Genomic DNA, 96743 nt, shown 5'->3' with positions numbered 1-96743 from the left:
CCGCCTTCCTCGGGGCGGGCGGAGGAGATGGCGGTGCCGAGTGAGGGGATGAAGGCCAGGGACATGCCGAGGGCGGCGACGAGGCTGGCGGGCAGCACGTCGGTGGCGAAGCTGCCGTTCGGGCTGATCAGTGACAGCCACCCCATACCTGCGGCGAGCAGGGCCAGGCCGGCCACGGTGGTCGCCTTGGGGCCGAAGCGGCCGATCGCGCGGGGTGCCAGGACGATCATGCCGACCATGATGAGGACGGTCATCGGCACCAGCGCCGCGCCGCTCGGGAAGGCGCTGTAGCCGAGGACCTGCTGCAGATAGAGGTTGAGGAAGAACCACATCGGGATCCACGCGCCGCCGAGCAGCAGTTGGGTGAGGTTGGCGGCGGAGAGGTTCGGAGCACGGAAGATCGACAGCCGCATCAGCGGCTCGCGGCGGCGGGCCTGGATCGCGACGAAGCCGCCGAGCAGGGCCACGGCGCCGACCAGCACGAGCCAGGTCTGCGCCGAGCCCCAGCCGATCTCAGGTGCCCGGACGATGGCGTACACGGCGGAGGCGAGGCCGGCGGTGACGGTCAGCGCGCCGACCACGTCGATGGAGCCGCGCTGGGACTGTACGGCGGGCATCAGCGGCTTGTTGGCCAGCAGGACCACGATGGCGATGGGGATGTTGATGTAGAAGACCCAGGGCCAGCTCAGGTATTCGGTGATGACGCCGCCGAGGAAGACGCCGGCGGTGCCGCCCGCCGGTGCCGCGGCGCCGTACAGGGCCATGGCCTTGGTGAGTTCCCGGGGGTCGTGGCCGAAAAGCATCATGAGCAGGGTGAGGGCGGACGGCGCGATCAGGGCGGCGCCGGCGCCCTGGATCACGCGGCCGGCCAGCTCCACCCACACCTCGGGGGCGATGCCGGCGACGAGCGAGCCGGCCAGCAGGATGACCCAGCCGGCGCCGAACACGCGGCGGGCGCCGAACAGGTCGGACAGTCGGCCGCCGAGCAGCAGCAGCCCGCCGAAGGCGACGACGTAGGCGTTGAAGACCCACGACAGGTTCTCCTGGGAGAAGCCGAGGCTTTCCTGGATGCGGGGAAGGGCCACGCCGATGATCGACGTGTCCATGATGACGATGAACTGGGCGGTGGCGATCAGGGCCAGGGCGGCCCATCGCCGGGGAGATGGAGCAGACATCAGCGGTTCTCCATGCCATACGGGGGTAGGGTATGCGGACTCGCAAACGATTCCGCGAGAGGCGGGTTCGTGTGCGACTCGGGGTATTGCTGGCTTAATGAATACCCTCGGGGGGTATCTGTCAAGCGCTACCGACCCACTTCTTGCCGGCGTCGAAGCGCGACGAGGGTGATCGCCGCCGATGGAAGCGCCAGGGCGAAATCGATGGCCATGCCCACCGTCAGCTCGACGAGTTCCTGGATCCAGCCGAGTGCCACGTACAGCGCGCCCCCGAGGGCGGCCGACATGCCCAGGACCATGCCGGCCGCGGTCGCCGGTGACTCCGGAGCCAGGTCGCGTCGTTGACGACATGAACCGCGGCGAGGAAGGCGGCCAGTCGGGTCCCGCTGAGCACGCCCGGCCTGCGCATCACATGTGGCATCTCATCCTCCTGGATTTCGTCAGCCTTGTTGGGCTTCTGTTGTCCGGAATACCATAGGGGGGTATGGTGTTGTTCCCGGCGACGAAGGATGGGAGGTCCGGACATGGCCGGATATGGCGGAACCAAGAAGGATCACGCGATGCGGTTGCGCCGCGTCGAGGGGCAGGTCCGCGGCCTGCAGCGCATGGTCGAAGACGACAAATACTGCATCGACATCCTCACTCAGGTGTCCGCGGCGACCAGTGCGCTGAAGTCGTTCTCCCTGTCGCTGCTGGAGGAGCACCTGGCCCACTGCGTCGCCGAGGCCACGCGGAAGGGCGGCCCGGAGGCCGACGCGAAAGTCAAGGAAGCCGCCGACGCCATCGCCAGACTTGTCCGTTCCTGATCGACCTTGAGGAGAGACCGATATGAGCACTGCCACCTACACCGTCAAGGGCATGACCTGCGGCCACTGCGTCAGCTCGGTCAAAGAAGAGGTCAGCGAAGTGGCCGGCGTGACCAACGTCGAGGTGGACCTGGCCACCGGACTGCTGACCGTTGACAGCGACGACTCCATTGACCCGGCGAAGATCGTTGCCGCGGTCGAGGAAGCCGGATACGAAGTGGCGAATCAGTCGTGAACACCGCAGCCAAGCTCGGCGCCTATGTCCTGGGGCTGGCCGTCGTCTTCGGCGGCGCTCTTGGGGCGGGCAAGGCGGTAGGGCCGGTCGGGACGCCCCCGGCCGAGGATCACCGCGCCATGACGGCGCCCACCACGAGCGCGAGCGCGGGTCACGACCAGCACGCCACCCAGCAGGCCAAAAGCGATACCCCTGGGGGGCTCCAAGTGTCCGAGAACGGTTACACCCTCGTCCCACTCACCGAGGCACTCAAGCCCGGTGAGCCCGCAGACTTCCAGTTCACCGTGACCGGCCCCGACGGCAAGCCGGTCACCGACTACAAGGTCGAGCACGACAAGAAACTCCACTTCATCGTGGTCTCCCGCGACCTGGGCACCTTCCAGCACCTGCACCCCACTGAGGCGGGCAACGGCGTGTGGTCGGTCAAGCTGACGCTGCCGGACGCGGGCACGTACCGAGCCTTCGCCGACTTCTCACCGGTCGGCGGTGAAGCCCTGACACTGGGCACCGACCTGGCGGCGGCGGGCGACTACGAGCCCAAGGCCCTGCCCGGGGAGAGCCGCACCGCGACGGTCGACGGATACACCGTCACCCTTGACGGAGACCTGGCCCCCGGGCAGTCGAGCAAGCTCACGTTGAAGGTCGCCAAGGACGGCAAGCCGGTCACCGACCTGCAGCCCTACCTCGGCGCCTACGGTCACCTGGTGGCCCTGCGCGCCAAGGACCTGGCCTACCTTCACGTCCACCCGGACGGTGAGCCCGGCGACGGCAAGACCCCGGCAGGCCCCGAGATCGTCTTCTACGCCGAGGTGCCCAGCACCGGCGACTACCGGCTGTTCCTGGACTTCCAGCACGACGGCGAGGTCCGTACCGCGGACTTCACCCTTGGCGCCGGCGAGCAGTCCGCCCTCCCCAAGGCGACTCCGACGGCCACCCCCAGCGGCCACGGCGCTGATGGCCACGGCCACTGAGTGAGAGAGCGGAGTGAGAGAGCGGAGTGAGAGAGCGGAGCGAGAGAAAGGAGCACGGTGATGACTTCGGTCACCGATGACCGGCAGAACGCGGTCGAACTCTCGATCGGCGGCATGACCTGCGCCTCGTGCGCCAACCGCATCGAGCGCAAGCTGAACAAGATGGACGGCGTGACCGCCACGGTCAACTACGCCACGGAGAAGGCGAAGGTGACCTTCCCCGATGGCGTGGATCCGCAGCAGTTGATCGCGGAGGTGGAGAAGACCGGCTACACGGCCGCGCTCCCCGCCCCTCCCAAGACGGAGGGGGCGCAGGCGGTCGCGCAAGAGCCGGAGGACGAACTCCGACCCCTGCGCAACCGCCTCATCACCTCCGTGGTGCTGGCTGTGCCCGTGATCGCGATGGCGATGATCCCGCCGCTGCAGTTCACCAACTGGCAGTGGCTGTCGCTGGTGCTGGCCGCGCCGGTGGTGGTGTACGCGGGCTGGCCCTTCCACAAGGCCGCCTGGACCAACCTCCGGCACGGCGCCGCCACGATGGACACGCTGATCTCGATCGGTACGCTGGCCGCGCTCGGCTGGTCGCTGTGGGCGCTGTTCTTCGGCACGGCCGGCACGCCGGGCATGACGCACCCGTTCGCGTTCACCATTGAGCGCACCGACGGCACCGGCAACATCTACCTCGAGGCCGCGGCAGGGGTCACGGCGTTCATCCTGGCGGGACGCTATTTCGAGTCCCGCTCCAAGCGGCGGGCCGGGGCGGCGTTGCGGGCGCTGCTGGAGCTCGGTGCCAAGGACGTCGCGGTGTTGCGCGACGGCGTGGAGACCCGGATTCCCGCCGACCAGCTGACGGCCGGGGACCGGTTCGTCGTACGGCCGGGCGAGAAGATCGCCACGGACGGCGTCATCGAGGAGGGCACGTCGGCGGTCGACGCCTCCATGCTGACCGGCGAGTCCGTGCCGGTCGAGGTTCGGGTGGGCGACGCGGTCACCGGCGCCACCGTGAACGCCGGCGGCCGGCTCGTCGTACGGGCGACCCGGGTGGGCGCCGACACCCAACTCGCCCAGATGGCCAAGCTGGTGGAGGAGGCCCAGACCGGCAAGGCGGCCGTGCAACGGCTGGCCGACCGCATCTCCGGCATCTTCGTCCCGATCGTGATCGCGCTGGCCATCGGCACGCTCGGCTTCTGGCTGGGCACCGGCGACGGCGTGGGCGCGGCCTTCACCGCCGCGGTCGCGGTGCTGATCATCGCCTGCCCGTGCGCGCTCGGCCTGGCCACGCCGACCGCCCTGCTGGTCGGCACCGGCCGGGGCGCCCAGCTCGGGATCCTGATCAAGGGTCCGGAAGTGCTGGAGTCCACCCGCAAGATCGACACCGTGGTGCTGGACAAGACCGGCACGGTCACCGAGGGCCGCATGACCCTCACCGATGTCCACGTCGCCGATGGCGAGGACGAGGCCAAGGTGCTGCGCCTGGCCGGGGCGCTGGAGCACGCCTCTGAGCACCCGATCGCCCGGGCCATCGCCAAGGGCGCCGCGGCCCGGGTCGGCGAACTGCCCACGCCGGAAGACTTCGCCAACGTCGAAGGACTCGGCGTGCAGGGCATCGTGGACGGTCACGCGGTGCTGGTCGGCCGGCCCCGGCTGCTGGAGGAGTGGTCCCAGCACCTGCCCGCCGATCTGGAGCGGGAGCTGCACGCCGCACAGGCCGCCGGTCGCACGGCCGTCGCGGTCGGGTGGGACGGACAGGCCCGTGCCGTGCTGGTGGTGGCCGACGTGGTCAAGTCGACCAGCCAGGAGGCCATCACCCAGCTCCGCGCGCTCGGTCTCACGCCGGTTCTGCTGACCGGTGACAACGAGGCCGTGGCCCGTACGGTGGCGGCCGAGGTGGGCATCGCCGAGGTGATCGCCGAGGTACTGCCCGCCGACAAGGTGGACGTGGTCAAGAAGCTGCAGGCCGAGGGCCGGGTCGTGGCCATGGTCGGCGACGGGGTCAACGACGCCGCCGCGCTGGCCCAGGCCGACCTCGGGCTGGCGATGGGCACCGGCACCGACGCCGCGATCGAGGCGAGCGACCTCACGCTGGTACGCGGCGACCTGCGGGTGGCCGCCGACGCGATCCGGTTGTCCCGGCGCACGTTGTCCACCATCAAGGGCAACCTGTTCTGGGCCTTCGCCTACAACGTGGCCGCCCTTCCGCTGGCGGCGCTGGGTCTGCTCAACCCGATGATCGCCGGCGCCGCGATGGCGTTCTCCAGCGTCTTCGTGGTGAGCAACAGCCTCCGGCTGCGCCGCTTCAAGTAAGAACCGCATCGAAATGGCTCCGAGCAGCGCGGCTCGGAGCCATTTCGATGCGCTCGGTGTGGTGCTGCCGCCTACGGCTGGTAGATGGTCCGGAAGGTGGCGCCGCTGTCCACCGACTCGTAGACCATGCCGTTCATGGCAGCGGCCAGGAGATGCTCGGCGGACACCGCCGTGAAGGCGACGGGTCGCATGGGCAGGCGTCCCCCTGGCTGCCAGGTCGCTCCCGGGTCGGTGCTGCTCCGCACCTGCCCGTCAGGGTTCACGCCGACCAGACCTTTCTCGCCGGTCACGTCCAGGAACGTACTTAACGACTTCGGTCCGCGATTCGGGGGGCTAATGCCTCGGCTTCTGCGCCACTACCTTGCCTTCCGGGTATCACGTAAACCTACTTGGGTCCGTCCTGCCCTTATCCTTGCGCTCAAGGAGGGCCAGCCTGATTTCAGCAGGCTGGGCCTCCCCTAAGACACCAGGAGCCGCAACGCCTCAGGCGGCACCTCCTCGACCGGGTCGGGCAGGGCGAGGTCAGCCCACACGAAATGGCCGAGCGCGTCACTCCCGCACGCACCCGTCGTCACCGCCAACTCCGCCACGATCGCCAGACCGCGTCCGCTGAGCGCGACCCCCGCCAGATCCTCCAGGCCTTCGAGATCGTCGTCCAGGGTGGGCTCGTGAGAGCACGGGGTGGGCTCTCCGATCAGCCACCCCGCTCCGCCCAGATCGACGACACCGACCCGCACCAGCGTCCCGAAGGCCAGCTCCACGCCGAACCAGCCCCCCGGCCGCCCCGAACGCGTGTAGAGCACGCTGTTGTTGGCTAGCTCGTTCACAACTAGACCGGCGTCGTCCTCGCGGCCGGTGCCGGTGAACAGTTCCTCCACCAGCTTGCGCGCCCGACGCACCTGCTCGGGTACGCCCGCGAACGTGTAGCGGAGCACACCAGGCGGAGCGGCGGCCCGCCAAGCATTCGCCGAGGCTCCGGTGGTTGTGTTGTGCATGGGTTCTCCCTTGTTCGGGTGCCGACCGCCGGGCGGCGGCCGGAAGATCAAGACTCCGCCCGCTCCAGCAGGCGCCGATATGGGGTCCGCCGCCATCGTGGTCACCTCTTACCGGCCGCCTCTCTCCCACGTTCGGCTGGCGCCGCTCCCTGACGTCTCACCCCGGGAAGGGGCGATCGTCACTGCCGATGTTGCTCGGCCCCGGTAGCGGCGCGGAGGTGTCACCTTTAGCACCCGCCTAGGAGGATCGGACCGCCCCCTGAGGCGTGTGGATGGCGGGGGCGAACGGGAGCCTCGGGGTCGAGGGTGACGCGGTGACCATCCACGGTGATGCCGGGGATGCGGTTCCAGCGCGGGTCGAACGTCTCGGGCAGCTCGACACTGATCTTGTCGTGGATGGCAGTGGACACTTGGGTTCCTCCGTTCGAGGAGACGAGGTGCTCCCCGAGGAGCTCGGGGACGAGGTCCCTCGGATGCTTTCGCTCCACACCTGTGACGACGTCGAGGCCGGTCTGAGCGGTCATCAGTCGACTCCTTCCGCGGACGCGTTCTCACGCTCCGTATTGGGGTTGCTGCTAACAGTGGCCCCGCACGAACAGGACCGCTATGGTCGAAGGAGTCGCAGAGCGTTTAATCGGTTTATCCATAGGGAGTTCCGATGGCGAGGCCCCCTGGCCAGCGCTCCCCGAATGACCGGCTGCGGGAGATGATCTCGGCTTCCGGCCTGGGCTATGAGGGAGTTGCTCGCGCCGTCGTGCGTGTCGCTGCGGAGAACGGCGAAGCGCTGCGCACCAACAAGTCGGCCATCGCGCACTGGGTGGCGGGCATCGAGCCGGGTGAACGCACCATCGGCTACCTCGTCGAAGCACTCTCGCGCCGCGCCGGGCGTCCGGTGACCCGCCAGCAACTCGGGTTCTTCGCCGATGAACCGCCAGCGCTCGAGGGTACAGAGCCCATCGAGACCGCGACCCTTCTCGGCCGAACCGATGTCGAGAACAGGCGCTATCTCGCTACGGCCGTCTACACCGCCGCCCACGTGAGAATGCCCCTCGACTACGACGCCGAGGCAGTGAGCAGGCTCCTCCGGGCGCGCACAGGACTGTCCCGAGTCGGAGCGGCCGAGGTAGTTGTCGTCCGGCAGATCACCAAGGCGTTCGGCGCGGCCGACGAACGCCTCGGCGGCGGACACGGGCTGTCCACCGTCGCGGCCTACCTTTCCGACACCGTCGCCCCCATACTGTCGGGACGCTTCACCGACGAAGCAACACGACGCGACGCATTCAGCGCCGCAGCCGAACTTGCCTGGCTACTCGGATGGAAACACCACGACCTCAGCCACGAAGGCGCGGCCCAGCGGTATTACCTCACCGGCTTCCAACTCGCCATCGAAGCCGACCCCGGCGCCCACGCCGCCTGGATGATGCGAGCGATCGCCCACCAAGCACTCAGCTTGACGGAACGCCACCACAGCCGAGATCTCATCGAAGCCGCTCTCAAGCGAGCCGAAGGTCGCTGCGACGGCGCGACCAAGGCGCTCCTACACATCACGCACGCAAGGTCGAACGCGGCACTCGGGGAGAAGGCCGGCGCCGCACGAGCACTTCTCGCGGCAGAAGACGCACTGAGTCGTTCCGGAGATCCGCAGCCCTCGTACTCGCTGCTCATGGGACCGGCCTCGGGAACCGTCGACTCCCACACCGCGAGAACCCTGACCGAGATCGGTGATCACCTCGGCACCGAGGCTCGCCACCGGGCGGCGTTCACCTCCTGGGACCCCGCCGCCTACCCGCGCGTCCATCTACTCACTCACATGGACCTCGGCGACTGCCTCGCCGTCCAAGCACGAGCCGACGAAGCGATCGGAGCCTGGAGCCAGGCACTCGACCTCGCCGAAGGGATGGCGTCGGGCCGCAGCAGGACCGCCCTGGCGGGAATCCGCCCGACCCTCGCCGTCTACAAACACCGAGGCGTCCCTGGAGCAGCCCTACTGGAACAACGCATCCGGCATGCGGCCACCGCCGCATGAAAGGATCGCACCCATGCCCATGCCCGGCACCGCACTGCCCCCCGCACTCGAAGCGCACACCCTCCTCGTTGCCGCCGTCATCATCCACGACCAGGAGCAGAGACGGGTACTGCTCATCCGGCGAGGACGCCAGGCGAAGTTCGCCCCTGACCATTGGGACCTCCCCGTCGGCAAAGCCGGTAAGGGCGAAGTGATCACCCAGACCGCAGTCCGCGAACTCAAGGAGGAAACCGGCCTGGTTGTAGACCCCGCCGACCTCCGCGTGGCCGGTCTGATCCACTGCGCCTGGGGCGTCGAAGCACCGAACGGCTTCGTCACCGTCGTCTTCGTCGCCAGCGAATGGAGCGGCGACCCCTTCAACGCCGAACCACACAACCACGGTGACGTCGCGTGGCATCCGGTCGACGAAGTGCCCGAGGCATTCGTGTCGACCACCCGGACCGCACTGATCAACTACCTCAACAGCGGTCCCATGGTGACCACCGAAGGCTTCTGATGTCGGAATCGCTCATCCTCGGCATCGATGACCTGCGGCCGCTGCCCAGAGCTTCACAGGTCGCCCGCACCAGCAAGGAGGGCATCCGGCTTCTCCAGGAACACCGCGACGGCTTCATCGACGAACTCTGGCTCGACCACGACCTGGGCGGCGACGACAGCATCATGCCTGTCGTGACGCTCCTGGAGGAGGCGGCCTTCAACGGGCAGCCCTTCCATATCGGAGCGATCTTCGTCCACAGCGCCAACCCGATCGGTGCGGAGACGGTCGTCCGCGTCCTTACACGGTGGGACTACCGAGTCCGACGAGCAGTCGCCTGAATCGACGGAGCCGCCCGCTTGCCAGCGTCGTGAAAACCAGGTTGGCCCAGTCCTCTGCGCCCGGTATCGTCCACCGTCCTGACCTTGCGATCGATTGATCACCTCTGGAAGGGGGCAGCGCTCGTGTCCGGTGGAAGCGCAACGACGACCCTCTGGCGTCCGACCGGCCCGAAGGAGCTGGAGCTCGTGCGAGCCCTGAACTGGCGGGCGTGGCCGCCGCGCCTGACCGAGCAGCCGATCTTCTACCCGGTTCTCAACGAGGACTACGCGATCAAGATCGCCCGGGACTGGAACGTCAAGCACGATGGTGCCGGGTTCGTCACCCGCTTCGAGGTCGAATCTGAGTTCCTTTCGCGCTACCCGGTCCAGCAGGCCGGTGGCCAAACGATCCTGGAGCTATGGGTTCCCGCCGAGGATCTCGACGCCTTCAACGCTCACATCGTCGGGCCGATCGAGGTCGTTCACGAGTTCCGCTGAAGGCCCCAGCCCACTCAGGGGCTGTCCCAGGGGGACCAGATCCCAGTGATCAGGCCCAGCCACCTCACCCTCCTCCTCGATTTACCGACCGGCCTGGCTGTGCCCAGGGAGGTGGCCTGTCCCGCGCGGCCGAGATTGCTTTTGCGGTGGGCCGTCCAGCAGACTGCGGAACCCTTTCGAGCGGTATGCCCAACGCCTCCGCCCAACGACGACGCCAGGCGAGTCCACGTTGAGCCCTGCGTTCCACGCGGGTTTGAGCCTTGCGGCGGCGGCGCTCGACCTCGGCTAGGGCTGCGCTCTCCGACCGGAGCCAGGGCGGCGGATTTCGCAGCAAACCTGCCACATGCTGGGCCGACCAGCGGCCGCTACTGGGGCGCACCTGCCGGATCACATCGACCGGCAGGCTGAACAGCTCGGCCACCGATGCGTCGGAGAGCCTGGTGGCTGCGCGGATGGCCGCGTCGACGGCTGCCTGCTCGGCGCTTTGGCGCCGGGACGCGTCCGCCACGGCACGGCTTGCCGCCGCTTGGGCGGCTCGGCGTAGCTCCTCATCGGCTCGGGCGTGCAGGAACCAGGCCGGTGGTGCGGAAAGCAGCTCACGCAGGGCCGGAGCGAACAGGTGGTCGCCAAGGCGCGGAAAATCGGCGGGGAACGCATCAACAGGCACGCCGAGGGCATCCGTTGGCGCGGTCAGCAGGGTGACCGCCTCGGTTGCGAGGGGAAGGAGCGAGCCGAGCATGGCATCGAGGTCAGGGCGGGAGAGCCGGGCCGTGCGGAGCGTCGCGAGGAGTTCGGTGATACGAGGGTCATGAAGATAGGCGAGGCGACGAAGCGGACCCGGTCTGGTGCCGGAAGCCTCCATGAGCGCGGCCGCCCAGACGAGCACCTGGATCGGGTCTCCGTCGTGACAGGGCATGGCCCGTTTCAGCAGGGCCCGTGCTGCCACCGCCCTCTCCTTGTTGAGCTTGCGGGTCGCCGCTGCCTTGCGCGCTGCTTCGGACCGCGAAAGGGCCCGGGCCGCGGCGCGCAGTTCGGTGTCGGCCCGGACGAGGTCGGCGAGCGCGTCGATGTCGGCGGCGCGGTAGTAGCGGATGGTGAGTGTCCGGCCGTACTTCTGGATCTCATCGACGGCGACGGGCGCCAGTCGGTCGGCGAGGCGTTTGAAACGTTGAGGTGAAATGCCCAGCCTGATCGCCGCCTGGGTGGCGTTACAGCGATGTTCGGCGGCGAGCAGGCGTTGGAAGCGCTCGGTGTCCGCCTTCGCCGCGTTGACCGAGACGGGGTCGAATGTGCGGTCCGGCAGGCGGCGGAGCAGGCTGGTCTCGACCGCGAGCTCGACTTCCCAGACGGCGAGGCCGAGCTCCTCGCGCACCTTCTTCATGCCCAGACCGCGTGCCATGGACAACAGAGTGTCACCGGCCTACGACAGTTTCCAGGCCCGCGATCCTGCAGGGGTTCCTCACCTTCTGGCGGCGCAACGGCGAGATCCTGCAAAGCCGCGAGACCTATCACGAGGCCGCCTGTCACCTGATCTTCATGGCTTGGCTGCATCGGGTGGTCAACGGCGGCGGTGTGATCGACCGTGAGTACGCCCTGGGTCGTGGGCGCATCGACATCTGCGTCCAATGGCCCTACACAGACGCCGATGGCAAGCGCTGCTGGCAGTGGGAGGACATCGAATTCAAGGTTCATCAACCCAGACAGCCCGACCCCGTCGAAGACGGCCTGCACCAGCTCGACGGTTACCTCGATCGCCTCGACCTGAGCCACGACACCCTCATCGTCTTCGACCGCCGGCCCACCGCCCCACACCTTCTGGAGCGCAGCGCCATCGAACAGGTCACCAGCCCGCGCGGTCACGCCGTCACCCTCGTCCGGGCATGAAGGGTCACACGCCGACATCCAGGGAGTCAGGCCAGGTGACGCCGACCCCCCAGGTCATTGCTGACCAGGGGTTTTGGCGTTCCTGGCTGCTCTAATGTGACGTACGGGCCTGCAGGAGGTCGGCCAGGAGATGGAGCAGGGCCGCCGCCGTGGTCGCGGACGTGATGGCCTGCTCGCTGATCAGCCGCTGGATGCCCAGCACCGGCAGCCATTCGGCCCGCTCTCGTTCGTCAGCCCGTTCGTCAGCCCGTTCGTCAGCCCGTTCGTCAGCCTTTTCGCCGACCGGCGCAGTCTGGTCGTCGGTCGGCGTGGCGACGGGGGTGGCCTGGTAGGCGACGAAGATCACGTGGTCGCTGTCCGCGACGTCCTCGGCGGTGCGGATCCGGATCAGCGGCATCAGGGGACCGGGCCGCCAGCCGGTCTGCTCCTCCACGAGACGGGCCGCGGCCCTCTCCGGGTCCTCGTCCGGGCCGATCTCGCCGAGCGGGATCTCCCACCCCCACGTGTCGGTGACCGGGCGGTGCCGCCACAGCAGCAGAGCGCGCCCGGCGTGAAAGACCACCGCTCCGGCGGCCTGCGGTGTGCGGACGAAGGGTTGCTCCACGTGCCCGCCGTCGGTCAGTTCGAGGTCCACGACGCGAAGATCAACCCCATTCGCCGCGTAGAGCAGCCTTTCCGACCGACTCATGGGACGCTCCTCACCGATTCGCCGGGGACTCGCTCCTTCGAGCATACGCACGGGGATGACCCGGCATCCCGGGCGCATGGACGTCGGCGGGGGAGATTAGCCTGGTAAAGGCCGGGGTCGGTTCGACCTGGATGTCATTGATGTCCCGACGTCTGACCGGAGGGAAGCGATCGTGGGGTCTTTCGCGGGCGGAGAGTTGCCTTCGGATGACGTCATCGTTCCGGCCCTGCGCGCGGGCGATGAGGCGATGTTCGCGGCGCTGCTCGACACCTGGTCCCGGGGCATGCTCCGGGTGGCCAGGTCGTACGTGCCCACCGACCACGCCGCGGAAGAGGTCGTCCAGGACACCTGGCTGGCGGTGATCGGCGGGATCGACGACTTCGAGGGCCGTTCGTCGGTCAAGACGTGGATTTTCCGCATACTGGTCAACGCGGCGAAGAAACGCGGCGTACGCGAGAGGCGCACGCTGCCGTGGAGCGCCGTCAAGGACGACGGCGGCGCGATCGCGGGCCAGAGCCTCGACCCGGTGCCGCCTGGCGGTTGGCGGGATCCGCCCGCGGCATGGCCGACGCCCGAGAAAGAGGTGCTGGCCTCGGAGGTGCGCGGCCTGATCGGCGAGGTACTGGCCAGGCTGCCGCCCCGGCAGCGGACCGTGATCACGCTGCGGGACGTGGAGGGCTGCACCTCCGACGAGGTGTGCGAGATCATGAAGATCTCCGCCGCCAACCAGCGGGTCCTGTTGCATCGCGCCCGCGTCGCGGTGCGCGGGTGGCTGGCGGACTACTTCGAGTTCGCGAGACAGCCGGACTGACCTCATCCGCTCCGTGCGGCGGCACAATAGGTGAAACGGTTCATTCAGCAGACGAGGGCGGTCAACGTCGTGAAGCGCTTCACATGCGGCGAGCTGGTGGGACTCCTCACCGCCTACCTTGACGACGCCCTCGATCCGCCCGAGCGCGAGGGTGTGCACGCCCACCTGACCGGCTGCGAGGGGTGCGGCCGCTACTTAGAACAGTTCCGCGCGACCATCGTCGCCCTGGGCGACCCGCCCCCGGAGAAACTCTCCGCCGACGTGCGCGATCGGCTCATGTCCGCGTTCCGCGAGCGCCGGCGGCCATGAGGCGCGAGCCCCCCATGTGACCGCTCATCCAATTACCCGAATTCCGTGTGTAACGCTCGCGCGGTTCGTGGGTCTGTAGATGGGGCCACCGTTGCCTGCGGTGGACCGCTGGACCATCAGAGACCCATGCGCCACGCGAAGGGGAAACGATGATCGGGCTTACGGCCGAGAGTCCGCCGTTGCAGGACGCCTCGGAGGTGGTGGACTTCGCGCGTCGCTGCTTTTGTCCCGCCGCCGCGGACCTGGTGGGCGTGGAGCTGGAATTCCTGATCTTCGACCGTACGGCGGCAACGAGGCATGTCCCGCTGGCCAGGATCGAGCGGGCCATGCCCGAGCTGCCCGGTGGCAGCCGGTTGACCTTCGAACCGGGCGGGCAGCTCGAACTGTCCGGCCCGACGGGCCCGCTGCCGGAGTCGCTGGCCCGCCTGGCCGCCGACGTGGCCGCCGTGCGCGCCGCCCTGCGGGCGTCGGGGCTGGTGCTGGCCGGTGTCGGTCTCGATCCTGTACGGCCGGCCCGGCGCCAGCTGCGCCTACCCCGGTACGACGCGATGGCCGAGTTCCTCGGCGTGCCGTACGGACAGCTCATGATGTGCTCGACCGCGTCGATCCAGGTCAACCTGGACCTGGGCGAGCGGCCGGCGGCGCGCTGGGAACGGGCGCACGCGCTCGGCCCCGTGCTGATGGCGGCCTTCGCCAACTCGCCGCTGCGCGATGGCCGGCCGTGCGGCTGGATGTCGGGCCGCCAGGCCGTCTGGGATCACCTCGACCGCACCAGAACCTCGCCCGTCCCCGCCTCGGACGATCCCGCCGCGGACTGGGCCGAATACCTGCTGGATGCCCGGCTCATGCTGGTACGGGAGGACGAGCAGAGCTATCGCACCGTCCGTGACGGCTCCAGCTTCCGCGACTGGCTGAACGCCGACGGCCGGCGGCGGCCCACCGCCGAGGACCTGGCCTACCACGCCACGACGCTGTTTCCACCAGTGCGGCCCCGGGGCTGGCTGGAGATCCGCTACCTCGACGCCCAGCACCCGGCGATCTGGCCGGTCTGTGTGGCCGTGACCCATGCCCTCATCACCGACGACCGCGCCGCTGACGCCGCGATGGCCGCCGCGGAGCCGTACCGACGGCTCTGGGGGGTGGCGGCGCGGTGCGGGCTGGCCGACCCGCGCCTGCGCCGGGCCGCCGAGGAGTGCTTCCGCGCCGCGCTGGAGGCGCTGCCGCGCTGCGGCGCGGGTCCCGGCCTGGTCGGCGAGGTGGCCGCGTTCGCCGACCGGCACGTGAGCGCGGGCCGCTCACCGGCCTCCTACCTGCTGGATCTCCCGAACTGGCCGAGCGACGAAGGATGGGAATGAACGACATCAAGGAACGTATCGCGGCCGAGCTCATCGCGGTGCGCGACCGGTCACTCACCTACACGGCCGCGGAGGACGACCTGCTGGTACGCCAGCACTCCCCGCTGATGTCGCCGCTGGTCTGGGACCTGGCGCACGTGGGCAACTACGAGGAGCTCTGGGTGCTGCGTGAGGCCGGGGGCATCGACCCGCTCCGGCCCGAGATCGACGACATCTACGACGCGTTCAAGACACCGCGCAAGGATCGCCCCAGTCTGCCCTTCCTGGGTCCGGCCGAGGCCCGCCGCTACATCGAGGGCGTACGCGGGCGGGTGCTCGACGTGCTCGACGCGATCGACCTGGACGGGCCCGCCCCGCTGCACCGCGACGGCTTCGTGTTCGGCCTGGTGATCCAGCACGAGCATCAGCACGACGAGACCATGCTCGCCACCCTGCAGCTGTCCGGGCAACCCGGGCTGGTGCGCGACGGTGACCTTCCACCGGGCCGGAGCGAGGGTCCGGAAGAGGTCTTCGTGCCCGCGGGCTCCTTCCTCATGGGTACCGACACGCTGCCCTGGGCGTACGACAACGAGCGGCCGGCGCACCGGGTGGACCTGCCCGCGTACTCGATCGACCGGCTGCCTGTCGGCAACCGCGCCTACGCGGCGTTCATCGAGGACGGCGGCTACGACGACTCGCGCTGGTGGTCCGCGGAGGGCTGGCAGTGGCGGCAGCGGAGCGGCGTCTTCGCCCCGCTGTTCTGGGTCAGGGACGGGGGCGCCTGGTGGCGTACCCGTTTCGGCCGTACCGAGCCGGTCCCGATGGACGAGCCGGTCCAGCACGTGTCCTGGTACGAGGCCGACGCCTATGCCCGCTGGGCGGGCAAGCGGCTGCCCACCGAGGCCGAATGGGAGAAGGCCTGCGGCTGGGACGCTCGCTCCGGGAAGGCGCGCCGGTACCCCTGGGGTGAGGACGCCCCAGGCGCCGAGCGGGCGAACCTCGGGCATCGCGCCGCCCATCCCGCGCCGTTGGGCGCCTACCCGGCCGCGGCCAGCCCTTACGGGGCCGAGCAGATGGTGGGAGATGTCTGGGAATGGACCGCCTCCTGGTTCCAGCCCTACCCCGGTTTCCGCAGCTTCCCGTACAAGGAGTACAGCGAGGTGTTCTTCGGCGAGGAGTACCGGGTGCTGCGCGGCGGCTCCTGGGCGGCCGATCCGGCGGCGGTGCGGACCACGTTCAGGAACTGGGACTACCCGATCCGCCGGCAGATCTTCAGCGGCTTCCGCTGCGCCCGTTCGGAGCTGGTCTAACGTGTGCAGGCACGCGGCCTGGCTGGGCGCCGCCCGCCCGCTCGCCGCGCTCATCAACGAGCCGGACCATGGGCTGTTGAAGCAGTCGTACGCGCCGCGGCGGCAGCGTTTCGGCATGATCAACGCCGACGGGTACGGCATGGGCTGGTACGAGCAGAGTCCGGCCCCGGTGCGCTATCGCCGTGCCATCCCCATGTGGGCCGACGCCAACCTGCCCGGACTCGCCCGGATCGCCCGCTCGACCTGCCTGCTGGCGGCCGTACGCTCGGCCACCGTCGGCATGCCGATCGAGGAGAGTGCCACCGCGCCGTTCACCGACGGGCGGTGGCTGCTCAGCCACAACGGGCGCGTCGAGCGGGACGCGGTCAGAGATCTGGCCGACAGCGCGGAAAGCGCGTGCGACGCCGCCTGGGTCGCCGCGGCCGTGTTCCAGCGCGGGCACGCCGGGCTTGGCCTGGGCGAGGCGCTCGCCGAGGTGGTCGTCCGCGCCGGGGAGAAGGACCCCGGCGCCCGCCTGAACCTGCTCGCCTGCGACGGCGCGTCGATCGCCGCGACCGTCTGGGGCGACACCCTCTTCCATCACCGACTCCACGACGGCGTGCTGGTGGCCAGCGAGCCGCTCGACGACCTGCCCGGATGGCAGGCCGTACCCGAGCGCAGCCTGCTCACCGTCACCCGCGACGACGTACGCGTCCAGCCGTTGTAATCCACTTCAGGAGGCATCGTGCCTGTCAGCCAGTCGACCGTGCAGGTGATCAACTATCTTGACCGCGACTATCTGCGCCAGGCGCTCGAACACGATGTCAGGGCCGGGCTGACGGCCGTGCCCAAGTGGCTGCCGCCCAAGTGGTTCTACGACGCCGCGGGCAGCGAGTTGTTCTCCCGCATCACCCGGTTGCCCGAGTATTACCCGACCCGGCGCGAGCTGGCCATCCTGCGCGCGCGGGCCGCGGACCTGGCCGCCGCCAGCGGCGCGGACACGCTGGTCGAGCTGGGCTCGGGCACCAGCGAGAAGACCGTTCTGCTGCTGGAGGCGCTCGCCGCGCGTGTCTACACGCCGGTGGACGTCGACGCGGTCACCCTCACGGAGGCGGCGCACCGGCTGGCCGGGCGCTTCCCCGGGCTGCGGGTGAAGGCGGTGTGCGCCGACTTCGAGCGCCATCTGGCGCTGCTGCCGCGTACCGGAAGGCGGATGGTGGCCTTCCTCGGCGGCACGATCGGCAACCTCGAACCAGCCGCCCGCGAGGTGTTCATGAAAGACCTGCGGGCCACGCTCCAGCCCGGGGACACGTTCCTGCTGGGGGCGGACCTGGTGAAGGACACCGAGCGGCTGGTGGCGGCCTATGACGACCCGGCCGGGGTGACGGCCGCCTTCAACAGGAACGTGCTGCGGGTGATCAACCGGGAACTGGAGGCGGACTTCGACTCGGAGGCGTTCGAGCACGTGGCGCTGTACGACGAGCGGCAGGAGTGGATCGAGATGCGGCTGCGGGCAAGCCGCGACATGCGGGTGCGGATCGGCGGGCTGCGGCTGGTCACCGACTTCGCGGAGGGGGAGGAGATACGGACGGAGATCAGCGCGAAGTTCCGGCCAGAGGGGCTGTGGGCGGAGCTCGTGGGGGCGGGCTTCAAGGTGCGCCGTCGCTACACGGACCCGGCCGGGGACTTCACCCTGGTCCTGGCCGAGCCCAGCTGAAAGTTTCAGCAGCGTCGTCGGCCTTGCCCAAGGTCGGCGTAGGTGCCATGCGCTGAGGCGTGGGGAGGCTCTTGCGAGGCGAATCAGGGCGGCAGATCGTTGGGAGCGCTCCCAAGTGTCGGAGCTTGGCCGCTTCAAGAGAGCGGTGTCCATCGGTTTCGTCACGGAGGGCTCTCATGCCGATCGTGTTACGCAAGGCCTTGACGGCCGCCGCCGCTGTGGTGCTGGCCGGATTCGGCCTCGCCACCGTCCAGAGCGCGGCCGACGCCGCCGTGTCGTGTTCGGCCACCTACACCAAGAGCTGGGACAACGGCAGCGCGTTCGGCGCCACCATCGCGGTGACCAACACCGGCGACGCGTTGACCAGCTGGACGCTGAGCTTTGACTTTCCCAACAACCAGGTGATCACCCAGATGTGGGAGGGCGTGCCCACTCCGGCGACCCCCACCCCGGCGGGTGCGGCCATCACCGTCAACCCGGTCTCCTACAACGCCGCCAAGGCCGCCGGGGCGACCTGGAGTCTCGGCTTCAACGGCACGTACACCGGTGGCGCCAACACCAACCCCAGCGTCTCCTGCACGGGAACCGGCGCCGGAGGGACGCAACAGGCGCTGATGGTCTCCGCCACCAGCGTGAGCGTGCCCGAGGGCGGGACCGGCGGCTACACGGTCCGCCTGCGCTCGCAGCCGACCGGCAACGTGACGGTCACCAGTACGGCGGGCAGCGGTGACACCAACATCACCGTGACCGGGGGAGCCTCCCTGACCTTCACCACGGCCAACTGGAACACCCCGCAGACGGTGACGTTGAGCGCCTCGGAGGACAGCGACACCACGAACGGCACCCGGCCGATCACCGTGGCATCCAGCGGCTTGACATCGGTGACGGTGAACGCCACCGAGGCCGACAACGACGGCGGTACGGGAGGCGCGGCGCCCGCGCTGCACGTCTCGGGGAACCGGCTGGTCACCGCTGCCGGCGCCACCTACCGCATGCTGGGCGTCAACCGGGCCAGCGGCGAGTTCGCCTGCGTACAGGGCAAGGGCATGTGGGACAGCGGCCCGGTGGATCAGGCCTCGGTCGACGCGATGAAGGCGTGGAACATCCGCACGGTCCGGATCCCGCTGAACGAAGAGTGCTGGAACGGCACCAACGGCACCCCCAGCGGCCCCGCGTACCAGCAGAACGTCAAGGACTACGTGAACCTGCTGGTCGCCAACGGCATCACGCCGATCGTGGAGATGCACTGGAACTACGGCCTGTACACCGGTCAGGGCGCCGGTTGCTCCGACACCACGGCGACCTGCCAGAAGCCGATGCCCGACGCCCAGTACGCCCCGACGTTCTGGACCGGGGTCGCCAATGCCTTCAAGGGCAACAACGCGGTCGTCTTCGACCTGTTCAACGAGCCCTACCCGGACGCGGCCGCGAACTGGGACGCGACCGCCGGCTGGAAGTGCTGGCGCGACGGCGGCACCTGCACCGGCATCGGCTACCAGGTGGCCGGCATGCAGTCGCTGGTCAACACGGTGCGCGCCACCGGCGCCACCAATGTGATCATGCTCGGCGGGCTGGCCTGGTCCAACGACCTGAGCCAGTGGCTGACGTACAAGCCGACCGATCCGACCGGCAACCTGATGGCCGCCTGGCACACCTACAACTTCAACACCTGCTCCAACACCGCCTGCTGGAACAGCCAGGTCGGCGCCGTCGCGGCCCAGGTGCCGGTGCAGGCCGGTGAGATCGGCCAGAACTCCTGCGCGCACGACTACATCGACCAGGTGATGAGCTGGGCCGACGCGCAAGGCGTCGGGTACACGGCCTGGACCTGGAACCCATGGGGCTGCAGCCAGGGCAACGTGCTCATCACCGACTACAACGGCACGCCCACCAGCACGTACGGCGAGGGCTTCAAGGCACACCTGCTCACCCAGAACCCCCTCTCGTAGCAGCACTCGACCGGGCCCGTCATCGGGCGGGCCCGGGTGTCTACCTGGAGCCGCTCATGCGCCGCAGATCCCACCTGTACGCCGTCCTCGTCACGCTCCTCGTGGCGGTCGCCTTCGGCGTTGCCCTGCCCGCGCTGTCGGCGACGGCCCCCGTCCGGATCATGCCGCTCGGCGACTCCATCACCGCCGGACCCGGCTGCTGGCGCGCCCTGCTCTGGAACCACCTGCAAACAGCCGGATACACGAACATCGACTTCGTCGGCAGCGTCCCCGACGGCGGCTGCAACTACGGGTTCTCGTACGACGGCGACAACGAGGGCCACGGTGGCTACGCCGCGACCGGCATCGCCGACCAGAACCAGCTGCCGCCGTGGCTGGACGCGGCAAAGCCCGACATCGTCCTCATGCACCTGGGCACCAACGACATGTGGGGCGGCTTCCTCCCCACCGCCACTGTCCTGGCCGCATATACCAAGCTGGTCGGCCAGATGCGGGCGAACAACCCGAACATGAAGATCCTCGTGGCCCAGATCATCCCCATGAACCCGTCCGGCTGCCCCACCTGTGCGGCCAGTGTGGTGGCACTCGACAACGCGATCCCGGGCTGGGCCGCCGGCCTCACGACCGCGCGGTCGCCCATCGTCGTCGCCGACCTATGGACCGGTTTCGACACGGCCACCGACACCGGTGATGGAGTCCACCCGAACGACACCGGCTTCCGGAAGATGGCCGACCGCTGGTACCCGACGCTCGCGCAGGTACTCAACGGCGTGACCCCGCCGACCTCCCCCTCCCCGTCGGTGACCCCTCCGCCGGCCCGGTGCACCGCCACCTACAAGGTGATCTCCCAGTGGGGCGGCGCCTTCCAGGGCGAGATCACGGTGAAGAACGACTCTTCAACCGCCTCCTCCGCGTGGACGACCACCTTCACCTTCGCCAACGGCCAGCAGATCAACCAATCCTGGAACACCACACTCACCCAGAACGGAGCCGCCGTCACGGCACGCAACGCGAGCTACAACGGCAACCTGCCGGTCGGCGCGGCCACCACCTTCGGCTTCACCGCCACCTGGAACAACACCACCAACGCGCTGCCCCAGGTGAGCTGCTCACTCGGCTGAGGTTCGACACCGCCGCCTACGGCAGATCCCAGCGATCGAGGTACGTGGTGACGGGATGGCTCCCGCACAGCCGGGCCAGCTCCTCCTCCGTCAGCGAGGCCGTACTGGGAAAGGTGTCACCCACCTTCCAGCCCGCGTGGAGCACGGCTTCCTTGAGCGCCGTGACGGGGTTACGGGTGGCGAGCCAGCCGTGCAGGAACGACGCGAACAGCGCGTCCCCCGCCCCGGCGGTGCTCAGCACGCCGCGCGGCGCGACGGCCGTCGCCTTGATCAGGGTGCCGTCGCGCAGCCCCATGAGGCACCCGCGCCCGCCGAGGCCGACCGCGGCGATCGCGCAGCCGGGATGGCGTTCGAAGACGCTCGCCACCCACTGTTCCGGCGGGCCGGCCAGCCGTTCGTGGCTGCAGAAGACGATGTCGGCGACCTCCAGCCAGGGCCGGTTGTACGCGTCGTCGATGTCCGTGATCAGATGGACGTCGACCGCGATCGGCACGTTCCGTGCCCGTGCGTGGCCCAGCAGGGGCCGGACGAACGCGGTGTTGGTGAGCACCGCGAGATCGACGTCGCGGACCAGGCGGCGGAACACCTCGACGGGATATTCGGCGGTGTTGACCGCGGCGACGTACGGATGCCCGGAGCGCCGTCCGTCCGGCGCCACGAGCACCACGCCGAGCGATGAGCGCGGCACCTTCACCACCCCCGGCCCGAGCAGCCCGCGGGCGCGTAACGACGCGTTGATCGCCTCACCCGCGACGTCCTCACCCACGAAGGTGCACAGGCGCGCCTCGTCGCCCAGGGTGCGCAGGGTGTCGGCGATGTGGCACGCGGCCCCGGACACCTCGGCCCGCATCCAGTCGGGGAACCGCAGCGACGTGTACGGGAGCGGGAACTCCTCGACCGGCATGGCCATGTAGAGGCTGCTGACACCGGCTACGACTATCTTGGTGCCCACTGCTCCTCCTTCAAAGATGGGGTGGGGGGACCGGATCGGTCCGCGGAATGGTGAGTGGCTGCGTCATGCGCATCAGCCGGTACATCAGGCGCCGCATGTTCCGGTCGAAGCAGCCGGGGGCCGAGGTGAGCCGGGCCACGACGGCGTCGTGCCGCCCCTGCCAGTGGCCGGTGGCGGCCGCGCGCAGCTGGGCCGCCAGCGGCCCATGGGGCCGTAGCCGGGGCGCCGCCGAAGCCAGCAGCCCTCCGGCGGACTCCGGGTCCACGTCGTCCTTCGCGTCGCCCACCAGCAGGACCGGGGCGCCGCAGACCGCGCCGTACACCGCGACGGAGCCGTGGTCGCCCACCACGTGATCGGCGGCCACCAGCGCACCACGCCAGTCCGCCTCGGGCGGTATCAGGACGAGCCCGTCACGCAGGCAGTCGGCCAGCCAGGCTCTCACCTGCCAGACGCCGTGGCCGAACCAGACATTCGGATGGAAGAGCGCGGCCACGCGGTAGCGGTCGCGGGGCAGCTCGGCCAGCATCCGCCGGAACAGCTCCGCACGCCGCCCGAAAAGGGATCGTGTCCCCCAGGTCGAGGTCACCACCACGAGCTCGCGGTCGTCCTGGACGCCGAGGGCCTGGCGGTAGGCGCGCCGCTCTCCGGCACTGGCCACCAGCCGGTCATGGGAGGCGTCGCCGACGACCTCGGCGACCGCGACGGCCTCCGGACAGCTCCGCGCCAGCCGCCCCCGCTCCGCGTCGTGGGCGAGCACGATCGCCGACGGGACCACCATGCCGTCCCGGACCAGCTCCTGAGCGCTGAGCCCGTACACGCCGCGGGCCGCGACGGCGCCACCGCCCAGCCGGCGGCTGACTCTCTTCTGGTAGCCCGCGCCGTGCGGGATGACGACGAGCGGCGCGTGAACGTCCTCGATCCCCCCATAGGCGGCGGACACGGCGAGGTCGAAGCGCTGTCGAATGGCCAGCCGCCACGGCATCACCACGCCGCCGATGCGCCCGAGCAACTCGCTCACCCCGTTGCCGAAGACATCCGGGGCCCTGGTGAAGACCACCTGGACCCGCAGATCGGCGGCGAGCAGACGGACGACGTCCAGCAGAATCTGCCCGGACGTGACCGTGTGAACGATCACGAGTACGGTCCGCAGGCCGCGGCGCGTCACCCAGCGCGCCGCATCCGGCCCGACCGGCACGTGGTACCCCTCTGAACAGGACATCGGGCTTTCGACCCCCCATTTCGCGTGCGACGCGGTTTCGCGCCGCCGTATTCGCCCGGCCGTAATCCCCGTTTCAACGGCTCTATCCAAGGGTCCACCGCTTGCCTGGACAAAACCTTGCAACAATCGTGAAGTTGAAGAGTCAGATCAAAGGTGCGTATGGACCATTAAGCGAATGCGCGGGAAACTGGCGGCACGTGGGTCTTTAGCGGTGAAAGGACACTCGTGGAGTTCCGAATACTCGGCTCCGTGGAGTTGTGGTCCGACGGGGAGGCATGTGAGCTCGGATCGGCCAAGGAACGGTACATCCTGGCCATCCTGCTCCTGTCGCCTGGGCAGCCCGTGTCCATCGAAACCATGATCAACCGGGTTTGGGGCGACGCGCCGCCGGCAAAGGCGCGCGAGAGCGTCCATAGCTATATCGCCCGGCTGCGCGGACGCCTGAATCGCCGGTTCGGGGATAGCGGGGCACGACTGATTTCCCGTTCCGGGGCTTACCTTCTGGAAGTCGATCCCGAGCAGATCGACCTGTATCGTTTTCGGCGGCTGAACGTACAGGCGCGCGCTATCGCGGCCAGCGGCAACCCGGAGGACGCGCTGCGCCTACTCCGCGAAGCGGAGAATCTGTGGCGGGGCGATCCGCTTTCCGGCCTGTCCGGGGAATGGGTGACGCAGGTCCGTACGAGCCTGGAGAGCGAGCACCGGGCGGCGATCGGCACCCGCCTGGCGATGGAGCTCGACGCGGGCCGGCACGCCGAACTGGTGGGGGAGTTGTACGGGCTGGTCGATCAATATCCGTATGACGAGTCGTTCGTCGAGCAGCTGATGGTGGCCCTGTATCGCTGCGGGCGCCAGGGTGACGCGCTGACGGCGTACCACCGGGCCAGCCACCGCCTCTCCGACGACCTCGGAGCCGACCCCGGGCCCTCCTTGCGCGGCACACACGACCGCATGCTCCGCGGCGATCCGGACCTGGCCGTGCCGCCCGCCCGCCACCGCACTCCCGGCGGGCCGCTCGCCGACAACCTGCCCCGCGACATCGCGGACTTCACCGGGCGAGAGACGGAGCTGAACCAGCTGTACGCCGTGTTGGATCGTTCCCCGTCGGCGGTCGTGATCGAGGCCATCGACGGCATGGCCGGGATCGGCAAGACGGCCCTCGCCATCCACGCGGCGCACAGGCTGGCGGACCGGTACCCGGACGGGCGGTGGTACCTCCATCTCCGCGCGCACGATCCCCACCAGCCGCCGCTCGATCCCGCAGAAGGTCTCGACACCCTGCTCCGGCTTCTGGGAGAGGATCCCAAGCGCATTCCTGGGACGCTGGAGCCGCGTGCCGCGCTGTGGCGAGCGTGGGTCGCCAACCGCAGGATGCTGATCGTGCTGGACGACGCGGCCGGCGCCGACCAGGTGCGGCCATTCCTTCCCGGGGCGCCCGGCTGCCTCGTGCTGGTCACGAGCCGGCATCGGCTCGCCGGCCTCGAAGGCGCGCGCCCGCTCCCGCTGGACGCTCTGGCACCACCGGAAGCGGCGCTGCTCTTCCGCCGGATCGTCGGCCAGGACCGGCAGCTCGACGCGGGTGACGTCAACCAGCTGGTCCGTCTGTGCGGCTACCTTCCGCTCGCGGTCACGATCATGGCCAACAAACTCCGCCATCGGCCGGCCCGCGGGGTCGGAGACCTGGTGGCCAAGCTGTCCCGCTCCAAGGACCGGCTGGCCGAGATGCACGCGGGAGACAGCGACCTCGTCACCGCGTTCGAGCTGTCGTACCGGGAGCTGTCCCCGGAGCTGCGGCACGCCTTCCGTCGCCTGGGCCTGCACGTCGGCGCCGACCTCACCGCGGGCGCGGCGGCCGCGCTGATCGGCTGCGACCTCGAGCGGGCGGAGCGCGTCCTGGAGGAGCTGATCGACCGCCATCTCGTGGAGGAGCCGGACTCCGGCCGCGTCCGCTTTCACGACCTGCTGCGCGCCTATGCGGCGGAGCGCGCGGCCGAGGAGGAACCCGTCGAGGAGCTGCGGCGAGCCGTCCACCGGCTGCTCGACCTCTACCTGTACACCGCCGACCAGGCCGATCGCGTCCTTTACCCGCACAGGCGCCGCGCCGCCGTGGACGTCACCCATCCGCCCGTAGATCCGCCGTCCGTGAGCGACCCGCGTGCCGCCACCGAGTGGCTGCGCGCCGAGCGGGCCAATCTGCTCATGTGTGTACGTCACTCCGCCGAGCGGGGCTTTCCGGCGCATGCGGCCCAGCTCTCGCAGGCCGTCGCGACGTACTTCGAACGATCGGCGCTCTGGGAGGACGCCGCCCGCGTCCACGAGCTCGCCCGCCAGGCCTGCCAGGAGATGGGCGACCGCGAGGGGGAGGCTCGCGCGGAGCTCGAACTCAGCCTGGTACGCAGCCGTACAGGCGACTACGCCGTCGCTTTCGAACATGCCCTCAACGGCCTCAGCGCTTTCCGCGCCCTCGGCGACCGGCGCGGCGAGGCCGACGCCCTGGACCATCTCGCCCTCGTGCACTGGCTGTCCGGGCGCAACCGTGAGGCACTGGCTTACGCGGAGGAGGCGCTTGGGCTGTTCCGTGCCGTGGAGGACCGGTATGGGGAAGGGAACGCGTTGCTGCATTCGGGGATCGCGCTGTCGTACCTGGGGCGTACGGAGGAGGCAGTGGCCGTCTTCGAGAGCTCGTTGGAGATCGTGGAGGAGATGGGGGACGTCGCAACCAAGGCGATGTTGTTGAACAATCTCGGGGAATTGCACCTCAACCGTGGTGATCATCGGGAGGCGCTCGGACTCTTCCGGGACTCGCTCGCTGTCATGCGCGAGACGGGGTGGCGGCAGAACGAGGCCGTGGCCTTGAACAACGTGGCCGGCGTCATGGCCCGTGAAGGGCGCCGCGACGAGGCCTTGCATTTCTATCGTGAGGCTTTGTCAACTTATCGCGAGACCGGTGATCGCCGGAACGAGGCGGACGCGTTGAGCAATATCGGGTCGATGTACCTGGACGCGGGGCTGACCGCTGAAGCGCTGATCCATTTCCAGAAAGCGCTTGCCCTTTCGGGCGATATAGGGGATTTGTACGAAACTGCGCGTGCGCTCCAGAGGATTGGTGACACTCAGCAGGCTAGTGGGCAGTTTGTCCTTGCTCGGGATACTTATGAGCGTGCGCTCTCTTTGTCCAGGGATGTGGCGGATCCCCAGTTGGTGGCGGGTTCTCTCCAGCGTCTCGGTGAGAGTCTTCTGCAGATTCATGGGAGGAGTGCGGCGGAAGAGGTGTGGCGGGAGGCTTTGGGGATATTTGAGCGGTTGGGCGCTCCAGAGGCTAGGATTCTGCAGGATCGCCTCAACGGTCACGATGTAGCGGGATAAAAGCTGGCGCCCAATCTCCTTATTGCCCTATCTAAAAGGATATGCTTCACTTGCCGCGGTGAACGCGACAAGTTCTAGAAGGGTAAGAAAATGCCCCATATCTTCCCAATGATGATGATGTGGGTCCTGGAGGCGCTGAAGGTGGTTTTCAGCTAAGGGACCCTCAAGAGAGATGGTCCAGGCGGCCCCTGAGCCGGAGATAGGTCGCAGACTCGGCTTCGCCAAGCACTTCCAGCGCCATCTCATAGTAGTGATGTGCCTCTTCCGGTCGGCCGGTACGTTCGGCCAGCTCGCCCAGGCCCTCCAGGGCCGCGGCCCGGCCGGCCGAAGATCCCAGCTGATCCATGATCTCCAGCGCGGAACGCAGCTCACGATCCGCCTGCTCCTGATCGACATGGGCATACCCAAGAAGGATCCCCACTCGGGCCCGGTTATAGAGGTCGTCGACCTCGCTCAGCATCCTCCGCGCCTGCTCCAGATGGATCACCGCGTCAGATCCCCGCCCCTGAGCCAGGAGAACGCCGGCGAGATCCGTAAGTCCCAGCGCGGCCTGCCGGTCGGCCCCCGACTCCCGGTACATGGCGATCGAGGCGGTGAACCTGGCGATCGCCACCTCATGGTCACCCCGCGCCGCCGAGACCAGCCCGAGCCGCCGCAGCGATCCGGCCTCTCTGCCCCGCTCGCCGAGCCGGTGCCAGATCTGCAGCGCCTCCTCGAACCGCTCGACGGCGTCGTCGTAGCGCCCCAGGTCGTACAGGCTCAGCCCCAGGCGGTTCAGCATCTTCGCCTCGGCGTAGGAGTCTCGGGCCGCGCGCGCCGCCGCCAGCCCCGTCTCCTCCACCCCGACCCGCTCCACCTGATGGCCCATGTACAGGAACAGCGACCACATGGAATCGGCGAGCTGCCATGCCGAGACCTCCCGCCCCCGTGTGTGTGCCAGGGTGACGGCGGCACTCAGGTTCGCGCGTTCGGCCGCCAGCCAGCCGAGTGCGTCCTGTGGGCCGCCGAAGTCCGTCGGCTCGGCGGGCGGCGGTTCGGCATCGCGAGGCAGCCCGGTGCGGTACGGCCGGAGCTGCCGTTCCGCGTGCGCGGCCGTGGCGAGGTACCAGGCGAGCAACCGCCCCTCCGCGCCCTCACGGGCTTCGCGCTGGTCCTCCGCCTCGGCCAGTTGGGCGGCGTGCAGGCGGACCAGCGCGTGATGGAAGCGGTAGCGGCCGTCGGAGATGTCGGTCAGCAGGTTCGCGTCGGTCAGCTCCCCGAGCAGCCGCCTGGCCTCCAGCCGGGGGATGTCGGCGAGCGCGGCCACCGCGTCACCACCGAATGTGCTCCCTGGTACGAGAGCCAGATACCGGTACAGCCGCGCAGTTTCGGGGCCGAGCGCTCGGTAAGAGAGGTCGAGCGCGGAGCGGACTGCCATGTCGTCTCCGATCGTCAGCGTCCGTTGCTCCTCGGCCAGCGCGGTGACAACCTCGCGCAGCGGCCAGCTCGGCCGCGCGGCCAGGCGGGCCGCCGCCACGCTCAGGGCCAGTGGCAGCCGCATGCACAGTTCGACCAGTTCGGAGGCCGCCTCCCGCTGCCGGTCCACCCGGTCGCTCCCCAGGGTGTCGCGCAGAAACGCCAGGCTCGCCGCGGCGTCGAAGCGGTCGACGTACACCCCGCGCGCACCCTGCGCCAGCAGGCTGGTCAGCCGGTGCCTGCTGGTCACCACAGTGACGCTCGTCGGCGAGGCCGGAAGCAGCGGGCGTACCTGAGCCGCAGTCAGCGCGTCGTCGAGCACGACGAGCAGCCGTTGGTCATGGGTCACGGTGCGATACAGCGCCGCCCGCTGGGCCGGTTCGCCCGGTATGAGCTCCGCCGGGATGCCGAGGGCGTGCAGGAAGTCGCCCAGCACTTCCTGAGGGGAGGCCGGGGCACGGTCGGAATGTCCGCGCAGTTCGGCGTACAACTGCCCGTCGGGGTAGTACGAGCGGATCATGTGCGCCCAGCTCAGGGCCAGCACGGACTTGCCCACGCCCACCGAACCCGTTATCAGCACGGTGACCGGCACATCCGCCGCGTCCTCCCGCAGGCCATCGAGCTCGGCGATGGCGGCTTCACGGTCGATCAGACGCGGGCGCGGGGGAAGCTGGCTCGGCGCGGGCAGGGAGGCCACTTCGTGGAAATGGACTCCGCCGGATATGTCACGGGCTTGGACAAGCGAACCATAAACTATCCCACCCGCCTCGTTATACACAATTTCTGACAGTTTTCTCTTGGCTATCACGCCGTTTCGACACCAATCCATGCCTAGGCCCGGCTTCTGCGCCATACAGACGGAGCGGTCCGGAATGCGGGCATCAGCTGCAACGATGACGGATGAAAAAACATGCTGCAATATGCCGAGGATTCATTTCGGGCATGATGCTCTGTATTCTGCCGCTGACATAGGCGGTGATATTGGCCTGCACCAGTCGGAACGCCCACAGGGTGACTACACGACACCGCAGCGAAACGGTCGCCCATCGGAGATTCGCGGTGCGGCCATTACATACAGGCTCAAGGGGTGAGCCCCTCTTGATGGACGACGGGGAGGATCTTCTTCGTCAGGAAGGTCGAGAACAGTGAACTCGCCGTCCAGTCCGGTATGACCACCCGCGCCGAAAGGGATCAGATAGATCGTGATACGTGCCTCCGCCGGATGGCCTCGTCCAGGATCACGGTGACCTCGGGCGGCATGTCCTGGATCAGCAGCTGCTGACGGGTGATCCGTGCCTCGGCTCGGCGCTGGATCTCCTCCCGCGAGCCGTCCACCAACGTGGCCGCGACGCCTGGGCGTACTGAGGCGTCTGCAGCAGTCCGGAACCCCGAGGCTGGGTGGCCCGACCACGCCCGGAGCTGTTCGTGAACGTTTCGACCGGACGGGGCCTCGGCATGATCCGTGAGGAACGATTGCGAGCCGCATCTGCGAGCGCGCACAGCCGGTGACTGCGTAAAATGCCCGTCCAACCCCGTTGGTGGATGGAGAGATACCTTCCCCGTATGATGTACACCTTTGAGCAACTCCGAGGCTTTGTCGCCGTAGCCGAGGAACTGCACTTTGGTCGGGCGGCCATGCGGCTTCGCATGACCCAGCCGCCGCTGAGTCGGCAGATCCGGAAACTCGAATCAGCCGTGGGCGTGCAACTGCTCGAACGTGACAATCGGCGCGTGGCGCTCACGCCGGCCGGTGAGGCCTTCCTCGGCGAGGCTCGGCGCATTCTGGCCATCGCCGAAGCCGCGTCCGATCTGGCGCAGCGCGTCCACTTCGGCACCTGTGGCTTGATTCGGCTCGGCTTCACGGCCACAGCCACGTTCAGTGTCCTTGGCCGTATGCTCAACCAGCTCGAACACGAATTGCCGGACGTACAGATCGAACTGTTTGAAATGGTGACCCGCGAACAGGTCGCAGCTCTCGCCGGCGAGGACCTCGACCTCGGACTGGCACGCCCACCGTTCGACCCCGAGTTGTTTGATTCCCTCTTGGTGTATCGCGAGGCACTATTGCTGGCGGTGCCCGCCGGGCACCGGCTGACCCGACTCGATCGGCCCGCGCACGCCGACGACCTCGGCACAGAGCCGTTGATCTTCCACGGGCAGCAGCGAGCTCGCTACTTCTACGACCTGGTGGTCAGCACTGTGCCGCTGACCCAGGAACGAGTGGTGCACAGCGTGAGCCAGGTGCTCACCATGCTGTGGTTGGTGTCCGCCGGTCGTGGTATCGCCTTCGTTCCCGCATCCGCCGCCCGGAACAACGTCCCGGGGGTTGAATACGTACCCCTGGCCAGTCGCCATCCCGAACCCGTCGAACTGCACCTACTATGGTCGCGGCACTCGCGTAATCCAGCGCTCAGCCGGGTGCTGCACGCCCTGGGGACCGGTTGCCCCGATGGTCCGCCCACGCGGTGACCTTGGTGTTTACTGAGCGCCGCCGCCGATGATGCCATCACGGTATCAAGTGATACGGAAATGCTCTTGGACAAGCATCATCGATGCTCCTAGCGTGACGGCGTGGCGCTGACCCCCCTTCCGAACCGGCCAGCCGATTGACCACCGGCCTGCTCGCGTTTCCCGTGACCCACTTTGACGATCAACTCGCCGGCGACGACTCCGATACCGTGACCACCTCGCACGGCAGGCGGAACTCGGTATGGCTGGACCAGGTGTGGTTCGATTCGCCTCGCGTGGACCTGCGAACCTGCCCGGAGTGGGACCGGTCGAGTCGATCAGAACCGACGTGACCGAAGTGCTGCGAACGCAACGCTTCGACACGCGCGCCGAAGCCGAGGCGGTCGCCCGCTCCGTCCGCGCCGGCTGGACCTGTCGGGTCGACCTGACGCCATCGAGTGCCATCGCCATTCCCGACGACGGGTCACCGGTCTTCAGAGCCGGCTAGCACCCGTACCCGGCATAGACGCACATGAGACAACGCGGCGTCCTTCCCATCAGCCATCTCGTTGCACACCGGGGTTTCGTCATCACGCCTCGTCCGCACCCCCCAGAAGGGAAACCGCACATGGAATCGAGCAACGTGGATCGCAGAACACTGTTCCGCGCCGGCGCCGCGACGGCCGGGGCCGGCCTCGCGTCGATGATGGCCTCGTCAGACCCTGCCGCGGCAGCATCCGCCGACGCCCAGGAGCCGGGCAACACCGCCAAGCCCCGCATGGTGCTGGGCACCCAGAGGCGCTCGCCGTCTGAGGCCGCGCTCCAGGAGTTCAAGCGCCACGGCGTCGCCCGAGTGTGCGGCTACCCGGTGGACCCGCCCTACGACCAGAAGACCGGCGATCGCGGGTATTGGCTCGTGTCCGAAGTGGAGCAGGAGAAGGAGCGCATCGAGAGCCAGGGCCTGGAGATGGACATGGTCGCCCTGCCGTTCCTCGAATCATCATTGATCGACACCGACTTCCGTCCCGCGATCATGATGGGCAAGAGTCCTGAGCGGGACCGGGACATCGAGGACATTCAGCGGATGATCGAGGCCTGTGGCCGTGCCGGCGTCGGAACCATCAAATACAACATGAGCATCCTGGGTGTGATGACCACGGGTGAGGTGCCCGGCCGCGGGGGATCGAAGCTACGCCAGTTCCGTGCGAGCGACCTCGACTACACCTTGCCGGACACCATCGCGGGCAAGGTCGATCCGGACACGTACTGGGAGCGCATCGACTACTTCCTCGAGCGGGTCGTCCCGGTGGCGGAGCAGTACAAGGTGCGTCTCGCCTGCCACCCCCAGGATCCGGGAACGCCGCCGGGCGGGTACCGCGGCGTGGTCGAGAACGTCCTCAGCGTCCCCGGTGGCAAGGGCCTGTTCACGTTCCTGGACCTGCGCCGCAACCGCTACCACGGCCTCAACCTCTGCTGCGGGACGCTGGCGGAGATGCTGTGGAACCCGAAGCGAGAGATCTACCCCATCGTCCAGCGGCTGGCCGCCACCAAGCGGGTGTTCAACATCCACCTGCGCAACATCAAGGGGCGGCGCAACGACTTCATCGAGACGTGGGGCGACGAGGGTGACATCGACCACGCGGAGATCATCAACATCCTGGCCGACGCGGGATACGACGGGGCGATCGACCCCGACCACGTACCTCCGAGTGACGCCGACCCATCGAAGTCGCAGGCATACGCGCAGGGGTACGGCTATATCCTCGGCATGATCGCGGCCGCCGAACACCGAGCAGCGCGACGGAACCCCCGAGAGTAGCCGTTCCGCGGCGTTGGCCACCGCAAGATCGCTCAACGCAGCCCCTGAGCGGCGTCCGGCTCTGCTCCGCAAGGCGCTCAAAGCCGCTGCGGGTCGTACGAGATATCTGGACAGCGACGAGGCATCGGAGGCTATCGCGGCAGCGGCCATTGTCGCCTCTCAGCGCAGCGGTGTGCCGATCACCTTGCCTTATGCGCCGGACTTCCTGCTGGAAGGCGGCAGAGTGGAGATCGATGACGAACTCGTGGCGCTGGCCGTGCGGGCGTTGGACCGGGTGATGGGCGAGGACTCGGAGTGGCTGGCGCTCTGGGAGGAGAGCGGCTCCTCTCCGGAGGCCGTGGCCGTCATAGAAGGCATTCGCGGTGCTCTCTAGAACGGCTCCGGTCCACATGGATGGACCGGGGCCGTTCGTCGTCACCGGGCCTGGTCTGCCTCTCCTTGGGAGGCTGCGGGTCACAGGCTGCGGGCGGTGATGTCGCCGCTGGAGGTGGTGGCGTGGATGTCGAGCTCGGCGGTGCCGTCGTTCTTGAGGGTGTTGGCGATGCGGCCGTGGGTGGTGCCGGCGTCCAGGGAGGCCGAGACGCCGGCGGCGGCGCTGATCGAGATGTCGCCGGACTCGGTGCGGAGCACGACCTTGCCGCCGGTGGCCTCGGCGATCCGGATGTCGCCCCGCGCGGTGCTGATCTCCGCGGCGCCGCCCAGCCGGCCGACCTCGACGTCGCCGTCGGTCGCGGTGAGGCGCAGGCTTGCGGTCTCGTCCAGCTTGATCTGGTGGTAGGCGCCTTCGAAGGTGACGTCGCCGAGGCGGCCGACGGTCCGGAGCTCGGCGCTGCCCGACTTCGCCTCGACGCGGGAACCGGTGGGCAGCTGGATCGTCACCTCGATGGCTCCGGTCGGGCCGAGGTACTGGTTCTTCGTCGCGGTCTCGATCCGCAGGACGCCGTCGGCGTATTCCACCGTGGTCTGCTCGGCGGCCTTGACGTCACGGCCCTTGGAGGCGTTGGCGGGCAGGACCTCAACCGTGGTGTCGGCCCGGTCGGCGGCGATGAACTGAACGCGCCCGGCGGGGATGTCCAGGACGGCGGTGATCGGGGCGAGGGTGTCGAACTGCTGCATCATGTGCTCCTTGTGCGGTGTTCTTTCGATGTCCACCATCGCCAATCGCTCTGATACCGGGCTGTCGCCGTCCTGACGCCGCCGCTGACATAACGCGGAGAGCAGCCGGCCGGGCCCCGGATCCACCCTGCCGAGGTGATGGAACGCGGTGCCGGCGGTGTAGGAGCTCGTCCTGCCCGGCCTGCTCAGCGACCTGTCGCCTGTGGATCTTCATGGGGAGAGCGGTGCGGGAGGAGGAACGGTGGGCGCTTACTCCAGGTCGTAGACGGTCACCGGGATGCCTTTTGTAACGAGCCGGTGGGTGATGAGCGGTTCGATCCGGTCCCAGGTCCCGCCGGCCAGGCCGCAGCCGATCCGTGGCATATGCAGGCTCGCGCCAAGTTCGATGGCTTTGATGGCGACGGCTTCCAGGCTCCGGTCGACCGTGTCGTAGCGGATGGGCGGCCCTTCCTTGGTGGGCCGGATGCCGTGCTGGCCGATCATGTTCGCCACCCACAGGGACTCCTCGACCTGCACCAGCTGCACCTGGCCCAGCTCGAATCCCGTACCTGAGCGGTGCCAGGCGCGGAACTCGGCCTCGGGTTCCGGCCAGCGGCGGGAGACGGCCAGGACGAACCCACGGCCCCAGCCGCCGACGTCATTGCAAATGTGGCAGATGATGCGCGGCTCGTTGCCGGCCGGGTCGGTCGCGTCGCCCGTGAGATAGGTGATCACAGCCTGGACCTTAGACAGGGAGACCGACACTTCCTGTCGGACCGGAAGTCCGTCAGACCGGAGGTCAGGCGGCCCCGTTGAACGGCGTGAGTCGTAGCCTCAGTGACGTCGGCGCCAGGTCCTGTACATAGGACGCGTAGTTCGCGACGTCGTCGAACGGGAACCCGTACGCCTTGTGGTCCCGGGTGTTCTCGTGCAGGACCCGCGCGTAATGGTTGCTGACCGACGTGAGATAGAACGTGCTCCGGTCGGTCGTCGGCTGGTCGGGGTGGTTGTGCAGGGTCGAGCGGTTGAACGCGGCGCCGAGGATCGCCGCGACCGGACCGGAGGTGCCGCCGGCGTCCAGGGCTCCGTTGCAGTAGAAGATGTCGCGGGTGCTCGGCCGGGCGAACGTCCGGATGCCGTTGTTGAAGACGAGTTGGCCGCCGGACACCCGCCCGGTGTAGGTGGTTCCGCCGACCGTCACCCGCAGGTTGGCCGACGCGTACGTGTTCCAGACCTGCGTGATGTACGGATCGAAGTACGTGGAAGAGAAGATGCCCGAGTCGATGCCGTGTCCCGGAGCGATCACCCGGAGGTTGTCGCCGACGATGAGGGGCCGGAAGGCGGGGTTGGCCGCGATGCCGGCGAAGATGGTGTCGCGGCCGTTGGGGACGAGGGTGCCGACGGTCTGGCTGGACTGCCCGTCGAGCCGGAGTTCCATCGGGATGCTGAACATGTCGACCATGGTGGTGTTGCAGAACATGCCGTCGCTCTTGAACGTGAACTCCATGAAGTCGTGCAGCACGCCGTAGCTGGGGTCCGAGCTCACCCAGCCGGCCGGGTGCTGTAACGCCGGTCGGCCGTTGCCGTCCGTGACCACCCTGAACTTCACCTTCTGGCCGATGGAGACGTAGATGCGGCCGGACATCCATGGCAGGTTGAGGCGGGTGTCGCCGTTGGCGGCGAGCGGGATGGACAGGTCGGCGAAACCGTCGGGGCCGTTGAGTGAGGCCGATACCGGCACCCTCGTGCCGTCCGCGCGGACGTAGACCTGCTGGCCGGTGGCCAGGTCGGTGCCGACGATGTAGAGGAAGATCGCGTTGTTGGCGTACCGGAAGGTGTGGTTGACGACGGTCAGGGGGAGCACCGTGGCGGCCTCGGCTCGGGGGGCGAGGGCCAGCACCGGAGTGGCGGCGGCTACCGCCGCGCCGGCGAGTAGGGTTCGTCTTGTGATCATGGTTCGGGCTCCTCACGATCGTGCCGGCTGCGCGGTCACCTTGCCGTCCTGAAACTAAGAGAGCGCTCTCTCAAGGCATTTGGTTAAGTTTCTTTTCTGTAAAGCGGGCTGTCAAGGGCCTGGGTGGCGGTCAGTGGAGGTGAGGTCGTGAGTCTGCTCGACGACGACGCGCTCGAGCGTTCCTCCGTCGTGGCCAACTGCCGGATGAACCGCGAACGCCGCCTGCCCGGCTACAACCGCGAGCTGGGCATCGACGTCGTCGACACACTGCGTGCCCGGCGGCGCGCGGGGGAGCCCGTGCGTTGGCTCGATCTGTGCTGCGGGACGGGGTACGCCCTCGGCCAGGCCGCCGATCTGCTCGGCGGCGAGGGCGGCGAGGGCGGCGAGGGTGGCGAGGGTGGCGAGGCTGAGATCGTCGGTGTGGATCTGGTCGGCTTCTTCGCCCGCACGCCGTGCCCGCCCCGCCTGCGGCTGATCACCGCCTCCGTCACCACATGGCGGCCCGAGCATCCCTTCGACCTGATCACCTGCGTACACGGGTTGCACTACATCGGTGACAAGCTCGGGCTGCTTGCCAGGATCGGCACGTGGCTGGCCGATGACGGACTGTTCCTCGCGAACTTCGACGTTCGCGCCATCCGTCTGGAGGGCGGCGCGCCCGCGGGCCGCCGCCTCACCACGTCGCTGCGCTCGCAGGGCGTGAGGTACGACGGCCGGACCCGGCGGATCGGCTGGACGGGGCGGCGTCTCATCGACCTGCCGTACCGCTACCGGGGGTCTGACGATCAAGCCGGTCCCAACTACACCGGCCAGCCTGCGGTCAACTCGTACTACGAATACTGCTGAGCTGGGGTCTTCCCATTAGCTCGTGAGCAGAGCTAATCTTTTTGGGATGAGCACAACGGACCTTCCTGACGCCCTCGTCGGTGTCCTGACCGGTATCCAGCGGCTCATCCGGCGTCGGCTGCGCCAGGGGATGACCGGGCCGCCGCTCCGTGGCGCCCAGGTCGAGTTGCTGCGGCTGGTCGGCGCCAATCCCGGCATCGGCGTCTCGGCGGCGGCCAAGGAGCTCTTTCTGGCGGGGAACTCGGTGTCCACGCTGGTCAATCAGCTCACGGCCGCCGGGCTGCTGCGGCGCGAGATCGGCCATGACGACCGCCGCTCCGCCCGGTTGCTACTCACCCCCGAGGCCGAGGCGCGACTGCGGGCGTGGGAGGAGCGGCGGGCCGCGCTCGTTCGCGAGCGGGTGGAACGACTCAGCGAAGAAGACCGGGTCGCGCTGGCCGCCGCGCTTCCGGCGTTGCGCCGGCTGGCCGAGGGTCTGCAAGAGGAGGCGGAAATGATATGAGTGACGACGCACCGGCCGTCGCCTGTACGGGCCTGCGCTACTCCTTCGGGCAGACCAGGGCCGTGGACGGCCTTGATCTGACGGTCGTCGCCGGTGAGGTGTTCGGTCTGCTCGGTCCCAACGGCGCCGGCAAGACCACCGCCATCCGCTGCGTGACCACACTGCTGCCCATCCCGTCCGGGATGGTGCGGGTTTTCGGGCACGACGCGGCCACCGAGCAGATGGCGGTACGCCGCCTGCTCGGCTACGTACCCCAGCAACTGTCGGCGGACGCGAGCCTGACGGGACGGGAGAACGTCTCCCTGTTCGCCCGCGTCTTCGACGTCCCCCGCCGTGAGCGGGCGGCCCGTGTCGAGCAGGCACTGGAGGCCGTGGGGCTCGGCGACGCCGCCGACCGGATGGCCGCCACCTTCTCCGGCGGCATGGTACGCCGCCTCGAACTCGCCCAGGCGCTGGTCAGCGCGCCGCGCCTGCTCATGCTCGACGAGCCGACGATCGGGCTCGACCCCATCGCCCGCACCAGCGTGTGGGAGCACATCATGGCGGTACGCGCCGCCACCGGGATGACCGTCCTGGTCACCACGCACTACATGGACGAGGCCGACCAATACTGCGACCGGGTCGCGCTCATGCACCAGGGACGCGTACGGGCGCTCGGCACACCGCAGCAGCTCACCGACGACCTGCGGGCCCGCCTCGGCGACGGCTCGGCCCCGACGCTGGAGGACGTCTTCCGTGACGTCGCCGGCAGCGGCCTCGGCGACGGAGGAGGGGAGTTTCGCGATGTCCGACGTACCCGCACCACTGCCACTCGACTCGGCTGACAGGAGCGGCTTCGACCTGCTGCTCGTTCCGCCGCGTGCCCGCACCGGGTGGCGGGTGCTGCCCGCCAGGGTCGCCGCGATGTGCGTGGTGGAGCTGCAGAAGCTGCGCCACGATCGCACCGAGCTGTACACCCGCGCGATCCAGCCGGCCCTGTGGCTGTTGATCTTCGGCGAGACCTTCACCCGCATCAAGGCGATCCCCACCGAGGGCATCCCGTACCTCGACTATCTGGCGCCCGGGATCATCGCCCAGTCCACCATGTTCATCGCCATCTTCTACGGCATCCAGATCATCTGGGAACGCGACTCGGGTGTCTTGACCAAGCTCCTGGTCACGCCGACGCCGCGGGCCGCGCTGGTCACCGGCAAGGCGTTCGCCGCCGGGGTCAAGGCGATGATCCAGGCGGTGGTCGTGGTGCTCATCGCCGCGCTGCTGGGCGTGAGCATGACCTGGAACCCGGTACGCCTGGCCGGGGTCATCGTGGCCGTGGTGCTCGGCTCGGCGTTCTTCTCCTGCCTGTCGGTGACGATCGCCGGGATCGTGCTGACCCGCGACCGGCTGATGGGCATCGGGCAGGCCATCACGATGCCGTTGTTCTTCGCGTCCAACGCGCTCTACCCGACCACGGCCATGCCCGACTGGCTGCGGTACATCAGCGTGGTCAACCCGCTCAGCTACCAGGTCGACGCGCTGCGCGGGCTGCTGCTCGGCATCCCCACGAACCTGCCGCTGGACTTCGCGGTGCTGCTCGCGGCCGCGGCGCTCGGCATCACGGCGGCCTCCTGCCTGCTGGGGCGGCTGGCGCGGTAACTCACCGGCTCAGCCAGGTGAGGGCGCCGGTGACCAGGGCTTCGACGCCCATCGGCAGGGTGGGGGAGATCAAGGGGGCGAAGAAGGGGGAGTGGTTGCCCGGTACGTCCTCGGCCAGGCGGCCCTCCCGCTCGGCGCGCGCGTACTGGGACGGATCGATGCCACCGAGACCCCAGAAGACGGAAGGCACCCCGGCGGCGGTGCCGAAGACGCCGAAGTCCTCGCTGCCCATCATCGGCGCCAGGTCGGCCACCCGGGCGGCCCCGAAGCGGGTGGTGAAGGCGCCGGTCACGTCGGCGGTGGCGCCGGGGTCGTTGGCGGTCAGGGGGAAGGCGTTGAGGGTGTGGAACGAGGGCGGCCGGGGCGCGCCGGACGCCGCGGCCTCGGCGTTGACGACGCGTTCGATCGCGGCCAGCAGGGTGCGGCGGACCTCGGGGGAGAAGGTGCGGATGTTGAGCGTGATGGACGCCTCGTCGGCGATGACGTTCTCCTTGTGGCCCGCGTGGATCTGGGCCACCGTCAGCACGGCGCGCTCGAAGGGGGACACCTCACGGGAGACCACCGTCTGCAGGCGCATCACGATGGCCGCGGCCAGGATCACGGGGTCGACCGTACGTTCCGGCTGAGAGCTGTGCCCGCCCCTGCCGTACAGGCGGATCTCCATGCTGTCGGCGGCGCCCAGGATCTCTCCCGACCGGATGAACACCGTGCTCGCCGGTCGCGGGAGGACGTGCTGCCCGAGGACGACGGCCGGCCGGCCGGTCAGGTCGAACAGCCCGTCGTCCACCATGGCCTGAGCCCCGGCCGCGATCTCCTCCGCGGGCTGGAACAGCGCCACGAGCGTGCCCGCCCACTGGTCGCGGCCCGCCGACAGCAGGTGCGTGGCCCCGGACAAGCAGGCCACGTGCATGTCGTGGCCGCAGGCGTGCATGAGTCCGTCATTGGTGCTCGCGTACGGCAGGCCGGTGCGTTCCAGCACCGGCAGGGCGTCCATGTCGGCGCGCAGCGCGACCGTCGGCCCCTCCCCGTTGCGCAGGACGCCCGCCACGCCGGTGCCGCCGATGCCGGTGCGCACCTCGAACCCGGCCTCCCGCAGGCGATCGGCGGCGATGCCCGCCGTGCGCTTCTCCTCGAAGGCGGGCTCGGGGTGCTGGTGCAGGTCCCGGTAGAGCGCGGCGAGCTCGTCCCGGGCCGCGTCGTCGAGCCGGCCCATCACCGCGTCGATTCCCCTCATGCGAGTCCTTCCAGCGTGATGATCTCCTTGATGAGGGTACGGCGGGCGGTGTCGAGCTGGTCCGGGGCAGGGGTGATTCGGGGGAAGCCGTCGGGCAGTTCGCGGAGTACGGCGTGGTACAGGGCGCTACGGCGAGGCTGACGCGCCGGTCGCGGCAGGCGGAACAGCGCGGCCACCAGCCGGTCCACGGTGCCGGTGTCGAAGACGGACTCCCACGCCTGCCGCTCGGGCCCGAATCCGAAGCCCTCGCGAGGGTCGAGCAGCCGGGTCGCGGCGGTGGCCGCCTCATCGACCGCGAGCCCGACATCGGTGCTGTCGAGCACCACGCCGTACTCGCGCGCCGCCGCTTCAGGCGAGACCACCCCGCGCTCCACGTCGCGCAGGACGGCGGCGGGGTCCCTGGTGTACGGGTCGCCGTAACCGCCCGCGCCCGAGGTCAGGAGGGTGATGACGTCCCCACGCTCCAGCGGCAGCACATCGATCTTGAGATGCCGGCGCTCTCCCGGCGTGCCCGGGTTGACGATCAGCTCCGTAGGCGCGCCGGGACCGCCGCCCCGCACGCCCCACGGGCGGAAGCACAGCCGTTCCAGCCCCCGGGCCAGCAGTTTCGAGCCGTCGTCCAGCACGCGGAAGGTCAGTTCGAGACCGCAGCCGCCGCGCCAGCGCCCGGCGCCCCCGGAGTCCGCCCGCAGGCCGTAGCGGAGGATCTCGACGCCGATCTCCGTCTCGACTGTCTCCACCGGGTTGTTGGACAGGTTGGAGATACCGCTGTCGCGGCCGTCCACTCCGTCGGCGCCGTCGCGGGCGCCGGTTCCGCCGACCATCGGCTCCAGCACCTGGACGTTCTGCTGCTCGGCCACTACGACGGGCACCACCAGGCCGCTGGAGGCCGCCGGGAGGATCGCCGGAGCGGCGAGCCCCAGCGCGCCGCCGACGGCGTCGTTGACGCGGGACGCCGAGGCATGCCGTACGCCCACGGCCGCCGGGCGCACCGGGTTGACCAGCGAGCCCTCCGGCGCGGTGACGCTGATCGGCTCGATGAGCCCGGCGTTGAGCGCGATGCCCGGGTCGAGCGTGCAGATGAGCGCGAGCACCCGGGTGGTGATCCAGGCGTGCGGCCGGCCCAGGGTCGCGATGTTGAAGGCCGCGGCGACCTGCGGATCCGTACCGGTGAAGTCGAGATGCAGCTCGCCCGCGTCGAGGGTCGCGGTGACCGACAGGCGTACCGGGATGCTGGAGACCGCGTCGTCGTCGAGGTAGTCGACGAACCGGTAGGTGCCGTCGTCGAGCCGGGACAGGGCGGCCCTGGCCTTGCCCGCGGTGTAGGAGACCAGGTCGTCCTGCGCCGCGAGCACCGTGTCCACGCCGTGCTGGGCGATGACGCCCGCGAGCCGTTCGCGGCCGGTGCGCAGGGCGGCGAGCATGGCCCGGATGTCGCCCTGGTTGGCTTCCGGCGTGCGGCTGTTGGCCGTGATCAGCGCCTCCACGTCGCGGCTCGGCTCGCCCGCCCTTACCAGCTTGACCGGCGGGATCTGCAGGCCCTCCTGGTAGATCTCGTCGTTGATCGGCGACAGGCTGCTCGGCACCCGGCCGCCGATGTCCGAGCAGTGGATGAACGCCCAGCCGTAGCCGACCACCTCGCCCTCATGGAAGTACGGCTCGATGACCTGGATGTCGGTGAGGTGGGTGGCGAGGCCGCCGGACCGGTACGGGTCGTTGGTGATGATCACGTCGCCCGGTTCCAGCGGCCCGGCGCTCCGTACCGCCTCCAGGAGGTTCAGCCCGACGAACCCCGACACGCCGATGCCGCGCGGGTAGGCGACGAAGCCGCCGTCGAGTCCGGCGAGCGCGCAGCAGAAGTCGGCGGTCTCCTTGACGTACAGAGACCGGCTCGTACGCTGCAGCGTCAGGCACATCTCCGCGGTCAGGGCGCTCAGCCGGTTGCCGACGATCTCCAAGGTGACGGGGTCGAGCCGCACGATCAGGCCTTTCGATGTAGATGCAGGTTCCCGGCGCCGTCCACGTCCCCGGACCAGCCGGGCGGGACGACCACGGTGGTGTCGTCCTGCTCGACGATCGCCGGGCCGTCGAACGCGTCGCCCACGCCCAGGGTCGTCCGCAGGTGGACGTCGGCGGCGTGCCACGCGCCGGCGAGCAGGACCTGCCTGCGGCCGTGCGGGGTGGGACGTCCCGTTCCCGGGCGTACAGCGGCGGACGGCAGCTCGGCCACCGGCCCGACGACGCCCAGCCTGGCGGTGCCCAGCTCGATGGGGGCGTGCTGGTCGCGGAAGCCGTACAGACGCTCGTGCTCGGCGTGGAACGCCTCGGAGATCGCCGCCACCTCGAACCGGCCGGGATCCAGGGCGACACGGAGCTCGTACGCCTGGCCGGAGTAGCGCATGTCGGCCGAGTAGGACAGCGAGGAGCCTGCCGCGGCGGCGGACTGTTCGGTGAGCCAGGCGCGGGCCTGGCCGGACAGTTCGCCGAGGATGTCGGCGAGGCGGGCGGCGCTCGTGGGGTCGAGGCGGCGGCGCAGGCTGCGGGCGAAGTCGCGGCGCAGGTCGGCGCCCGCCGCGCCCAGGGCGCAGAAGGTGGCGGCCGTGGGCGGTACCACGATGTGGGTGATGCCGACCTCGTCGGCGAGCATCGCGGCGTGGGTCGGGCCCGCGCCCCCGAACGGGACGAGGGTGAACAGCCGGGGGTCGAGGCCGCGCTGGGCCATGATCTTCTGGAGCTCGGTGGCCATGCCCGCCGTGGCCACCCGCAGCGCGCCCGAGGCGACTCGGTGCGCCGCCTCCTCAGCGGCGCCGTCCCCCGCGGAGCCCAGGCGGGTGGCGAGGTCGGCGAGGGACTTGCCGGCGGCGTCCGCGTCGAGCCGCATCCGGCCCCCGAGGAACGTCGCCGGATCGATCAGCCCGGTCGCCAGGTAACAGTCGGTCACCGCCGGACGGTCCCCGCCCCGGCCGTACGCCACCGGGCCGGGCTCGGCCCCGACGCTCTCGGGCCCGACCTTGAGCACCCCTTGATCGTCCACCCGGACGACGGACCCGCCGCCCGCCCCGATCGCGCTCACCGCGACGACGGGCACGATCAGCGGCAGCCCGCCGACCGTGGTGTGCGTCGCGAGTTCGGGCGAACCGTTGACGGTCACGGCGATGTCGCTGCTGGTGCCGCCCATGTCGAAGGTGACGATGGCGCCCATGCCGAGCCGGGCGGCCGCGGCCACTCCGGCGGCCGGGCCGGACAGCACGGTCTCGATGGGCCGTTCGGCGGCGGAGCGCAGGCTCATCGACCCGCCGTTGGACGCGCTGATGAAGATGGGGGCGGGCACGCCCAGCGCGCGTACCCGGCTCTCCAGCCGTCCGAAGTAGTCGCGCATCAGCGGCTGGATGTAGGCGTTGAGGCAGGCCACCAGCGCCCGCTCGTACTCGCGTACCTCGGGCCAGACAGTCGCGGAGGCCATCAGCGGCAGCTCCGGGAGCCGCGCCCGCAGGCCGGCCGCGACGCCCTCCTCGAAGTCCGGGTCGGTGTAGCCGTGCAGGACCAGGACCGCCGCCGCGTCGGCCCCGATGGCGCGCAGCCGGGCGGCGACGCGGTCCAGTTCCGGCGCGTCCGGTTCGGCCACCGGCACGCCGCCGGGGCCCAGCCGGGCGGAGATCTCGACGATCCGGTCACGCGGGACGAGTGGTTCCTCCTTGCCCGCGTACAGGTCGAAGGAGGACGGCATGCGGCTGCGGCCGATCTCCAGGATGTCCCGGTAGCCCTCGGTCACGACCAGGGCGATCCGCGCGCCACGGCGCTGGATGATGGCGTTCAGCCCGATCGTGGTGCCGTGCGTGATACCGCCGATCTCCTCGGGCCGCAGGCCGGCCTGCGCGAGGATGGCCGCCAGCCCGTCCGCGACGGCTCTGGAGGGGTCGGCGGGCATGCTCGGCTCCTTGTGGTGGACCACCAGGCCGCGTTCCGGTACGGCGGCGACGAGGTCGGTGAACGTGCCCCCGACGTCGATGCCGATCCGCGCCATCAAGGGAACAGCCGTAGTCACAAAGCCTCCGAAATACGAGCGAACCTATCGGCGATCACCATCACGACCACGCTCGCGGCCATGAGGAGCGTGGACACCGCGGCCATCGACGGGTCGAGCTGGTACTGCACGGCCGAGAAGATCCGCAGCGGCACCGTCGTGGTGTTGGCACCGGCCACCAGAGCCGTCACGGCCACCTCGCCCAGCGACGTGACCGCGGCGAGGATCGCGCCCGCGAGGATGCCCGGCCGCAGCAGCGGCAGCGTCACGGTGAAGAAGACCCGGGCCCGGCCCGCGCCCAGGCTGGTCGCGGCCCGTTCGAGAGCCGGGTCGAGGTTCGCCGCGCTCACCATGACCGCGCGCACCACGAAGGGCAGCGCGACCAGCGAATGGGCCAGCCACAGCCCGGGGACGCTGTTGATCAGGCCGACGCCGTGGAAGTAGTAGAGCAGACCGAGCGCGGTGATGATCTCCGGGACCATCAGCGGCGACAGCGCCAGCCCCTGAAGCAGCCGCCGCCCGGGGAAGGAGCCCCGCGCCAGACCGTAGGCGGCGAGGGTGCCGATCACCACGGTCGTCGGTACGACCATGAGCACGAGGATCCCGCTCAGCCGGAACGACACCTGCCAGTCGGGCGAGCCGAGCACCTCGGCGTACCAGCGCAGTGACAGCCCGGACGGCGGGAAGGCCATCGAGGCGTCCCGGTTGAACGAGCTCACCACCAGCACCACCAGCGGCGCGATCAGGAACAGGAAGACGGCCGTCGCGCAGGCGCCGCCCAGCAGCCCCACGGCCCTGTCGTAGCCGAACCTCCGTCGCCGCTCAGCCATGGAGCCGCCGTTCCCAGATCCGGAACCCGCCCGCGAGCAGCGTCGTGGACAGGAGCGTGAGCGCCAGCAGCGCGAAGCTGAGCGCGGCCGCGACCGGATAGTTGAACACCGTCTCCACCTGGTCGTAGACGCGGATGCCGGCCAGCGGCTGGGTGACGCCGCCGACCAGCAGCGGCGTGATGTAGATCCCCATGGCGAGGGCGAAGACGATGAGCGCACCGGTGACCACGCCGGGCAGGCTGAGCGGCACCGTGACCCGCAGGAACGTCCGTACCGGCCCGGCGCCCAGCGTCTGGGAGGCCCGGTGCAGGTTGTGGTCCAGCCCGCCGAGGGCGGTCGTGAGCGGGATGATCGCGAACGGCAGCAGCACGTGCGTCACGGCGATCACGACCGACGGGTAGCTGGTGAGCAGCCGCGCGGGCTCGTCCCGCAGGCCGGTGGCGACGAGCAGCCGGTTCACGACCCCGTTGCCGGACAGCAGGACGACCCATCCGTAGGTGCGTACGACCACGCTGGTCAGCAGCGGCGAGATCACGATGACGAACAGCAGGGTGCGCATCGTCCCGGGGGCGCGGCGGGCCAGGACGTACGCGGCCGGGTACGCGAGCAGCACGCACAGAGTCGCCACCAGCAGCGCGGTGGCCAGGGTCTCCAGCAGCGAGCCGTAGAAGTAGGGCTCGGTGAAGACCCGCTTGTACTGGTCGAGGGTGAAGCCGGGCAGCGCCGTGTTGTAGGAGTCGACCGGGCTGAAGCTGAGCCGGAGCAGCTCCACGAGCGGCACCAGGAACAGCGCCGTCAGGAAGACGACCAGCGGAGCCACGTACGTCAGACCGGCCCATCGTTTGGCACGGGTCATCCGCCCGCCCCCACGTCTCCGTCCGCGCTCACGTCTCCGGCGTCTCCGGTGGCTCCCACGTCTTCGCCCGATCCCGCTCCCGTGTCGAGGACGATCACGTCCGCCGGGTCCCAGTGCGCGACGACGCCCGAGCCCGCGCCCGGTGGGTCGGCGGAGTCGGCGCCCGTGTCGGCGACCTGCACGGTCAGCGTGCGCCCGTTCGCCAGCCGCACCTCCACGTGCCAGGCGTCGCCCGCGAAGGCGCGGTAGCCCACGGTCCCGGGAACGCCCTGGCCATCAGCGCCCAGCCGGATGCGTTCGGGACGGATCGCGACCACAGCCCGGCCGCCCTGCCGGACCGGTAGCGGGCCGGCGTCGAGCAGGATCCCGTCCACGTCGAGCCGGCCGTCGGCCACCGTGCCCTCCAGGACGTTGGCCGCGCCGATGAACTGCGCGACGAACCGGGTCGCCGGCCGGCGGTAGACCTCGTCGGGGGTGCCGAGCTGCTCGATCCGGCCGCCGTTCATGACCGCGATCCGGTCGGACAGAGCCAGCGCCTCCTCCTGGTCGTGGGTGACGAAGACCATCGTGGTGCCGATGCGGCGCTGGATGGCCCGCAGCTCCACCCGCATCTCCCTGCGCAGCTTGGCGTCGAGGTTGGACAGCGGCTCGTCGAGCAGCAGGACGGCGGGCCGGATGGCGAGGGCGCGGGCGAGGGCCACCCGCTGCTGCTGCCCGCCGGACAGCTGCCGGGGGCGGCGGTCCGCGTAGCCCTCCAGGCCGACGAGGCGCAGGGCCTCGCGTACCCGCTCCTCCCGCTCGGCCCGGTCCAGCCGCCGGATCCGCAGCCCGTACGCCACGTTGCCGGCGACGGTCATGTGCGGGAACAGCGCGTAGCTCTGGAAGACCATGCCGAGCCCCCGCCGGTACGGCGGGCGGTCCGTCACGTCGGCGCCGTCGATCACGATCCGCCCGGCCGTCGGCTGCACGAAGCCGGCGACACAGTTGAGCAGGGTCGTCTTGCCGCAGCCACTGGGCCCGAGTATCGAGAGGAACTCGCCCTTGCGGATCGACAGCCGCTCCAGTTCGAGCACGCGGGCGCCCTCGTAGCCGGCGGCCAGGCCCTCGATCTCGACGTGTCCGGCGCCTTCCTCGGGCAGTTCGATCAGCCGAAGATCTGGTTCCACCGCTGCTGCCATTCGTTCAGCTTGGGGGTCGCGACCGCGTAGTCGACCCAGATGAACTTGCGATAGACCTCGGGTCCGTGCTGCACCCGCTGGTCGAACTCCTTGCTGTAGGTGATCGTGTCGTTCCCGGCGGCGTACCAGGTGCCCTCGGCGAAGGGCTTCTGGTTGGGCGCCGCAGTCAGGTAGTCGAGGAACTTGGTGGCGAGAACGGTCTTCGCCGTGCCGGCGGCGACGAAGTACGAGGTCAGCGCGCCCACCGGACCGGACTTGGGATAGGTGTAGCCGATCGGCGAGCCGGCCTGCTCCATGGCGAAGGCGCGGCCGTCCCAGAAGGGCATGATCCAGGCGTCGCCGTTCTCCATGACCGTGGCGGCGTTGCCGGCGTTGGCCGGGAACGACGACACGCAGCCCTTCAGCTTCGCCAGCTGGGTGAACGCCTTGTCCACCGCGGCGGGGTCGGACAGCTTGCCGCCCTGGGAGGTGACCAGGGCGGAGAAGAACTCCAGGCCCGGGTTGTAGGTCAGGGGCGGCAGCGCGACATGGCCGCAGTACTGCTTGTCGAAGATGTCCGACCAGTCGGCGGGCGGATTCTTGATCTTGTCGGTCCGGTACATCAGCCCGGTCGAACCCGTGGTGAGCGGCACCCCGTACTGCTTGCCGTCATAGGCGGACTTCTCGGTCAGTACGGGGTCCAGCTCCTTCCAGTGCGCCAGCCGGTCGGTCGGAAGCGGCTGGAGCAGGCCGGTGGCCGCGGCGGGGCGCGAGGCGTCGGGCGTGAAGGCGATGACGTCGAACGGCGGGTTCTCCCCGCCGGCCGCGCGCAGCTTGGTGAGCCATTCGGCGTTCGCGCCGTAGACGAGGTTCACCTTGACGCCGGTGTCACGCTGGAACGGCTCGACGAACGACTTCTTGAACAGCTCACCCCAGGCACCCGCGAACGCGGTGACCGTGATCTCCTGCTTCGCCGCATTCGTCGAGCCGCCGCCCGTGTCCACTCCACCGCACGCCGCGAGCCCCAGCACGATCGCCACGCCCGCTGCCGCAAGGCGTGTTGTTCCGCCCCTCATCAATCCCTCTCTGTCTGAGCCGCCGGTCAGGCCCGAAGACAAAAACCGACTATAACAGTCGGAATGATGGGTTACTTTACCCTATGCCGAGTTTGGGCTGGTGCGCCCCATACCCCACTTATTGCGATGTATGGCAGTCTGACTGGCTGTATGGGGTAAATGGCGGGGTCACCGCCGGCTGAGCCAGTGAGCGAGCCGGTCCAGCGACAGGTTGATGCCGATGAAGATGGCCGCGATGAGGATGGCCGCCGGGATGACGTTCGAGAAGTTGGCCGCGATCCCGTTCAGCCCCCGGTCCACCAACTCGTCGTAGCCCACGATCAACCCGAGCGCCGAGTCCTTCAGCAGTACCACGAACTGGCTGATCACGGCCGGCATCATGGCCCGGAACGCCTGCGGCAGCAGCACCAGCCGCATGACCTGCCCCTTGCGCAGCCCGATCGCGTGGGCCGCCTCCGCCTGGCCGCGGGGCAGGCTCAGCACCCCGGCCCGGATGATCTCGGCGATCACCGACCCGTTGTAGAAGGTCAGTCCGAACACCACGGCGGTGAAGGCTGAGACGTTGGACCCGGTAAAAACGTAGGACCCGAAGAAGGCGAAGAAGATGAGCAGCAGCAGCGGCACGGCCCGGAAGAACTCGACCACGGCCGCCGCCGGCCACCGGATCCACCGGTGGTCCGAGAGGCGGGCCGTCGCGAAGACCAGCCCGAACAGGCCCGCCAGCACGACGCCCGCCACTGCCGCGGCCAGTGTGCCCGCCAGTCCCGGCAGGATGAAGGTGGTCCACACCTCCGGCCGCAGCAACGGCGTCCACTTGCCGGCCGCCCACTGCTCCTTGGCGTCGAAGCGTACATAGGTCACATAGGCCAGCCCCAGCAGGACCAGCGCGATGACCCCGGCCAGCACCCGGTTGCGCCGCGCGCCGCGCGGCCCCGGCGTCTCGTAGAGGTTGGCGTAGCTCACCGGGCCACCGCTCATCGGGCCACCGCCAAGCGCCGTGACAGCCAGCCGAACAGCAGGCCCATGGGCAGGCACAGCAGCACGAACCCGGCCGCGAACCCGAGGAAGATCTGCATCACCTGGTCTCCGTACGTCTCGATCATCTCCCGCATCCGCACCGACGCCTCGCTCACGCCCACCACGAGCGCGATCGTGGTGTTCTTGGTCAACGCGATCAGGATGCTGCCCAGCGGCGCGATCACCGCGCGGAACGCCTGCGGCAGCGTGATCAGCCCCAGCGTCTGGAGGAAACCGAGCCCGAGCGAGCGCGCGGCCTCGGCCTGGCCGACCGGCACGGTGTTGATGCCCGCGCGCAGCGCCTCGCAGACGAACGCCGAGGTGTAGGCCGTCAGGCCGATGCAGGCCAGCCAGAAGTTGTTGGTCGCGATGTCGGACGAGAGCTCCACGCCCAGGTTCGCGCCGACGCCGAGGCCGGTGAACAGCAGCAGCAGCGTCAGCGGGGTGTTACGGGCCACGGCCACGTAGACGCCGGCGGCGCGGCGCAGGGTCGCCAGCGGCGCCACGCGCATGGCCGTCAGCAGCGTGCCGAGCACCAGCGAGCCGAGCGCGCTCACCGCCGTCAGCCGCACGGTCATCCAGAAGGCCGCGACGACGGTGTCCCACTCCAGGAGCAGCGCGTCCATGATCAGTACTGCTCCAGCTTCGGGGCCTCCGGCACGGTGAAGCCGGCTCCGCCGAAGCTGCTCTCCAGCGCCTTCTTCCAGCTACCGTCGGCGAACATCGTGGTCAGCGCCTCGTTGACGGCCTTGCGGCCCGCCGAGTCGTCTTTCTTGAGCCCGATGCCATACTTCTCCGTGCTGAACGGCTTGCCGACCAACTTGAGCTTGCCGGTGTGCTGGGCGGCGTACCCGGCGAGGATCACGTTGTCCGTGGTGATCGCGTCGAGCTGGCCGCCGAGCACCCGGTCCACGCACGCGGAGTAGGTCCGCTCCTCCTGCAACTGCACCTGCTTGGCGTAGCTCTCCTTGACCTTCTGCGCCGGGGTCGAGCCGGCGACCGAGCACAGCTTCTTGCCGTTCAGCGTGTCGGGGCCGGTCAGCGCCGTGTCGTCCGCCCTGACCAGCAGATCCTGACCGGCCACGAAGTACGGTCCGGCGAAGGAGACCTTCTGCTTGCGCGCGTCGGTGATGGAGTACGTCGCCACCACCATGTCCACCTGGCCCTGCTGCAGGAACGCCTCCCGGTTGGCCGACACCGTCTCCTTGAACGTGATGTCCTTGGCCTCGACGCCGAGCGACTTGGCCACGTACTTGGCGACCTCGATGTCGAACCCGGAGAAGCCGCCGTCCGGCGTCCGCAGGCCGAGCCCCGGCTGGTCGGCCTTCACCCCGATGACCAGCTTCTTGTCGTTCTTGGCCTTGTCCACGACCGAGTCGTAGGTGTCCTGGCCGCCGCCGCAGGCAGTGGCGGTGGCGGTCAGGGCGACGACGGCGAACACCGCGTAAAGGGATCTTCCAAACATGACGCGTCCTTAGTGAGTGAGGATCTTGGCGAGGAACGACTTGGCGCGCTCGCTGCGCGGGGTGCCGAAGAAGTCGTCCGGGGCGTTCTGCTCGACGATCTCGCCGTCGGCCATGAACACCACGCGGTCCGCGGCCCGGCGGGCGAAGCCCATCTCGTGCGTGACGACGACCATGGTCATGCCCTCGCGGGCCAGCGCCGTCATCACCTCGAGCACCTCGTTGACCATCTCCGGGTCGAGCGCCGAGGTGGGCTCGTCGAACAGGAGCACCTTCGGCTCCATGGCCAGCGCGCGGGCGATCGCGACGCGCTGCTGCTGGCCACCTGACAACTGCGCGGGGAACTTGCCCGCCTGGCCGCCGATGCCGACGCGCTCCAGCAGCTCGTACGCCTTCTTCTCGGCGTCCGCCCTGCTCTTCTTCAGTACGTGGACCTGCCCGAGCACGACGTTCTCCAGGACCGTCTTGTGCGCGAACAGGTTGAACGACTGGAACACCATGCCGACCTCGGCTCGCAACCGGGCCAGCTGCCGCCCCTCCTCGGGCAGCGGCGTGCCGTCGATCGTGATGGTGCCGGAGTCGATGGTCTCCAGCCGGTTGATCGCGCGGCACAGGGTGGACTTGCCGGCGCCCGACGGGCCGATGATCACCACGACCTCGCCCCGCCGTACGCTCAGCTCGACGTCCCTGAGCACGTGATGATCGCCGAAGCGCTTGTTGACCTGGTCGAGGACGACCAGCCCTTGATCGGACACGGGTGATGCTCCTTCCGTCCGCGTTGGCGCAACGGTAGGAGCGGCTTGTGTCACGCAGAGGGTTGTGCGCGTTCTGCTCAGTGATTGACCGGCCGTCAGTGAGTGACGGGCGGCTTGGCCTGTGCGGCGGTCGCGCCGGACAGGCCGATGGTGTCCCTGAACGCCCGATCCCACCGGCCGTCTCGCAGACAGCGCCCGATCAGCCCGCTGAGGTAGTCGCGGAACACCACGTCCTCCTTGCGGACGCCCATGCCGTACGGTTCGCGGCCGAACGGCCGGCCGACCAGCCTGAGCGCGTCCGGCCGCCGGTTCACCAGGCCGAGCAGGATCGTGTCGTCGGTGCTGATGGCGTCGATGCGGCCGGCTGTGAGGGCGGGCACGCATTCGCTGGAGTTGTCGACCACCACCAGTCGGGCGCCGGGCACGCGGTCCCGCAGCCGGTCCAGGGAGGTGGAGCGGGTGGTCGTGCACACCGCCCGGCCGTCGAGGTCCGCCACGTCGTCGATGCGCTTGTCCCCGGCTCTGACCAGCACGTCCTGCCCGGCTTGGTAATAGGGCTCGGTGAAACCGACGACCTGGCTCCTGGCCGGCGTGATGGAGTAGGTGGCGATGACGAGGTCCACCACCCCCTGCCGCAGGAAGTCCTCGCGCTGGACCGGCAGGGTCTCCACGAAGCGGACGTTGCGCTCACTGCCGGTCAGGTCCTTGGCGACCATCCTGGCCATCTCCGCGTCGAACCCGGTGATCCGCCCGCTGTCCGGATCCTTGAACCCGAACAGCGGGTAGTCGAACTTGATCCCCACCGTGAGCAGGCCGTTTCGCTGGACGCGGGCCATGGTGGAGCCCTCGGGGAACGCGGGCTCTCCGGAGGAGCCGCAGGCCGCCAGCGCCAGGCACGCGAGTACGGCGAGCAGCGCCCTGACCGGCTTCACCGCACCCAGTACCGGTGCTGCGGGCGGCCCGTCGGTCCGTACCTCAGCCTGGCCTCGACCTGTCCCCGTTCGACCAGGTGTTCCAGGTAGCGGCGGGCGGTCGCCCTGCTGACGCCGATGGCCTCGGCGAGTTCGTGCGCCGACAGGTCGTCCTGGGCCGCGGCCAGCCCGTCGAGCACCGCCTGCTCGGTCGCCGCCGAGATGCTCTTCGCCCGGGGAGACGCGTCCAGATGCAGCGAGCGGAAAATCCGGTCGATCTCCTGCTGCTCGACGAACCTGCCGCCCGAGCCCAACTGCTCGACCGTCGCCGCGTACCGCAGCAACGTCTGCTCCAGAATCCCGGCCCTGGTCGGCTTGACCAGGTAGTATAGGGCGCCGCGCTGCATGGCCGCGCGCACCGCGGCCGACTCCTTGTGGCCGGAGATCACGATCACGTCGGTGGGTGGCTGGTCCGGGCGCCGCAGCCGGTGCGCGACCTCCAGCCCGGGCAGGTCGGGCAGGTGCAGGTCCAGCAGCACCAGCCGCGGCGCGAACCGGTGGGCGGCGGCGAGCGCCACTTGTCCGGTGTGTGCGATCCCCACCACCTTGAACCCGGAGACACGGTTCACCTGGGCGTGCAACGCGGCGGTCACGACCGGGTCGTCGTCCACGATGAGAACGGTGATGTCCGCCGCTCCAGGCATCGCCACACTCCTAGCTCGACTGTGATCGACGCGGGCATCTTAGGGATGTCGTGTTACAACCAATCGCCTTCTGCTCCTTTTGCTCAGGGCGGGGCTTCGCCCCAAGCTCTTCCCTCCTACTGTGTGATGCGTGTCAGCGGCCGGTGAGCCGTGGGGGAGGTGATCACTGGTGAGAGAGCGCGGATGGCTCCTGGCAGTGACGGCGCTGTGGATTCTGCTCGGCCTGCTCCCGCTGGCGCTGCTGACCTCGTCCAGCATCACGCTGTCGGCGGAAGCGGTCGGCGACGAGGTCGGCGACCGGGTGCGAACCACCGCCTCGGTCAGCCGGGTCGTGGTGGAGCAGCAGCTTGGCTCGCTCAAGCAGCTCGTCAGCGCGTACGCCCAGCGGCCCGCGGTGCGCGCCGCGGCGACCTCTGGCAAGGCGGTGAGCCGCGAGACGATGATCGGGTTCCGCGAGGAACTGGGCAGGATGCGCGCCGGAGTCGGCGGCGTGATCGTGATCGGGCTCCGGGGCGACATCGCCGGCGCCGAGCCGACGAGCGTGCTGCCCCAGGACGTCAGCAGCACCGACTGGTACGTCGCCGTCCGCGATCGCCTGCGACCCTACATCTCCCAGGCGTACACGCCCACGATGCGCGGCGTGTCCAGGGCCGTCGCCGCGGCCGCCGTGATCCCGAGCGCCGACGGCAAGAGCGTGCTGGGCGTCCTGGCCGTCGTCTACAGCCTGGACGCCATCCAGGACTTCGCCTCGCAGGCCGCCGAGGCGCAGGGGATCCGGCTGCTCATCACCGACCAGTCGGGCGTGCTCGTCGCCGACCCCGGCAGGAAGCTCTACGCCCTCACCTCCCTGCGCGAGGACCCCAGGGTGGACGCGGCGCTGGCCGGCCGTACCCTCTTCACCACCCACCACGACGCCGGCGGGAAGGTGCTGTCGGCGTCGGAGCCCATCCCCGACGTCGGCTGGACGGTCACCGCCGAGGTGCCCGCCGACGCGGCGCTCGCCTCGGCCGAGCAACTCCGGGTACGGGTGCTGTCGATCGCCGCCGTCCTGGCGCTGCTGATCCTCATCGGGTTCGGCCTGCAGATCCACACCACGCGCGGCCGGCGCCGGGCGCAACGGACGCTCGCCCGGTACGCCGCCGAGCTGGCCGTGGCCCGGGACGAGGCCGTGAGCGCGTCCGGCGCCAAGTCCGAGTTCCTCGCCAAGATCAGCCACGAGATCCGCACCCCGATCAACGGCGTCCTCGGCATGAACTCCCTGCTGCTGGAGACCCGGCTCGACGGCGAGCAACGCCACTACGCGAGCACGGCGCAGGAATCCGCGCGGAGCCTGCTCCGGCTGCTCGATGACTTCCTCGACCTGTCGAAGATCGAGGCGGGGCATCTGGAGGTGGAGTCGGTGCCGTTCGACCTGCTCCGGCTCTGCGACGAGGTGGTGGCCCCGTTCGCGCCGCACGCCTACCAGCAGGGGCTCTGGCTCACCTCGCGGCTCGGCGACAGCCTGCCGCAACAGGTGCTCGGCGATCCGGTACGTCTCGGGCAGGTGCTCACCAACGTCGTGGGGAACGCGCTGAAGTTCACCGTCAAGGGTGGCGTCGACCTGGAGGTGACCCTCGACGAAGGCGGTCCCGGCGACGACCGGGTCACGCTGCGGTTCACGGTGACCGACACCGGTGTGGGCGTCGGGCAGGGCGACCTGGAGCGGGTCTTCGGCATCTTCCGTCAGGTCGACTCCCCGATCACCCGGCGGACCGGCGGGAGCGGCCTCGGCCTGGCCATCAGCAGGCAGCTTACCGAGCTGATGGGCGGTGAGATCGGGCTGGACAGCGTCGAGGGAGTGGGGAGCCGGTTCTGGGTGACGCTGCCGGTGGACGTACTGACGTGGTCGGCCCCGGCCGCGCCCGCGCTGCGCGGACGGCGGGTGCTCGTCGCCGACGCCCGGCCGGAGGACCTCGCGCTGGCCGGGCGCATCCTGGACGATGCCGGTCTGGTGGTGGAGACGGCCTCCGACGGCCCGGCCGCCCTGGCCGCCCTGCGAGCCGGCGCCGCGGCGGGACGTCCGTTCGACCTGGCGGTCATCGACCTCGACCTCGATTTCGCGTTGGCCGACGGGGAGCCGGCCGATCCGCTGCTCCGAGACGCCGGTGTCGTCGTGCTCGTCACACCGGGGCGCCCGGGGCGCGCCTGGCCGATCTCGGTGGCCGAGCGGACCGTGCAGTCGGTGACCCGGCCGCTCAGCCGCCGCCGGCTGCTCGCCGCCGTAGAGAACGCGCTGACTCCCGCGCAGGGCGCTGGGCCGGGTTCCGTACCTGCCTCCGCGCAGGGCGCTGGGCCGGGTTCCGTGCCTGCCTCCGCGCAGGGCGGCGAAACGCCGGATGTGCCGGTCGACGGCGCCGCACCGGCGCGGATCCTGGTCGCCGAGGACGACGAGGTGAGCCGCCAGGTGGCCGAGCTGGTCCTGCGGAGGGCGGGCCACCACGTCGACTCCGTCGCCGACGGGAAGCAGGCCGTGGCGGCGGTGCTCCTGGGCGGGTACGACCTGGTCTTCATGGACTGCCAGTTGCCGGTTCTCGACGGCCTGGCCGCGACCGCCGAGATCAGGCGGCGCGAGGAGCCGCGCACGCCGATCATCGCGATGACCGCCGCCGCGATGCCGGACGACCGGCTTCGCTGCCTGGCGGTGGGCATGGACGACCACCTGGCCAAGCCGGTGGACTGGCAGTACGTCGTGACCCAGGTGCCGCTGTGGGCCGCCACGTCAGAGGTCCCGCCGGAGCTGGCGGGGCTGTCGCAGGGGGATATCACGGAGATCGCCGAGGTGTTCCTCTCGACGGCCATGGCGATCTATGACGAGCTCCGCCAAGCCGAACGCGGTCAAGACCTGGCCCGGGTGGCCGCGCTCGCGCACCGGTTGAAGGGCAGCTGCGCGACCGTCGGGCTCATCGAGGCGGCCGAGGTGTGCGAACGGGTCGAGGTGTCGGCCATGCGCGGGGTTGCCGAGCGGGAATCGGTCGATCGGCTGGGTGGTTTGTTGCGCGAGCTGCCGACTTGGATGTCAGCAAATTAACCCTGGTGACGGATTTATTAACGTGTGAGTAATTTTCTGTCACTAGCGTGCTTATGTCGCGAATTAACGTATTTGTAATGGGGGAAGGTAAATGGCGGATTCGACTGAGGAGCCCAGTCCCACGGGCACCCCCACCCCGTCGGACACTCCCACCGCGACACCCACGCCCACGGACTCCCCGGCACCCACGCCCACGGATACACCCACGCCCACCCCGACCCCGTCGGACACGGCGACCCCGACCCCGACCCCGTCGGACACACCCACCCCGACCCCGTCGGACACGGCGACCCCGACTCCGTCGGACACCCCTTCCCCATCGGGCACCCCCACGCCATCGAGCCCGCCGTCCAGCACCCCTCCGGACGCGTCGAGCCCCACGCCGACGCCCACCCCCTCGTACACCCCGACCCCGACCCCGACCCCGCCCCCGACGCCCGGCGGGCCGCCGGGCGCGTCGGGCCAGGTGCAGATCGACTGGAACTCCATTCGCGAGCTGGCCGGACTCTTCGACAAGCTGGGCGACGACGTCGTGGAGCGCCGGCTGAACTCCTGGAAGCTGGGAAGCACCTCCGGCCTCGTCGGCGGCGACGAGGAGGGTATCGATTGGGCCGAGTGGTACCACGCCGGTTACGCCGCCCTGACCCATCACATGGACGCCATCGCCGAGAAGAACTTCACAGCGGCCGGCAATCTGCGCAGCCTCGAGAAACTCTGGGACTACCTGGAGCAGGACATCATCGCGTCCCTGCCCGCGGCCCTGGACCTCCCTGACGCGCCGATCCCCGTGACGCCGCCGGCCAGGGAAGGTGCCTGATGTTCGATCCGTTCCAGGCGCTCGCCTGGTTCGCCGACGTACACGTGCCCGTGGCCGACGTGTCCAACCTGCGGGCGCGCGCGACGGAGCTGCGCGAGTTCGCCAAGGCGATCGGCACGCTCGCGCAGCACACGGAGAGCGGGGTCGCGGGCGTGCTCAAGACGAACGACAGCCGGTCGGTCGACCGCTTCGCGGACGTGTGGCCCGACCAGCTCGCCCCTCGCTACGCCGCCATGCGGGCGGCGCTGAACGAGCTGGCCGACGGCTGCGACGACTACGCCGACGCGGTGGAGGAACACCGGGAACAGCTCAAGATCATCGGCACCCAGCTGGCCGCCATGGCGTTCACCATGATGTTCGGCTATCTCTACCCGGCGGCCAGGATCGCGGCCGAGGGCGTGTTCAAGTGGCTCGTGGCGCGGGCCAGGCTGGAGAAGACGATCTTCCAGAAGCTGATGAAGACCATCCTGGCCGCGAAGGTGGGCAAGTTCAACGTGGGCACGTACGCGGTGCGCGAAGGACTCGACGCCGTGGCCGACTCGGTCGTGTGGGCCACAGTGAAGACCGGCGTGCACGCGGCGAGCTCCGCCGCCACCGGCCAGCCGATGGGCAACCTGTGGGAGTACGCGGGCAAGCACTTCGTCGCCGAACTGGCCTATGACGGCGGTATCAAGGCCCTGCGCGACGTACGCAAGTTCATCCCGGCCACCAGATTCACCGAGACCATGCTCGGCACCGGTCCCATGGGCAACTTCTTCCGGCGGACCACGTCGGCGGCGACCCTCTACGCGCTGGTCGCCAACGGGGACATGTCCGTCCAGGGATCGCTCCGATCCGCTTTGGCGCACGCCCCCCGGGCGTTCATCCTCCACCGATAAGGAGCCGGCATGACCATACCCAGGAGCGGCGATCCGGAGATCGACCGGGCGCTGGCGCAGCTCGCGGTACAGACGGCTCAGTTCGAGGAAGTGGGGCGCCGACTGGAGTCGGCCAGGGGGCGCGGTGTGGCGGCGGACGGGCAGGTGACGGTCGAGGTCCTGCCCAGCGGCGGGCTGGCGAGCGTGCACATCGCGCCGCGAGCGATGCGGCTGGGCTCCGAGGCGCTGTGCGAGGCCCTCATGGAGGCGGCCCGGCAGGCCGAGGAGGACGTGACCGCCCAGACCTTCGCCGCCACCCAGGCCCTCTTCGAGGAGCCCGGCCGCTGACGTCGCGGGGTCAGGGGCGGGCCGGCGGCGCCGCGATCGGGCTGTAGTGGAGGCTCGCCAGCAGGCGCCGGTCCCCGTCCTTGACCGAGATCTGGGTGACGCGGAAGCGTCCGTCGGCCGGTGTGCCCTGGTACGCGGCGCGCTGCGCCAGCACGCCGATGGCCACCGCCGTGTCGCCGTATTCCCGTACGGTGACGTCCGCCCAGCTCATCTCGTGCGTGACCATGCCGCCACCGCGGTAGCGCGCCAGCCACTGGTCCTTGTTCAGGATGAAGCCGAGCGGCCCCACCAGGGTGAAGTCGGGCACGGCGAGCGCGTCGAGCGCTGCGGTGTCGCCGCGGCGCTCGGCCTCCATCCACTGCCTGCTGAGTTCGTCGAGTCGCTGGTCGATGGTCATGATCAGATCTCCTGTCTCTCCATAGGCTGGCCCTGGCGGTACATGCGCGGGGGCTTGTTGCCCGCCGCCTGCCCGCCGTCGATGGGCAAGGTCACTCCGGTGATGAACGACGACTGGTCGGAGCAGAGCCACACGACCGCCGCGGCCACCTCTTCCGACCGGCCGATGCGCCGCATGGGCGTCGACAGCCCGGCCAGGCGCTGCGCCTCCTCGCCCGCCGCCTCCAGGTGATGGGTGAGGATCGGGCCGGGGGCGACCACGTTGACCCTGATGCCCTGGTCGGCGTAGTCGAGCGCGGCCACCTTCGTCAGTCCGATGATCCCGGCCTTGCCCGCCACGTACGCGCTCAGGCCCGAGTGGCCCTGGAGCCCGGCGAGCGAGGCCATGTTGACGATCGACCCGCCACCCGAGGCGAGCATGGCCCGGATCTGGTACTTCATGCCGAGGAAGGTGCCGCGCACGTTCGTGCGAATGCCCCGGTCGAACTCGTCGGGATCGATGTCGGCCAGCGGCGCGGGCATCGGCCCGTCGGTGGCGTTGTTGAAGGCCGCGTCCAGCCGGCCGAAGGTTTCCAGCGCCCGCTGGACCAGCCGCTCGCTCGACGCCGCGTCACCGACGTCAAGGGATACGGCCAGCGCTTGCCCGCCGTCGAAGCGGATGTCCGCGGCGACCTGTTCGACCGCCTGCGTGTCGCGGGCGCCGAGCACCACGGCGGCGCCGGCCTGGGCCAGGGCGCGAGCGGTGACGGCACCGATGCCGCGGCTGGCCCCCGCCACGACCGCGACCTTGCCATTGAGGGAAGGGTTTGGCTGCATGCCCTTGACGATAGATATCGAAGCATTAGATGTCAAACGATTAGATGTCACTGCTAAACTTGGCGGCATGATGCCACCCTTCCGGCCACCGATCGGCCTGCTGCTCACCAACACCGCCAGGACCGTGAGCCGGGCCTTCGACGACGCGCTCGCCTCCGTCGGCGGGTCGGCCCCGGTCTGGCAGATCCTCATCTCGATCAAGTCCCGGCAACTGGGCAACCAGCGCGAGCTCGCCGAGGCGGTGGGCATCCAGGGGGCGACGCTGACCCACCACCTCAACGCGATGGAGAGCGGCGGCCTGCTGACCCGCCGCCGGGACCCCGCCAACCGGCGCGTCCACGTGGTCGAGCTGACCGAGGAGGGGGAGCGGTTGTTCCACCGGCTGCGTGAGGTGGCGATGGCCTTCGACACCCGCCTGCGCGTGGGCCTCAGCGAGGAGCAGACCGCCTCGTTCGAGGAGATTCTCGCCCAGCTGGCGCAGAACATCCGCGACTAGACAGGCGGCCAGACCGGCCTCGGCCTGCGGGTTTCGGCCGATGCCTGCCGGGAAGCATGGTCCACGGCCCCCCGCCCGCGGGAGGTGGAGACGTATGCGCATCGAGGTGACGCCTGACGGTCCCTACGTGGTGACCGGATCGGTCCCCATGGCCAGGCAGGTCATCGGCGGCGACGCGATGGGCCAGTCGACGAAGTGGGTCCAGGGCGAGGAATATCCGGTCGCGGAGTCGTACGAGCTCTGCCGCTGCGGCCGTTCGCAGAACAAGCCCTACTGCGACGGCAGCCACGAGCGGGTCCGGTTCGACGGCACGGAGACCGCCTCGCAGCGGTCATACCTGGGGCAGGCGGAGGAGCAGGCCGGGCCCGAGCTGGCGCTCACCGACGCGCCCGCGTTCTGTGCCTTCGCCCGCTTCTGCGATGCGGACGGGCAGGTATGGAAGCTCCTCAAGATCCCCGGACAGGGCGAGACCGCCGCGCGACAGGCCGCGCACTGCCCGTCGGGCCGGCTCACCGCCTGGGCGTCTCGCGCGCCGATCGAGCCCGAGTTGCCGCCGTCCATCGGCATCGTCGAGGACGAGGTGGCGGGCGTGGGCGGGCCGATCTGGGTACGCGGCGGCATTCCGGTCACCTCGGCCGACGGCCAGGACTACGAGGTACGCAACCGGGTCACGCTCTGCAGGTGCGGAAGCTCGAGGAACAAGCCGTTCTGCGATGGCTCGCACGTGACCATCCGCTTTGCCGGCGCCTGACCCCGGTTCGACCTGACTCCGCGGCATGAGGAGGATGGGTTCATGAACACACGATCTATTGGCCAGGCCCATGTCGGCGCCATCGGGCTCGGCGCCATGCCCATGTCCGTAGCGGGGCACATGCCCGACGAAGCCCAGTCGATCAAGACCATCCACGCGGCGCTCGACGCGGGAGTCACCCTCATCGACACCGCCGACGCCTACACACCGTCGGCCGACCAGGTGGGTCACAACGAGCGGATCGTGGCCAAGGCCCTGGCGAGCTGGAGCGGCGACACCGGCGACGTGCTCGTGGCCACCAAGGGCGGCCACACTCGCATAGAGGGTGGCGGGTGGCAGGTCAATGGCCGGCCGGACTACCTGGCCGAGGCGTGCGAGCGCTCCTTGAAGGCGCTGGGGGTGGAGGCGATCGGGCTCTATCAGCATCACCGGCCCGACCCCGCCGTGCCGTACGAGGAGACGCTCGGCGGCCTGCGCGACCTGCTCGACGCGGGGAAGATCCGGATGGCGGGCATCTCCAACGCCAATCCGGAGCAGATCAGGCTCGCCCACGAGATCCTGGGCGGGCGGCTGGCCAGTGTGCAGAACGAGTACTCGCCGAAGTTCCGGACCAGCGAGCCGGAGATCGACGTGTGCGCGGAGCTCGGGGTGGCGTTCCTGCCGTGGTCGCCGCTGGGCGGCATCAGCTCGGCGTCCGAGCTCGGCGGCAAGCACACGGCGTTCGGCACGGTGGCGGCGGCGCGGGGCGTGTCGCCGCAGCAGGTCTGCCTGGCCTGGGAGCTGGCGCGCAGCCCGGTGGTGATCCCCATCCCGGGGGCCAGCAGGCCGGAGAGCATCATCGACTCGGCCGCCGCGGCCGACCTCGTCCTCACCGCCGAGGAGCTGTCCCTGCTTTCTTAGCTGGACGCTTCTTAGATCTATAGCAAGTGGGCTGGGGCCGGCTGGTCGGCCGGCTCCAGCCCGCGCAGCTCGGCCAGGGTCTCATCGGCCCAGGCGAGCGCCGAACGGCCCTGTGTGAGGCCGAGGTTGAGCGCGTACCGGCCGAGCCTCGATCCGTCCTCGGGTTTGCACTCCAGGACGGCCAGCCGCTGCTGGAACCCCGCCCTGATGCGCTCGACCACCGCGATGGCCGACTCCCTGTCGAGCAGCGGAAGCAGGAACGCCTGGAGGGCCACCTCGCTGCGTATCGCACCGACCGGTTCGTGCTCGACCAGCCAGGAGCGCACCTGCTCCGCGCCCTCGGGCGTGATCGCGTACATCTTCCGTCCGCGCGCCCCCTCCGACTCGACCGCCACCAGCCCGTCGGCGGCCATCTTCACCAGCTCCGGGTAGATCTGCGTGTGCCCGGCCTGCCAGACGTGATTGAGCGACCGCTCGAAGGATTTCGCCAGGTCGTAGCCGCTGGCCGGCCCCTTGGCGTCGAGGAGCCCGAGCAGCGCGATCCGTAGGGACATGTCGGCAAGCATAGCAAAGGGTTGACATGTCAATCCTTACATGTCACTCTCCACACGTGAATACTGACACGAAGCGCAGAGGCGATGGCCTCCTGCTGGTCGCCGTGCTCGGCGGCATGTTCTTAGGAATGCTCGACCAGACGATCGTCGGTACGGCCCTGCCGCGGATCATCACGGAACTGGGCGGCGTCGATCTCTACACCTGGGTCGTCACGGCCTACCTGCTGACCTCGACCGTGACCGTGCCCCTCTATGGAAGGCTGTCGGACCAGCACGGCAGGAAGCCGCTGCTGCTGATCGGCATGTCCGTGTTCCTCCTGGGGTCGGCGCTATGCGGGGTGGCGCAGGACATGACGCAGCTCATCCTGTTCCGCGCGTTGCAGGGCTTGGGCGCGGGCGCGCTGCTGCCGCTGTCGATCGCCCTGGTGCTCGAACTGTTCCCGCCGGAGAAGGGCGGAGCCCGGGTGCAGGGCGCGATGGGCGGAGTGATGGCGCTCAGCTACCTCGCCGGGCCGTTCCTGGGCGGGCTCTTCACCGACCACGCGAGCTGGCGCTGGGCCTTTTATGTGAACGTGCCGATCGGCCTGGTGCTGATCGCGATCATCGTGCTGCGCCTGCCGCGCCGGCCGGGACATGGCGGCGGGCGGCCCGACTACCTGGGAATCGGGGTCTTCACAGTTGGCATTAGCTCGCTGCTCATCGGCCTGACCGAGAAGGGGCTCGACGGCCACACCTGGACCAGCGTGCCGGTGATCGGGCCGATCGCGCTGGCTCTGGTGTCGCTCGTGGTGTTCGTGGTGGTGGAGATGCGGGCCGAGGCGCCCATCATGCCCCTGCACCTGTTTCGGAACCGTACGTACACGCTGGTCAACGTGACCTCCTTCTTCACCGCCTTCTGCATGTTCGCCGGCGTGGTGTTCCTGCCGCGCTACTTCCAGGAGGCGCTCGGCGCCAGCGCCACCGAGTCGGGGCTGCGGATCTACCCGCTGACCCTGGCCATGGTGGTGGGCAGCATGGTCGTGGGCGCGCTGATCAGCCGGACGCGCGTCTACAAGCCGTGGCTGGTGGCGGCGCCGTTCCTGCTGGTCGTGGGCACGCTGTTGTGCGCCGGTCTGACGCTGGACACGCCGCCCTGGGTGCTCGTCGGGTGGATGGCGCTGATCGGCCTCGGCATGGGCCCGATGCTCTCCGGCCTGACCGTGGCCGTGTCGAACTCGGTGCCGCCCCAGTACATGGGTACGGCCTCGGCCAACCTGACGTTCTTCCGCCAGATCGGCGGCTCGGTCGCCCTGGCCCTGGCCGGCACCGCCTACACCTCCGTCATCGCCACCGAGGCGCCGCTGCACGGACTGGCCGCCGCGCACGCCTCGGCCGCGGCCCTGGTCATCCCCTCGCTGGGGGTCGCGGGCGCCCTCGTGGCGCTGGTCGCCCTGATCGCCATGCCCGGTGTGCGGATCGACCGGGAAACCCCACAGCCCAAGGTCGAGGCCAGTTTCGCGTCCTGAGCGCCGTCATGCGAAGCTGTCCTTGTCCCCAACACCAGGAGGTCCTCATGGCGGAAACACCGGAGCCGGAAGTCGACGAAACTCCCGAGGACGAGATGAAGCGCAAGTTCCGCGAGGCGCTGGAGCGCAAGCGTAACCAGCATGCTGACTCGAGCGCGGGTGGCAGGGGCAACGACCCTTCCAAGATTCACGGCGCTCACGGGCCCGCCGCCAGCAAGCGTTCTTTCAGGCGGAAGAGCGGCGGTTGACCTGAGCTTTTCTGGGGGTACGGCATGCCGTACCCCCCTTTTTTCTTGACCCTCTAGGTAGATCTTCGCCCGTTTCATGGGCTTATGTTTGCCTTTGTCCGGTTCGGTACCTATAGTTCATGGAGTTACCAGCCGGTGACTTTGGGGCTTCAACAGGGGAGTACCAACCGGCAGGCGCCGAATCCCGCTCGCGGGAACCGGGGAACCAACGTTCCTTAGGGGTGAATCCGACCTCGGTCGGTAGGGCATCTCCACGTCCGAACCCGTCAGCTAACCCGGTAGGCGAGATGGAGAGGACACCTACCGCATGCGTAACCCCCGCGTCGTGCCGCCAGCCCGCGTGTTGTCGTCCGCAGACTGACCGGCGCCTTCCCCCCGCTCTTCCACGCTCCGCGTAGCGACCGTTTGGCGTCTTGCCCGGCTACGCCCACCTTTCACGAGCGCGATCCCCTTTTCCCGTATAAAGGACTTCACTGCTTCATGTCTGTTCGCTCTGCTATGCTCACCGCCGCCCTCGTAGGCGCGATCTCCATCAGCGCAGGCACCGCCGCACACGCCGACACCGGCAACGACAAGAAGGTCCTGCTCAAGGGCAAGACCACCGCGTCCTACTTCTGGGACGACTCCTCCGGCCGCGCCGGGGACACCGGGCTGCCGGCCAGCGGCAAGCCCATGCAGAAGGGGCTCGCCGCCAGCCCGAGCTGGCCGCTCATGACCGAGGGTTACGTCGTCTACAAGGGCAAGAAGATGCCCTTCTTCGTCGGCGACCGCGGTCCGGGCGTGCCGTCCTCCAGCGGCGTCATGCTCGACCTCGACGCCAAGACTTTCGCCGCCCTGACCGGTGGCCGCTTCAACTCCAGCACGCTGGGCGTGGACGGCAACGGTGGCGCGGGCCACATCAAGATCGACTACGTCATCACCAAGTGGGGTAGCGGTCCGGGCAAGAAGAACTACCCGCAGCCCTTCTCGACCGGTGCGTACGCCGTCGTGGACCGCAACCCCGCCAAGCCCCCGAAGATCGTGGCCGAGGGCGACAAGCCCGCCGCGGTCAAGCCCGCTCCCGCCAAGGCCGTGCCGGTGGCCGCCAAGAAGGCCGACAAGGCTGAGGAGAAGGTCGCTGACAAGAAGGTCGTCGAATCGAACGCCATCGGTGGCGCCGCCGCGGCGGTCGCGCTGGCGATGTTCGGCGGTGGCGTGACGGTCGGCCGCGACCGGATCCGCAAGCTCGTCCGGCGCTGACAACCGTCAGGTCCGAAGACGGTTTTGCTGACGGCCGTCAGGTCCGGAGCCGACGGCCTTGATGGTCGTCGGTTTCGGAGCCGGCGGTCTTTGCGTCGCGGGAAACAGAATGTCATTCTGACCTCGTGACCACGCTTGCAGCCGCGAACGGCATCGAGATCGCGTACGAGACCTTCGGCTCACCCGGCGGACGTCCCCTGCTCCTCATCATGGGGCTCGGCGCCCAGCTCATCCACTGGGACGACGAGCTCTGCGAGCTCCTGGCGGAGCAGGGCCATCACGTTGTCAGATTCGACAACCGTGACTCCGGACTCTCCACACACCTGCACGACGAGGGCGTTCCCACACTGGGGACGTCCTCTTCGTATCTGCTGGACGACATGGCCGACGACGCGGCCGGGCTGATGGACGTCCTCGGCTGGCCCGCCGCCCACGTCGTGGGCGCCTCGATGGGCGGCATGATCGCCCAGACGCTCGCCATCCGGCACCCCGAGCGGGTCCTGACCCTTACCTCGATCATGTCGACGCCCGGCCCGGACGTGGCCCCGCCCACGCCGGAGGCCAGCGCGGTGCTGCTCGCCGCGCCCCCGACTGATCGGGACGCCGTGCTCGCCCAGTCCTTGAGGACCTGGGCGGTGATCGGCTCGCCCGGCTTCGACATGGACCGGGAACGCATCCTCCGGCTGTCCGGCCAGGCGTACGACCGGTGCTTCGACCCGCCGGGCACGACCCGGCAGCTGGCCGCGATCATGGCCTCCGGCGACCGCACGGAGCAGCTCGGCACGCTGGGGATCCCCGCCCTGGTCATCCACGGCGAGGCCGACCGGCTCGTCCCGGTCGCCGCCGGCCACGCCACGGCGGCGGCGATTCCAGGCGCCACGCTGCTGACGTTCCCCGGCATGGGCCACGACCTGCCCCGGCCGCTCTGGCCGGACATCGTCGGCGCCATCACCAAGCTCACCACGAGCTGACGCACCAGGAATCAGGCCGGTCAGGGATCAGGCTGTTCAGGGACCAGGCTGTTCAGGGATCGGTGGAGGTCGGTGGCTCGTGTCCGCCGCGCCCGGACGCGAGCCACCGGATCTCTCAGACCTCCAGCTTCTCCTCGATCCCGCGGAGCTGGTGCCGGGCCAGGGCCAGGTTGGCCCGCGCCCGGTCCAGGGCGAGATAGAGGAAGAGCCCCTTGCCGCCGCGGCCGGTGATCGGCCGGATGATGTGGTACTGGCCGCCGAGCGTGATCAGGATGTCCTCGATGGAGTCCTTGAGCCCCAGCGAGTCCATCGTGCGCAGCTTGGCCTTGACCACCTCCGTGTTCCCCGCCGCGGCGACCTGGAGATCCAGGTCCTTGGAGCCGCCGAGCGCCCCCAGCGCCATGCCGCTGCCGTGATCGACGATCACCGCGCCGAGCGAGCCGTCGATCGTCATCATCTCCTTGAGAGAGACGTCCATGCTGGCCATGCCTTCCTCCGTTCAAGCTCAGTGAATCCGTGCTGAGATGGCGGCCACGCTGGCCGCCGTCTTGCGCCCCTCCAGCCGGAGCAGCCCGAGATTGGTGCCGGGCTCAGCCAGGACTGCGAGGACGATGGTGGGGCCCGCCGCGTAGAAGGCGGCGAAGCCGGCGGTGCCGGAGATGAGCGTCTCCTCCAGTACGCCCTGGCCGGTCATGATCGTCATTCGCCTGCTCAGCGCGAGCAGCGCCGCGGACAGCGCGGCGACCTGCTCGCCACTGTCGTCGGCGTTGTCGCAGGCGATGCTCATGCCGTCAACCGTGCAGGCGACGCTCCCGCTGATGTCCGGAGTGCGCTCGCGCAGGAGAACCATCTCCCTGAGCACCTCTTCACGCAGCTCCACCGGTGGCCTCCTTTGCGGGCGGGGGAACCTCATGTCAGCTCCTCCAGCGCCTTCTTCAGGCGCATCAGCAGGGCCAGGTCCGTGGGGTCCGCCGTGACCGGCGGGCCGAGCGGCAGGCCCGGGGTGCGGGGATCGTGCGGCGGCCGTTGGCCGGCGGCCACGCGCCCCCGCTGCGGCAGCGCCCCCTGCCCGTCTCCGGCGGTCTTCGCCCTGTGCTCACCGGTCTTCGTCGCGCTCTCTTCCGGGGCGCGCGTGGTGGTGGTCGGCTCCACGGGCGGTGCCAGCAGCCCGGCCGCCGCCATCCTCCGTACGGCCAGCAGCACCGAATAGCCGGACCTGCCGATCCGCTTGGCCAGGTCGAGCGGTGTCGCCTCGGCCCCGGCCCCGGTGAGGACCTCCCACTGGACCGAGTCCAGAGTCACCCCGCTGCCCGGCAGCCACTGCGCCGGCCGTACCGGAGCCGTGTCCAGCTGCGCGGACGGCCAGATCTGCGCGAGATAGGCGCGGCGGCGCGCGCACTCCCGCAGCAGGCCCGCCACGTCGAAGAACCACTGCCCGCCCAGCCAGTGCTGCTCGCCCGGCCGGAATTTCGGCCGCGACCCGCCGGCCGGCAGCAGGAAGAACGCGGCGTCCAGGACGGCCCCGAGCACGCAGTACTGCAGCTCGCCCAGCGTGACGGGCCCCTCCTCCAGCAGGCGCGCGCAGCCCCCGTCGGCCTGCAGCCTGCGCAGCGCCGTCTCCGGCAGCCGCCCGCGCGCCGCCAGCAGCCGCTCGACGCCGGGGGTCTGGGCGCACTCCATGTACGTGACCCGGCCCTCGCTGAGGAAGATCGTCCCGGCCCGGCCCACGCGGAGGGCGCCCGTGGCCCGTTCACGGGCTAGACCGGTCAGAAGCGTGTCCAGCGGTGCCATGGCTCAGGTGAGCAATTGGCGGGAGATGTTCAGCAGGCGGTATCGCGCCAGGGCGAGATTCGACCGTTCCAGGTCGAGGCGCAGGTAAATGACGAGCGGCCCCTCGAATACCGTTTCGAGGAATCTCAGTAAATGATGGCCTTTGTCGGTAGTGACCAGCATGTCGTCGATCCGGACAGTTTCGCCGGGGCAGGAGCGGGCCAGGCCGTCCATGGTCGCGCGCAGTGTCTCGGTCAGGGCGGCGGCGGAGCTCTCGGCGTCCACGCCCTGCGGCGGTCCGCTGATGGCCACGGCCATGCCGCTCGTCTGGTCCACCAGCATCGCGTCCAACGCCCCTGGTATCGCCATGACCTCGGTCAGGCAGTCATCCAGTCCCAGCACGTGACCCTCCCACGCCGTCATGAGGACTGGGACAGCGTAGGAGCGGCGGATGACGGCCGGGTGATCGGATAAAGCGAGATATGTATGAGGTTAAAGATGTCTACGGCCAAGGTGGAGAAAAACCTAACCGCGACGGAGATTTCCTGATTAGGGGTATTGCTTGCGACATTTAAGAGTATTGCTCACATTATTCTCGGCCCAGCTCGCCAGTATCCAATGGATACTCTGGAGAATATGAAGATTCTTCTCTTTGGCGCGACCGGTATGGTCGGTCAGCGCATCGCCGCCGAGCTGGCGGCCCGCGGCCACGAGGTGACCGGTGTCAGCAGGTCGGGACCGGTCAAGGGAGATGTGCGCGACGCCGCCACGCTGGGCCGCGGCCATGACGCCGTGATCTGCGCGATCGCTCCGCCCCGCGACGGGAGCGAGCCCGAGGGGCCGTTCCTCGACGCCCATCGCGCCCTCATCGACGGCGTCCGCGCCGCCGGGGTCGGGCGGCTCGTCGTCGTCGGCGGCGCCGGCGGCCTGGAGGTGGCGCCCGGTGTCGACCTGGTCGACACGCCCGGCTTCCCGGACATGTACAAGAAGGAAGCGCTGGCCCAGCGGAGCGCTCTCGGCCTCTACCGCGAGGTCGACGACCTCGACTGGACCTACGTCTCCCCGGCCGCGGAGATCGCGCCCGGAGAGCGCACCGGACACTTCCGTGTCGGCGGTGACCAGCTTCTCACGGACGCCGAGGGCAACAGCCGCATCTCCGCCGAGGACTACGCGATCGCGATCGCCGACGAGGTGGAGAAGGGCGAGCACCCGCGCCGGCGCATCACGGTCGCCTACTGAACTCCGTCCGACTCCTTAAGGTCCGACTCCTAAAGGTCCGACTCCTCAAGGTCCGACTCCTCAAGCAGGTCGTCCGCCTCCTCCATGAGGCCGCCCGGCTCCTCGGGCAGGAGGGCCTTCTCGTCGGGCTTGTGGACGAGCACCTTGTCCACGTACGACTTCACGGCGGCCGCGATGCCCACGTCGGCCCCGGCCGCCTCCGACAGGTACCACCGGTGGTCCAGCACCTCGTGGAACAGCTGCGCGGGCTCCAGCTTCCCGCGCAGCCGGGCCGGAATGCCCTCGACCGTCGGCTGGAACACCTCGGCCAGCCACCGGTGCGCCACGATCGCCTCGTCCTCGTGCCGCAGGCCCTTGGCGACCCGGAACCCGTCGAGGTCGTTCAGCAGCCGCCTGGCCTGGTTCTCCTCGACGTCGAGCCCGGTCAGCCGGAGCAGCCGCCGCTGGTGGTGCCCGGCGTCGACCACCTTGGGCCGGACGATGAGCCGCCCGGTGCCGACCTTGCGCCGCACCATCATCTCGGCCACGTCGAAGCCCAGCAGGTTGAGCCGCCTGATCCGCTGCTCCACCCGGTGCCAGTCGACCTCCTCGATGATCTCGTCCTGGGTGATCTCGTTCCACAGCCGGTGGTAGCGGGTCACGATGTCCTCGGCGGTGTCCATGGGGTCGATCGACGGGTGCAGCAGCCCGCCCGCCTCCAGGTCGAGCATCTCGCCGAAGATGTTCATGTGCGCGGTCTCGATGTCGCCGAGCCGCTGGCCCTCGCTGATCATCGGGTGCATCTCGCCGGTCTCCGCGTCCACGAGGTAGGCGGCGAAGGCGCCCGCGTCCCTGCGGAACAGCGTGTTCGACAGCGAGCAGTCGCCCCAGAAGAAGCCGTTCAGGTGCAGCCGCACCAGCAGCACGGCCAGCGCGTCCAGCAGCCGGGTGAGCGTGTCGGGCCGCAGCGTGCCCGACATGACCGCGCGGTAGGGGAGCGAGAACTGCAGGTGCCGGGTGATCAGCGCCGCGTCGAGCCCCTCGTCCCGGCCGGTGACGAAGGCGATCGGCTCGACCGACGGCGCGTCGAGCCTGGCCAGGTCCCACAGCAGCTGGTACTCCCGCCTGGCGTACCGCTCGCTGATCTCCTTGATCGCGTACACGTTGCCGGACAGCCGCACGAACCGCACCACGTGCCGCGAGATACCGCGCGGCAGGTCGACCATGTGATGCGTCGGCCAGTCGGCGAGAGGGACCTCCCAAGGCAGGCGGATCAGGTCGGGGTTGCCGAGCGCGCCGGTGATCTGTAGGGGCATATGCCCAGGATATTGTGCGGACGTGGACGAGTTTCTCAAGTGGTACTTTTCCGGTCGTCCCGTCGTCGCCAGCACCCTGGGAGCCGACGGCTACGATCACACGCTCGGTGACTTCACCGCCGCCGCCTTCGCCGCCCGTGAGCGGGAAGAGATCGTCTGGCTGGACCGGCTCTCCAGACTGGAGACGCCGACGCCGGATGACGCGATCGACAGGGATCTCGTCCTGTCTCAGCTGAGGGGCTCCATCGCCCTCGCCTCCTGGCCGGACTGGCGGCGCGACCCGGCCGTCTACCTGTCGGCGATCTTCACCTCCATGTTCACGCCGTTCCAGCGGCGGCTCAAGCCCGAGTCCGAGCTGGTGGCCGCCGCCCTCTCCCGGCTGGCCGAGGTGCCGGACGTGCTGGCCGCCTGCCGGGCCAACCTCGACGCCGAGCTCGCGGCGCCGCTGCTCGTCCAGCGCGGCCTCGGGCAGGCGCGCACCGGGCGCAACTTCCTCACCAAGACCATCCCGTCGATGGTGACGGACCCGGAGCTGCGCGCGCGGCTCGCGTCCGCCGCCGAGCCGGCCGCCGCCGCTTTCGATGCGTTCGTCACCTTCCTCGAAGAGTTCAAGTGCGGCGGCACCTGGCGGATGGGCGAGCGGCTCTACTCGACGCTGCTGCGCGAGCGCGAACTGCTCGGGTACGGCGCCGCCGAGCTGCACGAAAAGGGTGAGGCGGCCTGGGCGTCGCTGGACGCGCGGATGCGCGAGGTCACCAGGCGGCTCAACGGCACCGAGGACTGGCGAGCCGCGATGGAGTCCTTGATGGACGACCATCCCGCCACACTGGCCGACATGCGGGCCGAGTACGAGGCCGAGACCCACCGGGCCCGCGAGTTCGTCAGGGAACGCGACCTGGTGACCTTCCCCGAAGGGGAGGAGTGCCTGGTGCTGCCCTCGGCCGAATACACCAGGCCGGTCCTGGCCGTGGCCCACTACCTCTCGCCGCCGCCGCTGAGCAGCTCGCGTACCGGCGTGTTCTTCGTGCCGTACACGCCTGACGGCTTCACCGAGGAGCAGGTACGGCAGCGCCTGCGGACGAACTCGCGGGCCCAGATGCCGTCGATCGCCGTCCACGAGGCCTATCCCGGCCACCACTGGCACCTGTCGCACATGGCGAGCAACACCCGGACCGTGCGCAACGTGTTCCGCACCCCGTACTTCACCGAGGGCTGGGCCCTCTACGTCGAGAAGGTGCTGCACGAGCAGGGCTACTTCGACACGCTCGCCACCGAGCTGGCGCACCTGGACTGCCGCATCTTCCGCGCGGCCCGCATCGTGGTGGACACGGCGCTGCACTGCGAGGACATGTCGATCGAGGAGGCGGAGACGTTCATGGCGACGAAGGCGTCACTGTCGCCCGGAACGGCGCAGGGGGAGGTCAACCGCTACTGCGCCTGGCCCACGCAGGCGCCGTCCTACCTGACGGGCGCGATCGAGATCGACCGGATCAGGGAGTCGTACGACGGGTCGCTGAAGTCGTTCCACGACAAGATCGCGGGCTCGGGCGGCCTGCCGCTGGGACTGGCCGAACAGGCGGCCCACCTGTAACCCCTCAGTTGTTGCGGCGGGGGAAGGCCGGGGGGTTGAGGGAGCGGTCGATCACGGCCGCGAGCTGCTCGTCGGTCAGGATCGTGGGCTTGCCGACGCTCAGCCCCCGCACGTACACCTCACACAGCCATTCGAGTAACCGGGTGGCCTCGAAGGCCTGCTCGAGCGTGGCGCCGATGGTGACGCCGCCGTGGTTGGCCATGAGCGCCGCCTGCTTGCCGTCGAGCGCCGCCCGGACGTTGGCCGCCAGCTCCGGCGTCCCGTACGTCGCGTACTCGGCCACCCGCACCACCCCGCCCAGCAACAGCGCGTTGTAGTGGACCGGTGGCAGCTCGGTCATCGTGGTGGCCACGACGGTCCCGAACACCGAGTGCGTGTGGACGATGGCCTGCGCGCCGGTGGTCTCATAGACGGCCAGGTGCATCGGGGTCTCCGAGGACGGCTGCAGGTCGCCTTCGACCAGGTAACCCTCGATGTCCACGATCGGGCACATCTCCGGCGTCAGCCGGTCGAGCGCGACCCCGGACGGGGTGACCGCGACCAGGTCGCCCTGGCGCATGCTCAGGTTGCCCGACGTGCCGATGACCAGGCCCTGCTCGACGGCTCTCTGTCCGTACTCGCACAGCTGCTCGCGGAGGCTCATGGCGGAGCAATGTAGTCGGTCGTCCGAAATGCGGCAATGCCAGGGGTGTTCGGCCCGCCGCTTCCCACGGGAAGTGGCGGGCCGGACACCTGTGCGCCTGTCGGTCAGTAGCCGACGGCGAAGCGCTGCCGGTGGTGGGCAGGCCGCTCGATCTCGTCGAGGAGGGCGACCGCGTAGTCCTCCACGGAGATGGTGCTGTTGCCGTCGCCGTCGATGACGAGGTCGTCCAGGGCGGTGCGGTAGCCGCCGGTGCGGGTGCCGGGCTCGATCATGGCCGCCGGGCTGATGCTGGTCCAGTCGACGTCGGTGACGGTCCGGTAGTAGTCGAGGGCGTCGCCGTGGGAGTGCATGATCGGCAGCAGGAAGTCGGGCAGGCCCGGGGCGTCCCACACCTGCTTGCCGTCGGGGGTGCGCAGGGAGCCGGCGCCGCCGACGGTGATCAGGCGGAGTGCCTGCCCGCCGAGGGTCCGCAGCGCTTCGGTGAGGGCGATGGCGGCAGGCTTGATGGTGGCGACGTGGCCGGGGCCGTCACCGCCGCCGACAGCGCTGACGAGGACGTCGTGGCCCTTCGCGGCGGCGGTGACCGACTGGGTGTCGAGGACGTCGCCGGTGGTGACGCTCAGGTTCGCGTGGCGTTCGGTGACCTTGGCCGGGTCGCGGACGACGGCGGTGACGGTGTGGCCACGGTCGAGGGCCTCGCGGACGATGGCCGAGCCGATGGTGCCGTTGGCGCCGAAGACGGCGATGTTCGTCATGGCAGTGCTTTCCTTCTTCGTCTGTCGTGATGGTTCGGGGGGCAGGTCAGGTGGAGGCGGGGGCCAGGTGCCGATCGAGGGCCTCGGTGAGCCGGCGGGCGCTGGAGAGCGGGCCGCCGAGCCGGTGGATGCCGGTGGGGGCGTGCAGGAGCAGCGTCGGGTAGGCGTCGACGCCGAGCCGGCGCAGTTCCCGGAAGCCGCCTTCGGCTTCGGCGCGGGTGGCCGGGTCGAGGAAGGCTTCGGCGACGGCGTCGGCGTCGAGGCCGTGCCCGGCGGCGATGGATCGGTACACGTCGACATCGGAGAGGCTGTGGCCGTCGACGCACCAGGCGTGGTTGAGGGCGCTCGCCAGTTCAAGGCTGCGTCCGGGAGCCTGGCGGCTCAGCGCGACCAGCCCGGTGGCGGCGTCGGTGGAGTCCAGCACCATGGTTCCCTCGGCCAGGGTGCGCTGGTAACCGTCACCGAAGGCGACGCCGGTGGCGGCGGCGATGCGCCGGGTGGCGTCCGGGATGTGCGGGTACGCCGCCACGGGCATGGCGTGCGGGCCGGAGAAGAGGCCCCCGGACAACACCCGCAGCTCGATACGGTCCGCGTTGCCGTCGGCGAACTGCCGCAGCGCCGGACCCATGCCGTAGCACCAGCCGCAGTAGGCGTCGAACGCGTACGTCAGACGGATGCGGTCTGTCATTCGGTGCCTCCTGACATTGGTAGAAGTCAGTCATCGATATCGGCCGGGAGCTGCGACGCCCTTGCCGCCGCATATGCTCTCGACTGACTTCAAAGGTAGGAGCCGGGAAAGGTTCCGCCCAGGTACGGCGAGGACTCATCGTGGTGAAAAACGGACACGAGGCGATCCCGGAGATCCAGTACGTCCCGCCGCCGGCCGGCGCGGTCGGTGTCGAGGTGATGCCGATCGCCGAACTGCGCCGCCGCATGCGTGGGCCCGGCGGGGCGGAAGGCGCCCGGGACGCCGAGGGGGCCGGCCGCGCACAGCGCCCGGACTTCCATCTGCTCCTCACGGTGGAACAGGGGCTGCTGTGGCACATGGTCGACTTCGCCGACTACGCCGTCACCGACGGCACCTTGCTGTGGGTCCGCCCCGGCCAGGTACAGCGCTTCGGCGACCTCAGCGCGGCGACCGGCACCCTGGTGCTGTTCCAGCCCGACTTCCTCGACCCCGCCACCGCCACCGACGTCCGCCTCGACGACCCCTTCGGACGCACCCTGTGGCAGCTCGCCGGAGAGGACGCCCCGGCCCTGCGCAGGGCCCTTGACCACCTCGCCTGCGAATACGGCACCACCCACGTGCCGGCTCCCACCCGCTCCGCCATCCTCCAGCGGCTGCTCGCCGTGCTCCTGCTGCGCCTGGCCCATCTGACCGCACCCGTGGGCACCCTGCCCGCCGAGCACGCGGAGACCTTCCAGCGCTTCCGCGCCGCCGTCGAAACCGAATTCACCCGGGCCCGCGACGTCGGACACTACGCACGCGCCCTCGGATACTCGCCGCGCACCTTGACCCGGGCCGCGCTCGCCGCGGCCGGCGTCGGCGCCAAGGAGTTCATCGACCGTCGCGTCGTGCTGGAGGCCAAACGCCTCCTCGCCCACGGCGACGAACCTGTCGCGAGCATCGGGGTCCGCCTCGGATTCCTCGACACCAGCAACTTCGTCAAGTACTTCGCCCAGCGCACCGACAGCACACCGGCCACCTTCCGTGGCCGGTATCGCTCGGCCCGGGCATGACGAGGACCGCCACCTGGTGCCGATCAATCCGTCGAAGTCATGGCCCGATCCTGGCGGTGCATGGCACTCGGGCCTCTTCTCGTTCTTCGCCCCGCCCTCATACGGTCGCGGCATGAACGACATACTCGCCCTGCCCACGGGGCCGCTGGCCGACGCGAGCCTCGCCCTCGTACGGAAGTCGGAGAGCACGCCGATCGCCGAGCACAGCATCCGCAGCTTCCTGTTCGCCCGCCTGCTGGCCGAGCAGGAAGGCTCCCTGAACGACGCGGCCTACGACGAGAACCTGCTCTTCGCCGCCTGCGTGATGCACGATCTGGGGCTGGGCACCCTCGCGACCGGCCAGGCCCGGTTCGAAGTGGAAGGCGCCGATCTGGCGGCATCCGTGCTGACCGAGCACGGCGTCGCCGCGACGGACGTCGACCGGGTGTGGGAAGCGATCGCCTTGCACTCCTCCGTGGGCATCGCCGACCGGCGCGGAGTACTGACCTACCTGACCCACAAAGGTGTCTTCACCGACGCCGGTAGTTTCACCGACCTCGGCGCCGCGACGCTCCAGCCGATCTACGCCACATACCCCCGACCCGCCGACCTGCGCTTCATGCAGGACGCGATCGTCGAGCATGCCGCCCGCTCCCAGGCCGCGGCACCGCCATACTCGATCGCAGCCTGGTACCTACGCGAGCGACAGGCCGAAGAGTGACCTCCGCACCTGGCCGAGGATGAGGGCCGAATCGGGTGACCAAGCGCCGTTGCGGCGGGACGTCGCGCCCGGTCAGCGGGCGTCTCCCTGGACAGACGCCCGCCACGTGCGGCGGTTGGCGGGTTGGGCGGCTTGCCGTACAGGATGGAAGGTCTTTTTAAAAGACCATCACAGATGGTCGAGAGTGGAGAGCAACAGGCGCTCCAGGTCCACGCGCGCGAGGCGGCCGGGATAGAGCAGCAGGTGCAGGCTGAGCCCGTCGACCAGCGCCAGGAGGCGCTCCGTGATGTCGTCGAGGTTCTCGTCGGTGGTGAGTTCGCCCGCCGCCCGAGCCTCGCCGAGCAGCGTCCGTACGGCGCCGCGGAGCTCGGCGGCCTCGGTCCGCTGAACCTCGGCGAGCCGCTCCGAGGCCAGGCTGCGGCTCCAGAAGCTGACCTCCAGACGCGTCTCCTGGGTACGCTCCGCGTCGAGGGGCAGGTTGTCCAGCAGCAGCTCACGCAGGGCGGCCAGGCCGGTGGCGCCCTCGATCTTGCGTGTCAGGCGCTCGCGGATGCGCTGGTGGGACTGCCGCAGCGCCGACAGCAGGATCTCGTCCTTGTCGGCGAAATAGTGCGCCAGCACGCCGTTGGAGTAGCCCGCCTCCTTGGCGATGGCCCGGGTCGTGGCGGCGTCGATGCCGTCCCTGACGATCACCCGGCGGGCGGCTGAGAGCACCTCGCGCCTGCGCTCGTCATGGTCAACGATCTTCGGCATCCAGGTGGCCCCCTTCTTCGGCGCTGTCCTGAGCATATTGACTTTTTATTCGGACGTCTGTCTATTTAGACCCATGACCGTCGCCACGATCGGCGTGCACATCGTCGACATCCTCGCCAGGCCCGTCTCGTACATCCCGGAAGGGCAGGACACCGCCCTGGTGGACCAGATCCGGCTGACCGCCGCGGGATCCGCGGCCGGGACGGCGGTCGACCTGGTCAAACTGGGCAACGAGGTCGTCTCCATGGGCGCGATCGGGGACGACGAGCTCGGGGACTTCCTGGTGGCGGTGATGGCCAAGCGCGGCGTGGACGTTTCCCTGCTCACTCGCAAGGCCGGCGAGCAGACGGCGGCGTCGATCCTGCCGATCAGACCCGACGGCGGGCGCCCCAGCTTCCACGTCCCCGGGGCGAACCTCGGGGTCACGCCGGCGGACCTGGACGAGGCGCGGCTGCGTGGTGTGCGGGCCGTCCATCTGGGCGGGATGGACGTGACGTTCGGGCTGGGGGATCCGGCGTTCTTCGCGCTGCTGGACTCGCTCCGGGCGGCCGGGGCGATCGTGACGATGGACCTGCTGTCGGAAATGCCGGACTTGTTGGGCATGGCACGGGCATTCCTCCCGCACGTGGACTACGTCCTCCCGAACGACTCCCAGGCGCTCCTCATGGCAGCCGGCCTCACCGCCGACTCCGGCTCCGACTCGGGCACCGACTCGGGCTCCAGCTCCGACATCGGTTCCGGCTCCGGCTCCGGCTCCGACATCGGCTCCGGCTCGTCGGTGGGAGACACCTCCGCCCCCGAGGGCGATTCGCCTCCGTCGGCTTCGTCGCCTTCCGTGGCGGAGGTGTCGGCGGCGGCCAGGGCGTTGCTGGGGGAAGGGCCGCGCGGGGTGCTCGTCACCATGGGGGCCGAGGGGAGCCTGGTGGTGACCGAGGCGGGGATCGAGCAGGTGCCCGCGCTCAAGGTCGAGGTCAGCGACACGACCGGCTGCGGGGACGCGTACTGCGCCGGGTTCATCACCGGGCTGCTGCACGGACAGGACGTGGTGGGCGCCGCCCGCTGGGGCACGGCCGCCGCCGCCCAGGTCGCCACCGGACTCGGCTCGGACGCGGGCCTCACCGACCTCGAATCCACCCTCGCCCTCCTGGCATGACCCTGCCGCCGGCTGCTGTATTCGACTCGTGGAACTTGGAGAGGGATTTCAGATGACAGACGCTGAGCTTCGTCAGCGGGCGTTGAAGGTCGTGCCCGGCGGCATGTACGGGCATCTCAACGCAGCGATCTTCGCCCCCGGATACCCGCAGTTCTTCGAGCGCGGCGAAGGGTGCCGCCAGTGGGACGTGGACGGCCGCGAGTACATCGACTTCATGTGCAGCTGGGGCCCGGTGGTGCTTGGGCATCGGCACCCGCGCGTGGAGGAGGCGGCCGCCCGGCAGCTGGCTCTCGGTGACTGCCTCAACGGGCCGGGACCGATCATGGTCGAGCTGGCCGAGCTGCTGGTCGACACCGTGCCCAGCGCCGACTGGGCGATGTTCTCCAAGAACGGCACCGACGCCACCACCCAGGCCCTCATGGTCGCCAGAGCGGCCACCGGCCGGACGAAGGTGCTGATGGCCCACGGCGCCTACCACGGGGCCGACCCCTGGTGCACGCCGTCGCTCGCCGGGACGACGCCGAACGAGCGGGCCGACCTGGTGGAGTTCGACTACAACTCGATCGAGTCGCTGGAGGCCGCGGCCGCCACGGTCGAGGGGGAGGTCGCGGCGATCATCGTGACGCCGTTCAAGCACGACTCCTTCGAGGACCAGGAGCTGGTGGAGCCCGCTTTCGCACGGGCCGCGCGGGCGCTGGCCGACCGGATCGGGGCCGCGCTGGTGATCGACGACGTCCGTGCGGGGTTCCGGATCGACCTGCGGGGGTCGTGGGAGCCCTATGGCGTACGGCCGGACCTGACGGCGTGGTCCAAGGCCATGGCGAACGGCTACGCCATAGCCGCCGTGACCGGCACGGACGCGCTGCGCGGACCGGCTCAGACGCTGTATTCGACGGGCTCGTTCTGGTTCTCGGCCGTGGCGATGGCGGCGGCGAAGGCGACGATCGAGACGCTGCGCGACACCGACGGCATCGCGGCCATGGAGCGGGCCGGGACGCAGCTGCGTGACGGGCTGTACGGGCAGGCCAAGGCGCACGGGTTCGTGGTGAATCAGACCGGACCTGTGACGATCCCGTGGCTGAGCTTCGACGGCGACGCAGACCTGTCGACCGCCATGTACTGGAGCGACGCCTGCCTGCGGCACGGCGTGTACATCCACCCGTGGCACAACTGGTTCATGTCGGCGGCGCACACAGAGGAGGACGTGGCCCGGGCTCTGGAGGGCACCGACCTGGCCTTCGCCGAGACCCGGGCGCACTTCGGCTGACGGGACCCCGAGCGCGCTTCGGGCCGGCGGTGGGTGGCCGTTTGGGCGGCAGGCATCTAATGTCCTTTCTGCGGAGGATCGCGGCAAAGGTGTTACGGCTCGATTGCGCCCCTTGACGAGTGCGCCCGGCCGTTCGTACCTTCGGGCAAACGGTTAGGAAACTTTCCTAATTCGTCCTCTTCAGGAGCCCCCATGACCCACCCGGGAGAGATCACTCGGCGTCAGCTGCTGCGCCGAATCGGCATGACCGCGTTCGTCGCCGGCCCCGGCGCGGGCCTGCTGAGCGCCTGCGCCACCAGCGGTGCCGGCGACGAGCCCACCGTGACGCCGACCGGCTCGATCGCCGTCTCCGCCGACCCGAAGAACCCGTTCGGCGTCGACGCCAAGAAGCCGCTGGAGGTCACGATCTTCAGCGGTGGCTACGGCGACGCGTACGCCAAGGACCTGCACGAGAAGATGTACGAGAAGAGGTTCCCCGGCGCGACGGTCAAGCACAACGCGACCCAGCAGATCGGCACCCAGCTGCGCCCGCGCTTCGCCAGCGGCGACGTGCCCGATGTGGTCAACAACTCGGGCCCCGAGGCGCTCGACCTGGCCGCCATGGCCGGCGAGGGCCAGCTGGCCGACCTGACCGCGCTGTTCGACGCGCCGTCCTTGGACGACCCGGCCAAGAAGGTCCGCGACACCGTGACGCCGGCCGTACTGGACAACGCGAAGATCGACGACAAGGACCTGGTCCTCAACTACACCGTCTCCCACCGCGCGCTCTGGTACAACGCCAAGCTCTTCGCGGACAAGGGGTGGGCGCTTCCTAAGACGTGGGCGGAGTTCAAGGCGCTCGGCGACACGGCGAAGAAGGAAGGCATCCTGCTGTTCGCCTATCCCGGGCAGAAGGGCCCGTACTACCAGCTCTGGAACGCCCTCTACACGGCCGCCAAGATCGGCGGCAACCAGGTCCTCATCGACATCGACAACCTGGTCGACAACGCCTGGAACGCCGAGCCGGTGAAGCAGTCGGTGACCGCCTGGGTGGAGATCCAGACGCTTTATGGCGATAAGGCGTACTTCGGCCTCGACCACACCCAGACCCAGGTCAAGCAGCTCCAGAACAAGCTGCTCTTCTACCCGGTCGGCTCGTGGATCGAGAACGAGATGGCCAAGGACAAGCCCAAGGACTTCGAGTACGCCATCGCGCCGATCCCCGATGTCACCGCCGCCGACAAGATGCCGTACGGGGCCATCCAGGTGGGGGTCGGCGAGAACTTCTTCGTCTCCGCCAAAGGCAAGAACCCGCAGGGCGGCCTGGAGTATCTCCGCATCATGCTGTCGAAGGAAGGGGCCAAGGGCTTCACCGAGAAGACGCTGAACCTCACCGTGGTCAACGGCGCGGCCGAGGGGCTGGATCTCACCCCCGGCCTCAAGAGCGCGGCCAAGGCACAGGACGCCGCCGGCCAGAACATCATCACCGACGCCCGTTTCGAGGGCTGGTACAAGGAGTTGTTCGACTACGGCACCCAGCAGATAAACGTGGTCATGGCCGGGCGCATCACGCCCGAGAAGTTCTGCCAGAACATGCAGAAGAAGGCGGACGCCATCAAGAAGGACTCGTCCGTCGTCAAGCAGACGCGGAGCAACTAGCCCATGGAGCGGTTGCGCAAGTACGGGTTCGTCGCCGCGTTTCTCGCCGTTCCTGTCGCTCTCTACTCGGTGTTCGTGATCAGCCCCTACATCCAGGCGTTCCAGATCTCCCTGACGGACTGGAACGGCTACAAGTCGCGGCTGCACTACATCGGGCTGGACAACTTCACCCGGTTATTCGGGGACGAGGTCTTCTGGCGGGCCCTGCGCAATCACGGAATCCTGCTGCTCGTGCTGCCGCTCGTGACGGTCGCCATCGCGTTGTTCTTCGCGTTCCTACTGAACCTGGGCGGGGGAACGCGCGGCGCGGGAATGAAGGGGATCTGGGGGTCGAGGTTCTATCGGGTGGTGTTCTTCTTCCCCCAGGTGCTCGCCGTGGCCGTGGTCGGGGTGCTGTTCAAGGCGGTCTACCGGCCCGACGAGAGCGGCGTGATCAACGGACTCCTGGTCAAGCTGGGCCTCGATCCCGTCGGCTGGCTGATCGAGCCGAACCTGGCCCTCTGGGCGATTCTGGCGGTGATGATCTGGCAGGCCGTCGGATTCTACGTGGTGCTCTTCTCGGCGGGAATGGCCGCCATTCCGAAGGACTATTTCGAGGCGGCGGCGCTCGACGGGGCCGGGCGGGCGCGGCTGTTCTTCTCGATAACGCTGCCACTGCTGCGCGACACCATCCAGGTGGGCTGGGTGTATTTGGGGATCGCGGCGTTCGACGGGTTCGCGCTGATCCTCGTACTCGCCGGGGACAAAGGAGAGCCCGACGGGGCGACGACCGTGCTGCCCGTGGAGATATGGAAGACCGCGTTCACCTATTCCAAGGTCGGCTACGCCTCGGCGATGGGGGTCGTGCTGTTCTTTCTCACCGTGACGTTCGCGGTGCTGACCTTGCGCACCACGCGGCGCGAGAGGATCGAGCTCTGACATGGCATCGACTTCCTCCGACATGGCCACGCCTCGTCCGGCCAGACCCCGGCTCGGGGTCCTTGGCGGCCTTTCGCATCTGGCGCTCTTCATCTGGGCGCTGCTGATCATCCTGCCGCTGCTCTGGACGTTCCTCGCGTCGTTCAAGAACAACACGGAGATCTTCGGGGACGCGCTTCAGCTGCCCGGTCAGTTGCGGCTCGACGCCTGGGGGAGGGCCTGGGACAAGGCCCACGTGGGGCAGTACATGCTCAACACCGTTGTCGTCGTATTTTTCAGCACTTTGGGGACGATGCTGTTCGGCTCGATGGCGGCGTATGTGCTGGCCCGCTACCAGTTTTTCGGCAACAGGGTGATTTATTACTTCTTTGTGGCGGGGATGGCGTTCCCGATCTTCCTGGCGCTGGGGCCGCTGTTCTTCGTCGTCCTCCAGCTCGGGCTGCTGAACTCCCACATCGGGCTCATCCTGGTCTACATCGCGTACTCGCTGCCGTTCACGGTCTTCTTCATGGCCGCATTTTTCCGTACACTGCCGGACACCGTGGCCGAAGCGGCGGCGATCGACGGCGCCTCCCACACCCGCACGTTCTTCCAGATCATGCTCCCCATGGCCAAGCCCGGCCTGATCAGCATCACCATCTTCAACGTGCTCGGCCAATGGAACCAATACCTGCTGCCCCTGGTCCTGCTCACGGACGACAAGGACAAGTGGGTCATCACCCAGGGCATCGCCGACATCTCCACCATCGCCGGGTACGAGGCGGACTGGCCGAGCCTGTTCGCCGCCCTCAGCATGGCGATCATCCCGGTGATGATCGTCTACATCATCTTCCAACGCCAGATCCAGTCCGGCCTCGGCGCGGGGGCGCTGAAGTAACGTGAGCTTATGGACGTCGACAGCAAGCTCAACGACCTGCCCGAATGGCGCAGGGAGGGCGAGGAGATCCGGCGTACGATCACCGCGCCCGACTTCCCCACGGCCATCCGGATCGTCGACGAGATCGCGGTCCAGGCAGAAGAGATGAACCACCATCCCGACATCGACATCCGGTGGCGCAAACTGCACCTCTCGCTGACCACCCACGACAAGGGGCGGCTCACGGAGAACGACTTCACCCTGGCCGGACTCATCGACGGGATCGTCGCCAAACACGGTGCGTAGTGGGTCGGTTACTGGTTAGAGTGGTGGCCCCGTGAGCCTGGCCAGGGCTCGTCACCGCTTTGGGGGTTCCCATGCGCCTGCCCACGCCTGCCATCGCACAGCGGATGCCCGCGTCCGTCCGGTCACTGAGGGCGCGCGCCCGCAAGCCTCGCGCGCAGCTGAGCCCCGGCTACCCCGACTTCGTCGTCGTGGAGCAGTCCGCCGCCCCACTCGACACAGACTGCGCGACTGCCCGCGACACCGTCGGTGGGACCGTCCGGCCGGGCGTCACGGCCCGTGGGGTCGCTCGCCCGCTGAGGGCGGGTTCGGCCGCGTTGTTGCTCGCCCTGGCGGTCGCGGGCTGTGCGCAGAGCCCGGCCGATCCCGAGGCCGACGCGCCCGTGGGAAACGCCGTCCACAGCTCCGACGCCGCCGCGGCGCCCACCACGCTCACTGGCGCCGGAGTGTTCAAGCCGCGCACCACGATGGCCATCGTGTACAACCGCAAGCTGGTGCCCAAGGGGGCTCAGGCGAGCGTGACCGCCGAGTCCACGGGCGGCAAGACGGTGACCTCGCTGGTGGTGGAGGGCCTGGTGCCCAACCATCGATACGGCGCCCACCTCCATGTCGCGCCCTGCGGAAAGGGCCCCGCCGACGCGGGGGCGCACTTCCAGCACATAGCCGGCCGAGCCGACGCCACCAGCGAGGTGTGGCTGGACCTGAAGACGGACGGCTCCGGCGCCGGGCGCGCCACCGCCCGCCACGACTGGCCGCTGACGGGCGAGGTGCCCCACTCCTTGGTCCTCCACGCCAGGCCGACCACCCCCTCCGAGCAGCCCGCCCCGCGCATCGCCTGCCTCACGCTCAACTGATCTTTTGGCCGACCATCTTTTACGGCCGGCCATACCCACCCCACCCACCGTCCCACCTGGGCTCCGTCCAGGGGCACGCTCCTGCGGTTCACGGGGCTGGGCGCCGTGACGTGCGCACTCTTGGCCGCTCGCGGGGCCATTCGTAGGCCAGTGTGGGCACGTATGGCGAGAGGTTCGTGGACCGCTGTCAGCGCAAGTGCGACGGGAGTCTCGTCGACCGCGGTCGGTGCGTGCGACGAGATAGAGCCGGTCACGGCAGATGCTGGGCGGTCGCGGCACTCGCCCAGCATCTGCCGTACCCGGCCTCCGTCATGGACCGCCCTTACGAGCTGACCACGACGTCGATCGTCATCTCGTCATCGCCCGGCGTGCCGGAGACCTCGATGGTCACGCCGGTCCATCCGCCCCCGGGCAGATCGAGCGGGGGCCTGGTGTCCCGGCCGATGCTCGTGTTGCCCAGTGAGGGATACAGGTCGTTGGCGTCACCTCTGTTCCCCAGGCTGCCGATCTGGGCGAGCTGGCGCAGGCCGTCGGCCTGCATCAGCTCGATCGCCAGGCGCCGCTCGTCGTCGACGTTGGGAATGGCCTCGTCCACGACGTAGGCCGCGATGCCCTGGTCGGGCAGGAACTCGTCCTGGCCCCGCTTGCGGCGGTATTCGACGACGATGTACTGCGAGTCTTTCATCGTCCGATCGTTACGGATGACGATGAAGTCACCGCCCTCGGCCACCGGCCGGAGCGTGATGCGGTGGGTGGTCTCGGTGACCAGCCGTGGGGTGACCCAGTCGTGGAACATGCGCAGCATGCTGGTCGGGTACACGGGCGTGACGCCGCGGTTGCCCCACGAGCCGGCCGCCATCAGGCAGAAGTTGCCCAGCCCGTGTGACTTGGCGCCGGTCTGCGCCCGGTCGGTGTCGTAGTAGTCGGCCCAGCGCGCCGCCAGGTGCCCCCACTCGTGGGCGCAGACGCCGACGTTGCAGTCCTCGGGCACGGTCAGGAAGGTGCTCACCTCCAGGTCGGGCCCGACCGAGATGGGCTCGTCGCCGACGGTCCACTTCAGGCTCCAGATGTACTGGAGCCCCTCGGCGTCGGCGAAGGTCTCGGCGCCCGGGCCGGCGTGCACGACGAACAGCGCGGTGACCTGGTGCTCGTCGAGTACGTCGTAGGAGGGGTCGATCTCGACGCCCGCCGCCAGAGCGGCCTGCACGGCGTCCCGCGCCATACCCTGGGCGTTGCGCGGGAAGTGGTCCTCGTCCAGCCCCGACTTGTTGTTGGCGTAGAAGGCCAGCGTCTGCGGCAGCCGGAACCAGCCGAACACCTCGCCCTGCACGTCGATGCCGTGGTCGTCGCTGAAGCCGCTGACCTTCCGGTAGAAGTCGCGCATGCTGCCCGGCTGAGTGCCGAACAGCAGCCGCCTGAAGTGCTCCGCGTCATGAGCCGGATCGTGCGGCCGGTCATCGAAGTCGACCAGCAGGACCAGTGTCTTGATGACACCCTTGAGCTTCTTCGGCGGCCGGTTGATCAGGCTCACGTCGGGAGCCTGCGGGGTGAGGTTGCCGTCATCCAGGCCCACCGAGCGCGGCCCACGCCGCTCGGAACGCCACATCGCGTAGTAGTCCTCGAACGTCAGGTGCTCGGGCAGCAGCCCGGCCGCCTTCAGCTCGTAGAAGCGGGTCTCCAGCTTGGCCAGCGCATCCGGCGCTAATGGAACGAAGTGCATGGTGTCCCCCCATCGTCCGTCCTTCCGCGAAGGTAGGCCGGATAATGGGGTCTGTCCTGAGTACCCCATACTCAGCCGGTGTCGTGCACACCAGACCTCCAGGGCGACATAATTACACGATTACATGCGGAGGTACGGGTGAGCAGGAGTTGGCAGCCGCCTAGGTTACGGCTGTTCGAGGGAGTGCAGCGACGGGCCACCTGGCTGGAGCTGCTCTATGACCTGGTGTTCGTGGTGGCCGTGGCCGAGTTGGCCGATGTGCTGGCCGAGGGGACTGAACCAGGGCGGATTCTGGCGTTCATAGGGCTGTTCGTGCCCATCTGGTGGGCCTGGGCGGGCTACGTGTTCTACGCGAACAGGTTCGACACCGATGACGTGAGCCATCGCCTGCTCGTATTACCCCAAATCCTGGCCGTTGGCACGATGGCCGCGAGCTTGGGCGACATTGAGCAGCGTTCCGCGTTGTTCGCCCTCTCCTACGTGGCCGTGCGGATCCTGCTCATCGTGGCCTACCTGCGCGCCGGGCGGCATGTTCCCGAAGGGCGGTCGCTGACCAGCAGCTATGTGGCCGGGTTCACGGTGTCGGTGGTCATCTGGACGGCGTCGCTGGCCGTCGAGCCGCCGCTGCGCTATGTCCTGTGGGCCGTCGCCATGGTCATCGATCTGGCCACGCCGCTCCTGGCGCGACGGTACCAGGGCGCGCTGCCGCCGCAGAGTGAGCACCTGCCCGAGCGGTTCGGGCTGTTCGTGGTGATCGTGCTGGGCGAGGTCGTCGCCGCGGTGGTGGTCGGGCTGAAGAGCCACGCGGTCACGCCCGGCACACTGCTGATCGCCCTCGCGGGCATCGCGATCGCCATGGCGTTCTGGTGGCTGTATTTCGGGCACATAGACGAGTCGGTGGTGCTGCGTACCCAGCTGGCCGGACAGGTCTGGGTCTACTCCCATCTGCCGCTGTCGCTGGGCCTTGTCGCGTTCGGCATCGGTGTCGAGCACGCGATCACCCACCCGGGGACGGGCTGGGCCGTCGGGGTGCCCGCCGCGGTGGTGTTCGTCACCCTCGGCCTCCAGCACCTGTGCTCCGGCGACCGGCTCGCGACCGGCATCCGCATGGCGGCCGCCGTGCTCACGCTCGTCACGTCCGCGCTCCCGGCCGCGCTGGCGCTCCCCTTGATTCTCTTGTACGGCGGAGCGCAGGTCGCCTACGATCTTCGCCGTCCCCTGCCCGGAGGAGAGGCATGACCGTGATGGAGCTGTTCGACCGCCAACTGGCCGCTATCGCGGATCGGGACCTGGAGGCCCTGCTGGCGCAGTACCACGAGGAGGCCATGGTCGTCCGCTTCGACCGCGTGGCCAGGGGAGCGGTGGAGATCCGGGAGCTGTTCGGCGCCTATCTGGCCGCCGAGCCGCAGGTCGTCGAGGTCATGTCCATCCAGGCGGTGGACGACGTCATCTTCTACAACGCCCTCATGACCATCGCCGGCAACAAGGTCACCACGTTCGGCACGCTAGTGATCAAGGACGGCAGGATCTGGCGCCAGACCGCCGCCGCCCTGCCGTCCCCCTGACCGCGCCCAGCCCGTCAGCTGAGCCCAGCTCGTCGGCCCAGTTCGCCTGTCAGCTCAGCTCGGCTCAGCCCATCACTTGTCTCATCGGCTGCCACGGCGTGGCGTCGAAGATCAGCATGATGGAGACGATCCGGCCGTCGACGAGCTGGAAGTGCTCGGCGGTGCGCTGGGTGCCCACCGGCGTGGCGGTGTGCACGTCGTACACGAGCGTGGCCTCCGACTCGCCGTAAAGCTCGCTGATCAGGTCGACGCCGGTGACCACCTGGACGAAGCCGGTGATCCCGGCCAGGTGGCCGGCGGCGTCGTCGGAGCTCATGAGCGGGCTCCGGAAGCTGAACCCGTCACCGATGAGCGCGGCGGCCGTGGCCACATCGCCACGGAAGCGCGCCTCGTGGTAGCCGCGTACGACCTCACGCGTCGTGTTCTCGCCGCTCATGAGGCACCTTCCAGATACTGCGCGAGCCGGCGCTGATTGTCGGCCACCCGCAGGCACAGGTCCCGGAACCGGGTCAGGTCGTCGGTCGTGAAGTCCCTGAACATCGCCGTCATCGCCCGCTGCGACGGCTCGCTGAACGCCTTGATCCAATCCCGTCCCTCTGCCGTGATCTGGGCCAGGACCGAGCGCCGATCCCGCTGGTCCGGGACCCGCCGCACCAGACCCTCACGCTCCAGCGTGTCGACCAGCCCGGTCACGTTACGGGAGCTGACACCCGCGGACTGGGCCAGCTCCCCGATGCTCACTCCGTCCCCATCGGCGGCGCCGAGCCGCATCAGCAGGTCCATCGCGCCGGAGCTCAACCCTCTGCCCTGGCTGCCATGGGCGCGCATCCGCTCGATGGCGTGGAAGGCGGTGCGAACGGCGGCCGCGGCCTCCAGCGCGGCGGTGTCGCCTCCGCCGGTGAACTGCCGCATGGCGGTCCTGGTCGCGGGATCGAAGAGGCTTCCATCGGGGTCAGTGTGGAAATCTGATTTATGTACGTCGTTCATGATGAAGCAGCACATTAGTACGTACTTCACTACTTGTCGACCGGCCGGAGCCGGGTTCGCAGGGCTCCCGGACGGGCCTCCTCGCGACCGGCGGGGCCGTCCGGCCATGGGCCGCCCTCGACGAGCGCGCCGAAATCGGCTCGCACTTTTTATGAACTTTGCCGCCGATGCCGTCGTCTTTCCTACGGAAATGCAAAACGACAGGGGGCATTGTGAAAAGGCTGCTACTCGTCACCGCCATCGCCGGACTGGCGCTCGCCACCGTGGGCACCGCCGCCGCTTCGGCAACCGCACGGGCGATTCCCCGCGCATCCCTGAATGACGGGCACGGGGGCGTGCTCGCCGAAGCTCAATTGGAGAGCGACACGAGAATCATCGTCTGCGACCGGAACGCCGACCACCGCTACGCGATGGCCAAAGTCAGATACCAGGGGCACACCTACCAGTACGCCAACTACTACAAGAACCAGGACTGCCTTGAGCAGCGGACCAGGCGCATGTCGCACGGCAAGATCGAGCTCTGGGCCTGTGTGAGCAAGCCGTACAAGGTGAAATTCGACCACTGCGGGCCGAAGAAGACGGTGGTCCGTCCGTAACCGCCGCGTCGCCCTTTGAACACAATGGGCCGCCGTGAATAACGGCGGCCCAGTTCCAATGACTTGGCGGCGCGCTCAATAGCGCCCGGTCAATAGCGACCTACTCGATAGCGACCCGCTTAATAGCGGGCCGCTCAATGCGATTCTCGTAATCAGGCGGCGGGAATGGAGCCCAGACGCCCCGCCTGATAGTCCTCGAAAGCCTGGGCCAGCTCGGCGCGGGTGTTCATGACGAACGGGCCGTAATGGGCCACCGGCTCGCCGATCGGCTGACCGCCGAGGATGATGACCTCCATCGTGTCCTTCGCCGACAGCGTGATCGTCTCACCCGACGTGGTCAGCCCCGGACGGTCGCCGAAGCCGTCGAACACGGCCAGCTGGCCGCTGACCAGCGGGCGCCGCTCGGTCCCGACCGTGCCGCGTCCCGACAGGACGTAGGCGAGGGCGTTGAAGTCCTTGCGCCACGGCATGGTCAGCCGCGCACCCGGGCTGATCGTGGCGTGCAGCAGGGTGATCGGCGTCTGGGTGCTGCCGGGCCCGGTGTTCCCGGCCAGGTCGCCCGCGATGAGGCGGATCAGGGCGCCGCCGTCATGGCTGCTGAGCAGCGCGACGCTGGAGCTTCCGATGTCCTGATATTTCGGGGCGATCATCTTCTTGGCGCCCGGCAGGTTCACCCACAGCTGGATGCCGTGGAACAGCCCGCCCTGCTGCACCAGCCACTCCGGCGGCGCCTCCTTGTGCAGGATGCCGGCGCCGGCGGTCATCCACTGGGTGTCGCCGTTCGTGATCGTGCCGCCGCCTCCGTTGGAGTCGAGGTGCTCCATCACGCCGTCGATCATGTACGTGACGGTCTCGAAGCCGCGGTGCGGGTGCCACGGAGTGCCCTTGGGCTCGCCCGCCGCGTAGTCGACCTCTCCCATCTGGTCCATCATCACGAACGGGTCGAGGTACTCGGGCTTGATGGCGGCCAGGGCCCGGCGTACCGGGAAGCCCTCGCCCTCGAAGCCGCTCGGCGCGGTCTCGACGGCGAGCACCTTGCGGCCCTGCGCCTCGGTCAGCGGCTCCGGCAGGCGGGGCAGGCTGAGCGGGTTCTCTACGGTGACGGCGGGCATGTCGGGCTCCCTTCGGCGGAATCTGCTGTTCTCAACCAAGTTGAGAATTCAACTATTCCAGGCGAGCGGTCCCGGCCGCCAGGAGCCCGGGCTCAGGCGGCCAGGAGGCCGAAGGGCCCAGGGTCAGGACGACTTGAGCAAGGCGAAGGCGCCCCGCGAGAGTGCGACGAGCTCCTCGTACACCTGGTCCTCCTTGAGGGCGGCGGACGGGTCGGAGGCCATGGCCGTGACCACGAAGGTGCGCCCGGACGGCGTGCGGGCCAGGTAGCTCAGGTCGAGCACGCCCTGCTCGGAGCCGCCCTTGTACCAGACGGTGGGCCACTCCTTGGCCGGCAGCTGGATCCCGCCGGGGTTCTGCGACATGATCTCGCCGACCCGCTTGTCGCGGCTCTTCGCCAGCCCCGCGTAGGCGCGGCAGATGTCGGCCGGGGAGCCGAACCACTCCAAGGTGTCCAGCTCGCGCGGCTCGGCCCACGCCCTGATGCCGGACCGCGGGAGCTTGTCGACGACCGCCGACAGGTAGTCCCGCCGCCCGGCCGTGTCGCGCGACAGGAACTCCTTGGAGTATCGCGGGTAGTCGGCGCCCTTGAGCGCGAACAGCTCCCTGGTGGTCAGGAACGGCGTGTTCCGCTTCACCTGGCCGTGCCAGGACCGTACGCGGTCCTCGACCGCCGTCCGGCCGGCCTGGTGGAGCAGCAGGTCCGCCCCCGTGTTGTCGCTGATGGCGATCATCATCTTGGCCGCCTCCAGCACCGGCACCTGGCTGTTGTCGGGGCGGTCCTGGAGCTCGCCGCTGGGCAGGCTCTTCAGCTCGGGCTTGATCGTCATCGCGGTGTCCCACGAGAACCTGCCCTGCTCGATCTTCTTGGCGACGGCCCCGAGGACGTACAGCTTGAACATCGAGCCAAGCGGGCGCGCCTGCCGGCCGGCGATGGCGTGGACCGGTCGGCAGGTGCCATCGCGCTTGACCTCGGCGGCGAGGAACCCCACGCGGGCCGCCGCCTTGCGCGCCCGCCGATCCAGCTCGTCCCAGCTCGTGGGGGAGGGCTGAGGCGTGGCCGGTTCGGTGAACCGCACGCCGTTGATCTTGCCCGTGGCGTCCACCGAGAGCGTCAGCTTGAGCGTCTGGGCGCCGACCACCACATGCGCGATCAAAGCGGCGGGCGTGGCTCCGATGATCTTCTGCAGCTGGATCCCGCGCAGCCCGGCCAGGGTCTCGTTGACCTTGTCCGCCGGGACCTGCTCCAGGAACGCCGGGGCGAAGTGCTCGGCCAGCTCGGCCTGCCCGATCGGCGCCCTGGCGGGGGCGTCGAGCAGCCAGCGCAACTGCTGCCCGACGGGCGTGCTGGGGATCTCCACGGGCGGCGCGGTGGTCGCCGAGGGGGTGCTTGGAACGTTCCTACCAGCGGCGGAGAACGTGAGCGGGCTCACAGCGGTCACGGGCGAGCTCGTGTCGCCCGTAGGCCGGTACGCGGCGACCCCGGGCAGGCTCGTCACGCCCTCAGGCCGGTTAGCGGCGACCCCGGGCAGGCTGGTGACGGCGTCAGGCCGGTTAGCGGCGACCCCGGGCAGGCTGGTGACGGCGTCAGGCCGGTTCGCGGCGACCCCGGGCGGGCTGCTGGTGGTGGTCCCTGTCGCGCAGGCGGTCAGTGACACGGCCACGGCGGTGACCGCGACAGCGAGGGCGGGCTTCGACGGAGAGTGCATGGTGGCTCCTTCGGCTTCGCGTTCGACTTCGATTTCGACTCAGACCCAGGTGGAACACGTGCCTCCCACTCAACAGACCCCGTCCTGCATACCCCACCCGGTGAGCCGCCGTCTTGAGACTGCGGATAACCGCATCGAGTGTGCGGTTATCCGCATAGACGCAGCCCACCGCCCCCGCGACGATGGGGCCTTATGAGTTCCAGGTTGGTGGCCGGGCTGCTCGCGGCGACCGCGGCCGCGGGTCTGATCGCGGGCGCGTTGCTGGACAGCGGCCTGCCCGCCCCTGCGACGCAGTGGGCGTACATCGTCATCGGCCTGGTCTTGCCGGCACTCGGCTGGCTGCTGGCAGTTCGCCGGCCGCACATCCGCTATGTCTGGCTGCTCCTGGCCACGGCGGTCTGCCTGGGTGTGAGCACTTTCGGCGTCGGGCTGAGCAAGCTCGACGTGGCACCAGTGGTCGTCCGCGTGCTGGTCGCGGTCTTCCCCGTCTACTACGGCCTGTTGTGGATCTTCGTCCCGCTGCTGTTCCCCGAGGGCCGGTTGCCGTCGCGCCGCTGGCGGCCCGTCGCGTGGATCGGGACCGTGGCGATCGCCGTCCACTTCACGGGCAACCTCCTGATCGGCCCCATTCCCTCCGCCACGCCCGACCAGCTGGTGCTGGCCGGCTCGGCGGACCTGGTCGCCGGGCTCGTGTCCGCGCTCGGCCAGCTCGTCACCTGGATCATCACCCTCGTCGTGTTCGGCGGGCTGGTGATCCGCTGGCGGCGGAGCGGAAGGGGCGAGCGCGGCCAGTACGCCTGGATGGTCGCCGGAATGACCGTCAACCTCGCCGGGTTCCTGCTGCTCTCCTTCTTCCTCTTCGGGCTCGCCGCGCCGATGGCCGGGGCGGTCGGCGTGCTGGCCGTGCTCGGGTCCCTGCCCGTGGCGATCGCGGTCGCGGTCGTCAGGCACCGGCTGCTCGACCTCAGGATCGGCATCAGGGGCTCACGGCTCCTCGTGGTGTTCGACGTCCGGCCGACCGTGGACGAGATGCTGACGAGCCTGGGCACGGCGTTAGAGGAGACGCCCGAGCCCGTGGAGCAGCTCGGCAGGCTCGCGGCGGCCGTACGCGATGGGTTGGCGGTCAGGTGGGCGGCGGTCACGCTCGCCGACGGCACCCGCGTGGTCGCCGGGCGGGAGGAGGGCGCCGCGGCGCTGACGCTGCCCGTGCGGGGCGGTTTGGGGCGGATCGAGTGCGGGCCCAGGGACGGCGACCGCCTCACCGCCGGCGACCGGCGGCTCCTGGAGGCGCTGGCCGTGCCCGCGGGGCTCGCCATCCAGAGCGCCGGGCTGGCCGGACGCCTGGTCAACGCCCAGGAGGCCGAACGCCGGCGCATCGAGCGCAACATCCACGACGGCGTGCAACAGCAACTCGTCGCGCTCATCGCCGGGCTGGAGCTGGCTCGCGCCACCGGTGGCGGCCCCGACATGCTCGCCGAGCTGCGCGAGCAGGCCCGCCAGACGCTCAACGACCTGCGGGAGCTGGCCGCCGGCATCCATCCCAGCTCGCTCAGCCAGGGCGGCCTGGTGGAGGCCGTGGAGGAGCGCTGCGCCCGGCTGCCGGTGCCGACCACGGTCGTCGCGAGCAGGGAGTTGCGCGCCCAGCGCTTCCCCGACGAGGTGGAGGGCGCGATGTACTTCACCGTGAGCGAGGCGGTGGCCAACGCGCTCAAGCACGCGGGCGCCACCAAGATAGAGGTACGCCTGGCGCGGGCGGACGGCCGCCTGCGTGCGACCGTCACGGACGACGGGCGGGGCTTCGATCCGTCGGCCGTCGGCCGCCGGGGGCTGGCCACGCTCGCCGACCGGCTCGACGCGCTCGGCGGCGGACTTGATCTTGACAGCGGACATGGAGAAGGGACACGGATGAACGCCTGGGTGCCGGTCGATGCCTGAGCGGATCCGCACGATCGTGGCCGACGATCACTACCTGGTACGCGAGGGCACCCGGCGGCTGCTGGAGACCTCGGGCGAGGTCCTGGTCGTCGGCGCGGTGGGCAACGCCGACGAACTGGTCGACGCCACGCGCAGGCTCGGCCCCGACGTGGTGATCACCGACATCCGGATGCCGGGAGGGGACTGGCGCCAGGGGTTCGAGGGGATCGACGCCGCCCACCGCGTCCACGCCGATCATCCGGGCGTCGGGGTCGTGGTGCTGTCGCAGTTCTCGGACGCGCTGTTCGCCTTCGAGCTGTTCAAGCACGGCACCGAGGGGTTCGCCTACCTGCTCAAGGACAGGGTGGGTGACCTCGACGAGCTGCTCGGCGCCATCAAGGCGGTTGCCTCTGGTGGCTCGGTCATCGACCCCAAGGTGGTGGAAGGGCTGCTGGCCAGGCGCGACGTGCGGGGCGAGCAGGAGGCGCTGACGTCGCGCGAGCGCGATGTGCTGCGTGAGATGGCACATGGCCGCTCCAACGGCGCCATCGCCAGGGCGCTGCACCTGTCGGTCTCGTCGGTGGAGAAGAACGTCAACTCCATCTTCGCCAAGCTCGGCCTGGAGAACAGCGGCGACGTCCACCGCCGGGTCGCCGCCGTCCTGGCCTACCTGGGGCCCTGAGCCGTTATCAGCTTCTCAGCCGAAGACGGCCGGGGGTGGCACCGGGGCCAGCACCGCGTCGCCGTCCTTGATCGGGTGGGCACCCGCGACGAAGTTCGTCAGCGCCTCCCCGTACACACACCTGGCCTGGGTGAGGCCGCCGGCCGCGCGGCGGGTCAGCAGGTCGATCGGCAGCTCCGCCCGCGAGGCGGCGACGATGAGGTTGCCGAAGCGGCGCCCGCGCATGACGCCCGGCTCGGCCAGCAGCGCGACATGCCGGAACGTCCCCTGGACCGTCGCCACGAGCCGCCTGGCGAAGGCCAGGCCCTTGCCGTCCGCCATGTTGATCAGCAGCGTGCCCGACGGGCGCAGCACCCTGGAGATGTCGCCCATGTACTCCGTCGTGGCCAGCTCGACCGGCATGGTGGCGCCGGAGAAGGCGTCGAGGACCAGCAGGTCGGCCGAGTCGTCCCAGACCTTGGCGGTGCCCTCGCGCCCACCCTGCACGATCACCTTCAGCCGTGGCACGGACCGCAGGTCGAGCTGCTCGCGGATCAGGTTGACCAGGAGCCCGTCGGGTTCGAGGACGATGTGCCGGGACCCTGGCCGGGTGGCCGCGACATAGCGCGGGATCGTGCACGCCCCGCCGCCCACGTGGACGCAGGCGAGCGCGCCTTCCGGAAGAAGGTCGATCACGTCCGCCATAAGCCGTACGTACTCGAATTCCAGATATGTAGGGTCTTGTAAGTCAACGTACGACTGAGGTACGCCATCCTTGGACAGTACCCAGCCGTCCTGCCTGTCCAGGTCCCGGAGCAGTTCGATCTCGCCGAACGTCACCGGGTAAAGGCCGGGCATCGGCTCCCGCTGTCCTCGTGCCACGATGATCCCCTCCTGGGAGTAACCGTATGCGACGACGAAGGCTGATTGTGCTGGTTATCGCCGTTGTTGCGGTAGTAAGTGCAGGTGTCTTCGCGACAGTGGTGTCCAAGCGGGTCAAGGGCAGCGCCGCGCAGACCTCGGCCGCCTACTTCACGGCATGGCAGCGGGGGGACCTGCGCGCCATGGCCACCCTGGTCTATCAGCCGCCGGCGGACTTCGTCACCCGGCACCGGTCGTTCTCGGACGACCTGCATGTTCAGGACATCCAGTTGCGGCCCGGGGCCGTGAAGAGCACGGGGGAGACCTCGGCCGAGGTGCCGTTCACCGGGAGCAGGACGCTGAGCGAGTTCGGGGCGTGGCCGTTCAGCGGTACGTTGCGGCTGGCCGTGCGCGACCGGACCTGGAAGGTGCTCTGGGCACCGGAGACGCTGGATCCCCGGCTCAAGGACGGGGGCACGGTGCGGCTGGCCGAGTTCGACCGGCCCGCGGTCGAACTGGTGACCAGCGAAGGTGACAAGATCCCCAATGACAGCTACGCCGACTCCTATCTCGCCGAGCTCAAGCCCGAGTTCGACGAGGTGGCGCAGGGATGGGCGCTGGAGTCCGCCCTGCCTGGACAGCAGGCGCGGCGGCTCATGACCGTCGAGCCCAAGGTGAACCTGGAGCGTACGACGCTGTCGCGCTCGGTGCAGGCGGCGGCCGCGCGGGCGCTCGACGGGGTACGGGACGCGTCGATCATCGCGATCCGGCCCAGCACCGGTGAGGTGCTCGCGGTGGCCGATCGGCTGGAGGGCAACTACAGCGCGTTCCGCGACTTCTTCCCGCCCGGGTCCACGTTCAAGACGGTTACGGCGGCGGCGCTGATGGAGGCGGGCCTGGATCCGGCGGCGGAGGTGGACTGCCCGGCCACGTACACGATCCCGCACTTCAGGACGGTCAAGAACGCGGGCGAGCAGGCGCACGGCCAGGTGACGTTCGCCGACGCGTTCGCGTACTCCTGCAACACCACATTCGTGCGCGAGGCCGTCGCCCGATTATCGGGTGACGATCTTGTCGAGACCGCCGCGAAGTGGGGGTTCGGCGGTGCCAAGCTGGCCACGGGCCTGGGCGGCAACTGCGGGCGGATGGACCCGCCGGACGGCATGGACGAGTTGGCGGCCGACTCCTTCGGCCAGGGCGCGGTGGAGGCGACCCCGCTGTGCATGGCGATGGTCGCGGCGGCGGTCGAGAGCGGCACACTGCGCGTGCCGCGCATCCTGTCCAAGGCCGCCGCCGAGCGGATCGACGGCCCGGCCGCCAAACCGGTCGAACTCGACGAGGGGACGATCGCGGCGCTGCGGGAGATGATGGCCGCCGTCGTCGACCACGGTACGGCCGCCGCCGCCGGGCTGCCCGCGGGCGTGTCCGGCAAGACGGGCACGGCCGAGGCCACTGGCGGGCGCGAGCACGGCTGGTTCATCGGCTACCGCGACGACCTGGCCTTCAGCGTCTTCGTACGCAACGGCGGCTCGGGCCGGAGCGCCGCGCTGCCGGTCGCGGCACGCTTCCTCAACGGGATATGACCTTTGGGATATGACCTTCGTCTCGTCGAGGGCCCACACCCTCAACGTGGCCATAACCTACGGTACCGTAGGTTATATGACGACCATCACCGCGAAGCCGAGGCTACGAGGCTGGTTGCACACCGGAGCGTTGCCCGTGACGCTGGTCGCCGGGTTCGCGCTCGTGGCGCTCGGCCCCACCCTGCAGGCCCGTCTCGCGTCCGCGATCTACGCGATCACCTCGGGTCTGCTCTTCGGCATCTCGGCCACCTACCACCGCGGCACGCTGGGCCCCCGCCTGGCGGAGGCGCTGCGGCGCTTCGACCACGCCAACATCTACCTGATCATCGCGGGCACCTACACGCCCTTCGCGCTCCTCGCGCTCGACGGCGCCGCCCGCGTGGCCGTCCTGGCGGTCGTCTGGGGCGGCGCGCTGTCCGGGGTGCTCTTCCGGGTGTTCTGGATGAGCGCGCCGCGCTGGCTGTACACGGTCCTCTACCTGGCGCTCGGCTGGACCGCGATCTTCGTGCTGCCGCAGCTGCTCGCGGGCGCGGGCGTGGCCGCCGTCGTGCTGGTCGCCGTCGGCGGCGTCTTCTACAGCGCCGGAGCCATCGTGTACGGTCTGCGCCGCCCGGACCCGGCGCCCGGCTGGTTCGGCTACCACGAGGTGTTCCACGCGTTCACGATCGCCGCCTACCTGGTGCAGTACGTCGCGGTGTCGATCGTGGTTTACTCCCACGCCTAAGGGCCTGCTCGGTTAGGTGCTTCGCCCCGACAGTGGCGGGTTACCGAGTTTTGACCGCGCTGTGGGCTGCTTGCGCGATCGATCGGGAGATCACACCAGTATGGAGCAAATCGCACGCAACTGGTGGCTCGTCCTGATCCGCGGCATTTTGGCGGTGATCTTCGGCATCCTGGCGCTGATCTGGCCCGCGATCACGCTGCTCGTGCTCGTGATCTTCTTCGGCTCGTACGCCATCGTCAGCGGGCTCGTCTCGGTGTTCTCCGCCTTCCGGCATGGAACGGACTCCCGCGTCTGGCTCATCATCTCCGGGATTCTCGGGATCCTGGCGGGGATCATAGCTTTCGTCTGGCCGGGCAAGACCGCGCTGGTCCTGCTCTTCGTGATCGCGTTCTGGGCGATCCTCAGCGGAGCATCGGAGATCGTCGCGGGCGTGCAGATGCGCAAGGTGATCGAGAACGAGTGGATGCTCATCATCGGCGGGATCCTGTCCATCGTCTTCGGCGTCCTGCTGCTCATCTGGCCCGGCGCGGGACTGCTGACGTTGGTCTGGCTGGTCGGGATCTTCGCCATCCTGTACGGCATCGCGATGATCGTGCTGTCGTTCGAGGTAAAGAAGTTCGCCCATGCCGCCTGAATTCCGGAGATTTT

At 69.3% G+C, this 96743-nt stretch carries 102 protein-coding genes and 1 riboswitch; of the genes, 56 read left to right on the top strand and 46 right to left on the bottom strand.

The window, feature by feature from the left end:
• Both AB0C30_RS46335 and AB0C30_RS46330 read right to left on the bottom strand, forming a co-directional pair.
• On the bottom strand, positions 1-1175 hold a 1175-nt coding region (locus AB0C30_RS46335), incomplete at its 3' end, for an MFS transporter (protein ID WP_357956316.1).
• 128 nt (positions 1176-1303) lie between these two features.
• A complete protein-coding gene (locus AB0C30_RS46330) occupies positions 1304-1462 on the bottom strand; it encodes a hypothetical protein (protein WP_357956313.1) in 159 nt (52 codons plus the stop codon).
• 237 nt (positions 1463-1699) lie between these two features.
• On the opposite strand from AB0C30_RS46330, the gene AB0C30_RS46325 reads away from it, so the two are divergent.
• Genes AB0C30_RS46325 through AB0C30_RS46310 form a run of 4 tightly spaced genes read left to right on the top strand, consistent with a single transcriptional unit; the run spans position 1700 to position 5491 of the window.
• Positions 1700-1981 (top strand): metal-sensitive transcriptional regulator, encoded by a 282-nt coding sequence (locus tag AB0C30_RS46325; RefSeq protein ID WP_357956311.1) that lies wholly within the window; start codon positions 1700-1702, stop codon positions 1979-1981.
• Between the two features lie 22 nt (positions 1982-2003).
• Positions 2004-2216, top strand: coding sequence for a cation transporter (locus tag AB0C30_RS46320; protein WP_357956308.1), 213 nt, complete (start codon positions 2004-2006; stop codon positions 2214-2216).
• Positions 2213-3187 carry a hypothetical protein gene (locus AB0C30_RS46315; protein WP_357956307.1) on the top strand — a complete coding sequence of 325 codons (975 nt, stop codon included), beginning with the start codon at positions 2213-2215 and terminating at the stop codon, positions 3185-3187. The genes AB0C30_RS46320 and AB0C30_RS46315 overlap by 4 nt, the downstream gene beginning before the upstream one ends.
• A gap of 60 nt (positions 3188-3247) precedes the next feature.
• Positions 3248-5491 carry a heavy metal translocating P-type ATPase gene (locus tag AB0C30_RS46310; RefSeq protein ID WP_357956305.1) on the top strand — a complete coding sequence of 748 codons (2244 nt, stop codon included), beginning with the start codon at positions 3248-3250 and terminating at the stop codon, positions 5489-5491.
• Positions 5492-5562: 71 nt separating this feature from the next.
• On the opposite strand, the gene AB0C30_RS46305 is transcribed toward AB0C30_RS46310, so the two are convergent.
• The 3 genes from AB0C30_RS46305 to AB0C30_RS46295 form a co-directional block, all read right to left on the bottom strand.
• The gene (locus AB0C30_RS46305) at positions 5563-5781 is read right to left on the bottom strand and encodes a hypothetical protein (RefSeq protein WP_357956304.1); all 219 of its coding nucleotides are present in this window, start codon (positions 5779-5781) and stop codon (positions 5563-5565) included.
• 168 nt (positions 5782-5949) lie between these two features.
• Entirely contained in the window at positions 5950-6486 is a 537-nt protein-coding gene (locus AB0C30_RS46300; RefSeq protein ID WP_357956302.1) for a hypothetical protein, read from the bottom strand.
• Between the two features lie 227 nt (positions 6487-6713).
• The gene (locus AB0C30_RS46295) at positions 6714-7010 is read right to left on the bottom strand and encodes a hypothetical protein (RefSeq protein ID WP_357956300.1); all 297 of its coding nucleotides are present in this window, start codon (positions 7008-7010) and stop codon (positions 6714-6716) included.
• Between the two features lie 134 nt (positions 7011-7144).
• Between AB0C30_RS46295 and AB0C30_RS46290 the strand changes: the two genes are divergently transcribed.
• From AB0C30_RS46290 to AB0C30_RS46275, 4 genes are all read left to right on the top strand, one after another.
• Entirely contained in the window at positions 7145-8512 is a 1368-nt protein-coding gene (locus AB0C30_RS46290; RefSeq protein ID WP_357956297.1) for a tetratricopeptide repeat protein, read from the top strand.
• A 13-nt stretch (positions 8513-8525) separates the two neighbouring features.
• Entirely contained in the window at positions 8526-9008 is a 483-nt protein-coding gene (locus tag AB0C30_RS46285) for an NUDIX domain-containing protein (protein ID WP_357956294.1), read from the top strand.
• Positions 9008-9328, top strand: a complete 321-nt coding sequence (locus AB0C30_RS46280; protein WP_357956293.1) for a cyclic-phosphate processing receiver domain-containing protein — start codon at positions 9008-9010, stop codon at positions 9326-9328. Before AB0C30_RS46285 ends, AB0C30_RS46280 begins: the two co-directional genes overlap by 1 nt.
• A 186-nt stretch (positions 9329-9514) precedes the next feature.
• Positions 9515-9805 carry a hypothetical protein gene (locus tag AB0C30_RS46275; RefSeq protein ID WP_357956291.1) on the top strand — a complete coding sequence of 97 codons (291 nt, stop codon included), beginning with the start codon at positions 9515-9517 and terminating at the stop codon, positions 9803-9805.
• Positions 9806-9869: 64 nt separating this feature from the next.
• On the opposite strand, the gene AB0C30_RS46270 is transcribed toward AB0C30_RS46275, so the two are convergent.
• A complete protein-coding gene (locus tag AB0C30_RS46270; RefSeq protein WP_357956289.1) occupies positions 9870-11204 on the bottom strand; it encodes a hypothetical protein in 1335 nt (444 codons plus the stop codon).
• A 137-nt stretch (positions 11205-11341) separates the two neighbouring features.
• On the opposite strand from AB0C30_RS46270, the gene AB0C30_RS46265 reads away from it, so the two are divergent.
• Positions 11342-11689, top strand: a complete 348-nt coding sequence (locus AB0C30_RS46265; protein ID WP_357956286.1) for a hypothetical protein — start codon at positions 11342-11344, stop codon at positions 11687-11689.
• 91 nt (positions 11690-11780) lie between these two features.
• Here AB0C30_RS46265 and AB0C30_RS46260 read toward each other — a convergent pair whose 3' ends face one another.
• Positions 11781-12377: an NUDIX domain-containing protein gene (locus tag AB0C30_RS46260; RefSeq protein WP_357956283.1), complete on the bottom strand. Its 597-nt coding sequence runs from the start codon at positions 12375-12377 to the stop codon at positions 11781-11783.
• A gap of 172 nt (positions 12378-12549) precedes the next feature.
• On the opposite strand from AB0C30_RS46260, the gene AB0C30_RS46255 reads away from it, so the two are divergent.
• The 8 genes from AB0C30_RS46255 to AB0C30_RS46220 all read left to right on the top strand — a co-directional run bounded on the left by AB0C30_RS46255 (position 12550) and on the right by AB0C30_RS46220 (position 20907).
• Positions 12550-13188: a sigma-70 family RNA polymerase sigma factor gene (locus AB0C30_RS46255; RefSeq protein WP_357956280.1), complete on the top strand. Its 639-nt coding sequence runs from the start codon at positions 12550-12552 to the stop codon at positions 13186-13188.
• 69 nt (positions 13189-13257) lie between these two features.
• Entirely contained in the window at positions 13258-13497 is a 240-nt protein-coding gene (locus tag AB0C30_RS46250; RefSeq protein WP_357956278.1) for a zf-HC2 domain-containing protein, read from the top strand.
• A gap of 149 nt (positions 13498-13646) precedes the next feature.
• On the top strand, positions 13647-14852 hold the full coding sequence (gene egtA, locus AB0C30_RS46245) for an ergothioneine biosynthesis glutamate--cysteine ligase EgtA (protein WP_357956276.1): 1206 nt from the start codon (positions 13647-13649) through the stop codon (positions 14850-14852).
• Positions 14849-16141, top strand: coding sequence for an ergothioneine biosynthesis protein EgtB (egtB, locus tag AB0C30_RS46240; protein WP_357956273.1), 1293 nt, complete (start codon positions 14849-14851; stop codon positions 16139-16141). The genes egtA and egtB overlap by 4 nt, the downstream gene beginning before the upstream one ends.
• Position 16142: 1 nt before the next feature.
• Positions 16143-16847: an ergothioneine biosynthesis protein EgtC gene (gene egtC, locus AB0C30_RS46235; protein ID WP_357956270.1), complete on the top strand. Its 705-nt coding sequence runs from the start codon at positions 16143-16145 to the stop codon at positions 16845-16847.
• 18 nt (positions 16848-16865) lie between these two features.
• Positions 16866-17837, top strand: coding sequence for an L-histidine N(alpha)-methyltransferase (egtD, locus tag AB0C30_RS46230; RefSeq protein ID WP_357956268.1), 972 nt, complete (start codon positions 16866-16868; stop codon positions 17835-17837).
• A gap of 176 nt (positions 17838-18013) precedes the next feature.
• Entirely contained in the window at positions 18014-19786 is a 1773-nt protein-coding gene (locus AB0C30_RS46225; RefSeq protein ID WP_357956265.1) for a cellulase family glycosylhydrolase, read from the top strand.
• A 56-nt stretch (positions 19787-19842) separates the two neighbouring features.
• Positions 19843-20907 carry a cellulose binding domain-containing protein gene (locus tag AB0C30_RS46220; protein WP_357956262.1) on the top strand — a complete coding sequence of 355 codons (1065 nt, stop codon included), beginning with the start codon at positions 19843-19845 and terminating at the stop codon, positions 20905-20907.
• Between the two features lie 16 nt (positions 20908-20923).
• Here the strand turns inward: AB0C30_RS46220 and AB0C30_RS46215 are convergent, their stop codons facing one another.
• Positions 20924-21859, bottom strand: coding sequence for a carbohydrate kinase family protein (locus tag AB0C30_RS46215; RefSeq protein WP_357956260.1), 936 nt, complete (start codon positions 21857-21859; stop codon positions 20924-20926).
• 10 nt (positions 21860-21869) lie between these two features.
• A complete protein-coding gene (locus tag AB0C30_RS46210) occupies positions 21870-23054 on the bottom strand; it encodes a hypothetical protein (protein ID WP_357956257.1) in 1185 nt (394 codons plus the stop codon).
• Positions 23055-23303: 249 nt separating this feature from the next.
• Here AB0C30_RS46210 and AB0C30_RS46205 point away from each other — a divergent pair, with 249 nt between their 5' ends.
• Positions 23304-26444 carry a BTAD domain-containing putative transcriptional regulator gene (locus tag AB0C30_RS46205; RefSeq protein WP_357956255.1) on the top strand — a complete coding sequence of 1047 codons (3141 nt, stop codon included), beginning with the start codon at positions 23304-23306 and terminating at the stop codon, positions 26442-26444.
• A 163-nt stretch (positions 26445-26607) separates the two neighbouring features.
• Here AB0C30_RS46205 and AB0C30_RS46200 read toward each other — a convergent pair whose 3' ends face one another.
• Together AB0C30_RS46200 and AB0C30_RS46195 are read right to left on the bottom strand one after the other, a co-directional pair.
• On the bottom strand, positions 26608-28596 hold the full coding sequence (locus tag AB0C30_RS46200; RefSeq protein WP_357956253.1) for a tetratricopeptide repeat protein: 1989 nt from the start codon (positions 28594-28596) through the stop codon (positions 26608-26610).
• Positions 28597-29090: 494 nt separating this feature from the next.
• Entirely contained in the window at positions 29091-29234 is a 144-nt protein-coding gene (locus AB0C30_RS46195; protein ID WP_357956250.1) for a Scr1 family TA system antitoxin-like transcriptional regulator, read from the bottom strand.
• Between the two features lie 228 nt (positions 29235-29462).
• On the opposite strand from AB0C30_RS46195, the gene AB0C30_RS46190 reads away from it, so the two are divergent.
• The 4 genes from AB0C30_RS46190 (at position 29463) to AB0C30_RS46175 (ending at position 32539) form a co-directional block, all read left to right on the top strand.
• A complete protein-coding gene (locus AB0C30_RS46190) occupies positions 29463-30368 on the top strand; it encodes a LysR family transcriptional regulator (RefSeq protein ID WP_357956247.1) in 906 nt (301 codons plus the stop codon).
• A gap of 328 nt (positions 30369-30696) precedes the next feature.
• A complete protein-coding gene (locus tag AB0C30_RS46185) occupies positions 30697-30855 on the top strand; it encodes a hypothetical protein (RefSeq protein WP_357956244.1) in 159 nt (52 codons plus the stop codon).
• Between the two features lie 135 nt (positions 30856-30990).
• Positions 30991-32166 (top strand): mannonate dehydratase, encoded by a 1176-nt coding sequence (locus AB0C30_RS46180; protein ID WP_357956241.1) that lies wholly within the window; start codon positions 30991-30993, stop codon positions 32164-32166.
• Positions 32167-32179: 13 nt separating this feature from the next.
• Positions 32180-32539, top strand: a complete 360-nt coding sequence (locus tag AB0C30_RS46175) for a DUF4259 domain-containing protein (protein ID WP_357956238.1) — start codon at positions 32180-32182, stop codon at positions 32537-32539.
• Between the two features lie 80 nt (positions 32540-32619).
• Here the strand turns inward: AB0C30_RS46175 and AB0C30_RS46170 are convergent, their stop codons facing one another.
• From AB0C30_RS46170 to AB0C30_RS46160, 3 genes are all read right to left on the bottom strand, one after another.
• Positions 32620-33282: a DUF4097 family beta strand repeat-containing protein gene (locus tag AB0C30_RS46170; protein ID WP_357956334.1), complete on the bottom strand. Its 663-nt coding sequence runs from the start codon at positions 33280-33282 to the stop codon at positions 32620-32622.
• Positions 33283-33531: 249 nt separating this feature from the next.
• The gene (locus AB0C30_RS46165) at positions 33532-33996 is read right to left on the bottom strand and encodes a macro domain-containing protein (protein ID WP_357956235.1); all 465 of its coding nucleotides are present in this window, start codon (positions 33994-33996) and stop codon (positions 33532-33534) included.
• 64 nt (positions 33997-34060) lie between these two features.
• A complete protein-coding gene (locus tag AB0C30_RS46160; protein ID WP_357956233.1) occupies positions 34061-35215 on the bottom strand; it encodes a beta-1,3-glucanase family protein in 1155 nt (384 codons plus the stop codon).
• A 147-nt stretch (positions 35216-35362) separates the two neighbouring features.
• On the opposite strand from AB0C30_RS46160, the gene AB0C30_RS46155 reads away from it, so the two are divergent.
• From AB0C30_RS46155 to AB0C30_RS46140, 4 genes are read left to right on the top strand one after another with little or no spacing between them, the layout of a single operon-like run.
• Positions 35363-36061, top strand: coding sequence for a class I SAM-dependent methyltransferase (locus tag AB0C30_RS46155; protein ID WP_357956231.1), 699 nt, complete (start codon positions 35363-35365; stop codon positions 36059-36061).
• A gap of 46 nt (positions 36062-36107) precedes the next feature.
• The gene (locus tag AB0C30_RS46150; RefSeq protein ID WP_357956229.1) at positions 36108-36563 is read left to right on the top strand and encodes a MarR family transcriptional regulator; all 456 of its coding nucleotides are present in this window, start codon (positions 36108-36110) and stop codon (positions 36561-36563) included.
• Complete coding sequence (locus tag AB0C30_RS46145; protein WP_357956226.1) at positions 36560-37387, top strand: ATP-binding cassette domain-containing protein; 828 nt, start codon at positions 36560-36562, stop codon at positions 37385-37387. Before AB0C30_RS46150 ends, AB0C30_RS46145 begins: the two co-directional genes overlap by 4 nt.
• Positions 37347-38198, top strand: coding sequence for an ABC transporter permease (locus AB0C30_RS46140; RefSeq protein ID WP_357956223.1), 852 nt, complete (start codon positions 37347-37349; stop codon positions 38196-38198). The genes AB0C30_RS46145 and AB0C30_RS46140 overlap by 41 nt, the downstream gene beginning before the upstream one ends.
• Before the next feature lies 1 nt (position 38199).
• Here the strand turns inward: AB0C30_RS46140 and AB0C30_RS46135 are convergent, their stop codons facing one another.
• The 13 genes from AB0C30_RS46135 to AB0C30_RS46075 form a co-directional block, all read right to left on the bottom strand.
• Positions 38200-39432, bottom strand: coding sequence for an amidohydrolase (locus AB0C30_RS46135; protein ID WP_357956220.1), 1233 nt, complete (start codon positions 39430-39432; stop codon positions 38200-38202).
• Entirely contained in the window at positions 39429-41411 is a 1983-nt protein-coding gene (locus AB0C30_RS46130; RefSeq protein ID WP_357956217.1) for a hydantoinase B/oxoprolinase family protein, read from the bottom strand. The genes AB0C30_RS46135 and AB0C30_RS46130 overlap by 4 nt, the downstream gene beginning before the upstream one ends.
• A gap of 2 nt (positions 41412-41413) precedes the next feature.
• On the bottom strand, positions 41414-43477 hold the full coding sequence (locus AB0C30_RS46125) for a hydantoinase/oxoprolinase family protein (RefSeq protein WP_357956214.1): 2064 nt from the start codon (positions 43475-43477) through the stop codon (positions 41414-41416).
• A complete protein-coding gene (locus AB0C30_RS46120; protein ID WP_357956212.1) occupies positions 43474-44286 on the bottom strand; it encodes an ABC transporter permease in 813 nt (270 codons plus the stop codon). Before AB0C30_RS46120 ends, AB0C30_RS46125 begins: the two co-directional genes overlap by 4 nt.
• On the bottom strand, positions 44279-45142 hold the full coding sequence (locus AB0C30_RS46115) for an ABC transporter permease (protein WP_357956209.1): 864 nt from the start codon (positions 45140-45142) through the stop codon (positions 44279-44281). The genes AB0C30_RS46120 and AB0C30_RS46115 overlap by 8 nt, the downstream gene beginning before the upstream one ends.
• Positions 45139-46308, bottom strand: a complete 1170-nt coding sequence (locus AB0C30_RS46110) for an ABC transporter ATP-binding protein (RefSeq protein ID WP_357956207.1) — start codon at positions 46306-46308, stop codon at positions 45139-45141. The genes AB0C30_RS46115 and AB0C30_RS46110 overlap by 4 nt, the downstream gene beginning before the upstream one ends.
• Positions 46287-47339, bottom strand: a complete 1053-nt coding sequence (locus AB0C30_RS46105) for an extracellular solute-binding protein (RefSeq protein WP_357956205.1) — start codon at positions 47337-47339, stop codon at positions 46287-46289. The genes AB0C30_RS46110 and AB0C30_RS46105 overlap by 22 nt, the downstream gene beginning before the upstream one ends.
• Before the next feature lie 204 nt (positions 47340-47543).
• Entirely contained in the window at positions 47544-48353 is an 810-nt protein-coding gene (locus tag AB0C30_RS46100) for an ABC transporter permease subunit (protein WP_357956203.1), read from the bottom strand.
• Complete coding sequence (locus tag AB0C30_RS46095) at positions 48350-49018, bottom strand: amino acid ABC transporter permease (RefSeq protein ID WP_357956201.1); 669 nt, start codon at positions 49016-49018, stop codon at positions 48350-48352. Before AB0C30_RS46095 ends, AB0C30_RS46100 begins: the two co-directional genes overlap by 4 nt.
• Positions 49019-49020: 2 nt before the next feature.
• The gene (locus AB0C30_RS46090) at positions 49021-49857 is read right to left on the bottom strand and encodes a glutamate ABC transporter substrate-binding protein (protein ID WP_225292269.1); all 837 of its coding nucleotides are present in this window, start codon (positions 49855-49857) and stop codon (positions 49021-49023) included.
• Positions 49858-49866: 9 nt separating this feature from the next.
• Positions 49867-50610: an amino acid ABC transporter ATP-binding protein gene (locus AB0C30_RS46085; RefSeq protein ID WP_308016144.1), complete on the bottom strand. Its 744-nt coding sequence runs from the start codon at positions 50608-50610 to the stop codon at positions 49867-49869.
• Positions 50611-50705: 95 nt separating this feature from the next.
• Positions 50706-51542, bottom strand: coding sequence for a glutamate ABC transporter substrate-binding protein (locus AB0C30_RS46080; RefSeq protein WP_357956199.1), 837 nt, complete (start codon positions 51540-51542; stop codon positions 50706-50708).
• Positions 51539-52225 (bottom strand): response regulator, encoded by a 687-nt coding sequence (locus AB0C30_RS46075; protein ID WP_357956197.1) that lies wholly within the window; start codon positions 52223-52225, stop codon positions 51539-51541. The genes AB0C30_RS46080 and AB0C30_RS46075 overlap by 4 nt, the downstream gene beginning before the upstream one ends.
• A 169-nt stretch (positions 52226-52394) precedes the next feature.
• Between AB0C30_RS46075 and AB0C30_RS46070 the strand changes: the two genes are divergently transcribed.
• A complete protein-coding gene (locus tag AB0C30_RS46070) occupies positions 52395-55292 on the top strand; it encodes a response regulator (RefSeq protein WP_357956194.1) in 2898 nt (965 codons plus the stop codon).
• Between the two features lie 63 nt (positions 55293-55355).
• Here the strand turns inward: AB0C30_RS46070 and AB0C30_RS46065 are convergent, their stop codons facing one another.
• Positions 55356-55781 carry a hypothetical protein gene (locus AB0C30_RS46065; RefSeq protein WP_357956191.1) on the bottom strand — a complete coding sequence of 142 codons (426 nt, stop codon included), beginning with the start codon at positions 55779-55781 and terminating at the stop codon, positions 55356-55358.
• Here AB0C30_RS46065 and AB0C30_RS46060 point away from each other — a divergent pair.
• From AB0C30_RS46060 to AB0C30_RS46050, 3 genes are read left to right on the top strand one after another with little or no spacing between them, the layout of a single operon-like run.
• Positions 55759-56109, top strand: coding sequence for a hypothetical protein (locus tag AB0C30_RS46060; protein WP_357956189.1), 351 nt, complete (start codon positions 55759-55761; stop codon positions 56107-56109). The genes AB0C30_RS46065 and AB0C30_RS46060 overlap by 23 nt on opposite strands.
• Positions 56109-56987: a hypothetical protein gene (locus tag AB0C30_RS46055; protein ID WP_357956186.1), complete on the top strand. Its 879-nt coding sequence runs from the start codon at positions 56109-56111 to the stop codon at positions 56985-56987. Before AB0C30_RS46060 ends, AB0C30_RS46055 begins: the two co-directional genes overlap by 1 nt.
• Before the next feature lie 9 nt (positions 56988-56996).
• Positions 56997-57314, top strand: a complete 318-nt coding sequence (locus AB0C30_RS46050; RefSeq protein ID WP_357956184.1) for a YbaB/EbfC family nucleoid-associated protein — start codon at positions 56997-56999, stop codon at positions 57312-57314.
• A gap of 10 nt (positions 57315-57324) precedes the next feature.
• Here the strand turns inward: AB0C30_RS46050 and AB0C30_RS46045 are convergent, their stop codons facing one another.
• Together AB0C30_RS46045 and AB0C30_RS46040 are read right to left on the bottom strand one after the other, a co-directional pair.
• The gene (locus tag AB0C30_RS46045; RefSeq protein WP_357956182.1) at positions 57325-57711 is read right to left on the bottom strand and encodes a nuclear transport factor 2 family protein; all 387 of its coding nucleotides are present in this window, start codon (positions 57709-57711) and stop codon (positions 57325-57327) included.
• 2 nt (positions 57712-57713) lie between these two features.
• Positions 57714-58526, bottom strand: a complete 813-nt coding sequence (locus tag AB0C30_RS46040) for a glucose 1-dehydrogenase (RefSeq protein WP_357956180.1) — start codon at positions 58524-58526, stop codon at positions 57714-57716.
• A 67-nt stretch (positions 58527-58593) separates the two neighbouring features.
• Between AB0C30_RS46040 and AB0C30_RS46035 the strand changes: the two genes are divergently transcribed.
• The 3 genes from AB0C30_RS46035 (at position 58594) to AB0C30_RS46025 (ending at position 60673) form a co-directional block, all read left to right on the top strand.
• Positions 58594-59022, top strand: coding sequence for a MarR family winged helix-turn-helix transcriptional regulator (locus tag AB0C30_RS46035; protein WP_357956179.1), 429 nt, complete (start codon positions 58594-58596; stop codon positions 59020-59022).
• A 94-nt stretch (positions 59023-59116) separates the two neighbouring features.
• Positions 59117-59773: a CDGSH iron-sulfur domain-containing protein gene (locus AB0C30_RS46030; protein WP_357956176.1), complete on the top strand. Its 657-nt coding sequence runs from the start codon at positions 59117-59119 to the stop codon at positions 59771-59773.
• 42 nt (positions 59774-59815) lie between these two features.
• Complete coding sequence (locus AB0C30_RS46025; protein ID WP_357956173.1) at positions 59816-60673, top strand: aldo/keto reductase; 858 nt, start codon at positions 59816-59818, stop codon at positions 60671-60673.
• A gap of 17 nt (positions 60674-60690) precedes the next feature.
• Here the strand turns inward: AB0C30_RS46025 and AB0C30_RS46020 are convergent, their stop codons facing one another.
• Positions 60691-61227 (bottom strand): PadR family transcriptional regulator, encoded by a 537-nt coding sequence (locus tag AB0C30_RS46020; RefSeq protein ID WP_357956171.1) that lies wholly within the window; start codon positions 61225-61227, stop codon positions 60691-60693.
• A gap of 56 nt (positions 61228-61283) precedes the next feature.
• Here AB0C30_RS46020 and AB0C30_RS46015 point away from each other — a divergent pair, with 56 nt between their 5' ends.
• The 4 genes from AB0C30_RS46015 (at position 61284) to AB0C30_RS46000 (ending at position 65190) form a co-directional block, all read left to right on the top strand.
• A complete protein-coding gene (locus AB0C30_RS46015; RefSeq protein WP_357956169.1) occupies positions 61284-62732 on the top strand; it encodes an MDR family MFS transporter in 1449 nt (482 codons plus the stop codon).
• A gap of 47 nt (positions 62733-62779) precedes the next feature.
• Complete coding sequence (locus tag AB0C30_RS46010) at positions 62780-62980, top strand: DUF5302 domain-containing protein (protein ID WP_357644044.1); 201 nt, start codon at positions 62780-62782, stop codon at positions 62978-62980.
• A gap of 165 nt (positions 62981-63145) precedes the next feature.
• A riboswitch (cyclic di-AMP (ydaO/yuaA leader) is annotated at positions 63146-63280 on the top strand.
• A gap of 180 nt (positions 63281-63460) precedes the next feature.
• Complete coding sequence (locus AB0C30_RS46005; RefSeq protein WP_357956164.1) at positions 63461-64219, top strand: hypothetical protein; 759 nt, start codon at positions 63461-63463, stop codon at positions 64217-64219.
• A gap of 125 nt (positions 64220-64344) precedes the next feature.
• Entirely contained in the window at positions 64345-65190 is an 846-nt protein-coding gene (locus AB0C30_RS46000) for an alpha/beta hydrolase (protein WP_357956162.1), read from the top strand.
• A 115-nt stretch (positions 65191-65305) separates the two neighbouring features.
• Here the strand turns inward: AB0C30_RS46000 and AB0C30_RS45995 are convergent, their stop codons facing one another.
• Genes AB0C30_RS45995 through AB0C30_RS45980 form a run of 4 tightly spaced genes read right to left on the bottom strand, consistent with a single transcriptional unit; the run spans position 65306 to position 67362 of the window.
• Positions 65306-65677, bottom strand: coding sequence for a hypothetical protein (locus AB0C30_RS45995; RefSeq protein WP_357956160.1), 372 nt, complete (start codon positions 65675-65677; stop codon positions 65306-65308).
• An 18-nt stretch (positions 65678-65695) separates the two neighbouring features.
• The gene (locus AB0C30_RS45990) at positions 65696-66070 is read right to left on the bottom strand and encodes a roadblock/LC7 domain-containing protein (RefSeq protein ID WP_357956157.1); all 375 of its coding nucleotides are present in this window, start codon (positions 66068-66070) and stop codon (positions 65696-65698) included.
• A gap of 29 nt (positions 66071-66099) precedes the next feature.
• Positions 66100-66981, bottom strand: coding sequence for a hypothetical protein (locus AB0C30_RS45985; RefSeq protein ID WP_357956155.1), 882 nt, complete (start codon positions 66979-66981; stop codon positions 66100-66102).
• Positions 66982-66984: 3 nt separating this feature from the next.
• Positions 66985-67362 (bottom strand): roadblock/LC7 domain-containing protein, encoded by a 378-nt coding sequence (locus AB0C30_RS45980; RefSeq protein ID WP_357956153.1) that lies wholly within the window; start codon positions 67360-67362, stop codon positions 66985-66987.
• 234 nt (positions 67363-67596) lie between these two features.
• Between AB0C30_RS45980 and AB0C30_RS45975 the strand changes: the two genes are divergently transcribed.
• Complete coding sequence (locus AB0C30_RS45975; protein ID WP_357956151.1) at positions 67597-68199, top strand: NAD(P)H-binding protein; 603 nt, start codon at positions 67597-67599, stop codon at positions 68197-68199.
• A gap of 29 nt (positions 68200-68228) precedes the next feature.
• On the opposite strand, the gene AB0C30_RS45970 is transcribed toward AB0C30_RS45975, so the two are convergent.
• Entirely contained in the window at positions 68229-69494 is a 1266-nt protein-coding gene (locus AB0C30_RS45970) for a DUF4032 domain-containing protein (RefSeq protein WP_357956149.1), read from the bottom strand.
• A 22-nt stretch (positions 69495-69516) separates the two neighbouring features.
• Between AB0C30_RS45970 and AB0C30_RS45965 the strand changes: the two genes are divergently transcribed.
• On the top strand, positions 69517-71085 hold the full coding sequence (locus tag AB0C30_RS45965; RefSeq protein WP_357956146.1) for a DUF885 domain-containing protein: 1569 nt from the start codon (positions 69517-69519) through the stop codon (positions 71083-71085).
• A 4-nt stretch (positions 71086-71089) separates the two neighbouring features.
• Here the strand turns inward: AB0C30_RS45965 and AB0C30_RS45960 are convergent, their stop codons facing one another.
• From AB0C30_RS45960 to AB0C30_RS45950, 3 genes are all read right to left on the bottom strand, one after another.
• Positions 71090-71728, bottom strand: a complete 639-nt coding sequence (locus AB0C30_RS45960; RefSeq protein ID WP_357956144.1) for a class II aldolase/adducin family protein — start codon at positions 71726-71728, stop codon at positions 71090-71092.
• Between the two features lie 104 nt (positions 71729-71832).
• Entirely contained in the window at positions 71833-72483 is a 651-nt protein-coding gene (locus tag AB0C30_RS45955; protein ID WP_357956142.1) for an NAD(P)H-binding protein, read from the bottom strand.
• Between the two features lie 46 nt (positions 72484-72529).
• Positions 72530-73171 carry a DsbA family protein gene (locus tag AB0C30_RS45950; protein WP_357956140.1) on the bottom strand — a complete coding sequence of 214 codons (642 nt, stop codon included), beginning with the start codon at positions 73169-73171 and terminating at the stop codon, positions 72530-72532.
• A 140-nt stretch (positions 73172-73311) separates the two neighbouring features.
• Between AB0C30_RS45950 and AB0C30_RS45945 the strand changes: the two genes are divergently transcribed.
• Positions 73312-74223: an AraC family transcriptional regulator gene (locus tag AB0C30_RS45945; protein ID WP_357956137.1), complete on the top strand. Its 912-nt coding sequence runs from the start codon at positions 73312-73314 to the stop codon at positions 74221-74223.
• Positions 74224-74335: 112 nt separating this feature from the next.
• Complete coding sequence (locus AB0C30_RS45940; protein WP_357956135.1) at positions 74336-74923, top strand: HD domain-containing protein; 588 nt, start codon at positions 74336-74338, stop codon at positions 74921-74923.
• A gap of 168 nt (positions 74924-75091) precedes the next feature.
• On the opposite strand, the gene AB0C30_RS45935 is transcribed toward AB0C30_RS45940, so the two are convergent.
• Entirely contained in the window at positions 75092-75676 is a 585-nt protein-coding gene (locus tag AB0C30_RS45935; RefSeq protein ID WP_357956132.1) for a TetR/AcrR family transcriptional regulator, read from the bottom strand.
• Positions 75677-75749: 73 nt separating this feature from the next.
• Between AB0C30_RS45935 and AB0C30_RS45930 the strand changes: the two genes are divergently transcribed.
• The 7 genes from AB0C30_RS45930 (at position 75750) to AB0C30_RS45900 (ending at position 82665) form a co-directional block, all read left to right on the top strand.
• Positions 75750-76829 carry a carbohydrate kinase family protein gene (locus AB0C30_RS45930; protein ID WP_357956129.1) on the top strand — a complete coding sequence of 360 codons (1080 nt, stop codon included), beginning with the start codon at positions 75750-75752 and terminating at the stop codon, positions 76827-76829.
• Between the two features lie 52 nt (positions 76830-76881).
• Positions 76882-78096, top strand: a complete 1215-nt coding sequence (locus tag AB0C30_RS45925; RefSeq protein WP_357956127.1) for an aminotransferase class III-fold pyridoxal phosphate-dependent enzyme — start codon at positions 76882-76884, stop codon at positions 78094-78096.
• A 192-nt stretch (positions 78097-78288) separates the two neighbouring features.
• A complete protein-coding gene (ngcE, locus tag AB0C30_RS45920) occupies positions 78289-79734 on the top strand; it encodes an N-acetylglucosamine/diacetylchitobiose ABC transporter substrate-binding protein (protein ID WP_357956125.1) in 1446 nt (481 codons plus the stop codon).
• Between the two features lie 3 nt (positions 79735-79737).
• Positions 79738-80652 (top strand): sugar ABC transporter permease, encoded by a 915-nt coding sequence (locus AB0C30_RS45915; protein WP_357956123.1) that lies wholly within the window; start codon positions 79738-79740, stop codon positions 80650-80652.
• 1 nt (position 80653) lies between these two features.
• Positions 80654-81529: a carbohydrate ABC transporter permease gene (locus AB0C30_RS45910; RefSeq protein WP_357956121.1), complete on the top strand. Its 876-nt coding sequence runs from the start codon at positions 80654-80656 to the stop codon at positions 81527-81529.
• Between the two features lie 9 nt (positions 81530-81538).
• Positions 81539-81814, top strand: coding sequence for a 4a-hydroxytetrahydrobiopterin dehydratase (locus AB0C30_RS45905; protein WP_357956118.1), 276 nt, complete (start codon positions 81539-81541; stop codon positions 81812-81814).
• Between the two features lie 71 nt (positions 81815-81885).
• The gene (locus tag AB0C30_RS45900) at positions 81886-82665 is read left to right on the top strand and encodes a hypothetical protein (RefSeq protein WP_357956116.1); all 780 of its coding nucleotides are present in this window, start codon (positions 81886-81888) and stop codon (positions 82663-82665) included.
• A gap of 322 nt (positions 82666-82987) precedes the next feature.
• On the opposite strand, the gene AB0C30_RS45895 is transcribed toward AB0C30_RS45900, so the two are convergent.
• On the bottom strand, positions 82988-84385 hold the full coding sequence (locus tag AB0C30_RS45895) for a M6 family metalloprotease domain-containing protein (protein ID WP_357956114.1): 1398 nt from the start codon (positions 84383-84385) through the stop codon (positions 82988-82990).
• Positions 84386-84523: 138 nt separating this feature from the next.
• Between AB0C30_RS45895 and AB0C30_RS45890 the strand changes: the two genes are divergently transcribed.
• A complete protein-coding gene (locus tag AB0C30_RS45890; protein WP_357956112.1) occupies positions 84524-85624 on the top strand; it encodes a low temperature requirement protein A in 1101 nt (366 codons plus the stop codon).
• Positions 85621-85950: a nuclear transport factor 2 family protein gene (locus tag AB0C30_RS45885; protein WP_357956110.1), complete on the top strand. Its 330-nt coding sequence runs from the start codon at positions 85621-85623 to the stop codon at positions 85948-85950. Before AB0C30_RS45890 ends, AB0C30_RS45885 begins: the two co-directional genes overlap by 4 nt.
• Before the next feature lie 64 nt (positions 85951-86014).
• On the opposite strand, the gene AB0C30_RS45880 is transcribed toward AB0C30_RS45885, so the two are convergent.
• On the bottom strand, positions 86015-86386 hold the full coding sequence (locus tag AB0C30_RS45880; RefSeq protein WP_357956107.1) for a hypothetical protein: 372 nt from the start codon (positions 86384-86386) through the stop codon (positions 86015-86017).
• Positions 86383-86937, bottom strand: a complete 555-nt coding sequence (locus AB0C30_RS45875; protein ID WP_357956105.1) for a MarR family transcriptional regulator — start codon at positions 86935-86937, stop codon at positions 86383-86385. Before AB0C30_RS45875 ends, AB0C30_RS45880 begins: the two co-directional genes overlap by 4 nt.
• Positions 86938-87149: 212 nt before the next feature.
• Here AB0C30_RS45875 and AB0C30_RS45870 point away from each other — a divergent pair, with 212 nt between their 5' ends.
• A complete protein-coding gene (locus AB0C30_RS45870) occupies positions 87150-87533 on the top strand; it encodes a hypothetical protein (RefSeq protein ID WP_357956102.1) in 384 nt (127 codons plus the stop codon).
• A gap of 152 nt (positions 87534-87685) precedes the next feature.
• Here the strand turns inward: AB0C30_RS45870 and AB0C30_RS45865 are convergent, their stop codons facing one another.
• Positions 87686-88645, bottom strand: coding sequence for a pirin family protein (locus AB0C30_RS45865; RefSeq protein ID WP_357956099.1), 960 nt, complete (start codon positions 88643-88645; stop codon positions 87686-87688).
• Positions 88646-88768: 123 nt separating this feature from the next.
• On the bottom strand, positions 88769-90352 hold the full coding sequence (locus AB0C30_RS45860) for a serine hydrolase (RefSeq protein ID WP_357956096.1): 1584 nt from the start codon (positions 90350-90352) through the stop codon (positions 88769-88771).
• 192 nt (positions 90353-90544) lie between these two features.
• On the opposite strand from AB0C30_RS45860, the gene AB0C30_RS45855 reads away from it, so the two are divergent.
• Together AB0C30_RS45855 and AB0C30_RS45850 are read left to right on the top strand one after the other, a co-directional pair.
• Positions 90545-92287: a sensor histidine kinase gene (locus AB0C30_RS45855; RefSeq protein ID WP_357956094.1), complete on the top strand. Its 1743-nt coding sequence runs from the start codon at positions 90545-90547 to the stop codon at positions 92285-92287.
• Positions 92280-92948 carry a response regulator transcription factor gene (locus AB0C30_RS45850; RefSeq protein ID WP_357956092.1) on the top strand — a complete coding sequence of 223 codons (669 nt, stop codon included), beginning with the start codon at positions 92280-92282 and terminating at the stop codon, positions 92946-92948. The genes AB0C30_RS45855 and AB0C30_RS45850 overlap by 8 nt, the downstream gene beginning before the upstream one ends.
• 15 nt (positions 92949-92963) lie before the next feature.
• On the opposite strand, the gene AB0C30_RS45845 is transcribed toward AB0C30_RS45850, so the two are convergent.
• Positions 92964-93809 (bottom strand): fused MFS/spermidine synthase, encoded by an 846-nt coding sequence (locus AB0C30_RS45845; protein WP_357956090.1) that lies wholly within the window; start codon positions 93807-93809, stop codon positions 92964-92966.
• Positions 93810-93910: 101 nt separating this feature from the next.
• Here AB0C30_RS45845 and AB0C30_RS45840 point away from each other — a divergent pair, with 101 nt between their 5' ends.
• The 3 genes from AB0C30_RS45840 to AB0C30_RS45830 all read left to right on the top strand — a co-directional run bounded on the left by AB0C30_RS45840 (position 93911) and on the right by AB0C30_RS45830 (position 96729).
• On the top strand, positions 93911-95371 hold the full coding sequence (locus AB0C30_RS45840; protein ID WP_357956088.1) for a penicillin-binding transpeptidase domain-containing protein: 1461 nt from the start codon (positions 93911-93913) through the stop codon (positions 95369-95371).
• Between the two features lie 76 nt (positions 95372-95447).
• Entirely contained in the window at positions 95448-96095 is a 648-nt protein-coding gene (locus AB0C30_RS45835; RefSeq protein ID WP_357956085.1) for a hemolysin III family protein, read from the top strand.
• A 100-nt stretch (positions 96096-96195) separates the two neighbouring features.
• Positions 96196-96729, top strand: a complete 534-nt coding sequence (locus AB0C30_RS45830; protein WP_357956083.1) for an HdeD family acid-resistance protein — start codon at positions 96196-96198, stop codon at positions 96727-96729.
• Positions 96730-96743 lie beyond the last annotated feature (14 nt).

It is taken from the genome of Nonomuraea sp. NPDC048901 (genome assembly GCF_040649695.1).
Lineage (GTDB): Bacteria > Actinomycetota > Actinomycetes > Streptosporangiales > Streptosporangiaceae > Nonomuraea.
Note: the sequence above shows the minus strand (reverse complement) of the source record. Positions and strands in the feature narration are given on the sequence as shown.

What these genes read in the sequence shown, in the direction of transcription:
- AB0C30_RS46330 (WP_357956313.1), bottom strand. Translation starts at nt 1,462, where the DNA reads ATGTCGGCCGCCCTCGGGGGCGCGCTGTACGTGGCACTCGGCTGGATC.
- AB0C30_RS46325 (WP_357956311.1), top strand. Translation starts at nt 1,700, where the DNA reads ATGGCCGGATATGGCGGAACCAAGAAGGATCACGCGATGCGGTTGCGC.
- AB0C30_RS46320 (WP_357956308.1), top strand. Translation starts at nt 2,004, where the DNA reads ATGAGCACTGCCACCTACACCGTCAAGGGCATGACCTGCGGCCACTGC.
- AB0C30_RS46310 (WP_357956305.1), top strand. Translation starts at nt 3,248, where the DNA reads ATGACTTCGGTCACCGATGACCGGCAGAACGCGGTCGAACTCTCGATC.
- AB0C30_RS46300 (WP_357956302.1), bottom strand. Translation starts at nt 6,486, where the DNA reads ATGCACAACACAACCACCGGAGCCTCGGCGAATGCTTGGCGGGCCGCC.
- AB0C30_RS46295 (WP_357956300.1), bottom strand. Translation starts at nt 7,010, where the DNA reads ATGACCGCTCAGACCGGCCTCGACGTCGTCACAGGTGTGGAGCGAAAG.
- AB0C30_RS46290 (WP_357956297.1), top strand. Translation starts at nt 7,145, where the DNA reads ATGGCGAGGCCCCCTGGCCAGCGCTCCCCGAATGACCGGCTGCGGGAG.
- AB0C30_RS46285 (WP_357956294.1), top strand. Translation starts at nt 8,526, where the DNA reads ATGCCCATGCCCGGCACCGCACTGCCCCCCGCACTCGAAGCGCACACC.
- AB0C30_RS46280 (WP_357956293.1), top strand. Translation starts at nt 9,008, where the DNA reads ATGTCGGAATCGCTCATCCTCGGCATCGATGACCTGCGGCCGCTGCCC.
- AB0C30_RS46270 (WP_357956289.1), bottom strand. Translation starts at nt 11,204, where the DNA reads ATGGCACGCGGTCTGGGCATGAAGAAGGTGCGCGAGGAGCTCGGCCTC.
- AB0C30_RS46265 (WP_357956286.1), top strand. Translation starts at nt 11,342, where the DNA reads ATGGCTTGGCTGCATCGGGTGGTCAACGGCGGCGGTGTGATCGACCGT.
- AB0C30_RS46260 (WP_357956283.1), bottom strand. Translation starts at nt 12,377, where the DNA reads ATGAGTCGGTCGGAAAGGCTGCTCTACGCGGCGAATGGGGTTGATCTT.
- egtA (WP_357956276.1), top strand. Translation starts at nt 13,647, where the DNA reads ATGATCGGGCTTACGGCCGAGAGTCCGCCGTTGCAGGACGCCTCGGAG.
- egtB (WP_357956273.1), top strand. Translation starts at nt 14,849, where the DNA reads ATGAACGACATCAAGGAACGTATCGCGGCCGAGCTCATCGCGGTGCGC.
- AB0C30_RS46225 (WP_357956265.1), top strand. Translation starts at nt 18,014, where the DNA reads ATGCCGATCGTGTTACGCAAGGCCTTGACGGCCGCCGCCGCTGTGGTG.
- AB0C30_RS46220 (WP_357956262.1), top strand. Translation starts at nt 19,843, where the DNA reads ATGCGCCGCAGATCCCACCTGTACGCCGTCCTCGTCACGCTCCTCGTG.
- AB0C30_RS46190 (WP_357956247.1), top strand. Translation starts at nt 29,463, where the DNA reads ATGATGTACACCTTTGAGCAACTCCGAGGCTTTGTCGCCGTAGCCGAG.
- AB0C30_RS46170 (WP_357956334.1), bottom strand. Translation starts at nt 33,282, where the DNA reads ATGCAGCAGTTCGACACCCTCGCCCCGATCACCGCCGTCCTGGACATC.
- AB0C30_RS46160 (WP_357956233.1), bottom strand. Translation starts at nt 35,215, where the DNA reads ATGATCACAAGACGAACCCTACTCGCCGGCGCGGCGGTAGCCGCCGCC.
- AB0C30_RS46150 (WP_357956229.1), top strand. Translation starts at nt 36,108, where the DNA reads ATGAGCACAACGGACCTTCCTGACGCCCTCGTCGGTGTCCTGACCGGT.
- AB0C30_RS46145 (WP_357956226.1), top strand. Translation starts at nt 36,560, where the DNA reads ATGAGTGACGACGCACCGGCCGTCGCCTGTACGGGCCTGCGCTACTCC.
- AB0C30_RS46140 (WP_357956223.1), top strand. Translation starts at nt 37,347, where the DNA reads ATGTCCGACGTACCCGCACCACTGCCACTCGACTCGGCTGACAGGAGC.
- AB0C30_RS46135 (WP_357956220.1), bottom strand. Translation starts at nt 39,432, where the DNA reads ATGAGGGGAATCGACGCGGTGATGGGCCGGCTCGACGACGCGGCCCGG.
- AB0C30_RS46120 (WP_357956212.1), bottom strand. Translation starts at nt 44,286, where the DNA reads ATGGCTGAGCGGCGACGGAGGTTCGGCTACGACAGGGCCGTGGGGCTG.
- AB0C30_RS46115 (WP_357956209.1), bottom strand. Translation starts at nt 45,142, where the DNA reads ATGACCCGTGCCAAACGATGGGCCGGTCTGACGTACGTGGCTCCGCTG.
- AB0C30_RS46100 (WP_357956203.1), bottom strand. Translation starts at nt 48,353, where the DNA reads ATGAGCGGTGGCCCGGTGAGCTACGCCAACCTCTACGAGACGCCGGGG.
- AB0C30_RS46095 (WP_357956201.1), bottom strand. Translation starts at nt 49,018, where the DNA reads ATGGACGCGCTGCTCCTGGAGTGGGACACCGTCGTCGCGGCCTTCTGG.
- AB0C30_RS46090 (WP_225292269.1), bottom strand. Translation starts at nt 49,857, where the DNA reads ATGTTTGGAAGATCCCTTTACGCGGTGTTCGCCGTCGTCGCCCTGACC.
- AB0C30_RS46075 (WP_357956197.1), bottom strand. Translation starts at nt 52,225, where the DNA reads ATGCCTGGAGCGGCGGACATCACCGTTCTCATCGTGGACGACGACCCG.
- AB0C30_RS46065 (WP_357956191.1), bottom strand. Translation starts at nt 55,781, where the DNA reads ATGGAGTTCCAGTCGATCTGCACCTGGCCCGACGCGCCCGGCGGCCCG.
- AB0C30_RS46055 (WP_357956186.1), top strand. Translation starts at nt 56,109, where the DNA reads ATGTTCGATCCGTTCCAGGCGCTCGCCTGGTTCGCCGACGTACACGTG.
- AB0C30_RS46050 (WP_357956184.1), top strand. Translation starts at nt 56,997, where the DNA reads ATGACCATACCCAGGAGCGGCGATCCGGAGATCGACCGGGCGCTGGCG.
- AB0C30_RS46045 (WP_357956182.1), bottom strand. Translation starts at nt 57,711, where the DNA reads ATGACCATCGACCAGCGACTCGACGAACTCAGCAGGCAGTGGATGGAG.
- AB0C30_RS46040 (WP_357956180.1), bottom strand. Translation starts at nt 58,526, where the DNA reads ATGCAGCCAAACCCTTCCCTCAATGGCAAGGTCGCGGTCGTGGCGGGG.
- AB0C30_RS46035 (WP_357956179.1), top strand. Translation starts at nt 58,594, where the DNA reads ATGATGCCACCCTTCCGGCCACCGATCGGCCTGCTGCTCACCAACACC.
- AB0C30_RS46030 (WP_357956176.1), top strand. Translation starts at nt 59,117, where the DNA reads ATGCGCATCGAGGTGACGCCTGACGGTCCCTACGTGGTGACCGGATCG.
- AB0C30_RS46025 (WP_357956173.1), top strand. Translation starts at nt 59,816, where the DNA reads ATGAACACACGATCTATTGGCCAGGCCCATGTCGGCGCCATCGGGCTC.
- AB0C30_RS46020 (WP_357956171.1), bottom strand. Translation starts at nt 61,227, where the DNA reads ATGTCCCTACGGATCGCGCTGCTCGGGCTCCTCGACGCCAAGGGGCCG.
- AB0C30_RS46010 (WP_357644044.1), top strand. Translation starts at nt 62,780, where the DNA reads ATGGCGGAAACACCGGAGCCGGAAGTCGACGAAACTCCCGAGGACGAG.
- AB0C30_RS46005 (WP_357956164.1), top strand. Translation starts at nt 63,461, where the DNA reads ATGTCTGTTCGCTCTGCTATGCTCACCGCCGCCCTCGTAGGCGCGATC.
- AB0C30_RS45995 (WP_357956160.1), bottom strand. Translation starts at nt 65,677, where the DNA reads ATGGCCAGCATGGACGTCTCTCTCAAGGAGATGATGACGATCGACGGC.
- AB0C30_RS45985 (WP_357956155.1), bottom strand. Translation starts at nt 66,981, where the DNA reads ATGGCACCGCTGGACACGCTTCTGACCGGTCTAGCCCGTGAACGGGCC.
- AB0C30_RS45975 (WP_357956151.1), top strand. Translation starts at nt 67,597, where the DNA reads ATGAAGATTCTTCTCTTTGGCGCGACCGGTATGGTCGGTCAGCGCATC.
- AB0C30_RS45970 (WP_357956149.1), bottom strand. Translation starts at nt 69,494, where the DNA reads ATGCCCCTACAGATCACCGGCGCGCTCGGCAACCCCGACCTGATCCGC.
- AB0C30_RS45960 (WP_357956144.1), bottom strand. Translation starts at nt 71,728, where the DNA reads ATGAGCCTCCGCGAGCAGCTGTGCGAGTACGGACAGAGAGCCGTCGAG.
- AB0C30_RS45955 (WP_357956142.1), bottom strand. Translation starts at nt 72,483, where the DNA reads ATGACGAACATCGCCGTCTTCGGCGCCAACGGCACCATCGGCTCGGCC.
- AB0C30_RS45950 (WP_357956140.1), bottom strand. Translation starts at nt 73,171, where the DNA reads ATGACAGACCGCATCCGTCTGACGTACGCGTTCGACGCCTACTGCGGC.
- AB0C30_RS45940 (WP_357956135.1), top strand. Translation starts at nt 74,336, where the DNA reads ATGAACGACATACTCGCCCTGCCCACGGGGCCGCTGGCCGACGCGAGC.
- AB0C30_RS45935 (WP_357956132.1), bottom strand. Translation starts at nt 75,676, where the DNA reads ATGCCGAAGATCGTTGACCATGACGAGCGCAGGCGCGAGGTGCTCTCA.
- AB0C30_RS45930 (WP_357956129.1), top strand. Translation starts at nt 75,750, where the DNA reads ATGACCGTCGCCACGATCGGCGTGCACATCGTCGACATCCTCGCCAGG.
- AB0C30_RS45925 (WP_357956127.1), top strand. Translation starts at nt 76,882, where the DNA reads ATGACAGACGCTGAGCTTCGTCAGCGGGCGTTGAAGGTCGTGCCCGGC.
- ngcE (WP_357956125.1), top strand. Translation starts at nt 78,289, where the DNA reads ATGACCCACCCGGGAGAGATCACTCGGCGTCAGCTGCTGCGCCGAATC.
- AB0C30_RS45915 (WP_357956123.1), top strand. Translation starts at nt 79,738, where the DNA reads ATGGAGCGGTTGCGCAAGTACGGGTTCGTCGCCGCGTTTCTCGCCGTT.
- AB0C30_RS45910 (WP_357956121.1), top strand. Translation starts at nt 80,654, where the DNA reads ATGGCATCGACTTCCTCCGACATGGCCACGCCTCGTCCGGCCAGACCC.
- AB0C30_RS45905 (WP_357956118.1), top strand. Translation starts at nt 81,539, where the DNA reads ATGGACGTCGACAGCAAGCTCAACGACCTGCCCGAATGGCGCAGGGAG.
- AB0C30_RS45900 (WP_357956116.1), top strand. Translation starts at nt 81,886, where the DNA reads ATGCGCCTGCCCACGCCTGCCATCGCACAGCGGATGCCCGCGTCCGTC.
- AB0C30_RS45895 (WP_357956114.1), bottom strand. Translation starts at nt 84,385, where the DNA reads ATGCACTTCGTTCCATTAGCGCCGGATGCGCTGGCCAAGCTGGAGACC.
- AB0C30_RS45885 (WP_357956110.1), top strand. Translation starts at nt 85,621, where the DNA reads ATGACCGTGATGGAGCTGTTCGACCGCCAACTGGCCGCTATCGCGGAT.
- AB0C30_RS45880 (WP_357956107.1), bottom strand. Translation starts at nt 86,386, where the DNA reads ATGAGCGGCGAGAACACGACGCGTGAGGTCGTACGCGGCTACCACGAG.
- AB0C30_RS45875 (WP_357956105.1), bottom strand. Translation starts at nt 86,937, where the DNA reads ATGAACGACGTACATAAATCAGATTTCCACACTGACCCCGATGGAAGC.
- AB0C30_RS45865 (WP_357956099.1), bottom strand. Translation starts at nt 88,645, where the DNA reads ATGCCCGCCGTCACCGTAGAGAACCCGCTCAGCCTGCCCCGCCTGCCG.
- AB0C30_RS45860 (WP_357956096.1), bottom strand. Translation starts at nt 90,352, where the DNA reads ATGCACTCTCCGTCGAAGCCCGCCCTCGCTGTCGCGGTCACCGCCGTG.
- AB0C30_RS45855 (WP_357956094.1), top strand. Translation starts at nt 90,545, where the DNA reads ATGAGTTCCAGGTTGGTGGCCGGGCTGCTCGCGGCGACCGCGGCCGCG.
- AB0C30_RS45850 (WP_357956092.1), top strand. Translation starts at nt 92,280, where the DNA reads ATGCCTGAGCGGATCCGCACGATCGTGGCCGACGATCACTACCTGGTA.
- AB0C30_RS45835 (WP_357956085.1), top strand. Translation starts at nt 95,448, where the DNA reads ATGACGACCATCACCGCGAAGCCGAGGCTACGAGGCTGGTTGCACACC.
- AB0C30_RS45830 (WP_357956083.1), top strand. Translation starts at nt 96,196, where the DNA reads ATGGAGCAAATCGCACGCAACTGGTGGCTCGTCCTGATCCGCGGCATT.